We start from the raw sequence: 115,343 nt of genomic DNA on the forward strand, positions 1-115,343 counted from the left end.
CGAACCATCCGCAGCGTCGAATGGCGATCGCCCTCGAACGACAGCACGACGTCGACGAGATGCTCGAGCGATCGCGGTCCGGCCACCGCCCCATCCTTGGTGACGTGCCCGACCAGGATCACTGCGATGCCGCGGTTCTTGGCCATCGACACCAGCGCGGTGGTGACCGCGCGGATCTGGGTGACACCGCCGGTGACGCCGTCGGTGCCGGTGGCCACGACGGTCTGCACCGAATCCACGATCACCAGTGACGGACTCACCGCGTCGACGTGGCCGAGGATTGTCGCCAGGTCGGTTTCCGCTGCGAGATAGACGTTCTCGTGGACCGCGTCGGTGCGCTCGGCGCGCATGCGCACCTGCCCCGCGGATTCCTCACCGGTCAGATAGAGCGCGGTGCGACCGCCTCGCGCCCAGTGTTTGACGCTCTCGAGCAGCAGGGTGGACTTGCCGACCCCGGGCTCACCGGCGAGCAGGATCACCGACCCGGGCACCACACCGCGGCCGAGCACCCGGTCGAGTTCACCGATCCCGGTGGCGATGGCCGCCGACGAGTCGGCATTGATCTCGGTGAGCGGGCGGGCCGGACTCGTCGGCGCGACCCCGCCGACGCCGCTGGATCGTGCCGGCACCGATGCGACCTCGTCGACGGTGCCCCACGCGCCGCAGTCCGGACACCGGCCGACCCATTTGGCGACCGTGTGTCCGCAGGCGCTGCACCGGAACGTCGACCTCGCTTTTGCCACGCGCCCACCCTAGTCGCGATGCCCGACAACACTTCCGCGCGCGCCCGCAGGCGTACAAAAAACCTCACCTGCCGCCCTTTGGCTTCCGCGCAGGAGGGCTGGGCAACAGGTGAGGTTGGTGTTCTGTGTCTGGGACTCCGAGCTCAGTGCTCTTCGCCGGCGTGCTGATCGGCCGGCGGCTCGGCTTGCCGGATCTTGTCCTGGCGAACCATGTAGGTGCCGGCATCGACCGGGGTCTCGACAGTGACCTCACCGGAGTTCTCGAAGCGGAAGGTGAGCGGCGTGGTCAGTCCGGGGGCGACGGAATCGCCGGCACCGGACAGCGTCACGGTGAGCCGTTCCTGTTCGTCGGTCGCCTCGACGTCTTCGGGCACGAGCAACCCCACCGGCTCGCCGGCACGCAGGGCCTGGCCGGCCGGGATGTCGCGATTGTCACCGGTGATGCTGACGGTGCCGCCCGCAGGGGCGTCGATGCCGAGGAGACGATCGTTCTCGATCGGGTCGATGTTGCTGATGACGAAGGAGACCTCGAAGGGTCCGCCGTTGCCGAACACCTCGTCGGACTTCTCCGTCGGGTACATGATCTGCACGTCGCGCAGTTGCAGCGAGCCGAGGGTGGCGAGGTTGCCGTTCACGGCCGGTTCCATGTTGGCGGTCTGCGAGATCTGACCCGCACCGCAGGCGGTGGTGCCGAGGGCGAGCGCGATGCCGAAAGCGGCTACCGCCGTGGCCTTCACGGCGCGCCCACCGAAGGCGCGCCCGGTCGTCGTACGTCGAGCGGTTTTGCGAAGCACTGACACCCGTTCCTCCCAGGTCATCGAAGGCGACACGCCACTCGGCGCGAACCCTGCACTACGCAGCGTAGTGGGCGCCGGGCGCAAAAGTCCGATCGGGTGCCCGATTGGTCGGCCGAGGCCCCGGCGCGTCGGGTTGTGCACAGGCTTCCAGGACGGGTTTGTGGGGCCGATCACGGCGTGGTTTATGCAGGTCCGTACGCTCTCCAGAGGGCTGCGTAGGTGCCGCTTCAGGGCGTTGACCTGCACCGTTGGGTGTGCCCTCTCGGACGCCCGTGCTAGACTGGCTGTACTCGAAAGGGGCATGGAACATTGAACTTCAAAGTTGGCGACACCGTTGTCTACCCCCATCACGGTGCTGCTCGAGTCGAAGACATCGTGACTCGGACCATCAAGGGTGAACAGATCGAATACCTTGTTCTCAAAGTCGCCGATGGTGACATGACCGTCCAGATCCCCTCGACGAAGCTCGAATACGTCGGTGTGCGCGATGTGGTGGGTGAAGAGGGTCTCGACCAGGTCTTCCAGGTGCTTCGCGCCCCGCACACGGAGGAGCCCACCAACTGGGCCCGCCGCTTCAAGGCGAATCAGGAGAAGCTGATCTCCGGCGACATCATCAAGGTCGCCGAGATCGTCCGCGACCTGTGGCGTCGCGAACAGGATCGTGGGCTGTCCGCGGGCGAGAAGCGCATGCTGACCCGCGCTCGTCGGGTGCTGGTCGACGAACTGTCGCTGGCGCAGAACACCGACGACGCCAAGGCCACCAGCATCCTTGACGAGGTCCTGGCCGCGGCGTCCTGAGTCGCGTACGTGGCTGACTTCTCGGCTGCCGCGGTTCGTCCCCCTGACCTTCGTTCCTTCTCCGAATACATTCGGGGGAGGAGCGAAAACGAGGCGGACGAGCCACGGCTGCGCGCTCGGTGTGGCGAGAACTCGTCGTGAGCGTCGGCGTCATCATCCCGGCCGCAGGGTCCGGAACCAGGCTTGGCGAGCCGGTACCCAAGGCCTTTGTTGAACTGGGTGCCCGGACGATCCTCGAGGTCTGCGTGGCCGGCGTGCTCGATGCGGGCGTTGCCGACACCGTCGTCGTGGTGGTCCCGGCAGAGTTGATCGACACTGCGCGGCGACTCGTGCCCGAGGCAGTCGTGGTCGCCGGGGGTGCACACCGATCCGATTCGGTCCGTGCCGGCATTGCTGCTGTGCGTACCGCCGACATCGTGCTCGTCCATGACGCCGCACGTCCTCTCACCCCGCCAGGTGTGTTCGAACGAGTAGTCGCGGCCGTTCGCGCGGGCCATCCGGCAGTGGTGCCCGGTCTGCCGGTTGCCGACACCCTCAAACGCATCGACCCTCATCCGGTGGACGGTGCCGAACGCGTGGTTGCGACTGTGGACCGCGAGGTGCTGCGTGCGGTCCAGACGCCCCAGGGCTTCACCCGCGATGCGCTGCAACGCGCGCATGCAGACGACCTCGGTCTCGCCACCGATGACGCCGGCCTGGCCGAACGCTGCGGCATCCCGGTGCACGTCGTCGCCGGTGACCCGTTGGCCCTCAAGATCACCACCCCGTGGGATCTGCGCATCGCCCGCGACGTCGTCGCGGAGCCGAACTCTTCCGCCGGTGACGTGCGTGACGGCCGCAGCGCGGAGCCGTATCGCTCCGCTGGTGCCGTGGACGGCGGCGGGGACCCGTATCCTTCCGCTGGTGCCGTGGGCGGCGGCGAGGACCCGTATCCTTCCGCTGGTGCCGTGGGCGGCGGCGAGGACCCGTGTCCTTCCGCTGGTCGAGTAGGCGACGAGCGCAGCGAGGAGCCGTATCGAGACCACCCGACCCACGAGCGGAGCTCCACATGAGAGTCGGCATCGGAACCGACGCCCACCAGGTCGATGCCGACTCGCCGTGTTGGATGGTCGGCCTGCATTTCCCCGACGAACCCGGATGCGCCGGCCATTCCGACGGTGACGTCGGCGCGCACGCGTTGTGCGACGCCGTGCTCTCGGCCGCCGGTCTCGGTGACGTGGGCTCAGTGTTCGGTACCGGTCGGCCCGAATGGGCGGGGGTGTCCGGGGTCGCGATGCTCGAACACGTGCGGGCACTCATCGACGCCGAAGGGCTCAGCGTGGTCAACGCCGCCGTCCAGGTGATCGGTAACCGGCCGAAGATCGGACCCCGTCGCGACGAGGCGCAGCGGGTGCTCGGTGCGGCGCTTGGCGCACCGGTATCGGTGTCGGCGACCACCACCGACGGACTGGGGATGACAGGTCGCGGCGAAGGCGTGGCGGCGGTTGCGACCGCCCTGCTCGACTGACGCGATCGCCCGGGCGGCCCGAACGGGGAATCTGACCAGGTAGACTCGCACGTCGTGACCTTGCGCCTGTATGACACCGCAACCCGAGAGGTGCGTGACTTCGTTCCACTGCACCCCGGCCACGCCTCGGTGTACCTGTGTGGCGCCACCGTGCAGGGCATCCCGCACATCGGTCACGTGCGCAGTGGCATCGCTTTCGACGTGCTCCGACGCTGGCTGCAGCACCAGGGCCTCGACGTGCTGTTCGTTCGCAACGTCACCGACATCGACGACAAGATCCTGCGCAAGGCCGACGACGCGGGCCGGCCGTGGTGGGAGTGGGCCGCCACACATGAACGCGCCTTCGACAACGCTTACGACGCTCTCGGCGTGCTGCCGCCGTCCGGTGAGCCTCGCGCCACCGGATTCGTCACCCAGATGGTCGAGTACATGCAGCGTCTGATCGAGCGCGGGCACGCCTACGCCGCCGACGGCAACGTGTACTTCGACGTGCAGAGCCTGCCCGACTACGGTGCGTTGTCGGGTCACCGACTCGACGACGTGCACCAGGGTGAGAGTGCGGGCACCGGCAAACGCGACCCGCGCGACTTCACCCTGTGGAAGGCGGCCAAGCCCGACGAGCCGTCGTGGCCCACCCCCTGGGGACACGGCCGGCCCGGTTGGCATCTGGAATGCTCGGCGATGGCCACGTCGCTTCTCGGCGCAGAATTCGACATCCACTGCGGTGGAATGGATCTCATCTTCCCGCACCACGAGAACGAGATCGCGCAGGCGCATGGCGCCGGCGATCCGTTCGCCCGCTACTGGCTGCACAACGGCTGGGTGACCATGGGTGGCGAGAAGATGAGCAAATCGCTGGGCAACGTGGTGGCGATTCCCGCGATGCTCGAACGGGTGCGCGCGGTGGAACTGCGCTACTACCTGGGCAGCGCACATTACCGGTCGATGCTGGAGTACTCCGAGGGCGCGCTCACCGAGGCGGCCGCGGGTTACCGGCGGGTGGAGTCGTTCATCAACCGGGTGTCCGCTCGCGTCGGTGCCGTCGAGGCCGGCGACGTCCCGGCCGAATTCGGTGCCGCGCTCGACGACGATCTGGGTGTCCCGGCCGCGCTCGCCGTGGTCCACAACGTGGTGCGTCAGGGCAACACCGCGCTCGAATCAGGCGACGGCGCAGGCGCATTGGCGGCCGCATCGTCGGTGCGGGCGATGATGGGCATCCTCGGGGTGGACCCGCTCGACCCCCACTGGCTCGACGAACAGACCGACGAATCGGCCGCGACCACCGCCCTCGACGTGCTGGTTCGGGCCGAACTGCAGCGGCGTGCACAGGCGCGCGCCGACAAGGACTGGGCGACCGCCGACGGCGTCCGTGACAGACTCGCCGAGGCGGGCATCGAGGTCACCGACACCCCCGACGGGGCGCAATGGTCGCTGAAGGGAACCTCCTGACATGGCCGGAAACTCCAAACGTAAAGGTGCCGTACGCAAGTCGGGGACCAAGAAGGGGCAGACCGTCGGTTCCGGCGGTCAGCGCCGACGTGGCCTGGAGGGACGGGGCGCAACGCCGAAGGCCGTCGACCGTCCGTATCACCCGGCGCACAAGCGCGCCAAGGCCGCATCGAAATCCACCACGGGACGTCCGCGAGCCAACCGCAAGGACGATGGGCCCGAGTACGTGTTGGGCCGCAATCCCGTCCTGGAGTGTCTGCGTGCCGGCGTGCCCGCGACCGCGTTGTATCTGGCGACCAATTCCGAACCGGACGATCGGGTGGCCGAGGCTGTCAAGATCGCCGGTGACAATGCGATCACCATCCTCGAGGTCGGCAAGCCCGAACTCGACCGGATGGCATCCAACGGCATGCACCAGGGCGTCGCCCTGCAGGTGCCCGAATACAGCTACGCCCACCCGGACGATCTGATGCGCGAGGCCATCGACAGCGGGACACCGCCGTTGCTGGTGGCGCTGGACAACATCACCGATCCGCGCAACCTCGGCGCGGTGATCCGCTCGGTGGCCGCATTCGGCGGCCACGGCGTGGTGATCCCGCAGCGCCGCAGCGCCAGCGTCACCGCGGTCGCGTGGCGCACCAGTGCCGGTGCCGCGGCTCGGCTGCCGGTCGCGCAGGCGCCCAACCTGACTCGCACACTCAAGGATTGGGCCGCGTCGGGGGCGCAGCTCGTCGGACTCGACACCGAGGGTGATGTCACCCTCGACGAGTACGACGGCACCGGGCCGACGGTCATCGTGGTCGGCTCCGAGGGCAAGGGGCTGTCGCGGCTGGTCCGGGAGAACTGCGACTCGATCCTGTCCATCCCGATGGCCGGTGACGTCGAGAGCCTCAACGCCTCGGTCGCCGCCGGTGTGGTGCTCGCCGAATTCGCCCGTCAGCGTCGGCAGGCCTGACTCCGCCCACAGAACCCCGAATCTCGCCGAGAGAACCGAGAATCTCGCCGATGCATCCCGGTCGCGCGCCGACAGAACCTTGGATGTCGTCGATGGACCCGAGATCTGGTCGACGCCACCGGCTTGCCGTCAGGCTTCGGCGTTGCGCGTCGTCACTAGACTGAGCTCATGACGCGGTCGGAGATCATCATCGACCTGAACGCCGACCTCGGCGAGGGGGTCGGCGACGACGAGGCCATGATCGGCGTGGTGACCAGCGCGAACGTCGCCTGCGGATTTCATGCCGGCGATCCGCACGAACTGCTCGCGACCTGTCGGGCCGCCGCGGCGGCCGGTGTGCGCATCGGCGCGCAGGTCTCCTATCCCGACCGCGAAGGGTTCGGTCGGCGGTTCATGGACATCGAACCGGCCCGACTGACCGCCGACATCATCTATCAGATCGGTGCGCTGCAGGCGATCGCACGATCCGTCGGGGCGGATGTCGAGTACGTGAAACCGCATGGTGCGCTGTATAACTCGATCGTCGCACACGAAAATCAGGCGGATGCGGTGATCGACGCCATCGTCGAACTCGGTGTCGACCTACCGCTGATGGGGCTGCCCGGTTCGCTTTCGTTGCGCCGCGCAGAGTGCAGAGGTGTCCGGGTCATCGCGGAAGCGTTCGCCGATCGCGGCTACCGCCCGGACGGCACGCTTGTGCCCCGATCGGAGCAGGGTGCGGTGCTCACGGACACCGATGAGATCGCGCGTCGGGTGGTGGCGATGGTCGAACATCACGAGATTCGGGCCGTCGATGGAACGGTGATGCGCATCGAGGCCGAGTCGGTATGTCTGCACGGTGATACCCCGGGGGCGGTGGAGCATGCCCGGGCGGTCCGTAACGCTCTGGCCGCCGCAGGGATCGGCTTGGCGGCCCGCTGACGATTCTGTCGGTGCCAGATTAGGTTCTGTCGGCGAGATTCTGGGTTCTGTCGGCGGGCGGCGCGGAACCCGGAGTGACGGGGGTCACTCGACGGTGGACCATGCTGCATTATCTTGGGCTATATGACAGCGATCGATAGAAGGGTTACCACGGCCGATGGCATCGTCGAGGGAGTCCGGGGCAAGCGCACCCGGCGCGGCACCATCAGCTGGAAGGGCATCCCGTTCGCGGCACCGCCGGTGGCCGGGCTGCGGTTCCGCGACCCCCAGCCGGTGCATCCGTGGCCGGGAGTGCGCGATTGCACCCGATTCGGCAAGGCGGCCATCCAGGAGAAGATGTACACCGCGGTCGGACCCGGCCGTTACCAGCCGATGGGCGAGGACTGCCTGACGCTCAACGTGTTCGCCCCGGAGAATCCGTCGTCGCGGCCTCGGCCGGTGATGGTCTTCGTCCACGGCGGCGCCTACATCCTGGGTACTGCGGCCACCCCGCTGTACGAGGGCTCATTGCTCGCGCGTGCCGAGGACGTGATCGTAGTGACGGTGCAATACCGTTTCGGCCCGTTCGGTTACCTCGATTTCAGCGCCTACAGCACCGACGAGCGCCCGTTCGACTCGAATCTGGGCCTCAAAGACCAGGTCGCGGCTCTGCAATGGGTGCAGCGCAACATCGCCGCCTTCGGTGGTGACCCCGACAACGTCACCGTCTTCGGCGAGAGTGCGGGAGCGTCGGCGGTGCTTTCGCTGATGTGCGCACCGGCGGCGAAGGGACTGTTCGCCCGGGCCATCTCACAGAGCCCGGCGCCCGACCTCACCATCGGCGCCGACGCCGCCCGCGCCTACGCCGACGAGTTCGTGCGTATTCTGCGTGACCCGGATCGTCGCGCCACGCAGCTCGATGACGGGGTCGAGCCGATCTCTGCCGACGAGGTGCAGAACGTGCTCGCCCGCGCCTCCGCTCGCGACATCCTGCGCGCAGGCGATCGACTGATGAAGTTCGCGCAGGTGGCCGGCCTCGGAGACCCGATCCCGTTCGGGCCGGTGATCGACGGCGAGTACCTGCCCGCACTGCCGCTGCAGATGGCCGCGGCCGGGAAAACTCATCCGGTGCCGCTGATCATCGGCAGCAACCGCGACGAGGGGCTGTTGTTCAGCAAACTCTGGAACGTCCTGCCCGATGCCGAGAAGGCCTTGGTGCGTGTCGACGACGAGCAGTCGCGCAGAGAGATCAGCGCGCTGTACAACGGTGGCGACAGCGACCTGATCCGGTTGTCGGCGGATTCGGTGTTCTGGGCGCCGATGGTGGCCTTCGCGGAGGGTCACGCCGCGGTGGCCCCGACCTACGTGTACCGCTACGACTTCCGCAGCCGGATGCTGAAGGCCACCGGCATGGGTGCCACCCACGCCACCGAATTGTTCGCGGTGTTCGGGGCCTTTCGGTCGGCGATCGGTGCCGGTCTCGCGGTGGGCGACTGGCGCTCGACGGGCCGGATGATCCGGTCGGTGCAGGCCCGGTGGGGCGCATTCGCAACGGCGGGTGTGCCCGGGCTGGGCTGGCCCACCTACGATCCGGCCACGCGTAAGGTACTGGTCATCGACAACCCGGATCGTGTGGAAACCGATCCGGACGGGGCGCGCCGTGTGGCCTGGCGCAAGGTGCATGTACCGGCCTGATGTGCCCTTCGGTCAGCGGTAGGGCACCCAATGGTGGGGTGGGTCGGCGGCCAAGTAGGACACCACCAGCGGATTGAAGAGTTCCGGTGCCTCGACCGGCAGGATGTGGGTGCCCGGCAGCACGGCCAGCCGGCCCTTGGGCAGTGCCCGGACCATGTCCAGCACGTGGTCGAGGAGGCCGACGCCGTGATCGGGCGCCACCACCAGCGTTGAAGCAGCGACCCCGGCAAGCACTGACAGGTCGAAGTCGGGTTCGTGTTCCAGCATGGCGAACGTCTTGTCGTAAACGACGCCGAAGTGCTCCGGCCCGTCCGGGGTCACCGCGACATAACCGTCGCGCAGGAACTCCACCGTCGCCGGATGGCGGGACCGGATCAGGTCCAGGAACTCGGCCGCATCGTGGCCGGTCTGGTTGATGTAGGTCGATGTCGCCACCACACGGCTCACCAGGTCCGGCCGGCTGCGAGCGACGAGCAGCGCGATCACGGCCCCGTCGCTCCAGCCGACGAGGTGCGCCGGCGCGCCCACCGCCCGCTCGAGGTAGCCGATCGTCTCGGCGACCATGTCGTCGAGTGTGAACGGCCCGTCATGGTCGGGCGAATGCCCGTGCCCGCTGCGCTCCGGAGCGAAGATCGACATCCCGGCGCGGATGAAGTCGCTGAACTGTGCGCCCCAGGTGGACGCCGACCCGAACGCGCCATGCAGCAACACCACCGGCGGCCCGGACCGGTCGCCGCCACAGAAATGCCAGATCCGTCGTCCGCCGACGTCTATGTAGACGCCGCCGTCGACCCGATCACCGATGGTCACGCTCGACACTCCCGCCATCGTTCCAGAATCCGTGGAGCCGTTGGGAAACGGTTGCGACTCGAATGCGCAACGGGGGCCGAAACCGAACCGATCGCCCGGGCGCCGAAAACGCCGACGGCGGGTCCGTGTCGTTGTCCTGCCACCGAGATCGGTTTCGACTAGGTTTCCAGGTGGAGTTCGTAGGTTGTTCCGGGGTGAGGAGTGCGCGGTGGGGGCCGTGCGTCGTGCGCAGGGAAGGGTTCGATGTACGTTCGCCAGGGGTATGGCCGTCGCGTGCAGGCGATGTCGGTTCTCATCGCGGTGCTGGGCATGGTCGCCGCTTCCGTCGGCCTCGCGGGTGCGGCCTCGGCGGCGCCCGGCGATCCGCCACCACCGATGAGTCTGCGTGACCTCGGATCGTCGACGACCCTCGCGTTCGAGGGTCAGCAGGGTGAGATCAGCTTGAGTCTGCCCGTCACACCTGATCTCACACCGTCGGTTCTGCGTGCCGAAACCCAGGTGCCGGCCTTCGTTACCGGCGGCAGTATCGATGTCCTGCAAGGGGAGCGACTGATCTCGCGCACCCCACTCACCGCCGGTGTGGGTGCGCCGATCTCGCTGTCGCTGCGCGGTGTTCGGGTCGATCAGAATGCCGTTGACCTGACGCTGCGCGCCTACCTGCGCGTCGAGGGGTTCTGCCAGTTCGACCCCGAGAACGCGTTGCGACTGACCAACACGGAGGTGGTCTACACCGGGCGTGAGGCCATTCCGCAGACCGTCGCCGGGTTCCTGCCGCCGACCCTGCGCGGGCTCACCATCTATGTTCCCGACGATGTCCGCGAGGCCGAGGGGGCGGCGGCGGTCAATCTGGCGTCGGCCGTGGTGTCGCAGTACGCTCCCGCGCCGGTCCGCATCGAGACGGTGCCGTTGTCGCGCGGTTCGATGGTGCCGCCGACGGCGGCCGGACCGCTCGAGCGGCAGATCGTCATCAACGGCGACGCCGACCCCGGACTTGCGATCGAAACCTCCCGCGGGTCGTCCTACCTGGTCATCGGCGGGTCCGATGAGGATCTGCTCACCCAGACCCAGTTCCTCACCTCCAACCTCGCGCCGATCGCGCTGAGCTCGTCGGCGGTCGCCGGCGCGCTGCACAACGCGCCCCAGCTGCCGGCGTCGGTGCAGACGCTGAGCGACCTCGGCGTGCCCGATCAGTCGATCACGTCCGCGGCTTGGCCGCGGGTCACCTTCGGCATCGACCAGACCCGACTGGGCTGGTCGGCCACCGGGGTACGAGTGCAGTTGATCGGTTCGTACAGCCCCGGACCGTCCAACTCCGGCAACGGGGCCATCGCCGTCCGGGTCGGTGACCGGGTCATCACGACCATCCCGACCGACGGGTCGGGCACCTACAACACCTGGGTCGACATCCCCGACGACGTGTTGCGGCGCTACACCGAGGTGTCGCTGACGCTGGAGCGGGGCAATCTGGGTGAGACATGCGGCAGCGGTTACCGGAACACGCTGAGCATGTCGTCGGCCGGTGAGATCACCTCCGAGCAGGCCGATCCGCCGCAGCCCGCGGGTTTCGGCTCGCTACCGCAAGCGCTGATGCCGCGTACCCAGCTCGCGTGGACCAATGGCGACGCGGCCGACGTGGCCCGCGCCGTCGCGATCGTCGCCGGACTGCAGTCGATGTCGGCGGTGCCGCTGGGCATCGACGTGGTCTCGATGGACACCGCGGCGTCGTCGGGGCAACCCGCCATCGTGATCTCCGCCGACGGCGAGGGACTGCCGGAGATGGCCCTGCCGCTGACCTCGGACGGACGGACGCTGACCGTCACGTCGGCCGGCGATTCCGGGCAGGCGTCGACTGTCACCCTGAATCCCGGTATCGAGTTCGGGGCGCTGGAGGTGACCCGGCAGGAAGGGCGCAGCCTGCTGGTGGCGACCTCGACCGACGATGAGGCCGATCTCGACGCGCTCCTGCAGTGGCTGTCGACCGACGACAGGTGGTCGGCCCTCGACGGTGACGCCGTGCTGCAGGTCAGTGGCCAGGATCCGGTGTCCGTCGCATCCGACGAGGTCAATGCGCCGGAGGCGGATTCGGAACGGATCGGACCGTGGGTCATCGGCGTGGCGCTGCTCGCCGCGGTGGTGCTTGCCGGCGCGGTGATCGTCGGCACCCTGGTCATCCGGAGACGGCGCGGGCGTCCGGAGTCGTCGTGACCACCACGGCGTCGGTCCCGGCACCGGCGGCACCGCAACCAGGTCTGCGTGAGCGGATCTCGCAGGACGTGACGTGGATCCTGGGTCTGCGGTGGGCACTGGTGGTGGCCGCGACGGTGGTCGCGTTCTGGAACACGCTGGGTGCCGTCGTCACCGAGATGGGCTCGCAGACGATCATCACCTACCTGCCGGCGGTGTTCGTGCTGGTGATCATCGCTGCGACCGGTGTGTCCTGGCGCCGCGGCGAGGAAAGGCCGATCCACGACCGGCAGACCGATGTGATCGCCGGCGTGGTCTTGCTGTTCATCTCGATGACCGTCAAGTTCCTCAACTTGCGTTACACCGACGCCTACCTGGTGAGTCATGTCGATCTGTTGGCGTTGTGGATCTTCGTGCTGGGCTGTTGCGCTCTGGTGTTCGGACTGCGGCCGGTGGCCCGCTACCGCTGGGTGTGGTTCCTGCTGTTGATGATCTTCCCGGTGCCGTACCGGATGGAGGTCTTGGTGATGCGCGGCGGGCCGATGGCCGCAGGCGTCGTGATGGTCGCCTTCGCCGCGGCGGCGACCTGGGTGGCCTCAGCGCGCACTTGGCGGCGTGGACTCGTCGGGGCTTCGATTGCCGCGGTGGCCGGCACCGTGGCGCTTGTTGTGGTGCGCTTGGTGTTCCCGGATGTCCGGCTGTGGGTCTATCAAACCGTGCCTGCGGTGGTGGCTGCGCTGGCAGCCTGCGCCGTGTTGTACGTGGACCGGCGTCGAGTGTCGCATCTGGCATGGAGCCCGCTGGGGCGTGACAAGTATCCGCCCGCCGTGAAGAAGGTCGGCCGCCCGGGATTCCTGCTCGCGGCGGTGGCGATCGCAATGGCGTTCATCCCGATCCCCACCTTCGGCGACATCCCCAATCCCCGGATCGACGGCCTCGACACCCGCCCGCCGATGCTCGTGCCGTCCGGATGGGTGGCCGGGCAGGTCCGCCAGTATGAGTGGGTGTCGCGGATGTACGGCCGCACCGCGGTGATGACCGGTCAGGATCTGTACCAGTCGCAGGGCAGCCTCGAATTCGACAAGTTCGCCCGACCACGCAAGGTCGTGGTCAACACCATCGAGAGTGCACGGCCGATCACCTTCGAGGTGTACCCCATCTTCTTCGTCTACGACCTTGTCGGCGATCGGTTCAGTGCATCGCAGGAGATTCCGCTGCCCCACGGCGTGACCGGGTATCTGCAGACCGTCGTCGACGACACCAGCTACCTCACCTTCAACCGACTCACGTGGGAGTGGAACAACGGCACCACCACGCAGCGCGTCACCATCGTCTCGGTCGACAACCACGAACCCGATGCGCAGTTCCCGTCCCCGCAGCCGACGGTGATTCGCAATCTCAACACGTTCATCACTGTCCTGTTCCGCGGCAACTCGGTGGTCACCGACCTCGAACCACAGTTCAAGGACAAAGATCTGCTCATCGACTGCGCCACCGACCTCATCAATGCGCAGGTCGACGCGATCGGGACGACGACATGACGCCGCGCGAGGGCCGTAGTGTGGCCGAACTCCTCGACGACGCCGACTACCGGGAGGCAGCGCTCTACGACGCCGTCGAGCGGCTGCGCGACATCGATCCGCAGATGTCGGCGTCGGTGCCGTTCAGTCGCGGCCAGAAGTTCATCGGCATCGGCGCCGCGGCGTTGGTGGTCGTACTCCTGGTGGCCTTTCCGGTGCCCACAGCCGCCGGGCTCATCTCGATCGCCACCGTCGTCTACATCCTCGCGTTGCTCGACCGGCTGGTCATCTTCCGCCGCGGACTGGTCAACGGCGCCATTCGAATCAGCGACGAGCAGGCTCGAGCCATCCCCGACGACGAGTTGCCCCGCTTCACCGTGTTGGTGCCCGCCTACGGTGAACCCGAGGTGGTCGGCGACCTCATCGCAGCGATGGAATCGCTGGAGTATCCGCACGACAAGCTGCAGGTGCTGCTGCTGCTGGAGGCCGACGACGAGCCGACCATCACCGCGGCACGCGAGGTGGGCGAGAACGATCTGGTGACCGTGGTGCTGGTCCCGCCCGCCGACCCGCGTACGAAACCGAAGGCCTGCAACTACGGACTGCACTTCGCCACCGGCGATATCGTCACCATCTTCGACGCGGAAGACCTGCCCGATCCGCTGCAGCTGCGCCGCGCGGTGGCGGCGTTCCGGCAGGAGGACGATCGCGTCGTGTGCGTACAGTGCGCGCTGAACTTCCACAATCCGCGTGACAACGTCCTCACTGAATGGTTCACCGCCGACTACGGCATCTGGTTCGGCTACCTGCTGCCGGGCCTGATGGTCAGTCGTGCGCCGATCCCGTTGGGCGGCACGTCGAATCACTTCCGCCGCGATGTGCTCGACGAGATCGGCGCCTGGGATCCGTTCAACGTGACCGAAGATGCCGACCTCGGTGTGCGCATCTCCGGTAATGGCTACCGCACCGCGGTTCTCGACTCGATCACGCTGGAGGAGGCCAACGTCGACGCGATCAACTGGGTGCGCCAGCGGTCGCGTTGGTACAAGGGCTACATGCAGACGTGGCTGGTGCATATGCGCCGCCCGGTGGCCTTGTGGCACATCTTGGGGCCGGTGGCGTGGTACCGATTCACACTGCTGATCGCCGGCACGCCGGTCATCGCGTGTATGAACATGATCTTCTGGCTGATCATGGTGGTGTGGATCGCGGGACAGCCGCCGGTGTTCGCCGACCTGTTCCCGGGGCCGATCTACTACCTGTCGCTCATCTCGTTGATCTTCGGTAACGGTGCGGCAATCTACATGAATCTCGTTGCACTGCGGGAGGACGGCCGCAGCGCACTGGTGTGGTCGGGGCTGATGGTGCCCGCCTATTGGGTCCTGATGAGTATTGCCGCCATCAAGGGCATGTGGCAGATGCTGTTCAATCCGTCGTACTGGGAGAAGACCTTCCACGGACTGTCGGCGGGTGGCGACGACAAGAAGGCCGACGAGCCCGCCGCCCCGAGCGCCGAGCAGGCGACGTGACGGCCCGTCGGCAGGCCATCGGCCTTTTCCTGGTGATCTGGCTGCTCTACCTGGTGATCGGGGTGTGGTTGGCCGCCGATGTGCGGTGGTACTTCGGTGACTCGCTGTCCCGAGTGCAGTCGGCGCAGAGTGTGCTGTTCAGCCGCGACCCCCACCTGTCGGCGATCGGCTTCATCTTCACCCCGCTCACCGTGATCGTGCAGTTGCCGTTGACGGCGCTGACCCCGATCTTCCCGGCGATCACCACCTCGGCGCTGTCGGCGGCGGTGATGTCGTCGGTGTTCATGGCCGGCTCGGTGGTGCAGATCGCCGGTATCGCACGCGACCGCGGGGTGGCGCCGTGGATCACGATCGCGGTCACCGCGAGCTACGCACTCAACCCGATGATCGTGCTGTATGCCGCGAACGGGATGAGTGAGGCCCCGTACCTGTTCTTCCTGACGTGGTGCGGCCGACGCCTCATCCGCTGGATCGACACCGACGACGTGCACGATCTGGTCGCCGCGGGCATCGCGCTGGGGTTCGCCTACCTCACCCGCTACGACGGGGCCGCCGCTGCGTTGGGTGCCGGGATAGTGGTTGCGCTGGTGACCTTTCGGCGCAGCGACACGACAGACCGCATGATGCGGGTGATCCTCGATGTCGCGATCGTCGCGTTGCCGGCGTTCGTCGCCTTCATCGGGTGGGCGTTCACGAGCTGGTTGATCACCGGCGATCTGTTCGCGCAGTTGTCCTCGGCCTACGGCAACGCGGCGATCCTCGAACAATCCGGGGGCAGCGGGTCGTCCACCCCGTGGCAGGCGCTGCGGTTCTCGACGACCGAACTGCTGATCCTGGCACCACTGTTCCCGTTGTTGTTGGCGGTGGTCGCGATCGTGCGATATCGGCGTCAGCGGTTCTACCCGTTGCTGGTGCCGTTGGTCATCATCGGACTGGTCCTGGGTTTCCAGGTGTACAGCTACTCGCAAGGCTCGACGTTTGCGTTCCTGCGTTTCTACCTGACGGTCGTCCCGTTGGCGGCGGTGGTGGCGCTGCTCGCAGTTCCCGCCCGCCGCGCGAACCCCACCCGGCGTCCGGGCGCCCACGCCAGCGCGCCACGGATCGTGGTGCGGCGCGGCGCCGGCTACCTGGCGCTGGGGATGTGCGCGGTCATCACCATGGCGATCGCGGTACCGAGCACCGCGGTGGGTATGGGATCGCCGACATATGCGCCGCAGGAGTTCGCGGTCTATTCGCTGGGCGCCCACGAGGATTCGGTGAACCAGGAAGTCCTTGACGGACAGCGGGTGATCCGGTCGTTTCAAACCGAACGGTCCATCGCGCAGTACCTCGATGACTTGGACCTGCCCGACGGCAGCGTGCTGTGCGACACCGTGTACGGCTTCGCGGTCGTCGCCCAGTCGCAGAATCCGAAGCAGTTCGTCATCCCGTCGGATCAGGATTTCACCGAGATGGTCAACGATCCGGCCGCGCACGGGGTGCGATACATGCTGTCGGTACCGCGAAGTGGACGAGGGGAATCCGACGCCCTCAACGTCCGCTTCCCGACGCTCTACGAGAACGGTGCCCAGGTGGGGGTGCTGGTCCTGGAGGCCCGCAACGTCGGCGCGGATCTGCCCGACTGGCGGATCTATCGGGTGACCGGTTCCGGCACGTTGACTAGCAACGGAGTCAGCTGACGGTGTCGGCGATGACCTGCCACGCCGGGTCGCTCGGCCCGATGTCGTAGGTGCACTCGCGCGTTCGGGGATCCGGGACGAACGCCCACAGCAACGCGCCCGCAGTGCCGGCGTCGCGCTGTTGGCCGATCTTGGTGCGCAACCCGCGTGCACGTTCGGCAGGGTCGAGGCAGGACCCGGCGTTCACGCCGATCTCGTTGACCATGATCGGTTTACCGGCCTCGCTGGCCTGTCGGATGCGGGTGGGCAGGTCACTGCCGGACGGCCCGTAGTCGGTGAGATTGCCGCCGTAGTCGTGGAAGTCGAGCACATCGAGCCGCTCGGACCCAGCCACCTGCAGATAGTCCGAGCCCTCGAGCCCGCACTGATCGCCGCCGACGAACCCGGCGAAGATCGGCCGGTTCGGATCGAGTGAGCGCAGCAGTCCGCCCGCGTCGTCGAAGAACGAGCGCAAGATCTCATCGCCGCCGGGCGGACATTCGCGGACCTGCCAGTCGCAGCCCTGGGCGCCGCACACACTTGCTTCGGGTTCGCCCACGAGTTCCCAGCCGGCGATGGTGGGCCGATCCTTCCAGCGAGTCACGGCGGCGCGAACCCAATCGGCAAAGGTCATGCCGCCCAAAGATTTCTGGGTCCGCCAGCCGGCGTCGTACCACGATCGCTGCTTGAACTGGTCGTCCTCGCACTGGCCGGTGCCGCCGGCGAGGACGGGCAACACCATCTGCCGGTGGCGGGTGGCCGCATCGAAGACGGCGTCGAGCGGACCGAAGTCGATCAGCCCACTGTTCTTGTCGACGACGAACATCGAGAACAGATTGAACCGGGTGAGCGCATGTGCGGGCAGCTTCGCGAAATAGGCGTCGAGATCGACCTCGGCGCCACAACCCTCGTTGATAGACCAGTCGGTGCCGAGTTGGTAGGCGTTGAACCCGGTGGGCCACCAGGGCTGGTTGTCGAGCCGCAGTCCGGTGTCGGTGACGGTGACCCGGGTGCTGAAGTCCTCGGTGACGATCGGGCTCGTCAGCGGGCGACGATCACCGATGGAGCAGGCGGTGAGGCCGAGAGCCACCACAACGAGCAGGCACACCAGTGCGGCCGATCGTGGACGTCTCACCTTCGCAGGCTACCCGTCGCCGGGCGCGACAGGTGGCTGCCAGCACCGGCTCGACTAGCCTGCGGGGTATGCAGGCTGACAACATCGTCGGCGCGGGTGCCGCGCTCCTGGCGGCCGTACTACTCGGCGTCACGGTGAGTGGCTGCGCAGGAGCCGACAACGCCACCCCGGCGCCGGTGACCACCACGACCACATCGAGTGTGGCCGCAGCGAGTACACCGACGACCACCAGCACCCCGACCCTGCCGCCGCCTTACGTCGACCGCGTGACGTGGGTCGACACCGCGGTCGGCCCGAGCCTGCAGATCGTGCCGACCCCGGCCGGCCGCCGCACCGAGAACCCGACCGGTGACGACATCGCCTGGGCGGAGGTACTGCGAATGGCGCCCGACGCCGACACCCCGGGTATGCGGGCGCAGTTCGACTGCCACTGGGATTTCGCGCGTCTCGTCGAGCCGGACAAACCGAGTTGGAACATCGAACCGCAGCGACCGGTGGTCACCGACGACGTGATGATCCAGACGCGATGCAATCCGGGCTTCGCCGAGGAGTAGCCCTCGCGGTCGTGATGGTCCCATCCCCGTTGACTGGGTCCCGTCCCCGTTGACTGGGTCCCGTCCCCGTTGACTGGGCGCCGTTTCTCATCGACTGGGCGCCGTTTCCCGTTGACTGGGCGCCGTTTCCCGTTGACTGGGCAGGCGAGTGAGCCCTACCTCGTGACGAACTGCCGCCGGTGGCCGAGCCAGCGGCACACCACGTAGATGACGAACGAGATCGTCGTGACGAACACCGACACCGGTAGCCCGGGGGCCAGCGACAGGATGAGTCCGCCGACCGCGGCCAGTTCGGCGAAGATCACCGACACGATCAGTACGGTCGTCGGATTGGCGGTCAAGCGTGCGGCCGCGGCGGCCGGGGTGATCATCAGCGACATCACCAGCAACGCGCCGATGATCTGCACCCCCTGCGCACATGCCAGACCCATCAATACCGCGAACACCACCGACAACGTGCGGATCGGCACGCCGGAGGCGGCCGCCAGCCTCGGGTCGAGCGAAGCGAACAGCAACGGCCGGTAGATGATCGCCATCCCGACGAGCACCACGACGGTGGTGATGGCGATGGCGGTCAACCCGCCGGTGCCCACGCTGACCACCTGTCCGGTGAGCATGGCGAAACCGGTTCGCGCGCTGCCGTAGAGCGCCAGGAACAGCACGGCGAGCCCGAGACCGAACGCCATCACCACGCCGATCACCGAATCCCGTTCGCGCGCACGGTTGCCGAGGAACCCGAAGACACCGGCCGCGATGACCGCGCCGATCACTCCGCCGATGTTGACGCTGATACCCAACAACAACGCGGCCGCGGCGCCGGTCACCGACAGCTCGCTGACCCCGTGCACGGCAAACGACATCTGTCGGGCCACGATCAGTGGGCCGAGGATGCCGCCGAGCAGGCCCAACAGCGCGATGGCCAGCAGTGACTGTTGGACGAAGTCACGACTGAGTAGGTCGGCGGTGGCGCTGAAATCCCAGAACTTGCTGAAGTCGATCTCCGCGGCCGCCAACGGTTGTGCGACGGTCATGTGCGCGGGTCTCGCTCTCCGTCGACCAAGGCCGACGCGTCGGCGGCTGCGGCGAAGGTGGCCGGATCGGCGGTCTCCTCGCAGTGATGGCCGTCCTCACCACCGATCACCACCAACCGGCCGTTGACCCGCAACACCTCGACGTCGCTGCCGTACAGGTTCGACAGCGTCGCGGTGGTCATCACCTCGTCGGGGGTGCCGATGCGGAACCGGCCGCCCACCAGGTACAGGACCCGGTCGACATAAGGCAGAATCGGGTTGATCTCGTGCGTGACGAACACGATCGCGGTGTTCGCCGAGCGCCGCCGTTCGTCGATGAGCTCCACCACCCGCTGTTGATTGGTGGGGTCCAGGCTCGACAACGGCTCGTCGCACAGCAGCAGCGTCGGGTTCGACGTCAGGCTCTGGGCGACCCGCAGGCGTTGCTGCTCTCCGCCGGAGAGCAGGCCCATCGGGGCGTCGGCGTACGCGGTGGCGCCGACCTCGGCCAGTGCGGCGTCGACGAGTCGACGTCGCCGCGCCCGCCCACGCAGCCCGACACCCCAACGCGCGCCGTCGACCCCGAATCCCACCAGGTCGCGGCCGCGCATCGCCATCGGGTCCGAGTCGTCGGCGTGCTGCTGCGGGATGTAGCCGATCGCATCGGTCACCTCGAGTCGCCCGGCGTCGAGCTGGTACTGGCCCAGCAGACACCGCAGGAACGACGTCTTGCCCGATCCGTTCGGGCCCAGCACCGCGACGAACTCGCCGGGCGAGATCGTCAGGTCCAGGTCGTCCCATAGCACCCGGGAGCCGAACGCCAGCCGCGCCGCGTCGAAGGTGGCGACCGGCGCGTGCGGGTCCGATTCCGCGGTCTGCGCTTGCCGATGATGCGGTGGGGCCATGCGGTCAGTGTGCGTCATGCGATCCGAGCGCGTTGCTCAAGTCCTCGATCTGAGCGGACTGCCACGCGATGTAGTCGGTGGTGCCGTCGGGCAGCGTCTCGGTGAACTCCACGACCGGCACATCGGAACGCTGCGCCACCGCCAGCACGGCCTCGGTCACCGAATCCACCGCCTGTGTGTTGTAGATCAGCGCATGCGCGGAGCCCGAGGTCAGCAGATCTTCCATCGCGGCGCGGTCGGCGGCCGACGGTGACTGGCCCTCCTCGACGGCCTGGGTGAAACCTGCGGGCGCCGAGTCGGTGAGGCCGGCCTCGGCGAGGAGATAGCCGGCCAGCGGTTCGGTCTGGGCGACCTCGGTGCCGTCGTGATCTGCCTTGATGGTCGCGAGTTGATCACGCAAGCCGTCGATCTCGGTGGTGAACTGCTCGGCGTTCGAGCGGAACTCGTCGGCGTTGGCCGGGTCGAGCTCGGCGAGCTGATCGCCCACCTGGGTTGCCACCTCGCCGACGACGGCGAGATCGTAGAAGACGTGCTCGTTGAGCGACGACTCGTCGTGGGAATGGTCCTCGTGGGACTCACCGGATTCTTCGGCCGCGTGTTCCTCGCCGGTGAGCAGTTCGAAGGCGTTCACGGTGGGCACGTCGCCACCGGCGACGGCATCTTCCATGTACTGGTCGTAGTGTCCGCCGTTGAGCACCACGAGGTCGGCGTCGGCGACGGTGGCGGTGTCGGCGGCCGACGGTTCGAACTCGTGCGGGTCACCCTCGTTGTTGGTGTACAGGGTGGTCACCGTCGCCTTGTCGCCGGCGACCGCCGAGGCGACCGACCCCCAGACGTTCGTCGAGGTCACGACGATTGGCCTGCCGTCTGACGATGCGTCGTCGCCGCTCGAGCATCCGGCCAGCACCAGGGTGCCGGCGCCGAGCAATGCGGCCGCAGTGGCCAGGGTTCGCCTCATCGTTCTCCGCCTCACGCAAATGACAATCGTTACCGAAAGAAGTGTAGGCGACGATTCGGCACCGCTGAAATCGGGTGGCGTGCTCGGCGGGAGTGGTCACCCGGGCGTCAACACCACCGGCACCACGAACCTGTGTAGCAGCGCCGCTTCGGCCTCGGCCGATTCGGCGGGACTGGTCAGCAACGAGACGATCACCCGTACCAGCCAGCGGGCACGCTCGTGCAAGTCGGATTCGGCGGTGTGCGGCGCGATCTCGGCGAGGAATTCGGTGGTGATGTGTTCGATCGCGGGGGAGACCAGCGCCAGCGACGTCGACCGGCCTGCGCTGTCGGGGACGAACCACGCCGACAGCGCCGGGTTGTCCCGCACCCCGCGCACCGCCGTCAGCACGGCGTTCACCAGCCGCGTCGCCGGGTCCGGCGCATCGTGGACGGCCTCGGCGACGGCGGTGCCGAGGCCGGTGGCTGCGCGGTCGACATAGGCGGCGAGCACCTCGGATTTACCCGGGTAGTAGCGGTACAGGGTCGCCCGCGAGCAGCCGACCGCGGAAGCCAATCCGCGCATCGTCACCGCCGACACGCCCTGCTCGACGAACAACTGCTCGGCGACGTCGAGGATGCGACCCGCGGCCAGCTCGGCGCGTTCGGGCGCCAACCAGGCCGCCCGCGTAGCCGTGTTCTCGCTCATCGGTCGATCCCGCAGGTGAACGGCACGTAGGTGGGTCGGCGCACGTAGTTGCCCTCGGCCCAGTCGATACCGTCGAGGTCGACGGTGAAGTTCGGGAATCGGGCCAGCAGTTCGGTCAGCGCCACCCGGGCCTGCATGCGAGCGGCTGCGGCGCCGAGGCAGTGATGGTTGCCGTGGCTGAACGTCAGGATCCGCCGAGGTTGGCGCGTGACGTCCAATATGTCGGCGTCGCCGCCGAACGCCAGCCGATCGCGGTTGGCCGACCCGTAACAGAGCAGCACCTTGCGGCCCGCCGGGATGGTGATCGGGCCGTCCGGGGTGTCGGGGTAGGTGACCGCGCGGGTGGTGGTGCGGGCCAGCCCTTGAACCGGCGAGGTGAGGCGCAACAGTTCGTCGACGGCGCCGCCAATCAGGTCCGGGTCGTCGACGAGACGTCGGCGCTGGTCGCGATGGCGTTCGAGTAGGGCGACACTGCCGCCGAGCATGCCGGTCGTCGTGTCGTTGCCGCCGGCGACCATGGTGAAGGTGAACGCCAGGATCGACACCAGCCCGTGTGCGGGATCGTCGGCGAGACCGGCGCGCACCAACTGCGACACCGTGTCGTCGGCCGGGTGCTGCTTGCGGAACTCCACGAGCTCGGTGAAGTACGCCGCCATCTCCATCGTCGCCGCCCCGGCCGACTCCGCCGCCGCGGCCATCCCGCCGACCTCCGAGGTCGCGCCGACGATGGCCTGCGTCCAGCCGTCGAAGCGGTCCCGGTCCTGTTCGGGCACCCCGAGATAATGCGCGACGACCATGCTCGGCAGCGGTTTGAACAGCTCGCCGACGATGTCGGCGGGGCCGTCGTCGGTGCGCAGCGCCTCGAGTCGTTCGACGACGAACTCGCGCACCGCCGGTTCCACCTCGGTCACCTGCCGCGGGGTGAATCCGCGCGCCACCAGTTTGCGGAATGCGGTGTGCGCGGGCGGGTCCTGCATCACCATCGGCGGATGGTCGGCCATCCCGATGGCATCGAGTTCGCCGTAGGTGACGGTCAACCCCTGCGCCGACGAGAAGGTCGTGGTGTCGTCGGCGGCGGCGAGCACGTCGGCGTGGCGGGTCAGCACCCAATAGTCGGCGGCCGGGTCGTCGGGGTGTTCGACGCGATGGACGGGCGCATGCTCGCGCAGCGCGGCATACATCGGATACGGGTCGGCCCATGTCGGTCCAGAACGCAGCGAGAACACGATGCGATCCGACACTTCCTTCTTCATGCGTCGATGGTGAGACACTCCGTCTAAAGTGTCAACCGGCGTGAGCTGGCTCCTCGGGAGGTCGCTGATTCGCCGGTCATTGTCTGATCGCACAACGCGAGGTGGCCGATTCGGCAATTTGCACGGTGATTGTGACCGGCCGCCCAGCCATTCTGACAACTGAGACCACGTACTCAGTCGTAGGAGGTAACACCATGTCATTGGAGGCCGGCGGCACAGTCGCCGCGGGGACGACCGAACAGTGGCGCGACCGCAAGCGCTATCTCTGGCTCTTGGGGCTCGTCGTCCCGTCCTTCACGTTCGTCGCGGTCGGCGGTTACGAACTGACCGGGTGGAGCATCTTCCTGTGGACCGGCCCGATCGTGGTGCTCGGTCTGGTGCCGTTGATCGACCTGCTCGTCGGCTTCGACACCTCCAATCCGCCCGATGAGGTGATCGAGCAACTCGAGAGCGACAAGTATTACCGGTGGGTCACGTACGCCTATCTGCCCATCCAATACCTCGGCTTCATCGTCTCGATGTACCTGATCGCGACACAGGGCTGGTCGGTGATCGACAACATCGGACTCGCGATGACGGTGGGGTTCGTCGGTGGCGTGGGTATCAACACCGCACACGAACTCGGCCACAAGAAGGAGAGCCACGAGCGGTGGTTCTCCAAGATCGCCTTGGCGCAGAGCTGCTACGGGCACTTCTACATCGAGCACAACCGGGGTCATCACGTGAACGTGTCGACACCCGACGATCCGGCGTCGTCCCGGATGGGCGAGAGCTTCTACCGGTTCTGGTTCCGCACGGTCACCGGGTCGGTGCGCAGCGCATGGCGGATCGAGGCGAAGCGCTACCGCCGCAAGAACACCCACCCGTTCCATCTCGGCAACGACGTCCTCAACGCCTGGTTGATGACCGTGGCCCTGTGGGGGCCGCTGGTGATCTGGCTCGGGCCGGGATTGCTGCCCTATCTGATCCTGCAGGCGGTGATCGGCTTCTCGCTGCTCGAGGCGGTGAACTACCTGGAGCACTACGGGATGCTGCGTCGGCAGACCGACAGCGGCCGGTACGAACGCGTGCTGCCGATGCACTCATGGAATTCCAACAACATCGCCACCAATGTCCTGCTCTATCACCTGCAGCGACACAGCGACCACCACGCGCATCCGACCCGTCGCTATCAGGTACTGCGCGATTATCGGGAGTCGCCGGCGCTGCCCACCGGGTATGCCGGGATGATCGTGCTGGCGCTGGTGCCGCCGCTGTGGCGGTGGGTCATGGACCGTCGGGTCGTCGAACACTGCGACGGCGATCTCCGGCGCGCAAACGTCGCACCGGGCCGCTACACCGCACTCGCCGAGCGGTTCCTCCTGCCGCGCAACGAAGCCGATGGCATCGACGCTCTTGCCGACGTCACCCGGCAGTCCGTCGGCGACCGGGTGGCCGCGGCTCGGTGTCCGGGCTGCGGTTACACCTACGACGTCGCCCGAGGCGATGAGGCCGAGGGTTTCACCGCCGGGACACCGTGGTCGGAGGTACCCGATGACTGGTGCTGCCCGGATTGCGGTGTGCGCGAGAAGGTCGACTTCGTCCAGGTGTCGGCCACGGGTTCACCCCCCGTCGGCTGACCCGTCGTCGAGGAAGGCCTCGTAATAGTCCAGCGCGAGGAGCAGATCGCCTGCTCGGGTGGCCAGTGGCCGGCCGAGCAGGCGCTCGGCCTGCTGAATCCGGTAGCGGACGGTGTTCTTGTGGACGCTCAGATTCCTCGCCACCGCATCGGCGTTCGCCGACGAGGTCAGCACCGTGCGCACCGTGTGGCGCAGGTGCGAGTGCCCCGGCTCTCCCAGGCCGCCCAGCATGTCCCGGCAGAACCGTTCTGCGGCAGGGTGATCCAGTGCCAACAAGGTGAGTGCGGTGACGTCGCCGTACCAGGTCACGGCCACGGTACGAGCGGGCGAGAGGGCCACCCGCTGTGCGGTGCGGGCATCCCTATGTGCGGAGATGAACCCCTCGACGCCGGCCGCCGGTCCGCCCACCGTGATCCGAACGGCGGTCGCATCGAGCGGCCCGGCCGGGAGTGTCACCTGGCCGGTACGTGTCGATATCCACGCCCACAGCTCGCGACCGCCGGGGCGGACGAAGGCCAACCGCGCCCCCGGCACGCTGCTCGCCAGGTCGGTGATCGCCGGCTCCAGGGTGTCGAGCGAGTCGGCGTTCATGGCGTGGGCGATCAGCGCGAGGTGGGTGACCCCGGTGATCGGGTGACCGCCCATCTGCGCAGAGAGTTCGGACTGGCCGACGGTGTCGCCCGCCAGCAACGCGGCCACCACCTCGTATCGCTGCGTATCCCCGCGACGCCGGATCCGATCGGTCTCGGCGGTGAACACCGCCACCGAGCGCTCCACCGAGGTGCTGAACCACCGGTTGGCCTTGGTCCAGAACCACACCAGCAGGGCCGCGTGGTCCAGGTCCGCCGAGGCGTCGCCCACCACCCCGACCGCGTAGTCCCAGGAAGCCTCCTGGGCGGCTTGATAGATCTTCAGCAAGACGGGGAGACCGAGGTGATGGCGCGCGATGTCGACGGCCAGATCATGCGCCGCCGGGACCAGGGCGTCGTCGGCCTCCACGTCGCTGGTGACTCCGTCGAGAAATGCGAGCCAATGCTGTTCGACGGCGTCGCGAACGAGAGCGTGTAGGTCTGCCGGGAGGTCGACGGCCGTGTGAACCGCCTGGGCCGTCGACGCCACCCACTCGGCGATCTCCCCCGGACCGCGTTGGGTGGACGCGAATTCCTCAAGCCAGCCGGTCAGGTCTGTCATCAGCCGAGTCTGCACGATCCTTGTGCTATTTCACATCGAACCGGCGAAATATCGGCCAGTTTCCCAATGAATGATGCCGTCGTTCAGGTCAGGATGACAGCAACGGGTTGGTGTCCCGGCCGCGCATGAAACGTCAGACAACCCATGAGACATCAGGAGGTACACGATGAGCGTCATTCACGTAGATCGCCCGGCCTGCGAGGGGATCGGGATGTGCGAGGCACAGGCCGACGACTACTTCCGGGTCGGCGACGACGGGTTCGTCGAGGTCGTGCAGTCCGATGTCGCGCCCACCGATCACGCCCACGTCGCCGCGGCGGTGGACTCGTGTCCCATGTCCGCGCTGCGTCTGGCGAAGTGAATCGTCGCCGATGACCGAGATCGAGTCCCGCGCATCGCGCCGACAGCGGCTGCTCATCGTCGGTGCCTCACTGGCCGGTGTGCGTGCGGCAGAAGGTGCGCGCTCCCACGGCTGGTCGGGGGAGATCACGATGGTGGGTGACGAGCCACACCTGCCCTACGATCGTCCGCCGTTGTCCAAACAGTTCCTCCAGGCGTGCTCCGGCGACGAGCCGCACCGACTCCGCAGCGATGAGGTGTGGGACTCGCTGAACGTCGACCTGCACACGGGCACCACGGCCGTGGGACTCGACGCCGTCAACCAGCGGGTGCACACCAGTGATGGGAGCATCGATTTCGATGCCGTGGTGATCGCGACCGGGGCGACCGCGCGGACGCTCGACCTCTTCGGCGGTGTCGACGGAGTCCATCAGCTCCGCACCCACGACGACGCGCTGCGTATCCGCGCCGCCCTGGGCACCGCCCGCCACCTGGTCGTGGTCGGCGGTGGCTTCATCGGTAGCGAGGTCGCCGCTGCAGCGTCGACGCGCGGCATCGACGTCACGCTGGTCAGTGCGTCCGACCGCCTGCTGGGTCGATCGGTGGGCCCGATGGCGGCTCAGATGCTGCTCGCTCTGCATCACGACGCCGGGGTGCACACCGTGTTGGGAGCCCGGCCGGTCGACATCGACGTCCGGGACGGGCGCCTTCGCGGCGTCACGCTCGATTCGGGGCGGCACCTGGCCGCCGATGCCGTCGTCGTGGGCGTCGGTGCCCGCCCGTCCTCCGACTGGATGGTCGGCAGCGGGATCGACATCGATCCGCACTCGCGGGCCATCCGGTGCGACCGATCGCTGGCCACCAACGTTGCGCAGGTCTGGGCGGCCGGGGACGTCGCGTCGGTGCCCGGGCAACCCGGCGGACACTGGACGGCGGCCATGGAGTCGGGCTTCATCGCCGGTGCCAACGTCGCCGGAGCCGGCAAAGAGTTCACGTCGGTTCCGTTCGCCTGGTCGAACTGGTTCGGGCACCGCATCCAGATCGTCGGTGACACCCGGTCGGCTCAGGAGCGTCGCGACGACGACGGTCTGGTCGTCTACGGTCACCGAGATCGCATCGTGGGTGCGGTGGGCGTCGACAGCCCCGGGGCCGTCGCCCGTGTGCGCCGCGAGATGGGTCGACGAGCCGAGCACGCCGCCCTGGCCACGTTCGAGGGCTGATCCCGCAGCGCCCCGGTCGCCGATGTCGAGCGTCAACCCAGGTGGCTGCGGGTCACACGAAGCCGAAACGATCGCTTCTCTACGATGGGGGGATGAGTAGCCCCCCGATGCCGCGGCGCGTCGCACTCATCTCCGTGCACACCTCCCCGCTGGCGCAGCCGGGAACCGGTGACGCAGGCGGAATGAACGTCTACGTCTGGCAGACGGCGACGCGGATGGCCCAGCGCGGTATCGAGGTGGAGATCTTCACGCGTGCCACCTCTTCGTCTGATGCGCCGCTGGTGTCCGCCGCGCCGGGGATCACCGTGCGCAATGTGGTCGCCGGCCCGTTCGAGGGGCTGGACAAACGCGATCTACCGGCACAGTTGTGTGCGTTCACCGCCGGCGTGCTGCGAGCCGAGGCCATGCACAAACCCGGCTACTACGACCTCATCCACTCCCACTATTGGCTGTCCGGGCAGGTCGGCTGGCTGGCGCGCGACCGATGGGGCGTCCCGCTGGTCCACACCGCGCACACCCTCGCCGCGGTCAAGAACGCGTCATTGGCCAAGGGGGACACCGCCGAACCGATGTTGCGGGTGATCGGCGAGCAGCAGGTCGTCGACGAGGCCGACCGCATGGTGGTCAACACCGACACCGAGGCCGCCGAACTCGTCTCGATGTACAACGCCGACCGCGACCGCATCGACGTGGTCCATCCCGGCGCCGATCTCGGCGTCTACGCGCCGGGGTCACGCGAGCGGGCCCGCGCCGAACTGGGCCTGCGCGACGACGAGACGATTCTGACCTTCGTCGGACGGATTCAGCCGCTCAAGGCGCCGGACGTCCTGCTCGCTGCCGCCGCGCCGATCATCGAGCGCGCGCGTCGGTCGAGTCGTCGGGTGCGGGTCCTCATCGTCGGCGGGCCGTCGGGCAGTGGCCTCGATCGTCCGACGGCACTGATGGATCTCGCCGACGATCTCGGTATCGGCGCCGAGGTGAGCTTCCTTCCGCCGCAACCGTCCCCGCGGCTCGCCCAGATCTATCGCGCCTCGGATCTGGTCGCGGTCCCGAGCTACTCGGAGAGTTTCGGTCTGGTCGCCGTGGAGGCACAGGCCTGTGGGACGCCGGTGGTGGCCGCCGATGTCGGTGGCCTGAACGTGGCCGTGGCCGACGGGCATTCGGGTCTGCTCGTCGACGGCCACGACGTCGAGGAATGGACCGCGGCCATCGAGGGACTGCTGGCCACCCCCGATCGGCTCGCCGCGATGCGTCGCAACGCCCGACCACACGCGGAGCAGTTCTCCTGGGAGCACACCGCCGACGACCTGCTGGCGTCCTACTCGGCCGCGATGGCATCCTTCGCCGCGCGCAATCCGGGGTCCATCGGTGCGGCCTCCGCACGGCGCGCGGCGCGTAGGTGGCGCCGCGTTCGACCGAAAGTTGCCGTAGGGCAATGAGTCTGGCAGCCCAGCAAGTCGGTTGATGAGCATAGGGGAGTGATCGTGTGAACCAGGCCGAGATCGTCGACCTACTCGGATCGACGTTGACCGAGCGAGATATCGAGTTCAGTCGCCGGGATGCCGGCGGCGCGCAGGCCGAGCATTTTGTCGTCGAACTGCCCGGCGAACGCAAGCTGACCACCACTGTTCTGCTCACCGCGGGGCCGCACGGGGTGCGCGTGGAGGCCTTCGTCTGCCGGCGGCCGGATGAGAATCATGAGCAGGTGTACCGCTACCTGCTGCGACGCAACCGGCGGCTCTACGGCGTCGCCTACACCATCGACAACACCGGCGACATCTATCTCGTCGGTCGGATCTCCGGCGATGCGCTGGGCGCCGACGAGATCGACCGCGTGCTGGGCCAGGTCCTCGAGGCCGCCGACGGGGACTTCAACACGTTGCTCGAGATCGGCTTCCTCACCTCCATTCAGCGGGAATGGGCGTGGCGGGTGTCGCGCGGGGAGTCGCTGCGCAACCTGCTCGCCTTCGAGCACCTCATCGACAAGGATTCGTTGCCCGAACCGGGAGAGCCACTGGCCGGCCGCTATGTGCCCGGCGAGACCACCGCGGCCGACGCGGCGGCGCAACGCTCCGGCGACCGGTTCGCCGACGACGAGGACTGAGCCCCCGGGGTGTGATGGTGGTCCGGATCACACCCGCGGATTCGCTCGTCGTAGAGTTGTTCGGTGTCGATCACCCGAACGCGTCGAATCGGGTGAATCGGGCAACGTTTCCACTGATGTGACAATGAATGTTGTTACGATTGCGGTCCGGTGTTCCCCAACGGAGGTGTCATGAGCTTCACGAGTCCTTTCCCCGATGTCGAGATCCCGAACCAGACGGTCTACGACTTCCTGTTCGGATCGATCAGCGACGACGACATGAATCGGGTCGCGCTGGTGGATCCGAAGTCGGGGGACGAGACGACGTATGCCCGGTTGATCGGCCAGATCCACGCGGCGGCCGGTGCGTTGCGGGCGAAGGGCATTGGCGTCGGCGACGTGGTGGGCATCTTGTCGCCCAACATCCCGGCGTTCGCGACGGTCTTCCACGGCATCCTGCGTGCGGGCGGCACGGCGACCACGATCAACGCGTTGTTCACCGCGCCGGAGATCGCCAAGCAGCTCACCGACTCCAAGGCCAAGATGCTCGTCACGATCTCGCCGCTGGCCGACCAGGCCAAGGCCGCGGCGAAGGAGGTGGGCATCTCCGACGAGAACCTGATCATCCTCGACGGTGCGGGGCTCAAGGAGACCGGGCATCCCAACGCCGTCGACCTGCTCGCGCCGAATCTGCCGGCCCCCGAGGTCACCATCGATCCGGCCACCCATGTGGCGGCGCTGCCGTACAGCTCCGGCACCACCGGTAACCCCAAGGGCGTGGCGCTGACGCACCGCAATCTGGTCGCCAATGTCGCGCAGATCAAACCGCTGCAGGGGATGACCGCCGACGACGTGGTGATCGCGGTGCTGCCGTTCTTTCACATCTACGGCATGACGGTGCTGCTCAACGCGGCGCTCTACAACCGTGGTCGGCTGGTCATCATGCCGAGGTTCGACCTCGTGGAGTTCCTGGAGAACATCCAGAACTTCAAGGTCACCACCGCCTACATCGCGCCTCCGGTGGCCGTCGCGTTGGCCAAACACCCGATCGTCGACAGTTACGATCTGTCGTCGCTGACGGTGATGATGTCGGGGGCCGCGCCGCTCGACGACGAACTCGGCAAGGCCGTCGCCAAGCGGCTCGACCTGCACATGCTGCAGGGCTACGGCATGAGCGAGCTCTCCCCGGTGAGTCACCTGATCCCCATCGACACGAAGGCGGCACTCGGCTACGACGAGCCGCCGCTCTCGTCGACCGGATGGGCCATCCCCAACACCGAGAACAAGATCGTCGACCCGGCCACCGGTGACGAGATCGGCCTGCCGACCGAGGGACTCTCGGAGCCAGGCGAGCTGTGGGTCAAGGGGCCCAACGTGATGCTCGGCTACCTGGGCAACGAGCAGGCCACCGCCGACACCATCGACGCCGACGGGTACCTGCACACCGGCGACCTCGCGCAGGTAGACCCGACCGGTTGTGTCTACATCGTCGACCGGCTCAAGGAGCTCATCAAGTACAAGGGCTACCAGGTGCCGCCCGCCGAGCTCGAGGCGCTGCTGCTGACCCATCCCCAGATCGCCGATACCGCGGTCATCGGCGTGGTCGACGACGAGGGCGAGGAGATCCCGAAGGCCTTCGTGGTCGCCCAGGCCGGTGCGGAGCTGAGTGCCGACGACGTGATCGAGTTCGTCGCAGCAAAGGTGGCCCCGCACAAGAAGGTTCGCGCCGTCGAGTTCATCGAGGCGATCCCGAAGTCGGCCTCGGGCAAGATCCTGCGGAAGGACCTACGCAAGTAGGCTTGCGCACCCAGCGTGCCCAGCACGGAGGTTGAGTGGGCGCTGTTTTTCGTTGAGTGGGCGCGGCGATCTGCCTAACGCGCGGTTCGACCCCAACTTCCGCGCCCACTCAACGAAAAACAGCGCCCACTCAACGCGAAAGGCTGTCAAACGCGACCCACTCGTAACTGTCAGCCCACATCCTCCAGGTGCGCCTCACCGACCGGGTGGCGGCGATGCCACCAGTAGGTCAGCGCCCACAGGATCACGCCGAGCAGCAGTAGCCAGCCGGCGATCACGTATTGCTCGTTGTCGGCGCGCGCGAACGGCAGGGTCAGTGCCCCCGACGTCACGGCGCCGAGGACGGCGAACACGACGTTGGTCTGGAAGTGTTTGTGTTCCACCTTGTCTCGCCGCAAGACCAGGACCGCGATGTTGACGACGGTGAACACGGCGAGCAGCAGCAGCGCGGTGGTGCCGCCGAGGAGGCCGACGACGTTGCTGTCGGGGTCGGCGCTGACGTAGACCAGCAGGCACAGCGCGATGACGGTGGTGAAGATGATGGCGGCGAACGGGGTGCGGCGGCCGGGGTGCACGTAGGACAGGAACCGGGGCAGCACGCCCTGTTTGGCCATGCCGTAGAGCAGCCGGCTGGCCATCATCATGTTGATCAGGGCCGTGTTGGCGACGGCGAACATCGAGATCCAGGGCAGCAGCTCGGTCATCGGGAAGTCGGGCGCCGCCGCCTCCACCACCTGAACGAGCGGGGTGTCGCTCTCGGCGAGGTCGCCGACCGGAACGATGGCGACCGCCGCGATCGCGATGAGCACGTAGACCACCGCGGTGATCCCCAACCCGGTCAGCATCACCTTGGGGAAGATGCGGGTCGGTTCCTTGCATTCCTCGGCCATGTTCACCGAGTCCTCGAAACCCACCAGGGCGAAGAACGCCAACGCGGTCGCCGCGGACACGGCGATGAAGGCATTCTTGTCGGCTGCGGTTTCGAACGCGATCACCGCATCCCAGTGTTCGGCATTGCCGCCGATGATGAACCAGTAGCCGATGAAGATCACCAACAGCAGGCCGGACAGTTCCACCAGGGTCAGGACGACATTGGTGCCGACGCCCTCCGCGACACCGCGGAAGTTGATGAACATCACCAGCAGTAGGAAGCCGATCGCGAAGAACAGCAGGGCGGGGTTCGTCGAGTCGGGTTCGTCACCTCCGCTGAATGCGGTCAACATGTTGGCGGCGAAGGCGCGCGAGGCCGTCGTCGCCGAGGTGATTCCTGAACACATCACCGTGAACAGCACGATGAAGGTCAGGAAGTGCACGCCGAAGGCCTTGTGCACATACAGTGCGGCACCGGCCGCCTGCGGATACTTGGTGACCAGCTCGAGATAGGAGAATGCGGTCAGCGTGGCCACGGCGAAGGCGATCAGGAACGGCAGCCACGCGGCGCCACCGACCTCGCCGGCCACCTGCCCGGTGAGGGCATACACACCGGTGCCCAGAATGTCGCCGATGATGAAGAGCAGCAGGAGCTTCCAGCCGAGGACGCGTTTGAGTTGGGGTTCTTGGGGTGTGGCGGCGCCGGTCGCGCCGGAATCCGCGCTGACGGTCATGAGTGTGAAGCTAGACCCGTTTGGTCGGGTTCGCGCGTTTTCGCCCTGTCGGTGACCGGATCGATGCCGGGGCGTGCTCGGGCACACTGGTCCGATGAGAGACGTGCGGACGATGATTCTGCTCGGTGCCCTGTTGGCCACCACCGGACTCACTGTGGTGCTCGGCGTCACCGATCCGGCCGAGCCGCAGTTTTACCCGACGCGATTCCTCGTCTGGAACCTCTTCTTGGCGTGGATTCCGATGGTTTTCGCCGTCGGGTTCGTCACGGTTCGTCGTCGCGGGTGGCTGATCCTCCTCGGTGTCGGCTGGCTGGCGTTCCTGCCGAACGCGCCCTACCTGGTCACCGACCTGGTTCACCTCGGTGATGGCGTCGACTTGTGGCGCCACGTGCTGCAATACGGGTTCGCCGCCTGGACCGGGATCATGCTCGGTGTGGTGTCGATGCTGCTTGTGCATCGGCGCGTGGAGCACGACCACGGCCGGCTCGCGGGTTGGGCGGTTGTCACGGTCTCGGTGGCGTTGTGCGCCGTGGGAATCGTCATCGGCCGCTTTCAGCGATGGAACTCGTGGGATTTGGTGACCAGGCCTGATGCGGTGGTCGCGTCGACCCTGGAGTGGGTGCGGTCGCCCTTCGCGGAGGTGGCGTCTACTGGTGTGGCGGCGGCCGTGGCGGCCTTCTTCGGGCTCGCGTACGCGACCGTCTGGTCGCTGGGCTCGGCCGAGGATTTCGCGCGCCGGCCGAGCAGGTGACCAACGGGCGATTGTGCGAAACTCTTTCCCATGACCAACGGCACCTTGATCCTGATGCGGCACGGCGAGAGCGAATGGAACGCCTCCAACCAGTTCACCGGGTGGGTCGATGTGGCGCTCACCGAGAAGGGTGAGGCCGAAGCCGTTCGTGCCGGGGAGCTCCTCGTCGAGCACGACGTGCTGCCCGACATCCTCTACACCTCGCTGCTGCGTCGTGCGATCCAGACCGCGCAGATCGCTCTCGACAAGGCCGACCGGCACTGGATTCCGGTCACCCGCGACTGGCGGCTCAACGAGCGCCACTACGGCAAGCTACAGGGGCTCAACAAGGCCGAGATCAAGGAAGAGTTCGGCGACGAGCAGTTCATGCTGTGGCGCCGCAGCTACGACACCCCGCCGCCGCCGATCGACCCGGCCGCCGAATACAGCCAGACCGGCGATGCCCGCTACGCCGACCTTGCCGAAGTTCCGCTCACCGAATGCCTCAAGGACGTCGTGGAGCGAATGGTCCCGTACTTCACCGAGACCATCGCCGCCGACATCAAGGCCGGCAAGACGGTGCTGATCGCCGCCCACGGCAACTCGCTGCGCGCTCTGGTCAAATACCTCGACGACATCTCCGACGCCGATATCGCCGGGCTCAACATCCCCACCGGCAACCCGCTGCGCTACGACCTCGACGAGAATCTGAAGCCGCTGAACCCGGGTGGCACCTACCTCGACCCGGAGGCCGCGGCCGCCGGTGCCGCGGCGGTCGCCGCGCAAGGCCAGAAGTAGCGACGTCCGCGCTCGGCACCGCGGCCGCGGGTGGCCGCCCGCCTGGTTCACCGGCGATGTGATCGTCTGCGCGGTCCGGACCGTCCTGGCGGCCAAATCGTCGCTGTAGTCAAATCGTCATGGTGGGAATCGTGTGACTCGCGCTACATTGGATGCCATGGCGAATGTCGGGAGTCTGACGATCAATCATTCCCCTGCTCAGGAGCGTTACGAGGCTGTCTTGAGTGCGGATACCAACGCAGCTGCGGCGGAATCCGGGGATTACGCCTCCGATGTGGACCAGGTGGTCGGCTATCTCGACTACGTCTCAGAGCCCTATCAGGTCGTGTTGACCCACACCGTGATCCACGAGCAGTACAGCGGACACGGCTACGCGGGCGAACTGGTCCGGGTGGTGCTCGACGACATCCGGGACGCGGGTAAGCAGGTGGTCCCCGTCTGTTCCTACGTCCAGCGATTCATCAGTCAACACCCGGAGTACGCCGATATGGCGGTGCCGGTACCGCAGTGACCTGCGGCCCGACGCGAGGTTAGCCATGTCACCGCGACGGCGGGGTAGATAGTTCGAACGCCATATGAACAGCGTCGGAACAATCGCGATGGATGTGCAGTGTGCGTTCGCTGCGCCGTAAGCTGCCATTGTGACCGTTGCATTGCTCGTCGCGGCGATCGCCATCGCGCTTGTCTGTTTTGCCGGCGGAGCTCTTGTCGGACTCCGCACGCCTCGTCATGGTCGGGGGACCGGACCGCTTGCCAGGTGGAGGAAGTCCTCGACCGACGGTGAGCCGTCCGAAGAAACCGCGTCCACGACGACCGGACTCGTGTCGCGTCGGGTGATCACCGCAAACGCCCCACGCGAGGTTTCCGAAACCGCGGAACTGCGCGACTCCGATGTCAGCCTGACCACCGACGACGGGCGGATGACCAAAGCCGGTCTGCTCAGTTTGATCGTGCGGAACAGCGAACACGCGGTCGCCGTGGTGGACCGTTTCCGCGATGTCGTCCTGTTCAACCAGCAGGCCGTCGAACTCGGCGTCGTCCACGACCGTCTGCTCGCCGACGCGGTCTGGGATGCGGCCAAGGAGGTCCTGGACACCGCCGTCGAGGCCCGCTTCGAATTCGCGCCCGTGCAGTCCTCGTACGGATTCGTCTCCACCGGCCGCGCGACGGCCCGCCAGGTCGAATCGGTTCGCTGCCTGGTTCGACTGGTCGCCCACGACGACGAGAAGTACGCCGTGGTCTACGGCACCGACGACACCGAGCATCGTCGGGTGGAGGCGACGCGGCGCGACTTCGTCGCCAACGTGTCGCATGAGCTCAAGACTCCCGTCGGCGCCGTCGGCCTGCTCGCCGAGGCGTTGCTGGAATCCGCCGACGACCCGGAGTCGGTGCAACATTTCGGTCGTCGTGTGCTTACCGAGTCCGACCGGCTCGGCAACATGGTCAGCGAACTGATTGCGCTGTCCCGACTGCAGGGTGGCGAGACCCCGGAATTCACCACCGTCGACGTGGACGAGCTGGTGCGCGAGGCGGTGGACACTGCCGCCACCACCGCGGAGGCGGCCGGTATCACGCTGCGCGCCGACGACGAGACCGGCCTGTGCGTGCGCGGCGATCGGGTGCTGCTGCTGACCGCGATCAGCAATCTGGTGGTCAACGCGATCGCCTACTCACCGGCGAACACCACGGTGTCCATCAGTCGGCGACTCACCCCCATCGACGGCCGCCCGATGGTCGCGATCGCGGTCACCGACCGCGGCATCGGTATCGCCCCCGACGATCAGGAACGGGTCTTCGAACGGTTCTTCCGAGTGGACAAGGCCCGGTCACGACGGACCGGTGGCACCGGACTCGGGTTGGCCATCGTGAAGCATGTCGCCGCCAATCACGACGGTTCCATCGGGCTGTGGAGCAAGCCGGGTACCGGCTCCACGTTCACCTTGTGTATCCCGGAGGACCTGACCGCCAGCATCATCGACGCAGACCAACCGGATATTCAGAGCAACCAACGACAAGAGGACTTACATCGGTGACGCACGTAATGATCGTCGAGGACGAGGAATCGCTGGCTGATCCACTGGCCTTCCTCCTTCGTAAAGAGGGTTTCGAGGCGAGTGTCATCAACGATGGGGCACAAGCGCTCTCGGCGTTTGACCGGGTGAGCCCCGACATCGTCCTGCTGGACCTGATGCTGCCGGGGATGAGTGGCACCGAGATCTGTAAGACGTTGCGGGCGCGGTCGAGCGTCCCGGTGATCATGGTGACCGCCCGCGACAGTGAGATCGACAAGGTCGTGGGACTCGAACTCGGTGCCGACGACTACGTGACCAAGCCGTATTCGGCGCGCGAACTCATCGCGCGTATCCGCGCGGTGTTGCGCCGTGGCGGCGATGCCGGTGAAGAGGAACTCACCATCGGCGTCATCGAAGAGGGGCCGGTACGGATGGATGTGGAACGGCACACCGTCGCGGTCAACGGTGAGGCCGTGACGCTGCCGCTCAAGGAGTTCGATCTGCTCGAGTACCTGCTGCGCAACGCCGGGCGCGTGCTGACCCGCGGGCAGCTGATCGATCGCGTCTGGGGTGCCGACTACGTGGGCGACACCAAGACCCTCGACGTGCACGTCAAACGCCTACGATCCAAGATCGAACCCGACCCCAGCAACCCCAAACACCTCGTCACCGTGCGCGGTCTGGGGTACAAGTACGAGCCGTAAAGCAGCTGGACCTCGCGCTGGCAACGCCACCAGCACGGAGGGCGCCCACTCGACGCGAAAGGCGCGAAACGCAACCGCGTCCGCACCCTCACTCCTCGATGAGGTTGTACTTCTGATCGCTGTCGCGCCGGCTGGTCGCGGCGGCGGTCGCCGGGTGGACGGCGATGAGGCCCAGACCGTTTCGGCGGCGGCAGGCGGCGGCGAGGGCCTCGTACGCGGGCTCTCCGATGAGTTCGGTCAACTCCGGGGCGTAGGACTGCCACACCTGGGTGGCGCCGACATGGGCGTCGGGGGAGCCCGAGCAGTACCACTTGAGATCGTGGCCACCCTCACCCCAGCCGCGGCGGTCGTATTCGGTGATGGTGGTGCGCAGCACCTCGGTGCCGTCGGGACGTTCCACCCAGTCTTGCTCGCGGCGGATCGGCAGCTGCCAGCAGACGTCGGGTTTCACCGTCAACGGCTCCAGCCCTCGCTTCAGGGCCATCGAATGCAGTGCGCATCCCTCGCCGCCGGCGAACCCTGGTCGGTTGAGAAAAATGCAGGCGCCCTTGTGCTTTCGGGTCTTCAAGGCCGGTTCGTCGTCGAGGTCGCTCTCCTCGAGGTAGCCGCGCGGACCAAGCGGATCCTTGCCGCTGCCCTTCTTGTGGAACTGCCAATCGTCTTCGGTCAGCATCGCCATCGCCTTGGCCAGCTTCTTGCGGTCGTCCTTGTCGGAGAGGTACGCGCCATGACTGCAGCACCCGTCGGTCTCACGGCCCTCAATGATCCCCTGGCAGGCCGGCGTCCCGAACACGCATGTCCAGTACGACAACAGCCACGTCAGGTCGGCCTTGATGACGTGTTGAGGGTTGTCCGGATCGGCGAATTCGTACCATTCGCGGGGGAAGTCGAGATCGACCTCGGGCGCGGGGGTGATGCGTGCGGGGGCCGCGGAACGCGAGGCTTCGGTGCGTGTCACAACTCAACGGTAACCGTCCCCGGCCGTCGCGGCCGGAATGGACGCAGCACGCGATTTCGACCCGCGGGTCCCGCGCGCAACCGTCGAGGCAGTAGTCTTGAGGGCCGTGCGTCTAGGAGTGCTCGACGTGGGCAGCAACACCGTTCATCTGCTGGTGGTGGATGCCCATCGCGGTGGCCATCCCACCCCCATGAGTTCGACGAAGTCAGTCCTTCGGCTCGCCGAGCAGATCGACGACCGCGGGCGTCTCACCGACCGTGCGGCCACCAAACTCATCGAGTCGGTCGACGAGTTCACCCACATCGCATCGACGTCGGGCTGCGAGCAGATCATGGCGTTTGCGACGTCGGCGGTGCGCGACGCGAGCAACAGCGACGAGGTGCTGGCGGCGGTCGCCGACAAGACCGGCGTCGAGGTGACTGTGCTGTCGGGCCGCGACGAGGCGCGTCTGACCTCGTTGGCGGTGCGCCGCTGGTACGGCTGGAGCGCCGGCCGCATCCTGGCCCTCGATATCGGCGGCGGGTCGCTGGAGATGTCCAACGGGGTAGACGAGGAGCCCGAATCGGCGTTGTCGCTGCCACTCGGTGCCGGCCGCCTGACCCGGGAATGGCTGCCCGGTGATCCACCCGACCGACGCCGCGTTTCGGTGCTGCGCGACTGGCTCGACGCCGAGCTGCGTCCGGTGGCCAAGGAGCTGACCGGACCCGGTCGCCCCGACTTGGCCGTTGGTACGTCGAAGACTTTCCGCAGCCTGGCCCGGCTGACCGGCGCGGCGCCGTCGAGTGCGGGTCCGCGGGTCCAGCGCCAGCTCACCGCGAACGGGCTGCGCCAGCTGATCTCCTTCATCTCGCGGATGACCCGCGACGACCGCGCCGAACTCGAAGGTGTCAGCGCCGACCGGGCCGGACAGTTGGTGGCCGGAGCGCTCGTCGCGGAGGCGGCCATGCGGGCGATGTCAGTCGATACACTTGAGATCTGTCCGTGGGCTCTGCGTGAGGGGGTCATCCTGCGTCGGCTCGACTCCGAGCCGACTCAGGCGGCGGAGACCGTCGGCGCCGAGGTCGTGGGCGCCGCGAATGGCGGTCGCGGCCTCGGTTGATCGGCGTGCCGAACCACTGCCGGGACGAGCCGACCACATACTCACATGACGTCCCGCGGGCGCGGGCGAGGAACATCTCGAGGACGGAGAGCGCACTGTATGGCTAGCGAATCGGGTTCCGGGGGCAGCACGAGCGGGCCCGATGACACCGACTCCCGGCCGATCTCGGTCTCGGAGTTGTTGGCCCGCAGCCGCGCGGAGGGCGCGCCGTCCGCCGCCCCGAACCGCGAGACCCGCAATCGACGTCGGGTCGGTCGCGAAGGTGCGGTCTCGGTGTCGGAGCTGACCGGCGAGATCCCGCGGGTGGCCTCCGCCGGCGGCGAGACGCCCGCCCAGCCCGACCGCCCGGCGAGCCGTGCGGGCGCGTCCACCTCCAACCCGGGAGCCGCTCAGGCGCCTCGGGATCGCACCACACCGGTGGAGCAACCCTCCGAGCCGCCACCCGCCCGACCGGCCGCGCCGTTCCCGCGGTCCACCACACCGGTCGCTCGACGTCACGCCGACGATCGTGCATTCCCCGAACGCTCGCAGGCCCCGCAGACGCGCGCTCGCCCCCCGATCGCGGGCCCCCCGGCCGGCCGGTCGCCCGGACTGTCCTCGAGCGGGATGCCCGACTACGCCCAGCCGTCCACCCGCGACTTCAGCGCCGCCGATGTCGCCGACCGCAGCGCGCGGCCCAAGGCTCCGACCGGGTCCGAGTCGCCGGACAAGGCGACCCGAGACAGCGAGAACGCGAACGCCGTCACCGGCATCATTCCGGTGGTCGACGACACCCCGGACGGGCTGGTGGTGATCGACTCCGACGACGTCGACGTGGTCGATCTCGCCGCACCCGGGGACACCGAGAACGCCACCGCCGGCCCGAACACCGCGAACAGCGCCGCCCCCGTCGACACACCGCCTGCCGACGACTTCGAGGCGTACCGCGCGTTCGCCGACATCGAGGAGGACGAGCCGGCGCCGCGTAAGGGGCTGTTCGGGCTGTCGAAGGGTCTGCGGAAGAAAAAGGACCGGTCGGCTCGCCCGGCTGCCGCCCGGGAACGGGAACGCCGCGCAGCCGAGGTCGTCGACGCAACCGGCGTCGACCACGCACCGACCGTCGACGAACAGTCGGGCCCGGCACAGGCCACCGCGCAGGTCGCTTCCGCTGACCACGTGGCCGCCGACGATGCGCCTACCGACGCCGGTTCCGACGACACCCGGAGCACGTCGGTGCTCGGCATGATGGCAGCCCCGGTGGTGGCGGACAGCGTTCGCGACGTCGCCGGCCCCACCGCAGTGTCGGACGCCGCAGAGTCCGAGACCGCAGAGTCCGAGGCCGCAGAGTCCGAGACCGCAGAGTCTGACACCCCAGCGTCGGACACGTCTACCCCCGACGACGATGGACCCGCCACTGAGCCGACCGCCGCCGCGTTGTCGGCGCCGACCGGGCCGCTGATCGATCAGCCGGCCGCCGAGCAGTCCGCGGACGCCGCGGCCACCACGGCCGACGACGATGCCGGCGAGCAATCACCGGTGCTCGCCTGGCTATCGATCATCGGCCAGTCGCTGGCCGGCTTGGCCATCGGTGTGGGTCTCTTCTGGGGATTCACCGAGCTGTGGAAGTGGAATGTGTACTTCGCGCTGGTCCTGGCGGTGCTGGTGATCTTCGGCATCGTCACCTTCGCTCACCTGGTTCGCCGAACCAAGGACCTGACCACCACATTGCTCGCGTTGGGGGTGGCGCTGATCGTGACGATCGGTCCACTCGTGCTGCTGGCCACCTGACCGAATGACCCCACCACTCGTTCGCGACGAGATCCCCGTCGGTCTGTCCACGGCCTCGGTGTACCCGCAGAACACCGAGGCGGCATTCGTCTACGCTGCCGAACTCGGCTTCGACGGCGTCGAACTGATGGTGTGGGGTGAACCGGTCAGCCAGGACATCAAGCACGTCGAGTACTTGTCCGAGCGCTATCAGGTGCCGGTTCTGTCGGTGCATGCGCCGTGCCTGTTGATCTCGCAGCGGGTGTGGGGCCGCGATCCGTTGGTGAAGCTCGGGCGGTCGGTACAGGCGGCCGAGGATCTCGGGGCGCAGACTGTCGTGGTGCATCCGCCGTTTCGGTGGCAACGGGCCTACGTCGACGGTTTTGACGACCTGGTCGCCGAACTCGAGGACGACAGCGGGATCGCCATCGCGGTGGAGAACATGTTTCCGATGCGCGCCGATCGGCTGTTCGGTGCCGGGGAACGCTCGGCACGTCGACTCCGGCAACGCGGCGGCGGGCCGGGACCATCGGCATCGGCATTCGGCAAGTCCATCGACCCGACCGACGACGGCTACGCGCACTACACCCTCGACCTGTCCCACACGGCGACGGCGGGTGTGGATGCGCTCGCGATGTTCGATCGAATGGGCACGGGCCTGAACCATCTGCATCTCGCCGACGGGGACGGCGCGGCCACCGACGAACATCTGCTGCCCGGCGACGGTGATCAGCCCTGCGCGCAGGTGTGCCGCCGACTGGCCGACAGCGACTTCAGCGGAGCCGTTGTGCTCGAGGTCACAACGAGTTCGGCCCGCACCAAACCCGAACGCAGTGCGCTACTGGCACGTTCGCTAGATTTTGCGCGGCGGCACCTCGCACGGGGGCTGCCGTCCGACGATGCCGGGCGGGTGCGTTCCGAACGCAACTGAATCCCCGGCACTGCCGAGGAGGCGACGAGCCATGAGTCAGAAGCTTGCCGACGTACTGGACCTCACCGAGGTGTCCCGGACGGGTGCCGATGCCATCACGTATCGCACGACCATCGATCCGGTGTTCACGATCGGACCGAAGGTCCACGGTGGGAGTTTGCAGATGGTGGTGGCGCACGCCGCGGCCCGGGCACTCGGCGAACTCGCCGCCGACGAGGCGGCCGGTGCGGGCGCGGACGCCAAGATGCCGGTCGCCATCACCAGCGACTACCTCACCGCGCCGGACGCCGCGGACGTCGACCTCGAGATCGTGGTCCGCAAGCGCGGTCGCACGGTGACGGTGATGACGGTCGACGCGGTGCAAAACGGCCGCACCATGGTGTCGTCGTCGGTGACCTGCGCGCGCCCCGACACCGGGGCGCCGCATCATTCGGCACCGACCGTCCTCGACGGCACCCCGGCCGAACCTCCCGTCGACGGCATCGGGTTGGACAACTCACCGATCGCGGAGGTCAACCATCTGGGCCCGGCCCTGGACCTGGTGCTCGACCCGGCGACCTTCCCGGTGGTGCGGGGAGAGACCGGCGAACCCGTGGTGCGTGGCTGGGTCCGCCCAAAGGGCAGTGAGCCCGACACCGATTTCGCCGTGCTGGTGTGTGACATCTCGCCGCCGGTGGTGATGAACCTCGCCCTGTTCGGGTGGGCGCCGACCGTGCAGTTGACCACTTACGTGCGACGTCACCCGGCGCCGGGGTGGCTGCGATTCGCCGCGACGAGCACCGAGGTGGGACCCGGAATGTTCGAGGAAGACCACCTCGTGGTGGACTCGACCGGAACGGTCGTCGCGCAGTCGCGGCAGCTGGCCCTCATCCCGCAGCGGTCGTGACCGCGACGTCCGCGAGACCCGGAATCGAAAGACCAGACGTGAATTCAGAAAGGCCCACCTGTGAGTGAACGCATCGCCATCGTCGGCGGCGGCAAGATCGGCGAAGCGCTGCTGGCCGGACTGATCCAGTCCGGCAAGCAGACCAAGGACCTTGTCGTGGCCGAGAAGATGGACAAACGGGCCAAGGAGATCGCCGACGAGTACGGCGTGCTGGTCACCGACGTCACGTCGGCGGCCGAGGGCGCGCAGTACGTGTTCCTGGCCATCAAACCCGACGACGTCGATTCGGTCCTGCGCGAACTGTCCAGCGCCGACGACGACGCCGAGTCCGAGCGGGTGACCGTAACGCTGGTCGCCGGCCTGCCGTTGTCGCGCTACGAGAACGGTCTGCAGGCGGGTTCGCCGGTGGTGCGGGTGATGCCCAATACGCCGATGCTGGTCAACGAGGCCATGTCCGCGGTGTCGGTGGGCCGCTACGTCGGCGACGACCAACTCGCCGCGGTGGTGCGCCTGCTCGAGACGGTCGGCAAGGTGGCGGTGGTGCCCGAAAAGCAGATGGACGCGGTGACCGCGGTGTCCGGGTCGGGGCCGGCATATGTGTTCCTGATGGCCGAAGCGATGATCGACGCCGGTGTCGCTCTCGGGCTGAGCCGGCCGCAGGCCGCCGAACTGACCGTGCAGACGGTCCGCGGCGCCGGGCTGCTGCTCAGCGAGTCCGGGTTGTCGCCGGTGGATCTGCGGGCCGCGGTGACCTCACCCGGTGGAACCACCGCCGCGGCGATCCGACAGTTCGAGGCCAACGGCTTCCGTCACGGTGTCTACGAGGCCACCCGGGCGTGCGCGGCGGTCTCCAAAAAGGCCGGACATCGACCCGACGTTGAGGGTTTGGGAGGCGCCAACTCGGGCCGGAGCGACGTCGACGCCCCATGATTTTGGGGTAGATTCGCGGGAAACCCCAGGATGTGGGGGTGGGTGCCGGTTTCGGGCACATTTTTCACACAACTCACGTCGCTTTTTTCACATCAGCCACGCTAAGCTCCTTTAAGCACGTGCGTGTCTGGTGTCCGCCGGAGGGGAAGCCGGCGGCCGCGACGCGTGCTTCGGAGGTATGAGTTATTCATGGCACCTGCAGACAAGCCTGGTGACAGGACCGGCGCAGTGAGCAACGCGGCCTCGGGTTCGCAGTTCCTCACGGTCGCCGAGGTCGCATCCCTGATGCGCGTATCGAAGATGACGGTCTACCGGCTCGTGCACAGTGGCGAGCTCCCGGCCGTGCGCGTGGGCCGCTCGTTCCGAGTTCACGCCAAGGCCGTGCACGATTACCTGGAGACCTCGTACTTCGACGTCGGTTAGGCCGGCCCCGAATCGACCCGACTCCCTCGGCAGGTCGCACCGACGATGCGACCTGCCGAGGGAGTCGTGGCATATGCGACCCGATTTCTTCTGATCCACCCGATTTCTTCTGATCCACCCGATTTCTTCTGATCCACCCGATTTCTTCTGATCCACACCGACCGGTAATGTGGGAGGTCGCGTGCTGATGCCCCCGCGTCGCGTCATGCACCGGCTGGGCACACCAGAGAAATCAGTAGTAACCGCGTCAACTGTGAGGAAGCACCCAAATGGGTTCAGTGATCAAGAAGCGCCGCAAGCGCATGTCGAAGAAGAAGCACCGCAAGCTGCTGCGACGTACCCGGGTGCAGCGTCGTAAACTCGGCAAATAGTCGTCGAAGAAGGGGCCCGACCGATGACGGTCGGGCCCCTTTTTCGTGTGTGGTGGCCGGGCGCGTCGCGGCCGCCGCAGCTAACCTGTGACCATGTCCGACGAGCAGTCCGCACCGCCCCGGACCGTCCTGGTCACGGGCGCGTCCACGTTCCTCGGCGGCTACCTGGTCGCGCGGCTGGCGGCCAACCCCGCCATCGAGCGGGTGCTCGCCGTCGACTCCCGGGTGCCGCGTAAGGACCTGCTGCGCCGGATGGGGCGCGCGGAGTTCCTGCGCCTGGACATCCGACGACCGGCCATCGCGAAGGCCATCGCCGGCTACGAGGTCGACACGGTGGTGCATGCGGCGACCTCGATCATGGAGACCGCACCGCATTCGGCCGCGATCAAGGAGTTCAACGTCGTCGGCGCGATGCAGGTGTGCGCGGCCGCCCAGCGCAGTCCGTCGGTCAAGCGGCTCATCCTGCGCTCCACCGCGATGGTCTACGGCGCGAGCGGGCGCGACCCGTCGCACTTCTCCGAGGAGACCCCCGCGCGCCGTGAACCCAAACGCGGATATGGGCGCGACCTGCTCGACATCGAAGGCTACGTGCGTGGTCTCGGTCGGCGCCGACAGGACATCGAGGTCACCATCGTGCGCCCGCAGGCGATCCTCGGCCCACGGATCAACACCCGGATGGGGTCGTATCTGTCCCTGCCCATCGTGCCGACGGTGATCGGCTACCAGCCGCGGCTGCAGTTCCTGCACGAGGAGGATGCGCTCGCGGCGATGGAACACGTGACGCTGACCGGCAAGCCGGGGACGTTCAACGTCTCCGGTGAGGGCGTGGTGACTCTGACACAGGCGATCCGTCGGATCGGGCACGTCGAACTGCCGGTGCCCAGCAGTCTGCTCGCGCCGATCACCGGCGTCTTCCAGGACCTGCGTTCGGCGAAGTTGCGCTCGAGTCAGACCGAGTACCTCACACACGGGCGCGTTCTCGATACGACGCGGATGCGGGTGGAGCTCGGCTTCGTGCCCAAGTTCACCACTCTCGAGACGGTCGACGACTTCATTGCGCGCGGTGGCTCGCAACCGGTCGTCGGTCCGGATACGTGGCGTGCGTTCGAGCGGAAAGTCGTTGGCGCGGCGCATCAGCTGCAATGACGACAGTGATGTGAATGGCGACTAGTCCGATTTGTCTGCGACTTGCCGCACAATCAAGCACAACGGTGACGCAGCCTCTACACTTGGACGCCAGACCCACTCAGGGCGCGCGTACCATAGAGGCTGATCGCCGAAGTGGACGTCGGGGCTGATCAGATCAATGGACGCAGAGGTGAGGATCTTGGCAGGTGGCGGCGCGACGGACGCACGTACCGCGAAAGTGATCCAGCTGTATGCGACCCCTGGGGGCGCGGTGGATTCACGAGGCAGTCGCAACTCGGTCCGCGAGCAGGGGCGCCGGCGACATCCCAGTCAGCAAACCGGCGGAAACGTCACGAAATCGACGCCCGCGCATGGAAAGTCTTCCCAACCGTCACAACTCGGACATCCCAACACCGATGGCTTCGGCAGGCCTGCGGCGCAGGTGACGCCGATCAGTGACGAGGTCCGACTGCCCGCCGAGTCGCTTGGTGTGGAGCACCTCGGGCCCACCCGTTCGAGTCCGTTGTTCTCGCTGTCCGGATTGCGCGGTGCGGTGGCCGACTCGCTGACCGCCACAGCGGGCTTCATCCGGGAGCGGATGACCGGTGACTATGAGGTCGACGAGTTCGGCTTCGACCCGCATTTCACCGAGTCGGTGTGGTTCCCCGCGGTGCGACAAGTGTATGACAACTGGTTTCGGGTCGAGGTGTCCGGCGTCGAGAACCTCCCGGTGGAGGGCGGTGCGCTGCTGGTGGCCAACCATGCCGGCACCTTGCCGATCGATGCCGTGATGACCTCGCTGGCCGTCCGTGACAATCACCCCACCGGTCGGCACCTCCGACTTCTGGCCGCCGACATGGCTTTTGAGACTCCGGCGGTCGGTGAGGTGGCTCGCCGCATCGGAGCCACGGTCGCGTGCACCTCGGATGCCGACCGCCTGCTGCGGGCCGGCGAGCTGACCGCGGTGTGGCCCGAGGGATACAAAGGGATCGGCAAGCTCTACAAGGACCGCTACAAGCTGCAACGGTTCGGGCGCGGCGGGTTCGTCACCACGGCCCTGCGCAACGCGTCGCCGATCATCCCGGTCTCCATCGTCGGGTCCGAAGAGATCTACCCGATGCTCGCCGACCTCAAGCCACTCGCCAAAGTTCTTGGGCTGCCGTACTTTCCGATCACACCGACCTTCCCGTGGCTGGGGCCGCTGGGTGTGGTGCCGCTACCGTCCAAGTGGCACATACACTTCGGCCGTCCCATCGAGACCGGCTCTTATGACGAGTCGTCGGCCGACGACCCGATGGTGGTCTTCGACCTCACCGACCACGTCCGCGAGGAAATCCAGCAGACCTTGTTCCGGATGCTCAGTCGCCGCGGTAGCGTCTACTTCGGCTGAGGTGCGGGCCCGATCCCTGAGAAGGGAGGCGCGCCGGCCTAGTGTCGCGAAGGGGACGGGGTAGATGAAGGCGGTTGCGTGTCAGCACGGTGAGCTCTCGGTGGTCGAACTCCCCACCCCGACACCCGGACCTGGCCAGGTGCTGATTCGGGTCATCCGCGCCGGCATCTGCGGGTCCGATCTGCACGCGCGCACCCATGGCGATGCGAGTGCCGACGTCGCCGCCGAGGTCGGCTATCCCGACTTCATGCGCTCGACCGAGTCGGTGGTGATGGGTCACGAGTTCACCGGCGACGTCGTCTCCTACGGCCCGAAGTGCCGCCGACGCTGGGCGCCGGGAACGCCGGTGGTGTCGGTACCGATGATCAAACACGGCGACGACGCCCATCTGACCGGGTTGTCGGCGCAGGCGGCGGGTGCTTACGCCGACCTGATGCTGGTCTCCGAGGATCTCACCATGCCGGTGCCCGACGGGGTGCCCGCGGAGTTGGCCGCCCTCACCGAGCCGCTGGCCGTCGCCCATCACGCCGTGCGTCGCGGAGATGTCGGCAAACGTGATGTGGCGGTGGTGATCGGCTGCGGACCCATCGGCCTGGCCGTGATCTTGATGCTCAAGGCGGCCGGGGTGCGGACCGTGGTGGCCTCCGACCTTTCGGCCGGCCGGCGGGATCTGGCGTGGCGCTGCGGCGCCGACGTCGTGGTGGACCCACGGTCGGAATCACCGTGGCAGGCCGCCGCCCAGAAGCGCCGCTACCTCACCAGTGCGTCCGACCTGTTCGACACCGCGTTCTCCGCCATGCACGATCTGCAGCGCATCCCCGGGCTACCGTGGGCGAAGGTGATGCGGGCCGCCGAACGGGTCGGCGCCACCCCGCAGGGGCCGGTGGTGTTCGAATGCGTCGGAGTGCCCGGCATCATCGAGGACATCTGCTCGCACGCACCGTTCCGTTCGCGGGTGGTGGTGGTCGGGGTGTGTATGCAGCCGGACACCTTCCGGCCGGCCATGCCGATCAACAAGGAGATCGAGCTGCGCTTTGTATTCGCTTACGATCCAGGAGAATTCCACGACACGCTGCAGATGATCGCCGATCAGAAGGTGGACCCGCGTCCGCTGATCACCGCGACCGTCGGTCTCGGCGGTGTCGCGGCCGCCTTCGAGGCGCTCCGATCGGCCGAACACCACGCGAAGGTGCTCATCGATCCGACCTCCGACGAGACCGGTTTGTGAATCAGCCCTCGTCGGCGGGCACCCGCCCGGCCCGGACCGCCTCGACCAGCGTCTCATGGTCCGCCTCGGTGCGGTCGGCGTAGCGCACCGCGTACCGGCCGATCACCTCGTCGAGATCGGAGTCGTCCTCGAAGTAGCCGGCGAGCAGCCGCGGGTCCAGCGACCGCGCGTGCGCGCGGGCCAGCAGGGCTCCGGCCAGGCGGCCGTAATCGTCGAGGTGGTCGCGTTCCAGGTCGGTGGGGTCGATGTCGCCCTTGAGATTTCGGAACTGTCGCACGATGTAGGGCCGGTCGTCGATGGTGGTCCAGCCCAGCAGGATATCGGTTTCGGATTGGACCAGGCGGGCGCCGCGGACGATCCGCTTGCCTTCGTGCTGGGGCGTCGCCGCCGGCAGAAACGGGGCCAACGCCGAGGGCTGGGCCTGCTTGAGTTGCAGCACCAGGACCTCGTCGTGGTTGCCCAGCAGCAGCGCCACATAGTTGCGCAGACCCACGCTTCCGGTGCCGACGATACGGAACGCGACGTCGGCGACGGAATACCGCGCCATGAGCGTGCGACGCGACTCGCGCAGCGTGTCGGCGTACCGTTCGAGGCCGTCGACGACGGCGTCGGACACGGCTGGGTCGACTGCGGTCAGGATCGGCGGGTCGGAGACGAAACGTCTGCTGCGAATGCCGGTTTCGTGGTCGTCGAGATGTTCGGTCCACTTCGCGGCAACCTTCGCGCTGGTGTTGCGTCGCGCCTTCTTCGCCGCCTTCGCGAAGTCGTCGAGCAACTCGTCGGCCTTCACCCGCTCCAGTGCCGATTCGTCGGGCAGCGCGTTCCAGGACCGCAGGAATCCCACCTCCGCCAGCCCGCGCATGGTGCGGCGGTACGACTTCACCGAGTCCTCGGCGGCGTCGACACAGCCGGACTCGGCAACGCCGCCCTCGCGTCCCGCGAGCACCAGGCTGGTCGCCAGACGTTTCAGATCCCATTCCCACGGACCCTCGATGGTCTCGTCGAAATCGTTGATGTCCATCACGATCTGGCCGTCGGGGGTGCCGTAGAGACCGAAGTTCGCGGCATGTGCGTCCCCGCACAGCTGCGCGGTCAGACCGGTGGCCGGTGAACCCGCGAGGTCGGCGGCCATCAAGCCGGCCGAGCCGCGGAAGAAGGTGAACGGCGAGGCGATCATCCGCCCGACGCGCAATCCGATCAGATGCTCGAGACGGTTCGCGTTGGAGTGCGCGATGAAGTCGAGGACGGTAGGTCGGGTGGCCGACACCGCGGCGTGATCGTGGGCGTCGATGGGGACGTCGGCCCGCAGCGCGCGGCCCTCGGCGCGGCGCTCGTCGTGGTCCACCCGGGTACGTAGGTCGATGCGGCTTCGCTTGTCGGTCATGGCGCTCGGCTCAACCGCGATGCTGCCGGATCATCCTGGTCGCCGTCGCCGCGCCGGCGCCGGCGGCACCGAGCACCAACGCCGTGGTGGCGCCGTACTTGGCCGCCTTGCGCGCGGTACGGAAGTCGTAGATCTCCCAGCCGCGAACCTTGGCCACATCGCGCAGGTCGGCGTCGGGGTTTATCGCGACCGCCGTGCCGACCAGCGACAGCATCGGCACATCGTTGTGCGAATCCGAATACGCGGTGCAGCGCTTGAGATTCAGGCCCTCCCGGATGGCCAGGGCGCGCACCGCATGCGCCTTGCCGGGGCCGTGCAGGATGTCGCCGACCAACCGGCCGGTGAACACTCCGTCGACACTCTCGGCCACTGTGCCCAACGCTCCGGTCAGACCGAGTCGTTCGGCGATGGTCTGCGCGAGTTCCACGGGGGTGGCGGTCACCAACCACACTTGCTGACCCGCGTCGAGGTGGCGCTGCGCGAGGGCGCGGGTGCCGGGCCAGATCTTCTCGGCGATGTAATCGTCGTAGATGTCCTCACCGAGTTCGACGAGCTCTGAGGTTCGCCGCCCGGCGATGAACGACAGAGCCTTCTCCCGGCCCTGCGCCACGTCGTCGGCGTTCTCCTTGCCGGTGATCTGGAACTTCGCCTGCGTCCAGGCGAAGTCGAAGATGTCGCCGTAGGTGAAGTACTTGTGGGCGGCCAGACCGCGCGCGAAGTGGATGATCGACGCGCCCTGCACCAGCGTGTTGTCCACGTCGAAGAACGCCGCGGCGGTCAGATCACGCGGGGTGTCGGTCGGCTCGATGTCGTCGGACGGACGTGCGCGCAGCGAGTCGACCGCCGCCTTCGCACTTGCCTCACCGGCCAGCGACTGACGCAGCTCGTGCGCGGTCTGACGGAAGCGGCCGCTGGTGGCGCGGGCACGTTCGGCGATCCAGGTGGCGACCCGCGACTGCTCTTCCTCGTCGGGATCGTCGTCGCCGTCGTCGCCGGAATCGTCGCGGTGCGCCCCATCGGGATCCATCGCGTCGGCGTGGGCTTCCCAGTCCTCCCCGTCGATCACGTCGTCTGGGTCGATCACGTCGTCTGCGTCGACCACGTCCGCACCGTCGATGACGACGTCGTCGGGGGAGTGGTCGGTCGACTCCTCGGCCTCGTCGTGGGCCGGCTCGGTCGGATCATCCGCACCGGAGCCCGGGACCTCGGCCACGGCTCACCTCCACTCCGCTCATGTCGATCGGACAACCCACAGTAGCCACGCACAAGCGTAGTCGGGACCGATTGCGAGGGGTGACACACTGGTGTGCGAGACCGGCCGCCTGCGGAGCGCGGCGATGGTGCAGACGACCCGAGGAGGATGTCGTGGCGTTGACCCTGCTGACCCGGGACGGGTGCTCGTTGTGCCGCACGGCCCACACCGAATTGACGCGTATCTGTACAGATCTCGGACTCGAATTCGACGAGGTGGACGTCGACCGACTGGCCGCCGACGGCGATGCGGCCTTGCGTGCCGAGTTCGGTGACCGGCTGCCGGTGGTGCTGCTCGACGGCGAGGAGCACAGCTACTGGGAGGTGGACGAACCCCGGTTGCGGGCCGACCTCGCGACCCGCCGCGCGGCGGGCAGATGAACGGCAGGGGTGGGGCCGGGTCAGAACACGTTATCGCGCGGTATACCCTGACCTGAGGTATAGGGGGTTCACAGCCAGGCAGGGCGGGCCGGAAGAGGGTGACCACAGCGTGAGCGGCAGTGCGACCGAGATCCCCGAACCGACGGTGACCCGGCTCGCGACCTATCTGCACGTGCTGCACTCGTTCGGTCAACGCGGCGTCCTGGTGGCCTCCAGCGGGCAACTGGCCACCGCCGCCGGCGTGAACCCCGCCATTCTGCGCAAAGACCTGTCCCATGTGGGCGCCAACGGGGTGCGCGGCGTCGGCTACGACGTCGGACGCCTCACCGCGCGGATCTCGATGGTCCTGCACACCGACAGCACCCACACCGTCGCGCTCGCCGGTGCCGGATGGCTGGGCCGCGCCCTGTTGGCCCACGCCGGGTTCGGACGAGGGTTCCGCGTCGCGGCGATGTTCGACGCCGACCCCGACGTGGTGGGCACCGTGGTGACACCGGAGGGCCCGCAGGTCGCCGCGCTGTCCACGATTGCCGAGGTCTGTGCAGGTCACGGTGGGGAGCCGATCGAAATCGCGGTCATCGCGACTACCGACGCCGACGCGCAGACGGCCTGCGACGCGTTCGTCGGAGCGGGTGTGCGGCAACTGTTGAACGTCACGCCGACGACACTGAACACGGACTCCGATGTCGTCGTGAGACAGGTTGATCTAGCCTTGGAGCTACAGGTGTTGGCGTTCAACGCGACGCGTTCGCGTGTCCGCCGACCAGTCATGGGTGAGGAAACGGTGACGGCGTGAGTGTTTTGTTGTTCGGGGTCTCGCACCGCAGCGCACCGGTCGAGGTGCTCGAGCGGCTGACGGTCTCCGACCATGATCGGCCCAAACTCGTCGACGAATTGTTGTCGTCGCGGGCCATATCGGAAGCGATGCTGGTCTCCACCTGCAACCGGGTGGAGATTTACGCGGTCGTCGACGCCTTCCACCCGGCGCTCGAATCGGTGGGCGCGGTCCTCGGTGACCACTCGGGCATGACCGTCAACGAGATGACCCGCCACGCCTACGTGCGGTACTCCGAGGCCGCCGTCGAGCATCTGTTCACCGTCGCCGCGGGCCTCGACTCGCTGGTCGTCGGCGAACAACAGATCCTCGGCCAGATCCGCAACGCCTACCTCGACGCCGACTCGAACAAGTCCGCCGGCCGGGTGCTGCACGAGCTCGCCCAGCAGGCACTGCGAGTCGGCAAACGTGTGCACACCGAGACCGGCATCGACCGCGCCGGTGCATCGGTGGTGTCGGTGGCCCTGCACCGGGCCCAGTCGCTGCTGACCCGCGAAGGCGCTCACATGCGCTCGGCGGTCGTCGTCGGCGCCGGTGCGATGGGTGGCCTGGCCACCGCGCAACTCGCCCGCGAAGGCGTGAACGACCTGGTCGTGGTCAACCGCACCGTGGCCAACGCCGAACATCTCGCCGGCAACGTCGCCGCCAACCACGGCATCTCGGTGCGCGGTGTCGGCCTTGACGATCTACCCGCCGCGATGGCCACCGCCGACGTCGTGGTGACCTGTACCGGCTCGGTCGGCTCGGTCGTGGGGGTCGGTGAGGTGCATTCGGCGCTGGCCGCCCGCAGCGACCACCGGCCGCTGGTCATCTGCGACCTCGGTCTGCCCCGCAACGTCGACCCGGCCGCCGGCCGACTGCCGCGCGTGCACGTGGTGGACATCGAGGGCCTGCGTGGTGACTCCGAGACCCAGGCCGCGGAGAACGACACGTCCGCGGCGCGCTCGATCGTCGCCGCCGAACTCGCCGACTACCTCACCCATCAGCGTCAGGCCGAGGTCACGCCCACCGTGGCCGCGCTGCGGCAGCGTGCCGCCGAGGTCGTGGAAGCCGAGATCCTGCGCCTCGATGCGCGGCTGCCCGAGCTCGACGATCCGCAACGCGACGAGGTCGCCAAGACGGTGCGCCGCGTCGTCGACAAGCTGCTGCACGCGCCGACCGTGCGGGTCAAACAACTCGCCTCCACCCCCAACGGCGACCACTACGCCGAGGCGCTGCGGGAACTGTTCGAACTCGCGCCGGGCGCCACCGAGTCGGTGTCGGCCCCCGAGGTCGGTGGGCTGGTCACACCCGACACCGGACTCGTCGACCGCGACCGCGGAGACAAGTGAGCGCGCCGACCGGCCAGAACGTGATCCGCATCGGCACGCGGGGTTCACTGCTGGCCCGAACCCAGGCTCAGACCGTCGCCGACGCCCTGATCGCGGCCGGCCACCCGGCCGAACTGGTCATCATCAAGACCGCCGGTGACGCATCGCAGGCCCCGGTCGCCGAGATCGGGGTGGGGGTGTTCACCACCGCCATCCGCGTTGCGCTGCAAAACCGCGAGGTCGACGTCGCGATCCACTCCTACAAGGATCTGCCGACCGCCCCCGAACCTGGGCTCGTCATCCCGGCGATCCCGCCCCGCGAAGATCCCCGAGATGCCCTGGTCAGCCGGGGTGGGATGGTGCTCGGCGAGCTGCCGCCGGGGTCCACGGTGGGCACCTCGGCGCCGCGCCGGGCGGCACAGCTTAAAGCATTGGGTCTCGGTTTGGAAATCCGCCCCCTACGAGGCAACCTTGATTCTCGGTTGGGCAAAGTCGCCAGCGGTGAACTCGACGCAGTCGTGGTCGCCCGGGCCGGTCTGGTAAGGATCGGCAGAGCCGACGAGGTCACCGAGTCGCTGGACCCGGTGGTCCTGCTACCGGCACCGGCACAGGGCGCCTTGGCGGTGGAGTGCCGCTCCGACGATGCCGAACTGGTGAGAATACTCGCCGAGTTGGACGACGCGTCCACACGTGCGGCGATCGATGCCGAGCGGGCAGTGCTCGCGGCCCTGGAGGCCGGGTGCACCGCACCGATCGGGGCGATCGCCGAGGTGGTCGAGTCGATCGACGACGACGGGCGGATCTTCGCCGAACTGTCACTGCGTGCCGCAGTGGCGGCGGAGGACGGATCAGATGTGATCCGGGCTTCGGTGGTGGGACCGGTCGGACGCGCGGAACAACTCGGCAAGGATCTCGCCGCCGAACTGCTGGAGTTGGGAGCGGGCGAGCTCGTATCGCATCTCCGGTAGCAGAAGGAACTGCAGCTCCGAACCAGGGGCAGGAGAGTGCGAACTCATGAGCCGTACGAAAAAGGTCAATCCGGGACGGATCCTGTTCGTCGGATCGGGTCCGGGAGATCCCGATCTGCTGACCGTGCGTGCCCGCAACGCCATCGAGAAGGCGACCACCGCTTACATCGACCCTGACGTGCCTTCCGGTGTGGTCGAGATGCTCGGCGCGGCCCATCGTGACGAGGCAGCAGAACAACCGCGGTCGGGTCGGGGCGCCAAGAAGACCGCGCCGACCAAAAACGGGTCGGCCGCCGACGAGAACGCGAAAGCCGACGACACCACGCCTGCCGGTGACGACGCCGAGGCGGCCGAGGATTCGGTGGTGCACCCCGCGCTCGGCGATCCCGCCGAGGTCGCCAAGACGCTCGTCGCCGCCGCCAAGGCCGGCGAGGACGTCGTCCGCGTCGTCTCTGGTGACCCGCTGACCACCGATTCGGTGCTCGCCGAGGTCAACGCCGTCGCACGCACCTCGGTGCAGTTCGAGGTGCTGCCCGGCCTGCCGGCCGCTGCGGTGGTGCCCAGTTACGCAGGCATGCCGCTGGGTTCCACCCACAGCGAGGCCGACGTGCGCGCCGAGGGCGTCGACTGGGCAGCGCTGGCCGCCGCGCCGGGCCCGCTGGTGCTGCACGCCACCGCCGGTCACCTCGCGGAGACCGCCAGCGCGCTCACCGAGCACGGCATGGCCCCGCAGACGCCGGTCGCGATCACCGTCAACGGCACCACCTGCGCGCAGCGCACCATCGAGGCAACGCTGGCCACCCTCAACGAGCAGGGCAATGCGCTGGTGGGTCCGCTGATCCTGACCGTCGGCAAGGTCGTCGGTCAGCGCGGCAAGCTCTCCTGGTGGGAGTCGCGGGCGCTGTACGGCTGGACCGTGCTGGTGCCGCGGACCAAGGACCAGGCCGGTGATATGAGCGAGCGGCTGCGCAGCCACGGCGCCATCCCCAAGGAGGTGCCGACCATCGCCGTCGAACCGCCGCGGAGTCCGGCCCAGATGGAAAGGGCCGTCAAGGGTTTGGTCGACGGACGCTACCAGTGGGTGGTGTTCACCTCCACCAACGCCGTGCGCGCCGTGTGGGAGAAGTTCGCCGAGTTCGGTCTGGACGCTCGCGCGTTCTCCGGTGTGAAGATCGCCTGCGTCGGTGAGGCCACCGCAGAGAAGGTGCGCACCTTCGGTATTCAGCCGGAGCTGGTGCCGTCCGGTGAGCAGAGCTCGCTGGGGCTGCTCGACGACTTCCCGCCGTACGACGACGTGTTTGACCCGGTCAACCGAATCCTGTTGCCGCGCGCCGACATCGCCACCGAAACGCTGTCCGAGGGGCTGCGGGAACGCGGTTGGGAGATCGACGACGTGACCGCGTATCGCACGGTGCGCGCCGCGCCGCCGCCCGCCGAAACCCGCGAGATGATCAAGACCGGTGGTTTCGACGCCGTGTGCTTCACCTCGAGTTCCACGGTTCGCAACCTGGTCGGCATCGCCGGAAAGCCGCACGCACGCACCATCGTTGCGTGCATCGGTCCCAAGACGGCCGAGACGGCGACCGAATTCGGTCTGCGGGTCGACGTGCAGCCGGAGAACGCGTCGGTGCACGAACTGGTCGACACGCTTGCCGAGCACGCCGCCCGGTTGCGCGCCGAGGGTGCCCTGCCGCCGCCGCGCAAGAAGTCGCGCCGGTCGCGGTCCTGAGGTCAGGCCCGGCACGCGAAGGAGTACCACATGGCACCGGTGATCCGTCCCCGTCGGCTGCGATCCACGCCCGCGCTGCGCCGGCTCGTCGCCGAGACCACCCTCGGGCCGCAGGACCTGGTCCTGCCGATGTTCGTCGCCGACGGCATTGAGGCGCCGCGGGAGATCTCGTCGATGCCCGGCGTCGTCCAGCACACGTCCGATTCGCTGCGCAAGGCCGCCGAGGAGGCCGTCCGCGCCGGCGTCGGCGGACTGATGCTGTTCGGCGTGCCCGCACCCGACGACAAGGACGCGGTGGGCACCTGTGCCGACGACGACTACGGCGTGCTCAACCGGGCGCTGCGCACGCTGTCCGACGACCTCGGCGATGCGACGGTGCTCATGGCCGACACCTGCCTCGACGAGTTCACCGACCACGGGCACTGCGGCGTCGTCGACGCCCGTGGCCGCGTCGACAACGACGCCACCCTCGACCGCTATGTGTCGATGTCGCTGGCCCAGGCCCGCGCCGGTGCGCACCTGCTGGGGCCGAGCGGGATGATGGACGGCCAGGTCGCCGCCATCCGCGCCGGCCTCGACGCCGCGGGCTTCACCGACACCGGCATCCTCGCCTACGCAGCGAAATACGCGTCGGCGTTCTACGGGCCGTTCCGCGAGGCGGTCGGCTCGTCGCTGCAGGGAGACCGGCGCACCTATCAGCAGGATGCCGCCAACCGGATCGAATCCATGCGCGAGATCCGCCTCGACATCGACGAGGGCGCCGACCTCGTGATGGTGAAGCCCGCCATGAGTTACCTCGACATCGTCCGCGACGCCGCCGAAATCGCCGACGTCCCGGTGGCGGCCTACCAGATCAGCGGCGAGTACTCGATGATCACCGCCGCCGCCGAACGCGGCTGGATCGACCGCGACGCCGCCGCGATGGAGTCCCTCGTGTCGATCAAGCGGGCCGGGGCGTCGATCATCCTCAGCTACTTCGCCACCGAGGTCGCCGCCCGCCTGCGCTGAGGGCCTGTCGCGCATCAGCGGGTGGATGGCCGATGCGTCCGATTCACTACCCTGGGAACCATGACCGCTCCACATCAACCGGCGCCGACGGACTCGGGTGCCCCACCCGCACGGCCCGATTCCGTCGCCATCGCCGCCGAACTCTGGGTGGTGGTGATCCTCGGTCAGATCATCGCCTTCATCGGCCAGTACCCGACGCTGCGGGATGCCTGGGACCGGCAGGTCAATACTCTTCCGGCCGACACCCCGCGCGAAGAACTCGACGTGCTCAACTCGTCGGCGACCCTCATCGTCGTGCTGGCGTTGTTCGGACTGGCGCTGACGGTGGTGTCGGCGGGGCTGGTGTGGCTGACGCGCAACGGCTACAACTGGGCCCGCATCATCATCGCCGCGGCGGGGGTGTTCCTCGCGGTCAATCTGGTGTTCATGATCTTCGGGGACATCGACCCGGTGTGGGTGATGGTCCCGATGGTGCTCAGCGGTGTCGCAGCGATCGGTGCGTCGGTGTTGCTGCTGCGTCGCGAGAGTGAGCAGTACTGCCGTGACATGTCCGAGCACCGTCGCCGGCCCACACCGCCGCCGATGCCGCCGGGCCCGCCATCCAACGGTGGTCAGGGATATCGGCCGGGACCGTCGTCGTGGACGTATGGTGGCGGACAGCACAACGTCGGCGACTCCCATCCGGACCGCCCACATCCGAACGAAGGAAACAGATCCCGTGGCGAGTCCTGACCCCGCACTGCGACCCAAGCAGGTCTCCTGGGCCTACCGGTGTTGGACCATCAGTGGTGGTCTATTGGTGGCCCTCGGCGTGCTCTACGTGGTCATCGGGGTCGTGATGTCGGGCCCCACGTTGCTGCCCGTCGGAATCGGGGTCATCGTCGCTGCCGTCGGGGTGGCCTTCATCATGCTGGGCAGCAAGGCATTTCTCGGTGACGCGCGGTGGCGGTCGTCGCTGGCCGCACTCACCCTCGTCGTCGTCGTGATGCTGCTCTTCCTGAGCTTCGGCATCCCGATACTCGCGTTCTCCCTGCTGGCCGCGGTCGTCGGCCTGTTCGGATCGCTGTTGGCGTTCCGCCCGGAGTCGGAGACCTGGTACGCGACCGACGACCCGGATACTCCGTCGAACCCGACCCGCTCGTGACCGACGCCGACGACTCGCGCGAGACCCCCGAGCCCGAGACGTCCGAGCCCGAGATCCCCGAGGCCGAGACGTCTTACCGGGACGACGTGGACGCCCCCGACGACACGAGCCCCAGTTCGGGTTCATCCGACGATCCATCCGCCGACGAGCCGGTCGACGAGGGCGAGGTGCTCTTCTACGAACCGGGCGGCAGCTGGTGGGTGACGGCGATCGGCCCGGTGCTGATCGGCGCGGTCCTCGCGATGGAGATCTCCGGTCCCGGGCAGGTGCACTGGTTGGTGTTGGGGATTTTCGCGGTGATCCTGATCGGCTTCTCGGTGGTGCAGGTGCACGCCGCGCGCACGCACGTCAGCGTCCGCCTGACCGAGGCGACGTTGCGGCAGGGCACGCAGGTGGTGCCGCTCACCGACATCGCCACCGTCTTCCCGGCCAACAACGGTCCCGAGCACCAGGACTGGGAGAGCGCCCGCGCGCTCGGCGAACTCCCGGCAGTGCCGCGGCGCCGCAAAGGCGTCGGCGTGCGTCTCGCCGACGGCACCGTCCGGCAAGCCTGGGCCCGTGACGTCGACCGATTCCGTACCGAACTCACCGAAGCCCACCTCGCCGCGCATCTCCGCCGCGACACCTGACCCGCGGGACCCGCGCCGCCCCGGCCGATCGCAACCACATGGGGAACTGACATCCACAAAGGTTGTAACCACCGTGGATGTCAGTTCTCCATGTGGTTGGGAAGTCGATGGAGCCGATCCGGGCCTTCGCGCGTCCAATGGACATGACACAACCAACTCCCGACCACCACGGCATCGTCTACCGTCGAGCCGCCCTCGACGAGGGATACACCGACAAGCAACTGAATCGTCGTGTCGACGACGCGACGATGACCCGCATCTGGTCCGGTGCGTATGTGCTCAACACGGGCGAAACCCGCACACCGGAGGAACTGCACCGCCTCACGGCGATCGCCGCGGTCACCTCGAGTCCGGACAGCGGCTTCGCGTTGAGCCATCAGTCCGCCGGTGTGCTACACGGACTGTCCCTGCTCACCCCGCAACTCGACCGCGTGCATCTCAGTACCGGATATGCCACCGGCGCGCGGCTGGAAAAGCGTCGCCACCTGCACTCGGGCGCTCTCGACGATGCCGAGACCGTCGTCGTCGACGGGATTCGCGTGACGTCGCTGGAGCGCACCGTGGTCGACATAGCCTGCAGTGTCGGCTTCGCCCAGGCACTGGCCGCATTCGACTCGGCGCTACGCAACGGCGCAGACGCGGCCGTCATCGCCGAATATCTCGAGGGACACAAACGTGGTGTCGGACAGGCGCGGCGAGCGCTCGCCCACGCCGATCCGGGTGCGGAGAACGCGGGCGAATCGTGGGGGAGAGCGCAGCTGATCTGCGGCGGGTTGCCGACCCCGCGGCTGCAGCACGAGTTCTACGACGACAAGGGTGTCTTCGTCGCCCGCACCGACTACGACTGGTTGGGCAAGCTGGCGGCCGAGTTCGACGGCATGACCAAATACCAGCGGTACCTCGCCGACGGCGAGACGGCTTTCGACGCCATGCGCCGGGAGAAGGAACGCGAGGACGCGTTGCGCCGCCTCGGCGTCATGGTCATCCGGTGGGTCTGGGAGGATCTGCGCCGCAACCGCGTCGTCCCGATGGTGCGCGAGTGGCTCGACCGCCTCGGCATCGCCGCGTGACGTCGGGGCCCCCGATCGCAACCACATGGGAACTGGCATCCACACAGGTTGTAACCACCGTGGATGTCAGTTCTCCGTGTGGTTGGGCCCGATCGCGAGCCGGCCCCGGGCGTCAGCCGTTGCGCAGCATGGGCGCGGCCAGCAACTCTTCGGGGATGCCGAAGGCGTCGACGAGGGTGCGCGCATGCGGGCGAAGCTCCATGCACAGCTCGTTGACGCCACGTCGGATGGCCTTGGCCCGCTCCACCGACACGTGACGGTGCATCAGGAACCACGAGATGTCGTCCTCGAGAGCGGAGTAGACGAACAGATCGCACACCTTGCCGAGGAGTTCGGCCGCCGACCGTGAGTCACAGTCCTCGATGGCCTGCACGAACGCTTCGAGCACCAACCGCTCGGTGCGCGCCCGGCCCACCTTCAACAGATGATCCTGAGCGTTGTTGAACACCTCGAACGGGTCGTTGTCCTCGTCGGTGGCGCGGCGCAGCCGCTGCGCGCAGGTCCGCACCAGATGGTCCTCGCGGTTGCGGAACAAGCGGAGCTGGGTGCCGCGATTGGTGAGGTTCGACTTCTCGGTGTCCTCGTCGGAACTCTCCAGCAGTGTCTGCACCACCTGCCGCACCGCCGTCTTCTCCACCACCACATCGCGGGCCATGCTGGCGATGAACTTCACCCAGCCGCCGGCCGACAATCCCTGCACATCGTCGGCGTAGGCCGACAGCAGTTCCTTGGCGACGAGTTGGGTGAGCACCGTGTTGTCGCCCTCGAAGGTGGTGAACACGTCGATGTCGCCGCGCATGATCGAGAGCTGGTTCTCGTCCAGATAGCCTGCGCCGCCACATGCCTCACGACTCACGTTGATCGCGTTCGACGCGTGCCAGGTGGCGTAGGCCTTCAATCCTGCTGCGGCGCTCTCCAGTTCACGCTGTCGACCGGCGTCAGAGTCGTCGGGAGCCGACTGCACCTCATGCAACTCCTCGGTGAGCTCGTTCTGCGCAAAGGCCACCGCGTACGACTTCGCGATGAGCGGCAACAACTTCCGCTGATGACCCAGGTAATCCATGACGATGATCTCGTTCTCGGCGTCGGGGGCCTCGAACTGCTTGCGGATCAACCCATATCGAGTGGCCAGCGCAAGCGCCTTGCGGCCCGCGGCACCGGCGGTCGCCGCGACGCTCACCCGACCGCGGATGAGGGTGCCGAGCATCGTGAAGAAGCGTCGGTTCGGGTTGTCGATCGGCGAGGTGTAGGTGCCGTCGGCCTCCACGTCGGCGTACTTGTTGAGCAGGTTGTCGGCGGGCACCCGTACCTGGTCGAACATGATGCGGCCGTTGTCGACGCCGGCGAGCCCGCCCTTGTAGCCGCAGTCGCTGGTGGTGACGCCGGGCAGGTCGTTGCCGTCGGCATCGCGGATCGGCACCACGAAGCAGTGCACGCCGCGGCTCGACGGCTCCTCGCCCGGGCCGGCGGTGATCAGCTGGGCGAAGACCGCCGCGACCGTCGCATGTTGCGCCGCGCCGCCGATGTAATCCTTGCGCGCCGACGGCGTGGGGGAGTCGATGATGAACTCGCGGGTCTCGGGGTCGTAGGTGGCGGTGGTCTCCAGCGCCTGCACGTTGGACCCGTGCCCGGTCTCGGTCATCGCGAAGCAGCCGAGCAGATCGAGGCTGATGATGTCGGCGACGTAGCGGTCGTGGTGGCGCGCGGTGCCCAGGTTCTCCACCGCCCCTCCGAACAGTCCCCACTGCACGCCGGCTTTCACCATCAGCGAGAGGTCGGCGTAACCGAGCATCTCGATCGCGGTGATCGATGCGCCGACGTCGCCGGTCCCGCCGTGGTCCTTGGCGAACCCGGCGGCCGAGAAGCCGCTGCTGCCCAGCTCGCGCATCTCCTCGAGCATGCGGGTGCGGGCCTCGTCGAGCGTGCGGGACGGGTCGGGTAGCAGGTCGGCGCGATCGGAGTTGCTGCGGACCATGTCGCGGGTGGATCGCCACGGGCCGTCGAGGACGAAGCGAAGGTTGTCGACCAGCAGGGCGCGCTCGTCGGCGGAGAGGTCGTCGGTCGGCGGGGCGACGGATTCCGGGTCGTCGCGGACGGTGTCGTCGGCGGATGGGGTGGCTGGGCTCTCGGTGGATGTCGCCATGTCTCCACGTTACGGACTCTTCGACGGGCCGTTGACATGTTTGTGACGCTCACCGCTGCGGCCGGCCCTCGCAACAACCGATTGTCGGCAACTCGTGGGTGACGATGCTATTTTCGACCACGTGCACAGCGTGTGCTGCTCGTCGGCGGGTGGTGGGCAGCCTCGGCGTTCAGGAGGTGGAAGCTGTGTTCGGATCGGATCACTGCAGTGTAGGGGTGCCGCGCGACCACGCCCGGTACCACGCGGGCGTACCTGCCCGCGGCCCGCGCGATGCGGTCACTCGACGATTGACAGCCGGCTCCCGTTGGCATCAGGTCACCCTCCTCGCCACACCTCCTCCCGCCACGCCCGGTAACTGAGACGTCCCGCGTACCCGATCGACGGGAAGCGGCGCCCAGTCGACCATCCGATGATGGTTCGGCATCGAAGTCAGCTGTGGGTAGCAGGTTGCCTCCTGTCCCAAGCCGCCGGCGAGGCGGACGACGGGGGTGCTCAGAAGAGGAACGACGATGAACAACCAAGTTCACCACTCGATCGCAGACCTCGCGCGACGACTGCACGACATGCCCGAGGCATCAGGCCACGACGACGGGCCGCTGCGGTCGGTGACCGCTGCCGCGATCGCGAATGTGCCCGGCGCACGGCACGCGGGCGTGCTGCTGGTCGACAAGAAGCGCAACTTCGAGACCATCGCCCCGACCGGTCCGGTGATGACCGAGGTGGACCGCATCCAACTCGAGACCGGCGAGGGTCCGTGCCTGCAGGCGGCGTGGAGCCACCAGATGGTGCTGATCAACGACATCGCGGGTGACCCGCGCTGGCCTGCGTTCTCCTCTCGGGTCGTCGATCAGACCCCGGTCCGCGCCGGATTGTCGTTCCACTTGTTCACCCACAAGGGGACGATCGGCGCGCTGAACGTGTTCGCCGACGAGGTGGATGCGTTCACCGCAGAGTCCGAGGAGGTGGGGTTGATCTTCGCCACGCATGCCGCCCTCGCGCTCGGGGCCGTGCGCGAGCAGCACGATTTCCGCAGTGCCCTGGCCAGCCGTGACACCATCGGGCAGGCCAAAGGCATGCTGATGGAACGGTTCTCGATCGACGCGGTGGCCGCGTTCGAGTTGTTGCGCAGGCTCTCGCAGGACACCAACACCCCGCTGGTGGAAGTCGCCCGCCAGGTCATCGATGCGGAGAAGCCCGTCCGGTCGTAGGTGAGCGATCGCGACGGCCATCCCCGCGAGTCGCGCATAATCACTCCCATGCCGAGCGCACCACCCGACACCGACGACCCGATCGACTTCCGGGTGCACGTGGTCGCCGAATCGATCCGCCTGTTCGCCGAGCAGGGCTACGAATCGACGACCGTCGAGCAGATCGCCGCTGCCGCAGGCATCTCCCGACGCACCTTTTTCCGCCAGTTCGGCGCCAAGGAAGACGTCATCTTCGCCGACCACGAGTCCCTGCTCGAACTCGTGGCAGCGCACCTGTCCGACGGGCCCGAGGCCGACCCGTACGAGTCGGTATGCACCGCAGCCGAACTGGTGTTCCTACACTTCCGTGACAGCAGGATGATGGCGGTCCGGCGCCTGCGCATCGTCCAAGGGGTTCCGGCGCTGCGCGACCGCGAACTGGTCACCACCTACCGCTATCAGCGACTGTTCGAGGACCACTTGCGTGCCCGGTTGCCCGAGGAGTCGCCCGCACAGCTTATCGGCTACGCCGCCGCCATCACCAGTGCACACAACTACTTGCTGCGAGCGATGATCCGCGGCGACGAGAACGCGACACTCGAGCATCTGCGCGATGAGCTGCGGCAGCTGCGTCGCACGTTCACCCGTCGGGAGGTCGACGCCGGGGCCGACGCGGTGTCGGTGATCACGCATCCTGCCGGGATGTCGCCGGAGGAGATCGGCCACCGGGTCGTCGAACAACTGCGTGCGCAGCGGCGAGATCGCGGACAATGAGGGAGTCCAGGCCGACATCGACCCACGTTCGTTCGACAATCTTTGGCACTTAGTGCCGCGGATAGCTACACTAAACTAAATCCTTGGCACGCGGTGCCACGTCAACGAGCTACAAAGGAGTGATCATGGCGTTCGGTAACCCCGACTTCAACGTCTTCGAACTGCCCGAAGAGCACGTCGCACTGCGTGAGGCGATCCGGGCTCTGTCCGAGAAAGAGATCGAGCCGCATGCGGCCGATGTCGACGAGAACTCGCGGTTCCCGCAGGAGGCACTCGATGCCCTCGTCGCGTCCGGCTTCAACGCCATCCACGTGCCCGAGGCCTACGACGGTCAGGGCGCCGACTCCGTCGCCGCGTGCATCGTCATCGAAGAGGTCGCCCGCGTGTGCGCGTCGTCGTCGCTGATCCCGGCCGTCAACAAGCTCGGCACCATGGGTCTGATCCTCAACGGCTCCGACGAGCTCAAGAAGCAGGTGCTGCCGTCGATCGCTTCGGGTGAGGCGATGGCGTCCTACGCGCTGTCCGAGCGTGAGGCCGGCTCCGACGCCGGGTCGATGAAGACCCGCGCCCGCAAAGACGGCAACAACTGGGTGATCAACGGCTCGAAGTGCTGGATCACCAACGGCGGCAAGTCATCGTGGTACACCGTCATGGCGGTCACCGATCCGGAGAAGGGGGCCAACGGCATCTCGTCGTTCATGGTCCACAAGGACGATCCCGGCTTCACCGTCGGTCCGCTGGAGAAGAAGCTCGGCATCAAGGGCTCGCCCACCGCCGAGCTGTACTTCGAGGACTGCACCATCCCCTCCGACCGCATCGTCGGCGATGAGGGCACCGGCTTCAAGACCGCGCTGCAGACTCTCGACCACACCCGGCCCACCATCGGTGCGCAGGCCGTCGGCATCGCGCAGGGCGCGCTCGACAAGGCCATCGAATACGTCAAGGACCGCAAGCAGTTCGGGCAGTCGATCAGCAAGTTCCAGGGCGTCGAGTTCATGATCGCCGACATGGCGATGAAGGTCGAGGCAGCGCGACTGATGGTCTACACCTCGGCCGCCCGCGCCGAGCGCGGCGAGGGCAACCTCGGGTTCATCTCCGCGGCATCGAAGTGCTTCGCCTCCGACGTCGCGATGGAGGTCACCACCGACGCCGTGCAGCTCTTCGGCGGCGCGGGTTACACCCGTGACTTCCCCGTCGAGCGAATGATGCGCGACGCCAAGATCACCCAGATCTACGAGGGCACCAACCAGATCCAGCGTGTCGTGATGAGCCGCGCCCTGCTGCGCTGACCCGCGCCGTCCTCCTTGCGAGGGCGCCCCGTCGACCCCGTCGACAGGGCGCCCTTTCTCGTTGAGCGGGCGCCGAAGCCTTGAACCCACCCGTTGACTGGGCGCCGTTTTCCGTCGAGTGGGCGCCGTTTCTCGTTGAGTGGGCGCTGGTCCGGGTCGAGTGAGCGTTGGTCCGACATCGGCCACACCTCAAGATTCGGCGATATCGATGGAACCCCCGTGCCGGCTGGTGCGTCGAAGATGCATGACATTTGAGCACCAGGCGACACCCCGCACCATCTCGCGCAAGGATGCGCTCACCGATCTCGGGTTGACCCCCGAGCAGTTCGCGGCGGAGTTCACCGTGCTGCGCGGCAACAACCACCTGCATCGCGGTCAGCTCATGACGGCGCAGCAGCGGATCATCACCGTCGTAGACCAGGCTCATGGCGATCCCGTGATCGCCGGCGAGTCCGCGCTGATCATGTATGGCAGCCGCTGGCACGACGACGATTTCACAATTGAGCTCATCCGCGGGACATCCGCATCGGGTCGCCCCGCGCGGGGGACGGTCACGCGCCGACTCGACCTTCCGCCATCCGAGATCGTCGAGATCCAGGGAAGGAAGGTCACCTCACCGCTTCGTACGGCATTCGACCTCGGACGTCAGCGATCGCGCATGCAGGCGATCGGTGACCTCGACGCGCTGGCCGCGGTCGTTCCCCTTGACCTGGACGAACTGATGGCCTTCGCCGTGAAACACAAGAGATCCCGATACGTCAGGGTGCTGCGGGAGCTGATTCCGCTGATCGATGGGCGTGCGGAGTCGCCTCGGGAAAGTGCGTTGCGACTCTTCATGCATGACGTCGGACTACCCAAACCCGATCTGCAGGTGGAGGTGCGCGACGAATCCGGAAAGGTGATCGCCAGATGTGACCTCGCGTACGAGGCCGCGAAGATCGCCATCGAGTATGACGGCGAGGCCTATCACTCGACGCCGGAGCAGCTCGCGCACGATGGTGTGCGGACCGTGGCACTGGATCGGTTGGAATGGAAGGTCATCCGGGTCACCGCGAAACGACTTCGTTCCGAGCCCTTTGCGGTGGTGGAAGAAGTCTGGGATGCACTCCGTGCGCGGGGCTTCTACTTCTGCTGATACGTCCGGCGAACGTATGGCGGTGCACATTCGATCGAAAACAGCGCCCACTCAACGGGAAACAGCGCCCACTCAACGGGGAACAGCGCCCAGTCAACGGAGAACGGGGGAAGGGGGCGGGGATCAGGCGTAGGCTGGTCGGAACTCCAGGCGTGCATGCTGTTTGCGCGCCGCGGTGCGGAAGTCGTTGAGGGCGCGTCCCATGTGGAAGCCGTTGGTCACGATCAGCGCACCGGTGGCGCCCATGTGTTTGAGCATCGCCACTGTGTTCGTCGCGTTGGCGACGGTGCTGGTGGAGGCCGCCTCGTTGATCATCTGCCATACCGGCACCCCGCGCCGCAGCAGACCGACATTCACGAACTGGGCCTCCGACACCGGCAGCCACCAGGTGTTGCCGCCGGACACGATCATCCGGTTGAACGGATGCGACAACGCCAGGTTCGCTGCCACGTTCATCCGCTGCTCCAGGATGGGCGGCGTCTGGCCGAATGTGCCCATCTTGGCGCCGAGCACCACGATGTAGCGCGTCGGCGGACTCTGCCACAGGAAGATGCTGCTCGGCGAGAACAGGTCGGCACTCCCGGCGCCCAGACTTCCGGTGTCTGCGCGCGCGGGAGCCGCGACGGACACGCTCAGCGTGGTGAGAATTGCGATGATTAGTGCGGCCACCCGAACACGCATGGCACGAGTGTACCCATTTGTCAGGTCAATGCGATGTACTTCACCGACAGGTACTCCTCGATACCCTCGCTGCCGCCCTCACGGCCGATACCCGATTGCTTGACCCCGCCGAACGGTGCCGACGAATCGGAGATGACGCCGCGGTTCACGCCGACCATCCCCGATTCGAGCCCTTCGGCCACCCGCATGCAGCGTTCCAGGTCGCGGCTGTAGAAGTACGACGCCAGTCCGTACTCGGTCGAGTTGGCGGCCTTGATGGCGTCGGCCTCGGACTCGAAGGTGCTGATCACCGCTACCGGACCGAAGATCTCGTCGCGCGTGACCGGTGCGTACGCATCGACCCGGTCGAGCACCGTCGCCGGGTAGAAGTAGCCCTTGCCCTCGGGGACTTTGCCGCCCAACCGGACCCGCGCACCATCGGCGATCGCGCCGTCCACCATCTCGGCGACCTTGTCGCGCTGCTTGGCGCTCACCAACGGTCCCAGGGTGACGCCCTCGTCGTATCCGGCGCCGAGCCGTACGGCCGCCATCTTCTCGGTGAGCTTCGCCGTGAACTCCTCCGCGACACCGGATTGCACCAGGAACCGATTGGCCGCGGTGCACGCCTCCCCGCCGTTGCGCATCTTCGCCAGATACGCGCCCTCGACCGCGGCGTCGATGTCGGCGTCGTCGAACACCAGGAACGGCGCGTTGCCACCGAGTTCCATCGACGTGCGCTGTACCCGTTCGGCGGCCTGTGCCATCAGGTTGCGGCCGACCGGCGTCGAGCCGGTGAAGCTGATCTTGCGGATGCGGTCATCGGTGATGATCGCCGACGACACGTCGCCGGCATTGCTGGTCGGCAACACCGACAGCACCCCGGCGGGCAGGCCGGCCTCGGCGAACACCGCGGCCAGGGCCAGCATGGTCAGCGGGGTTTCGTGCGCGGGCTTGACCAGCATGACGTTCCCGGCGGCCAACGCCGGACCGATCTTGCGGGTGCCCATCGCGAGGGGGAAGTTCCACGGCGTGATCGCCAACGACGGCCCGACCGGCGCATGCGACACCAGGATTCGGCCGTTGCCCGCGGGCGCGGTGGCGAACCGGCCGCCGATGCGGACGGCCTCCTCGGCGAACCAACGCAGGAACTCGGTGCCGTACTTGGTCTCGGCCTGACTGTCGGGTAGTGCGCGCCCGAGTTCCAGCGTCATCAGCATGGCGATGTCGTCGGCCCGGTCGGTGAGCAGTTCGAATGCGCGGCGCAGGATCTCGCCGCGCTCGCGGGCCGGGGTGGCGGCCCAGTCGTCGGCGACTGCCGCAGCCTTGTCGAGGGCGCGGCGCGCATCGTCCACGCCGGCGTCGGCCACTGAGGTCAGCGGTTCTTCGGTGGCCGGGTCGTACACGGTGAATGTCTCGCCCGACGACGCCGGCACCGATTCGCCATCGATCCACAGCCCGGTCGGTACGTTGTCCAGCACGGTGCGCGGGTTGTCAACGATGGTGTCAGTCATCAGATCTCACTTCCTTCGATATGTTCTGTGCAGAATGTGACTCACGCGGGGGTGAGGGCCTCGTCGAGGATCTGCAGGCCCTCGCACAGCAGATCGTCGTCGATGACCATCGGAGGCAGCAGCCTTAGCACGTTGCCATAGGTGCCGCAGGTGAGGACCACCACTCCGCGGGAGAGTGCGTGCGCCGCAGCCGCCTTGGCCAGTTCCGGATTGGGCTCGGTGGTACCGGGTTTCACCAATTCGACGGCGATCATCGCTCCGCGACCGCGGATCTCGCCGATGACATCCTGGCCGGTGGCGGCGAGACGTTCTGTGGTTGCCGACAACGACGCGAATGCGATCTCCCCGATGTGGCGCGCACGTGCGTTCAGATCGAGGGTCGACATCTGTTCGATCGTGGCCAACGCGGCGGCGCACGCGACCGGATTGCCGCTGTAGGTGCCGCCGAGCCCACCGGGGTGCACCGCATCCATCAGGTCGGCGCGGCCGGTGACCGCCGACAACGGCATCCCGCCGGCGATCCCCTTGGCGGTGGTGATCAGATCCGGGACCACGCCTTCGTCTTCGCTGGCGAACCACGCACCGGTGCGGCAGAACCCGCTCTGGACCTCGTCGGCGATGAACACCACGCCGTGCATTCGGCACCAGGCGGCCAGCGTCGGCAGGAAACCCGGTGCGGGCACGATGAAACCGCCCTCACCCTGGATGGGTTCGACGATGACCGCAGCCACACTGTCGGCGGTGAGCTGGGTGTCGATCATGCTGATGGCGCGGTTGGCGGCGGCAACTCCGTCGGTCCCCGCCGGATCCCGTAGTGGGTAGCTCATCGGCATCCGGTACACCTCAGGCGCGAACGGGCCGAAATCATGCTTATAAGGAATGGATTTCGCGGTGAGCGCCATGGTCAGGTTGGTGCGGCCGTGATAGGCGTGGTCGAAGGCGACCACCGCGTTGCGCCCGGTCGCCAAGCGCGCGACCTTGACTGCATTCTCCACCGCCTCGGCGCCGGAGTTGAACAGCACCGTTCGCTTCTCGTGATCGCCGGGGGTCAGTTCGTTGAGCTTTTCGGCGACGGCCACATATCCCTCGTAGGGGGTGACCATGAAGCAGGTGTGGGTGAGCCGGTGCGCCTGTGCGGCGACGGCGTCGGCAACCGCCGGGTTGCTGGCTCCGACTCCGGTGACAGCGATTCCTGATCCCAGGTCGATCAGTGAGTTGCCGTCGGCGTCGACGATGATGCCGCCATCGGCGTCGACCGCGAACACCGGCGTGGCCGACCCGAGTCCGGCCGCGACCGCGCGGCGCCGACGCTCCGTCAGCGCGACCGACCGCGGGCCGGGGAGCTCGGTGACAAGATGCCGCTTCTGCGGTAACCGGTAGGGGATGGCGGTCATCACGTCCTCATTCCGTCGATGGTGTCAGGCGCTGCTTACGGCCCCAGTCTTCGCCGACAACCCGATCGGGGTGACCTGCCAATGTGTACAAGTCGGTGAACATTGCACTCCATGGTGTCCAGGTAGGGTGGTGGGCATGACGACGGTGCGCTGGCTGCTGGCCCAGCGACGTCTCCGTCTCACGCTGCGCGGCGGGGTGGCCGGCCTCGATCGGCACGTCGACTGCGTGATGACCAGCGAACTGACCCAGCCCGGCGAATGGTTGTCCGGCGACGAGGTGCTGTTGACCACGGGGCTGCGGCTCGGTGACCCGACGATCTGGCGCGACTACCTCGAGCGTCTCGATGCCGTCGGCGTGGCGGCGGTCGGAATGGGTGTCGGTTTCGAGTTCGACGCGGTGCCCGCCGGCATGGCGTCGGTCGCCGACGAGCTGGGGCTACCGCTGTTCGAGGTTCCGCTGCCGGTGCCGTTCTCCGCGATCACCCGCGCCGTGCTGGATCAGATTGCCGCCCAGCGATCGTCGCGGCTGTTGGCGGCCACCAAGGCGCAACCGAAGATGACCCGCGCGGCCGCCTCGGGTGGGTCGACGGCGGTGATCCGGGAACTCGCCGACGCGGTGGGGCAGAAGGTGGTGCTGCTCGACACCGGCCTGGCCGTGGTCGCCAACGCACCCGGCTCCGTGTCGTCGGCAGACCTGAACCGGTTGCGTGATTTGGTGATTCGTGACCCGGCGTCGGCGGCGGCGGTCACGGTGACCGATGATGCCACGATCACGGTGTCCCGGGTCGGCTCCGGCGGACGAACCTTTGGACACCTCGGCACGGTGGGACGCACCGCCCTCGACGACGTCGCGCGGATGCTGGTGGGCCACGCCATCTCGCTGCTGGCCATCGAGCACGCGAAACCACGCCAGCTACGCCGCGACCTTGTCGAGTTGCACACCGACACACTGGCATCAGCGCTCGCCGATCCCACCGAGCGAGTTGGCGTACAACGTATTCTGGCGCGGGCTGCCGACCCGTCGGGACGGGTGCGGGCGCTGGCGTTGCGCTTCGGAGACGACGACGCGGCCACCCGCGGGCAGCGCCTGCTGATCGACGAGCTCGACGACCGGTGGCGCGCGGTCTTCGTGCATCGCGACGGACCGGAACTGATGGTGCTGCTTCGCGGCGACGATTCCACCGAGCTCGCGACCACCCTGTTCGCCGTCGTCAACTCTGCCGGTCCGGTCGGCGGCGGGGTGGGCACGGTGACCGATGTGCGCGACGTCGCCGACGCCGTCCGGCAGGCGAGGCTGGCCTGCCGATCCGCGGCCGTCGGTCAGCTCGCCGATCTGCACGGCACCCGGTCGCTGCTGACCGTCGACCCCGTGCGTCGAGCGCTCGCTGACGCACACGCCCAGCGGCTGGCCCCCGTGCTGAACCACGACGCCGAACACGGAACCGAGCTACGAGCGACCCTGTTGGCCTACCTGGAAGCCAACGGCAACTGGGGTGTCGCCGCCGCGACGCAAGGTGTGCACCGGCACACGTTGCGCCACCGGGTCGAACGAATCGAGGATCTGTTGGATGTGGACCTGGCCGACGCGCGTGTCCGTGCCGAACTGTTGTTGATGTTGTTGTTGGGAGCGCACGAATGAGAAAGGCTGTGGCCGCAGGGATCGCGGCGGTGGCGGTGGCCGTCGCCGGCTGCGCCGACGACATCGACGACTCCGCGGCACCGAGTGCAACCCAGACGTCCCCGTCGGTGAGCGCCTCCACCGCAACGGGCACCGACCAACTACACCTGGTGAACCTGGGCGACAGCTTCTCCGCCGCGGCCGGCGTGCAACCCCTGGTCGCCGACTCCCCGGTGATGTGCCTGCGATCCTCGCGCAACTTCGCGCACGTGCTCGCCGCCGACGCGGGCTACCGACTGACCGACGTCAGCTGTAGCGGCGCCGACACGGCGGATTTCGAGTCGGCCCAATACGACGGTGTGCCACCGCAACTGGATGCGCTCACCGACGACGCCGACATCGTTACCGTGATGATCGGCGGCAACGACAGCGACCTCTACAGCACCGCGATCCGCGAGTGCGCCGACCTCGCCGCCCGCGATCTGTCCGGATCACCGTGCGCGGACACCCGAGGCTCCGAGTACGTCGACATCGTCGGGAACCAGACCGCGCCGGCCCTGCGCGAAGCGTTGCAAGCGGTACGCGACAGAGCGCCGAACGCCGAGATCCTGGCGGTCGGGTATCCGTGGATCCTGCCGCCCGTCGACGGCTGCTATCCCGCGATGCCGGTCGCGACCGGCGATCTCACGTATCTGCGTGAGCTGCAATCGGTTCTGAACGCCGCTCTACAGCGTGCAGCCGAGCAGACCGGAGCGCGGTTCGTCGACATGGCGCCGGCGTCGGAAGGCCACGACGCGTGCGCGCCGGTGGGGCAGCGGTGGATCGAACCGCGCAACGGTGCGTCGGGGGCGGCGCCGGTCCACCCGAATGCGGCCGGGCAGCAGGCCATCGCCGACGCAGTGGCTACGGCGCTGGAGTAGTCGTATGCAGCCGCGGTCTCAGGGGGTGGGGCCGACAATAATTGTCGGCGGCCACCCCTGCTGCCGCAGCTGTATTCGGCGTCGGTAGTCCACAGGTCGGGTGCGGGTCCACAGAACCACACACCGCTATGCGCGGAACCCGATTACGGCCGGTTTCGTCGGCATGCTCGACCTCATGATGGAGATCGATGATCACTACGGCGTAGTGTCCTGGTCCGAATTGCATTCGCGTGCTGTGACTCTCGCACACCTGCGGCGTGCGATGAGGGAGGAGAAGCTGCGCAGGCTGCGACGTGGCTGGTATGCGACGCCGACTGCGGATGCGATGGTGGTCGAGGCGGTGGCTGCCGGGGGAGTGTTGAGTTGTCTGTCGGCGCTGAAGCTCCATGGTGTCTGGGTGCCCACGCACACCAAGAAGGTCCACGTCCGGGCTCGGGAGTCAGCGCACCGACAAGGGCGCAGTGGCCGGTTCTGCCTGGGCTACGGGTCGCCCGAACCGGAGGTGTCCGCCGTCGACGACATCCGAACCGCTTTTCGCCACGCACTCAAATGCCTCGACGACGAAGGCATCGTCGTGGTGTGCGACTCCATCCTCAACAAGGCCCTGCTCGAACGCTGCGACCTGGAATCGCTCATGGCGTCGGCCCCGCGGCGGATTCGCCGACTACTTGACCGGTGCGATGGCAAGGCGGAATCCGGCACGGAGACGATGGTGCGGCTGCGGTTGCAGCTCAAAGGCGTGACGGTGCGCTCACAAGTGCAGATCGCGGGGGTCGGTCGTGTCGATCTGCTGATCGGCACCCGACTCATCATCGAGATCGACAGCGAGGAATTCCACGACCGCAGCGCCGAACAGCGCGAGAGGGACCGCCGACGCGACGAGGAGGCGACCCGAAAGGGCTACATCACCGTGCGGTTGAGTTATAAGCGCGTGGTCGAGGAGTGGGCGGAAGCAGAAAAGACCATCCTCGATCTGGTTCGCCGACGCGAGCACCGCAAGAAGCTGCCGACCGGTCGGCGCCGACGTCGTCGGGCGTCTCCGCCTGCAGGCTGAGCAGGTTGCCGCGACAACTATCGTCGCCGACGTCCTATGTCGCCGCAGGCGGATACGGCCGCAGGAACCGTCACCGACATCACACTCTCCCTGAGAACCGGCTGAACGATTTTGGCCCTCACGAGGCCATTTGGAACACTGGTCCCCGTGACCCGATCCGCTGAAGTAGCCGCGAACTCTGCCGCGCTGTTCCGACGCGCCACCCAGGTCATCCCCGGCGGGGTCAACTCCCCGGTCCGGGCGTTCTCCGCCGTCGGTGGCGATCCGCGCTTCATCGCCTCGGCGCAGGGTTGCCGACTCACCGACGTCGACGGCAACGAGTACATCGACCTCGTGTGCTCCTGGGGTCCGATGATCCTCGGCCACGCGCACCCCGCCGTCGTGTCCGCGGTGCAGCAGGCTGCGGCCGGCGGGCTCTCCTTCGGTGCGCCCACCTCGTCGGAGATCGAACTCGCCGAGGAGATCATCGACCGGGTCGACCCCGTCGAGCAGGTCCGGCTCGTCAACTCCGGGACCGAGGCCACCATGTCGGCGATCAGGCTCGCCCGCGGCTACACCGGGCGCAGCAAGGTCATCAAGTTTGCCGGCTGCTACCACGGCCACGTTGACGCCCTGCTCGCCGACGCCGGGTCCGGCGTGGCCACCCTCGGCCTGCCCACCTCGCCGGGCGTGACGGGAGCCTCCGCCCACGACACACTCGTGCTGCCGTACAACGACCTCAAGGCCGTCGCGAAGGCGTTCGAGGAGTTCGGCGACGACATCGCCGCGGTCATCACCGAGGCCGCCGCCGGCAACATGGGCGCGGTCGCCCCGCACGACGGATTCAACGCCGGCCTGCGCGAACTCACCCGACGCCACGGCGCGCTGCTGATCATGGACGAGGTGATGACCGGCTTCCGCGTCAGCCCGTCCGGTTGGTACGGACTCGAAGGGGTAGGCGGCGACCTCTACACCTTCGGCAAGGTGATGAGCGGCGGGCTGCCCGCCGCCGCGTTCGGCGGACGTGCCGACGTGATGGAACGACTCGCACCGACCGGTCCGGTCTATCAGGCGGGCACACTGTCGGGGAATCCGGTGGCCGTCGCCGCCGGTCTGGCCACTCTGCGCACCGCCGACGCCGACACCTACCGCGCACTCGACGACAACGCCGACCGCCTCGCCACGCTGCTGACCGACGCCCTCCACGCCGCCGGTGTGGCCCACCGGGTGCAGCGCGCGGGCAGCATGCTCAGCGTCTTCTTCACCGACTCTGGCGACCCGATCGTCGACTACCCGGGCGTCAAGGCCACTGAGACCTGGCGTTTTGCTCCGTTCTTCCACGCGCTGCTCGAACGTGGTGTCTACCCGCCGCCGAGTGCGTTCGAGGCCTGGTTTGTGTCCGCGGCGTTGGACGACGATGCTTTCTCACGTATCGCCGATGCACTGCCGGCAGCCGCGCAGGCCGCTGCCGCAGCGGTCCAGAGCTGACCCGGGGGAGACACGATGACCAACACGATCGTCCACATGATGCGCCATGGGGAAGTGCACAATCCCGAAGGCATTCTCTACGGCCGGCTGCCCGGCTTCCGACTGTCCGACACCGGACGCGCCCAGGCCAACAAGGTGGCCGGCGCTCTCGCCGACCACGCCGTGACTGCCGTCTTTGCCTCGCCGTTGCAGCGGGCGCAGGAGACGGCCACCCCGATCGCCGGCGCGCACGGACTCGAGATCATCACCAACGACGAACTGATCGAGGCCGACAACGTCTTCGAAGGACTGAAGGTGTCCGTCGGCGACGGCGCGCTGAGCAAACCGCGGCACTGGCCCAAGATGCGTGATCCGTTCACCCCGTCGTGGGGCGAGCCCTACATCCAACTGGCCCATCGCATGCTGGCCGCAGCCAACAAGGCCCGCGACGCCGCTCGTGGCCACGAAGCCGTCTGCGTCAGCCACCAACTGCCCGTCTACACACTGCGCCGCTTTCTGGAAGGGCAGCGGCTGTGGCACGACCCTCGCCGGCGGCAGTGTTCGCTGGCGTCCCTGACCAGCCTGATCTACGAGGGCGATGCGCTCGTCGACATCATCTACTCCGAGCCCGTGGGGGCCTCGGACCCGTTGGCCACCGGGGCGTGACCGGCCCGGTGCGATAGGACGAACGTGCGAAAGTTTTCCCTGCTGCTGGCGGTGCTGGCAGTCGTGATCGGTGTGGTCAGCGGCTGCGGTACCGGCGACGATGCGGTCGCGCAGGGAGACACCTTCGAGTTCATCTCGCCCGGCGGCCAGGTGGTCATCACCTACCCGCCGGAGCAGCGCAAACCGGTCGCGGAGGTATCAGGACCTGACCTGATCACCGATGAACCGCTCGCGCTCGGGGACGAGCGCTTCGCCGACAAGGTCGTCGTGGTCAACGTGTGGGGCTCGTGGTGTGGGCCGTGTCGCGGCGAGGCCGACGACCTCGAGACCGTCTACGAGAACACCAAAGACCTCGGTGTCGAATTCCTCGGCATCGACCTGCGTGACGACCGGCAGAATGCCAAGGATTTCGTCGCCGACCGCAACGTCGGCTTCCCGTCCATCTACGACTTCGACGGCATCACCCTGGCCGCCCTGACCACCCCGACCTCGGTGGTCCCCACCACTGTCGTACTCGACCGGGAGCACCGGCCGGCCGCGGTGTTCCTCAAGGCCATCACCGCCGAAGAACTCGAGGCCACCGTGCGCCGGGTCGCCGCCGAAGCCCCCGCAGCGACCCCACCGGCCGACACGCCCGCGACGTCGTCGGCACCGGGCGCGCCATGATCGCGCTCGCCCCGCAGGCCGCCATCGGCGAGACCTTCGCCACCACCGTCTCGTCGGGCCCGCTGCTGCTGGCCCTGGCCGCCTGCGTCATCGCCGGGCTGGTCTCCTTTGCCTCCCCATGTGTGGTGCCGCTGGTGCCCGGCTACCTGTCGTATCTGGCCGGGCTCGTCGGCGCCGAGGCGCCCGCGGTGACCGTCGGCGAATCCGCCAAAAGCGGCCGGTCGCGGGTGGCGCTCGCCGCGGCGTTGTTCGTCCTCGGCTTCACCGTCATCTTCGTTGCCGCCACCGCCACCGTGCTCGGCATCACCAGTACCTTCATCGTCAATCGTGAACTGCTGCAACGCATCGGCGGGGTGGTGACCATCCTGATGGGCCTGGTGTTCATCGGCCTGGTGCCCGCGATGCAACACGAGTTCCGGTTCGCGCCGCGCCGCATGTCCAACATCGTGGGCGCACCACTGCTCGGCGCCGTCTTCGCGCTCGGCTGGACCCCGTGCCTGGGTCCGACGCTGGCTGCGGTGATCGCCACCGCCAGCGGCACCGAAGGGGCCACCGCCGCCAAAGGTGTGGCGCTGATCGTCGCCTACTGCGCCGGACTCGGCATCCCGTTCGTCATCCTCGCGTTCTCGTCGGCGTGGGCGCTGCGCAGCCTCGGCTGGCTGCGCAACCACGCCCGCGCCATCCAGGTCTTCGGCGGCATCATGCTGATCGCCGTCGGCATCGCCCTGGTGACCGGCGCGTGGGACCAGTTCATCGTCTGGGTGCGCGATGCCTTCATCACCGACACGGAGCTGCCCGTATGACCGAGGTGACCACCGACCGCCGCGACACCGCCGACGTCCCGCCGCCGCGCCGTCCGCACTGGTTCCGCCGCCGTGTGTTGTGGCCGGCACGCAACATGTGGCGCTCGCTGACCTCGATGCGCACTGCGCTGATCCTGTTGTTCCTGCTGGCCTTGGCGGCCATCCCCGGTGCGTTGCTGCCGCAACGGTCGCTCAACGAACAGAAGACGCTCACCTACATCGCCGACCACGGCTGGGTCGGCGAGACGATGGACCGGCTGCAGCTGTTCGACGTATTCTCCAGCGCTTGGTTCACCGCGATCTATGTACTGCTGTTCGTGTCGCTGGTGGGCTGCCTGACGCCGCGGATGATCGAACACTTCCACAATCTGCGGGCCAAGCCGGTGGCCGCGCCACGCAACCTCAAGCGACTGCCGCGGCACGTCACGATCGAGGTCGATGGGGAGCCCGAGGAAATCGCCGAGCGGGTGTCGCGGAATCTGCGCGGGTGGCGACGGGTGATCTCGATACGCCCCTCCGCAAGCTCCGGGGCTACTCGATCAGCGGGGGAGCGCTCGTCGGCAGGTTCCGGGGTCACTCGATCAGCGGGGGAGCGCTCGTCGGCAGGTTCCGGGGTCACTCGATCAGCGGGGGAGCGCTCGTCGGTAGGTTCCGGGGCTACTCGATCGGCGGGGGATACGGGGGGCGGGGCCGCGGGGAAACGCCCGGAGGTCGTCGAGGTCTCCGCCGAGAAGGGCTATCTGCGCGAGTTCGGCAACCTGGTGTTCCATTTCGCGCTGCTCGCGCTGCTGGTGTCCATCGCGCTGGGCAAACTGTACGGCTACGAGGGCACCCGCAGCCTGGTCGCCGACGGTGAGCAGGGCCTGTGCAACACGTCGACCGCCGTGTACGACTCGTTCCGGGCCGGCAACCTGGTCGACGGCACCGACCTGCAGCCGTTCTGTATCCGCGTCGACAGCTTCGATGCGACGTTCCTGCCGAACGGTCAACCCGACATGTACAGCTCCGAGGTCCGCTACACCGAGGGGACACCCAGCACCGACGCCTCGACCTGGCCGACCGCCCGCATCCGCGTCAACGAGCCGCTGCGTGTCGCCGGTGACCGTGTGTACGTACTCGGCAACGGCTTCGCCCCGACGTTCACCGTCACCTTCCCGAACGGCGAACAGCGCACCCAGACGGTGCCGTTCGTTCCCGACGAACTTCAGACGATGATGTCGTCGGGAGCCATCCGCTTCGACACCCCGGCCGGGCTGTACCCGAACCCCGACGAACGACGCAACCATCAGATCGCGGTCGAGGGTCTGTTCGCGCCGACCGCCAACTTCCACGGCACCCTACTGACCTCGGCATCGCCGGAGCCGAACGACCCGTACGTGGCCATCCGCATCTACGAGGGTGACACCGGCCTGGACACCGGCCTGCCGCAGAACGCGTACTCCCTGGACCAGTCGCTCATCGATCAGGGACGCCTGCAGCAGCGCGCCCAGGTCAACCTCGGTCAGGGCGATTCGCACACGCTGGCCGACGGCACCGTGGTGCGCTTCGACGGCTATCAACGATGGGTGTCGATGCAGGTGTCGCACGACCCGGCCCAGATCTGGGTGCTGGCGTCGTCGATCGTGATGCTCGGCGGACTGCTGGTGTCGTTGCTCATCCGGCGGCGCCGCATCTGGGTGCGTCTGGTGCCGGTGACCACGTCGGATTCCGGCGAGGAGACCAAACGACGTACGGTAGTAGAGATCGCCGGCCTGGCACGCACCGATCAGGCGGGCTGGGGCGAGGGATTCGATGAGCAGGCGCGCCGCCTGGTGATCGACCCCGACGACCCGGGAGCCGCACGCGCCGCCCGGCGTTTGTAGCGGTCGGCCACCAGCGCAGTCAGCAACGAAAGGACGGTGCCATGAACACGGGCTCCATTCAGGTCGACGAGACGCTCGCGCGTTACTCCGACCTTCTGTTCGGCACCGCCATCACGGTGTACGTGCTGGCCATGTTCCTGTTCCTGGCCGCGCTCGCCGGGGCGCGGGCACGCAAACTCGCCCCGGCCGCCGAGATGGTGACCGCCGGCGGCGCGACAGTCGCGGTCGACGACCGCGCCCCCGGCCGCATCGACGGTCCCGCACCGCGTCGCAGCAAGGGCTCGCGGCTGGCGGCGATGGCCTACCCGGTCGTCTTCGTGGGGCTGATCGCGCACATCGCCTCGATCGTGCTGCGCGGTGTCGCCACCGACCGGGCGCCGTGGGGCAACATGTACGAGTTCATCTCGCTGACGTGTGCCGCCTGCGTGGTCGCCGGGCTGGTGGTGCTGCGCAAGCCGGAGCATCGTCCCTTGCTGTCGTTCGTGCTGCTGCCGGTGTCGTTGCTGATGTTCATCGGCGGACGTTGGCTCTACACGCAGGCTGCGCCGGTGGTGCCGGCACTCAAGTCGTACTGGCTGGCCGTGCACGTCTCGATCATCTCGATCTCGTCGGGTGTGCTGTTGGTGTCGGGCGTCGCGAGCATCCTCTACCTGGTCAAGATGCGCTGGGGGGCCAACGCGTCCGACGCCGACGACTCCGCGGATCCGCTGACCGGCAAGGGATTCGTGGCCGGCATGCGCCGCATCGTGGCGCACATCCCCAACGCCGATGCGCTCGACCGGCTGGCCTACAAGTGCGTCGTCTTCGGGTTCCCGCTGTTCGGGCTCGGCGTGATCTGCGGCGCCATCTGGGCCGAGGCGGCCTGGGGCCGGTTCTGGGGCTGGGACCCCAAGGAGACGGTGTCGTTCATCGCATGGGTGATCTACGCGGCCTACCTGCACGCCCGGGCCACGGCCGGGTGGCGCAACAACGCGGCGGCCTGGATCAACATCGCCGGTTTCGTCGCGCTGCTGTTCAACCTGTTCATCATCAATCTGGTGGTGTCCGGGCTGCACTCGTATGCCGGACTCTGATCACGCCGGACTCAAACCGCGGCGGACTCTGATCACTGTGGATTCTGTCCGGTCGGACTCGGCGCTTCTCCGGGCGGCGGCAAGGTGTCGCCCTGCGCCTGCGCCTGGGCCTTGACCACCTTGAGCAGATCGATCAGCACGTCGATGGTGTCGGGGCAGATCCGCCCCACATCGATACCCGACAGATGAGTGCCGGTGGTCGCCAGCATCTCGACATAGTCGCGTTGCTGCCGCACCCGCTCGAGGTCTTCGTCGGGATTGGCCAGGAAATAGGTGACGCTGACCTCGAACGCACGGGCGATGGCCTCCACCGTCCGGAACGACGGCGTGCGCGCCTTACCGGTCCGCAACTGCGAGATGTAGGCGTCCGAGAGCGAGTAGCCGAGCTCATTGGCGCGCTCGGCGATCTTCTTCCCGGTGTAGGGCGCGCCGTTCTCGTCGCGCGAATGCTCGAACAGATAGCCCACCTTCTCGGCGAAACTGGCATCGTCCTCATGCGCCGGCGTTCGGCGCGCATCACCGGCAGTCACCCTCGTGTATCCCCCGCGTCAACGTCGATCGTTGTGCCTGCACCACCGGTACGGTCGACCGCTCCCGCTGTCGTCCGAACTACGTAGTGAAACGAGATTACCCTACCTCGGGGTAGGGTACGTGGCCGTAACTTCGGCGCCCGGTCAGGCGTCGTCGCCATCGGACCCGTTGGTGCCACGGGTCCGACGATCGAGGTCACGAAGGAAATCAGGGTCGTCGTCGGGGCCGACGGGACCCGACGGTTTGGCCGGTCGACGAGGTGCGTGTTCGTCGCGCTCGTCCGACTCTCCGAGTTGGGGGCCGAAGGCACGCCACAACAGGAAAGCAATAGCTGCAATGCCGATCAAGGCAAACAGAAACGTCATGGCAACCTCCCGTAAACCAGCGTACGTGAGGTTGCGACGGAGCGGGGCAGAGCCTGCTCAGTGGGTGCGGCGGTTGAGCAGTTCGACGACGTCGGACTCACGGAACCGACGGTGTCCGCCGGGCGTGCGGATGGACCCGAGCAGACCGGAACTGGCCCAGCGGGCGACGGTCTTCGGGTTCACGTTGAACATGGCTGCCACCTGACCGGGCGTCAGGGTGTGCTGACTCGCAAGGCCGGGGGTGATGAGGCCGGGGACTCCGGCTGCGTCGGTGATCGTCACGATGTTCCTCTCTCCGCCTGCAACGATGGCGATCTGGGATCACCTCATGGATACACGCCGGAGTGCCGGGTGTTCGAACAGTCAGGAAACGGTAAAGAGAGTGCAAAACCGGCATTCCCGGCCGCGTCTGTCGTCCGAGGGGGCGCCCGGATGGCCGGATAACCCCAGTACCCTGGTGTGCAGAGATCGGAAAGAAGGCGTATTCGTGACAGATCAGAACGCATCCGGGTCCGCCCCGGCGGCCGACACCCCGGCGGCCGACACCCAGGGGGCTGACACCCACGCATCGGCCGGCAGTGTCGCGCTGGCGGTGGCGATGTACACCGTGGCCCGCCTGGCGCTGGTCGTCGTGGTTGCGGCGCTCATCCTCGGGATCGGTGCCCTCGTCGGGGTCGAGGTGCCGTTGCTGGTGGCTGCCGTGTTCGGCGTGCTCATCGCACTGCCGTTGGGGCTGGTCCTGTTCAAGAAGCTGCGATTGCGGGTCAACAGTCAGATCGCCGCCGTCGACAATGCGCGCCGAGCCCGGCACGACGACCTGCAGTCGCGGCTGCGCGGCACGTCGGACTGACCCTGTGCAGCCGACCAGGATCGTCGACCACCGTCGCAACCGGACATGGTCGGAGAACGCGGTTCGCCTGATCGAGGCCGACGGCCGTCGCAGTGCCGACACCCATCTGCACCGGCTTGCGCTACCCGACTGGTCACGATGGACCGACGACGCCGGCCGTGACACCGGCATCGAGCTCTACTTGAAGGACGAGAGCACCCATCCCACCGGTTCGCTCAAGCACCGGCTGGCGCGATCGTTGTTTCTCTATGCGATCTGCAACGGGTGGGTCACCGAGGGCACCACGGTGATCGAGGCGTCGTCGGGTTCGACGGCGGTCAGTGAGGCCTACTTCGCCAAGCTCATCGGGGTTCCGTTCATCGCGGTGATGGCCTCGAGTACCTCGCCGGCCAAGACCGCGCTGATCGAGCGGGAAGGCGGACGCTGCCACTTCGTCGACCGGCCCGGCGACGTCTACGCCGAGGCGTTGCGGCTCGAGGCGGAACTCGGCGGTCACTTCATCGACCAGTTCACGATGGCCGAGCGCGCCACCGACTGGCGCGGCAACAACAACATCGCCGAGTCGATCTTCGCCCAGATGGCCGAAGAGGATCATCCGATCCCGACCTGGATCGTGGTGGGTGCCGGCACCGGCGGGACGTCGGCGACGCTGGGCCGTTACGTACGGTATCGGCGCCACCCCACCTGGCTGGCGGTGGTGGACCCGCAGAACTCGGTGTTCCTACCGGCCTACGACACCGGCGACGGTGCCCTGCGCTCGGAGCTCGGCTCCCGGATCGAGGGGATCGGGCGGCCGCGGGTGGAGCCGTCGTTCGTCTCCCAGGTGATCGACCGGATGATCGGCGTTCCCGACAACGCATCCATCGCCACCGCCCGACTGTTCAGCGACCGACTCGGCCGTCGCGTCGGCGGCTCCACCGGCACCAACCTGTGGGGTGCGCTGCAGATCGTCGCCGAGATGGCCGCGCAGCGTCAGCCGGGCAGCGTGGTCACCCTGCTGTGTGATTCGGGCGATCGGTACGCCAACACCTACTTCGACGACGACTGGCTGAGCCGGCAGGGATTCGACCTGACCGAGCCGACGGCCGTCCTCGACGAATTCCTGGCCTCCGGCCACTGGACCGGCGCCACCGCCTGACCGGCGGGTGCACACTCAACGGAGAACAGCGCACACTCAACGGAAAACAGCGCCCACTCAACGGCAGCTTCGTCGAGTGGGTGCCGTTTCTCGTCGAGTGGGTGCCGTTTCCTGTTCACTGGGCGCCGTTTTCCGTCGAGCGGGCACTCGATCCGACTAAGGGCACCCTCACCGTCGTCCGATACCATGACCCGCGTGAGCTCTCTCGCGGATGAACCCCTGGTCAAGGCCGTCGATCTGGTGCGCGAGTACCAGATGGGCGATCAGCGGGTACGGGCCCTCGATGGGCTCGACCTGACCCTCGACGGCGGCCAGTTCGCGTCGATCGTCGGCCCGTCGGGTGCCGGGAAGAGCACGCTGTTGCATGTGCTCGGCGCACTCGACACCCCAACCTCGGGCACCATCACGGTCGACGGCACCGACCTCGGCTCGCTCGACGACGACGACGCGTCGGCCTTTCGCCGCCATCGCGTCGGCTTCGTGTTCCAGTTCTTCAACCTGGTGCCGACGATGTCGGCGTGGGAGAACGTTGCGTTGCCGCGCCTGCTCGACAGTCAGTCGCTACGCAAGGCCAAACCGCGTGCCGTCGAGTTGCTCGAACGCGTCGGCTTGGGGGCGCGCGTCAATCACCGTCCGTCGGAACTGTCCGGCGGGCAGATGCAGCGCGTCGCCATCGCCCGATCGTTGATCATGGACCCGACCATCCTGCTGGCCGACGAACCCACCGGCAACCTGGACTCCAAGACCGGTGACTCGGTGCTCGAACTGCTCTCCGAGGTGGCCCACGACACCCCGAACCGGCTGGTGGTGATGGTGACCCACGACGCGCACGCCGCCGACGTCGCCGACACCACCATAACGGTGCGGGACGGGAAGATCGCGTGAGTCGATCGTCGACCCGCACGCTGCGTCTGGTGCGGTCGGTGGCGTCCGGGCTGTCGCGGATCCGGGTGCTCAACCTGCGCGAGATCCGCACCCATCGACTGCGGATGGTGACCTCCCTGCTCGTGGTGGTCGTCGCGTCGGCGCTGCTGATCTCGGTACTCGGGCTGTACGGCTCGCTGACCGAATCGGTGCGCCAGGTCAACGCGGCCATCAGCGGTTCCGCTCAGGTGGAGGTCGCGGCCATCGCCGACTCCGGCATCGACGACGAACTCCCTGCCGAGATCCGCCGCGACGTCCCGGACGCGAAATCGGTGGTACCGCTGATCCGCGACTCGGTGGTGATCGACGACCGCAACATCGCCTTGCTCGGGTCGGATTTCCGCGTCACCGCGCTGTCCGGTGATCTGCAACAAGCCGTCTCTCAACAACAATCGCAGGGCATCGACAAGGGCGATCTCGACAACGGGATCGTCGCCGGGTCGGCCACCGGACTCACCGAAGGCCAGCGCCTGTCCATCAATGGTGTTGATGTACAGGTCATCTCGGTGATCGGCGGCGATCAGGCCGACGTCCTCAACCGCGGCAACTTCATCTTCGCCTACCTCGGGCTCGCGCAGCGGCTGGCGGCCCAGGAGGGCAAGGTCGACTCCATCCTGATCGTGGCGCAACCGGGCGCCGACATCGCCACCGTGAAGTCGTCGGTGGCCGACGTCGTGGACGGTCGGGCCGTGGTGGTGGACCCCGACTTCCGCGCCGCGCAGGCCGAGACGGCGAGTTCGGTGACACGTGATGCGACGCTGCTGGTCTCGCTGATCTCGTTGGTGATCGCCGGCTTCCTGGTGTTCAACACGATGAACATGGCGGTCGCCTCGCGTCGGCAGTCGTTGGCGATGATGCGTGCGCTGGGTGCGCGCCGCGGTCACCTCGTCGGTGACCTGCTGGGTGAGTCGGCGTTGTTCGGTCTGGTCGGTGGTGCGCTGGGCGTGCCGGTTGGCGTTCTCGCCGGACGTTGGGCAATCGGTCGGATCCCGGAGGCCAACACCGATCAGATGGCGACGGCGGTGAGCTATCACCTGCCGTGGTACGCGCCGGTGATCGCCATCCTCGCGTGCATATTCGCCTGTGTCGCAGCGACGACGCTGGCGGCCCGATCGGTGTTCGCGGTGTCCCCGGTGGAAGCGATGGTCGCCGGCGAGGTCGCCGACGGCACCGGCAAGAACGGTCGCGGCGTGTGGATCTCCGGGATCGCCGGTGTGGTGCTGCTGGTGGCGTCGTGGTTCGTGGCCGTCGGCGTTCCCGGTCGCCCGGCCATCCTGGCCGGTGCGGTGTTCGCCGTCGGCGGGCTCTTGCTGTGCTACGCGCTCACCGTGCCGTTGGTGGCGCTGGTGGTGGGACTGTCGCGCCGCTTCGGTGGTCCCGGTCAGCTTGCCGCCGTCAACGCCGAACGTGCGCCGCGTCGGGCCTGGGCGACGCTGATGACGGTGGCGGTCGCCGTGGCGGTCGGGATGGGCACCTCGGGTGCACTCGACAACCTGGTCAGCTCGATCTCCGGCTCGCTCGACGGCTTGGCCGACCCGGACTTCTACGTGTCCTCGGCCGACAGTGGTGGCCTGCCGGTGGGTCCCGCATTGCCGGCCGAGATCGCCCCGGCGGTGGCGCAAGTCCCCGGGGTGACGCAGGTGGTCGGCGCGCAGTGGGCGTCGATCAACGTCGACGAGGCCAAGATCTACGTGCAGGGACTGGAACCGAACTCGTTGGCGCCCTTCGTGAAGAAGGCCGATCCCGAAGCCCTGCAGCAGGTACTCGCCGGGAACGGCATGCTGATGTCCACCGTACTGGCCCGCACCCTCGACGTGGCCGAGGGCGACACGCTGCGGATGGCCACCCCGACCGGCTATCGCGATGTGGTGGTGCGTGATCTGGTCAACTACATCTCCATGGGTTCGGGTACGGCCGCGATGAGCAACGAACAGCTGTCGGAGTGGTTCGACCGTCCGGGCGACACCTACCTCCAGGTGTCCACCGACCCGGCGGTCGACCAGGACCGGATTCGCGCCGACCTCGAGGCGGTCGCCGCCGAGTACCCGTTGCCGGGCACCCGGATCGCCGATGTGCATTCCGGGACCGAGGCGCTCGAATCCGCGCAGGCCGAGGCCGAGCAGGCCGGCGCCTTCACCGTCGCCATCCAATGGATCGTCGCGCTCGCCGCCGCCGTGGCGCTGCTGAACACCCTGCTGCTGTCGGTGATCGAACGTCGCCGTGAACTCGGCGTGCTGCGCGCGATGGGTGCCTCGCGGAAGTTCGTGTCCCGGATGGTGGTTGCCGAGGCCGCCGGGGTCGCGCTCATCGGATCGCTGACCGGCGTCATACTCGGTGGGGCTCTGCACTTCTTGTCCGACAAGATCCTGTCGGCCACCACCTCGATCGACATCGCGTACTCACCGCGCCCGTCGACGTTGATCTTCGTCGCGGTCGCCTGTGGCCTGTGCATCGTGGGCGCACTGGTCCCGGCAATGCGGGCCTCCCGGATGAACATCAGCGAATCCATCCTCGACGAATAGCCCCGCCCACCTCGCGGGTGGCGGCGTTCTGTCGGTGGTCGTCGGACAGGTCCGAGCCGCCCCAGTGTTGGCGCCGTTTTGTCGGTGGTCGGACAGGTCCGAGCCGCCCCGGTGTTGGTGCCGTTTTGTCGGTGGTCGAGTAGGTCCGAGCCGCTAGGCGAGGGCCGTATCGAGACCACTCCCGCCCAACCACTCAGCCCCGCACCACATCCAGTCCGGCATGCGCCAGGAAACGCTCGAACAGCACGTCGCAATCGTCGGCAGCGGCGTCGGTTCGCGCCGCGATCGACGCGGCCAGCGCCTCGAGATCCACCCCGTCCTCCGACATATCCGATCGCGTCCCGGAGAAGCCGTCGCGCCAAGCGACAAAGCACTCCGGGTCGATCTCGGGGTGGAACTGCACGCCCAGATGCGGTCCGCTCACGAACGCCTGCACGCCCGCCTCGTTGCGGGCGATGACCTCCACGTCGTCGGGCACGGTGATCGTGTCGTAGTGGTATTGCATCCACGGCCCTTCGGCCACCAACTCGGGCCGCGTCGAGGTCACGGGAACGAAACCGTGTTCGGGTCGGCTGCTCACGGCGACCGTGCCACCCAACGCGCTGGCCAGGATCTGCCCGCCGAAACAGATGCCGTAGATCGGTACGCCAGCGCCGATGGCCGTACGCAGGTACTCGCGCTCTCGGCCGATCCACGACAGCGATTCGTCGTGCACCGAATCGGTGGAGCCCGTCACCACCACCAGATCCACCTCGCCCGGCGCGGGCAACGGCTCGTCCTCGTCGGCGGCCACGATGTCCACGGCGATGCCGCGACGCTCCATCGCCGGCAACAGCGACCCGACGATGGCCCGCCGGTACTCCGGCAGCACATTGTGTACCAGCGTCAATGCTCGCAATCCCATCTCGCGGAGCCTACCGGCCCACGGTCGCCGCGGCCCGACAACCATGCCGGCGCCGAAACCGGAGGAACCGTTGCCCCCGCTGGTGCGTCCAAATGACCGACGACACGTTTCGTCGCTCATGTTCTCGCCGGCTTGGTAAGGAGCCCCCGATGCCACTTCCGTCCCCCGATGTACTCCGCGTGATGCCCGCCGAGATCGCCGCGGGCGTCGGCACCTGGCGGGCCGAGGCGAGGCGTATCTCGACGCTCGAACTGATTGCCCGACAGGATGATGCGGTGCCACCCGTTGCGCAGGGGCGGACCATGCGGGCGCTGCTCGACGCCGACGATGCCCTCCGGAGCACGGCCGAGTCGCTTTGCGGGCGACTCCAGGAGATGAGCGTCGTGCTCGCCGGGTTGGCGGCCGCGGTGACCGACACTGACGATACGTCGGCCAGCCGTCTGCGGATCGAGCGTTGATGCGGCCGACGATCCCAGAGCTCCGTCAGTGGCGACCCGCGGCGATTTCCGCAGCCGGCGCCGCAGCCCAGGCTGCGTCCGACCTCGTCGACGCCGCGACGCGCAGGATCGTTCGAGCAGTCGATGCAACCACCTGGTCGGGTGTGACCGCCGTCGCCGCAGAGCGATTCGTCGACGACACCGACGTGCGGGCCCGACAGATACGTCGCATGTTGGTCGAGATCGCCGAGGAGGCCGCCCGAGCCGGCGCCGATCTCGCCCGGGCGCGTGCGGTGGTGCTCGGTGAGGTCGACGGCGTGATCGCCGACGGCTATGCCGTGACCGATGACGGCCACGTCACCGGTCGGGACGGACCCGACGAACGCTCGAGAACGGCCGAAGTGCGAATCCGCAATGGAATGAACGTCATTGATGCCGTCGACGAGCACTGTGGCGCGCGGATCGACGAACTGGTGGCGGCCATTCCGGGCGCGGCGATCCCGGCGGGCGGTGCCGCCGAGGTCACGCTGCCCGACGGCAGCACTGCCGACGCCGACCGCGTGGTGACCGCGCTGACTCGGATGACGCCGTCGACGCGCCGCGAGTTCCTGTCCCGGCTGGCCGAGGAGGATCGGCTCCGGATCGCCGCAGCCGATCCGGGTGTGGTCGGCAACCTCGATGGCATCGATTTCGAGTTGCGCTCTGCTGCAAACGATCTCGCTATCCGTGCCGCGCTGGAGACCGAACGGCTCGCGGGTCGGGCCGACGGCGTGCGGGCACGCCGACTCGAGGATCTGCTCCGACCGCTCGCCGACGGCCGTCGACGCCGGTTCATCGCCTTCGACAACGCCCGGGGCCACGTCATCGAGATGGTCGGGGAGGTGTGTGCGGACACCCGCAATGCGGCGGTGCTGGTGCCCGGCACCGGCTCGGGTCTCGATACCATCGATCAGAGCGTCGTCGCGGCAACAGAACTCGCGCACGCCACCGGTGGTCCCGTATTCGTCTATCTCGACGGTGATCTGCCGCAGACGATGGGCTACGAGGGTCTCGACGATGCGCTCGGTGCGGGCGCGCTGGCGGGATCGCTGGCCGGTCCGCTGGGGCACGCGCTGGGTGCCGCCGCCGCGGTGGCGGAATCCCTCGACGGCTCGGCGGCCGATCCGCGGTTCGCGCGTGAGATGGCGCCCGGCCTCGTCGGGTTCGCCGCGGAGCTCGACGCCGAGATCGCCGAACGCGCGCCCGGGGCGGCGGTGACCGTGATCGGGCATTCCTACGGCGGATCGGTGGTCGGTTCGGCCGAGCAGCTCGGGCTGCGCGCCGACCGGGTGATGTATGCGTCGTCGGCGGGCACCGGCGTGTTCGACGGCCCGTGGCGCAACGCGAACCCCGCCGTCGAGCGCTACTCGCTGACCGCGCCGGGCGATCCGATCCAATGGGTGCAGGCGTTGCCGGGAAATCCGCACGGCGAAGACCCGGACTCCGCGCCCGGGGTGTTCCGGATGGACACCGGCTTTCACGCACCCGGCGCCGACGGCTCGTGCTCACCGGTCGCGGGTGTCGACGGACACGGCGACTACTGGCGTGACCCGGACTCCGACGCCTTCCGCAACATCGTGCGGGTCGTCGTCGGGGAGCGTCCGACCGGCTACATCGAGCGACAACCCGATATCGGGCTGCGCCTGCCCTGGTGAAGCGGCGGCCGCCACCCGTATCCGTCGTCGTTCGACAGGTCTCACGCGGGTCGGGTCGGCGACCGCGGGCCGACCGGGAGGACGCGGCCCGTCGACGAGTTGCGCGAGCCGAACCGATTTGCGCGAGCCGATCGGACCCGCGCGAGCAGCCCGTGTCAATAATTCTTGACAACCGGGGCTTGTCAACTTAACCTGACACCATGCACGACGAGCAGAACCCGGCCAATACGGCCGATCGCGACACCTCCGGACTCGCCGGTGCTGCCGCGAGCGACGACCCGGCACGGGGGCTGGCCGCCGTCCGCGCGTTGCGCACACTGGCCGACCGACTCGAGGACGTACAGGTGGCCAACGCCCGCGCCCACGGCTGGAGCTGGCAGTCGATCGCAGAGGTTCTGCAGATCAGCCGCCAGGCCGTGCATCAGAAACATGCACACCGCGAGGTCCGCGACAGCGGGCCGAAAGGAGACACGAACAATGTTTGAGCGATTCACACGCGACGACAGAATGCTCATGGCCTTCGCCATGCAAGAAGCCGGCGACCTCGGTCATCGGCACCTCGGTAACGACCACCTCATCCTGGGCATGCTCTGCAATGCCCGCAGCCCGCTGTTCACGCTGCTCGCCGAGCGGGGGCTAACCCTGCCGACGGCACGTGACGCGGCGCGGAGGTATCACGCCGAGCACGACGACGAGTCCGAGGCGACAGCGTTGGACTCCGAGGAGGAATCGACGCAGCAGCGCTACGACGAAGATCGAGAGGCCCTGCGCAGCATCGGCATCGACCTCGACAAGGTTCGCGAGGCGGTCCGAGGCCGGTTCGGCGAGGACCTGTCCGACGGCTGGGCTCGACGCCCCGATCGTGGCCCCGGCGGTCGGCGCGGTCGCGGGCGTGGACGTGGGCCCGGTCACCGGCATGGCCACGGACCTCACCGCGGGTGCGGCCCCGACGGCGGACGTCCCGACGACTGGGGTCCCGAGATGCGCGGACCCGAGGGCTGGGGCCCGGGCGGCTTCGGCCCCGGTGGCCCCCGCGGCCCATTCGGCCCCGGCGGACCCTTCGCCGACGACGGACCGTGGGAGCCCGGTCGTGGACGGCGCGGGCCCCGGGGCCGGGGCAGCCGCCCACGCTTTGCCGGTCCCACGCGCTCGGCGCTGGCGCGCGCGCTGGAGATCGCCCGCGAGCGTAGCGATCGTCGGCTGCGCCCGGAGTACCTGCTGCTGGCGATCATCGACACCGCCGACGACGCGTCGCGCGCGGTGATCGAGTCGGCCACCACACCCGAAGGCCTGAAGGCGGCCGTCTGGGCGAGTCTGCCTGACGTCGAGGTGGAGATCTGACCGGAGCGCCACCGCGCCCTGCGAGTGAGGCCAACGTGTCGCCCAACGGCACGTTGGCCTCACTACGCTGCGCGGTTGAGCCCATACCCACACTCGAACTAATGTTCGAGTGTGGGTATGCAGTGGATCGGCGGCGACAGCGGCCAGCCACGACGGCCGGTGTTCTTCCCCGTCGGTCACAAGGCGGTGCTCATCGACCTCAACGCGCTGTATCCACAGACGCCACACCACACCGGTGAGTACTTCCCCGACGGTCTGCAGATCCGGTCGGTCCACCTCGGCGTGCTCACCGCCTGGGCACGCTCGGAGTGGGGTGAGTGGTACGGCAAGGTCACCTACACCATCACCGCACGCGATCGTCAGGAGAAGGTGACGCACTGGGTACCGGGCTGGGCGCTGCGGCCGGCCGACCCCGGACGCCGGCCCGCGTCGTGAGTGGTCACGATTTTGTTTTCGAATGCAAACAAATCGCATTCCCCGTAATTTGTGAAAACGGTCGTCGAATGCGCATGTCGTGCGAAGGAATGAAACAAAACGGGGACTTCTCTGCGCTTGTGTCGGAGCCATAAGCGATGATGGTGGACATGACCGAACCGCCGCCCAGGGTATGGCGAATCGGCGTCGTGGACGACCATGAGCAGATTGTCCGCGGTTTGCGGGCCACCCTCGACGAACAGTCGGATATGGAGCTCGTTGCCGGCGCGGGAACCGTGAATACGTTGCTCGCCATGGCCACCGAGCTCGACCTGGTGCTGCTGGACCTTCGTCTCGGCGACGGGACGTCGCCGATCGCCAACATCGAGGCGTTGCGTGCGGCGGGTATCCCCGTCCTCGTCTACACCTCGGGTGACGAGATGTTCATGGTGCGCCAGGCCGCGAGCGCCGGAGTGATGGGCGTGGTCCGCAAGAATGCCCGCGAAGCGGAATTGCTCGATGCCATGCGGCGCGCGTTGTCCGGTGACACCGTCCCCAGTATCGATTGGGCGGCGGCCATCGATTCCGATCCCGGATTCGTGGATCTGTCGCCGCAATTGCGTCGAGTTCTCGAGTTGTACGCGGCCGGGGAATCGTCGGCGCGGGTGGCCAGAGAATTGAACATCTCCACCGAGACCGTCACCGACTACGTCAACCGCATCCGCGGGCGCTACAACGCCGCCGGCCGGCCCGCGCCCACCAAGACAGATCTCTACAAGCGCGCGATCGAGGACGGATGGCTGCCGATACCCCGGCGCTTCCGTCGGTGACCGACGCGCGCGACGAACGCGACGAGCAGGCCGGCCGCCGCATCCTGCGGCTGATGTCGGGCTTCGTCGCCGTCGGCTACCTCGCCTACGCGTTGATGACCTCGTCGTTGGTGATCGACTCGACCGCGGTGATGCAACCCTGGTGGACCGTGCTCGCGGTGATCCTCACCTTCGGCACGGGGTTGGCATTGGGGCCGGCGGGCCGCTGGGCCGATGTCCGTGGCATCCGACTCGTCGCCGCGGTGGCGGCGTGCGGGTACGCGCTGTCGCTGGCCCTGTGGTGGTTCGCGTGGTCGGGAGCCGAACTCAACGTGGTCGGTGGGATCTGGATGTCGCAGTTCCCGGGGCTCGCGGCGATCGCCGCCGCCCTCGCGTTCCGACCGATGATCGCCTTCGGCTACCTGGTCGTCGTCAACGCGGCGGTCATCGTCGTCAGTCACGTCCTGCGGCCGGCCGATCTGAACGGACCGTTGTTCGTCGACATCGCCTGGGGATGTTCCTATTCACTGATCTTCGTGTCCGCTGCGGTGATGGCCATCCGCACAGCGGGCATTCTCGACCGCACGCGGTCGGAGGCATACCGCGCCACCGCGGCCGCAGCTGCCGCGGATGCGCGGTCGACCGAGCGCAGCCGGTTCGATGCGCTGACCCACGACAATGTGATGTCAACGCTGCTGACGGCGTCGCGTCGCGGCGGATCGCCCGAACTCGCCCAGGACGCGCGGGCGGCACTGGCCGCCGTGGAGCGTGCCGCGGTCGGCGACAGCGCAGACGCTGTGGGCGGAAATGACGCGATCAGCCAGGTGCGGGCGGCGGTGGGGCTGGTGGATCCCACGCTGACCGTGGCCGTAGACGCCGACGATGCGCTGCCAAGCTACCCCGGCGAGGCGGTGTCGGCGATCGCGTCGGCCACCGCCGAGGCCGTGCGCAACAGTCGTCGGCATGCCGGTGCGGGCGCGACCACGACGGTGACAGTGACGGCATCAGCGTCGTCGCTGCGCGCAGAGATCCGCGACGACGGGCGGGGCTTCGACCCGACACACATCTCGGCCTCCCGGCTCGGGATCGCGGTCAGCATCCGCGGCCGGATCCGGCGGATCGAGGGTGGTGACGCCGCCGTCATGTCACGCCCCGGCGGCGGCACCCGGGTCGTCGTGGAGTGGTCGGCATGATCACCCACGACGTGCGCGACCTCATCGGCATGCGACAACCCGGCGCGTGGCTGGTGGCCGGCGCGTTCCTGTTGTCCACCTGGTCCACCATCGGCTACATCGTCGTCCGGCAGCCGGGGGAGTGGTCGCCGGTCCTGGCAGGTGTCATCCTGACCGCGGCGGTCATTGCGATCCTGCAGGTCCCCGGCGATCCGCTGCCGCTGCCGACGACCATCGCGCTGGCCGCGGCCGGGCCCACCGCCTGTGCGCTCGCGCTGTGGGGTTCTTCGGGCCTCGACGCCGGGTGGACGTCCTCGCTGATGGTGATGTGGGCGCACAGCGGGATCACCGCGGTCTACTGCTTCATGTGTGTCCGGGGGCGGTTGCTCGCGCCGTGGATCGGTCTCATCGCGGCCTCTGCCGTCTACGCGGTCTGGGCCGAGAGTCTCGGACGGTCGCCGGTGGGTGCGTTGACGATGGTCGCGGTCAATTTCGCGCCGCTCGTCATGGGCACGCTGTTCTCCCGCACCCTGCGGCCGACCGCGCGTGCGGTGTTCGCCCTGCGCGCCCAGACCATCACGCAGGTGGCACGGCTGTCGGCCGACGCTGCCGCCGACGAGGAACGGTCCGCTCAGGTCGCCGTGCTCGACAATCTGGCGCGGCCGATGCTCGAACGCATCGCTTCCGGTGCGGTACTGACCGCCGACGAGCGCATCGAGTGCGCGTTGCTCGAGGCGCACCTGCGGGACCGGCTGCGGGCTCCGCTGATGTCGGCGCTCGACCTCGACGAGCCGGCCTACGAGGCCCGCGCGAAAGGGGTGGAAGTGGTGTTCATCGACGATTCGGACGCACGCGTCGACGGCCAGGATTCCGATCCGATCGACTCGCGGGTCGCCTCAGCGGTCAGCGATCTGGCCGGCACGGTGCTCGCCGAGGCGCGAGAAGGGCAGGTGTTCGTGCGGGTGGCGCCCCCGCACGGTTCCATCGCGGCTTCGGTGCTGCATCGTCGACGCGACGGCAGCAGTGTGCGCTCCGAGATCGACAAGACCGGCGGCATTCGTTCGTTCAGCTGACCCCTGGCCTGGGGGCACGAAAACATGTGTCTGTTCCTGTATGTGACGGGCGCCTAGTTTGATCTGCAGGAGCTCTGCGCGTGTGAGGAATGTGATGATGACGAACGCAATTGTCCGGGAACACCGTTCATCCCCGGTGCTGAGCGACCGTGAGGTCGATGTGCTGGTCCGGTGGGTCGCCGACCGGCCCATGCGTGAGATCGCCCGGGAACTGTTCATCACCGACGCCACTGTGCGTACCCATCTGGTCCGTATCCGCGGCAAGTACCGCGCCGCCGGGCGTCCGGCCACCACCAAGATCGCATTGCTCGTGCGCGCGATCGAGGACGGCTACACCTCGATCAACGAGATCGCGGCAAGCGTCGGTCGGGCCAACGCGCCGACGGTCACACGCTGTGACGCCGCCGTGCGGCCAGGTCGCCTCGCCGGCTGATCCGGGGCCGGTGTCATCCGGCCGAACGAATCGCGGTGTCACGGTTCGCACATTTCGATAACAGAACCGCGCCGAGATCCGGGCGGTGGGCGATTGCGGGCGTCGTTCTTGTCACCATGAGACACCGATCCCGAACCCCCGAACGAGGGCCCGATGACGATGTCTCGTGCCGACACCGACGCGCTCGCCGACGGTGACCCCGCGCGGCGCCCGACGCTGCGCATCGCACTCGCCATGCGCGGCGGGGTGAGCATGGCGGTGTGGATCGGGGGTGCGGTCGCTGAACTCGATGTGCTGCGGCGCGCCCTGCTCGAACCCGACACCGATCCGGTGTGTCCAGACGACGCCTGCCCGGCCGACGCCCGAGCCGCCTGCCCACGCCGGATCGCTCGCGCTCACCGCGCCCAGATCTACCGGCAGATGGTCCGTGCGGCCGGCCACGACCATGTCGAGTTCGACATCCTCGCCGGCGCGAGCGCAGGCGGCCTGAATGCGATCCTGTTCGCGCTGGCCCAGTCCTACGGCGTGGCCACTGACGACATCGTGCTGCGCATGTGGAAGGACCGCGGCGGACTGTGGGATCTGTTGCGACGTCCGGGAGTGGGTCGGGTGCCGTCGATCCTGCGTGGCGACGATCAGTTCCTCACCATCGCTGCCGACACCCTTGCCGAGATCGCCACCGCCGGCGGCGCTGATGGCACGGCGCAGACCGCGGTGGACCGACTGACCGTGGAGCTCGCGGCCACCGTGTTGCCTGATCCGCAGGAACCGAACCTCAGCAACCAGGCCGGGTTCACCTTCATGCGGCGACCTGGGGGCCTGACGACCCGCTTCTCCACCATCCCGGGCCTATCCGACGGCCTACTGTCGGACGAGCGGCGTGCATCCGTTCTAGGCCGGATGGCGTTGGCCGCGCGCGCCACGTCGTCGTTCCCCGGCGCGTTCGAACCGGCGTCGGTGCATTCGATCACCGAGGACCCCCACAACGACGACGGCATGCCCGGCGATCACGTGTGGAACATGGCGCCGGTCTTCCCGTACGCGCGGTCGGCCACGCTCGCCGACGATGTGCGCCGACGACTCGGGCGCGACCGCGACCGCTTCGACGTCGTCGACGGCGGGGTGTTCGACAACATCCCGATCGACCGGGCGTTGCGAGCCATTCAGCGCGCCACCGCCACCGAGGAATCACGTCGGCACCTGATCTATCTGGACCCGCAGCCCCCGGCGGCGACATATCCGACCATGTTGCCCGACGACGTCCGCTTCGATCCGGTCGGCGTCGACTGGGTACAGGTCATCCGGGCATCGATGGCGTTGCGCACCCGCACCGAGACCGCCGACGACGAGATCATGGCGGTACAGCAGTACAACGAGCGCTGCGCGTCGGTGGCGCATCGGCTGACGTCGCTGGCCGAGGTGCTCGATCCGGCGGTCCCGACCGACCCCGACTCCTGGCTCCCCGCCTACCTCGACGCTCGGATCGGCCGGGACATCCCGGCCATCGCCGAACTGCTGCGCAATCCTCGAGAACACTTCTGCGTGCCGCCGTTCGGCGGCGCCGACCTCCCCGACGAGCTGCCGGATCCGGACGCGGTACCGGCGGCGGTCACCGAGGTCTACGACGGATTCCGCGGCGACACCGGCAGCGTCGCCCGCGACACCTTCATCTCCGGTGACGTCGACGGCCTTGCCGACACCGCGGTCCTGCTGATCGCCTGGATTCAGGCTCTCGGTCAGCAAGCATCGGCAGACCTGGTGCGCAGCAAGAACATTCTCTATCGGTGCCTGGCCATGCTGCTGTATGTGCGGCACGAGACCACCTACCGCAGCATACTGCTGCGCGACGACGCCACGGTGCTCTTGGCATGTCGGCTCGAGGCTGCCCTGGAAAGTCAGGGTGGTTGGCGGATCGACGACGAGCTCGCGGCGGCGATTACCACGGCCCCGTCCGGCGAAACGGCAAGTGACGGCGAGTTCTACGGACTGCTGGCGCAGATGGGTGCGCGCCGAACCGACGGCGGGACAACACTGTTGCCGACGATCCGCACGGTCCTCGACTCAGAACTGCGATGTATCCGCGCCGCGACGAGTAGCTTGCCTGACCGAGCCGGGCTCGGTATCTACGGGGTACTCGCCGACGTCGCCGATCCCAGCGCGTTTCACCTCGTGCGCCTGTGCCTGCCCGCCGGGATTCCAACGACGACGGCGTCGGGGGTGACGTTCTCCACGATCACTGGTGACACAGCGGGAACCGAGGTGCACGGGATCGACCTCACGCCGCTGCGGAAGGCCGCCGCGCGCAAGCAGGTTCAGCAGTGGGTGCGCAAGAAGGTCGATCCGGCAGAGATCAATGTGACGATCATTGACGACCTGGTGACGCAGACCAGGACACTGTCGCGCGCCGACATGAAACTCGCCGGAACCGAGCTGAACCGCTTCGGTGGTTTCCTGTCGAAACGGTGGCGCGAGAACGATTGGTACTGGGGTCGGTTGGATGCCGCCACCGGCATCGTGAAGCTGCTCGGCGACCTGGGCGTGCCCGCGCCACAGCCGAAAGACGATCCGCGGCGGCTCATCCTGGCCGAAGTCGACGAAACATGCCGCACCGGAACCGATCCTGGGGCCGAGTCGTTAAAGCGTCGACTGGCCACGGTGGGCGGGGAGACGTTGTCGGATCTACCCGCGCTGTACCGGTTCGCGCTGGTGTCGCGGATCCTGCCGCTGGTGGTCCGCGGCCTGCAGCCGTCGTCGCGGTCGGGTGGATTGGTGAGTCGGGCGCTGCGCCTGGTGGCGTTGATCCTGGTGCGCCCGTTGGTGGTGATCGCTTGTCTGTTCGCCGACCCGCTGCGCCTCATCGGTGCCCTGGCCGTCACCTGCGCCGCGGCGGCACTGTTGGGTGCGGCGGTGACCGGCATGGCGGGGCAGCGGGTTTTTCTGGCGGTGATCATCGTGATCGGTGGGTTGTCGATGGTGCTCGGGCGTGGTGTGCGGCGCCGATGGCGGGTCGTCGCACAGCATTTCGACGCCGCTCGGCCCCAGCGCCTCGACTCGGCAATCCGCGAGAAGCGTTTCGGTGTGTGGCCGCAGGTGATCGCCGACTCCCGACGACGCGCGGCCCGACGCTACTGGGCGAACATGGTGGTGGGTCTGGTGTTCGTGGTCGGCGGGGCCTGGATGTTCCTGCGGCCGCCGTGGTGGCTGGCTGTCGGCTCGGAACTGATGGTGCTGGTGGTGGCTGCGTGTGGTCTGTTGGCCTGGTGGTTGTATCGCCGGTCGGTGACTGCCGGGGCGTCGGCCCGCCCGTCCGCGGGACGGATCGCGGCGATCGTGGCCACCGGCGTCCTGTACGTGATCGCCGCGATGGCGGCGACGCTGCTCGCCTGGTATCCGTGCACGAGCACCCGCGCACTCGAACGCTGTGCCCAACCCCTCGAGGTCGTCGACGCACTCCCGCAGGGAGGATGGGTCCAGTCGTTCCTGGAGTGGGGTGGGGCGCAAAACGGTCACGCCGACCGGCTGGTGCTGGCGACGATCGTGACGGTGGTGGTGTCGGCGACGGTCCTCGCGCTGATCAGCGTGTGGGGCTGGACGCCCTGGTACTGGATGACCGGTGAGGCCATAATCGTCGCCACGTTCGCGCTGTTCGGACTGGTGATCGTCGCAGCTATTGATGGGCTGGCCAACCCGCTGACGGACTTGGCGCCGGTCGCGGTCTGGCTGATCGGCATGGGGGTGCTGCATCAGCTGACCAAACCCATCCACGCCCGGCTGCTGTCGGCGTCGGGACTCGACCTCGTCCGCGAACGGCGACGGCTGTTGGCGGAGATGATCGAGGACTGGCGCACATGACGGCAGCCAACGAGATGAGCACCGCGTGCGGCAGGGAGTTCAAGCCGGCGCACGCGGTGCTCGGTGTTCTCATCATCCGGCTCACCCGGTTGTGAAAGGGGGGGAATCCACACCCGAGTGAATTGCGGATAAAGCCCCGACAAGAACGTTCACTATGCTAACAAACCCCCGAGTATGGGGCCACTCGGCGCGGCTGGAAACGAGCTATGTCTTGCAGCCCAGCAGCGTGGCCTTCATCAACCCGCCATATTGATACGCGTACGTGTACGCCCAGCTCTCCGGTGACCGCGCGTAGCTGCGCGGTACACCGCGCATGATGACCTGGCGGTCGGAGCACTGGCCGAAGATGTAGCGCGCCCGTACCAGGTGATAGCGCCAGCTCACCACGATCACCGATCGCCACCCGCGGGCGGTGGCCATCTGCTGGGTGAACATCGCCTCGCCGCGCGTGGTGGACGGTTGCGGCGCAAAGCAGATCACCTCGATCGTGTCGGTGCTCGCATCGCAGACCCGGTCCATCAGTTCGCGTTCGGACGGTTTGTACGGCCGGTACGGATCGGAGATCAGCACGGTGTCGGCGTAGCCCTGCGCCGCCAACTCGAGCCCATAGTCCTCGCGACCGTCGTGCTCGCCGCCGAGCACCACGATGGCATCGGCCGGACGCAGCGGGTCGGAATGGTCGCGGGTGAACAGCTGATACCCCAGCACCCCGACGACCAGCGTGGCGACGAGCACCATGCACACGGCCGCGGCCAACAACGCCTGCCGGCGCCGTCTGCGCCGATTCGGTCCGCGCACCAGGACAGTGGTAGCGCGCATGGGCCAAGGATATTGGCGCCTCGGTCGACACGCCGAACTGAGATGACTAACCGATGACCAATCCCACAGCCGTCAGCACTGCCCACGCCAGCATCGCCTGCCCGGTGATACCCAGCGACGGGATGAGCCGCGGACCGGTGGCGCCGCGACGCACCGGCAGATACGCCGCCCAGATCAGGGGCGCGGCGAGCAAGCCGAGCAGCGCCCACGGGGTGGCCCCGATCAACGCCACGCTCACCACCGGCGGTACCGCCAGCAAGACCGCGAACAGCACGCGAGTCCGCTTGTCGCCGAGCCGAACCGCGAGAGTGACCTTGCCCGACTCGGTGTCGCTGGGGATGTCACGCAGATTGTTGACCACCAGCACCGCCGACGAGATCGAACCCACCGCGATCGCACACAGCAGGCCGACCCAGTCGATCGAGCCGCTCACCACGAACTGGGTACCAAGGACGGCGACGAGCCCGAAGAACACGAACACGGCGACCTCACCGAGGCCGATATAGCCGTAAGGTTTGCGGCCGCCGGTGTAGAACCAGGCGCCGGCGATGCAGATCGCGCCGATCACCACGAGCCACCACGCCGTGGTGACCGCCAGCACGAGCCCGCACAGTGCGCCGACGGCGAAGCAGGCGAATGCGGCTCGTTTGACCGCGCCGGCCGAGGCCGCCCGCGAGCCGACCAGGCGCATCGGGCCGACCCGGTCATCGTCGGTGCCACGTACCCCGTCTGAGTAGTCGTTGGCGAAGTTCACGCCGACGATGAACGCCACCGCGACGATCAGCGCGAGCGCCGCCTTCCACCACGCCACCTCGCCGAGGTCGCCGACCGCTCCGACGCCCACGATCACCGGTGCGATCGCGTTGGGCAGGGTGCGGGGTCGAGCGCCCTGGATCCACTCCTTTGGGGTAGCCATTCTGTGGATCTTTCCATGACAATGACGGCACACTGCATCGGCGTCGGTCCGCGAGGGTCAGGTGTCGCGGCTGGGGCGCGCGGGTAAGCGACACAGAGCCGTCTTCGGTCCCCGGGGGTCGAAAACGGTCAGACCTCTGGAGTCCAGACCTGCGTGCTCCGGAGGTCGTCCGACGCGGAAAGGAGTGAGTCGTGAGTGGCGCCCGGCAGGAAGAGCGCGGAGTACACGGACAGATCGCGAGGCTGGCCCGTCGTCTCCATGGCGCCGCCGGCGGATCCGGTGTGAAGGAACCCTCCACCGTCCTCGCCGAGATCACCCGCGCGGCCGTGGACGTTCTTCCCGACGTCGATCACGCCGGCGTGACGCTCGTGCGCAGGGCCGGAAGCGGAACCCGGCCCGCCGAACTGCAGTCCACTGCGGCGACCGGAGCAATTCCCGAGCTCGTCGATCGGCTACAGCACGAGACCGGGCGAAGGGCCGTGTCTGGACGCCGTGTGGCAACAGGACACGATGAGCATCTCCGACATGGGCACAGAGACGAGGTGGCCACGGTTCGTCGCCGCGGTGCTCGATAGGACTCCGGTACGGGCCAGCCTGTCAATCCAGCTGTTCGTGACCGACGTCGAGCTCGGAGCGCTCAACCTCTATTCGGAAAACGCAGATCCGTTCGATCCCGCTGAGGTCGATCTCGGCATCAACCTCGCCACACACGCCGCGATCGCCCTGTCCGGCGCCCGGCGTGGCACCCAGTTCCGCAGCGCGCTGGCCTCCCGCGACATCATCGGTCAGGCCAAGGGGATCATCATGGAGCGCTTCGATGTGGACGCCTTGCAGGCCTTCGACCTGTTGCGGCGGTTGTCGCAGGACAGCAATACCCCGGTGGCCGAGGTGGCCGCACAACTCGTCCAGAAGGACCACCCCGACCCACGGTGACGTCGCGGTTCAGGCCCGGACAGACTCGGCCGGACCGGTGGTTCGCGAGGACAGCTTCTCACCGAAGCTCGGCGGCACGATGATGTCGTCGCGCGTCAGATCGCGCACCGAGGCTCGGCGCAGTCCGAGCAGATTGGAGTCGATGTCGTTGCGCAGGATGTCGAGAACGTTCTCGACGCCGGCCTGTCCTTCCGCGGCCAGTCCCCACAGGTAGGCACGGCCGATCATCACTGCGCGCGCACCCAGACACAGCGCCTTGACCACGTCACTGCCGCGTCGGACGCCACCATCGAGCACCACCTCCACGTCGTCCCCAACCGCCTCGGCGATGCCGGGTAGGGCGCGCAGGGTGGCCGGGGTGCCGTCCATGTTGTTGCCACCGTGGTTGGACACAGAGATGGTGGTGGCGCCGGCGTCGACGGCCCGCTTGGCGTCATCGATACGCATCACACCTTTCACCATGAACGGCCCGTCCCACTGTTCGCGCATCCAGGCGATGTCCGCCCAGCGAGGCTGCTTGGTCTGCATCCATTCGCCGTAGGCGCCGAAGAAGGTCGGCGCAGCGGCCGGGTCGGGATCGGCGTCGACGTTGGGCGTCTTCAGATTTGGCAGATGTCCCGCTCGCAGATAGCGCAGCAGCCACCGCGGGTGAGTGATACCTTGCGGCGCGAACTGGGCCATCGTCTTGAGATCCAGTCTTTCCGGGATCGTTGGGCTGCCCCAGTCCCGGCCCTCGGAGAAGGTCCAGTCGAGAGTCACGATCATGCCTTTGGCGCCGGCCTGTTTCGCACGTGCCATGCGTCCGGCGATGGCGTCGCGGTCGCCCACCCAATACGTCTGGAAGAAGGTCTGCGGGTTCGCCGCCACCACGTCCTCGATCGGGCGACTCCCAAACGAGCTCAGCCCCATGGCGACACCCCGCGCCGCCGAGGCGCGCGCGACCGCCAGTTCGCCGTCCGGATGCACCGCCTGAACCCCTGTTGGCGAGATCAGTACCGGCATCGAGACGTCTTGCCCCATCACTGTGGTCGCGAGATCTCGCTCGTCGGGCAGATCGCCGATGTGCGGGGCGAAGCCGATCTCGTTGTAGGCGTCGATGTTGTCGCGCAACGTCATGCCCTGCTCGGAGCCGGCGACGAGAGCGCCGTACACGGACTTGGGGAGGCGTCGTTTCGCGCGACGGTGGGCCTCGGCGACCGATTCGAACCACGTGTTGGCCATTTGTTGCTCCTCTGTCAGTCGATGGTGCGGTACGCGGAGATGGTCAGCTGAAGCCCGGCTGAACCAGATGCCCCGAGTCCACCGGAATTGCTTGCCCGGTCACCGCATATGCCTGGTCGGAGACCAACCACAGCACCGCATCGCTGATCACCTGGGCAGGCAGCGCGCCCTGGCCATCGAGGATCCCGTAGCCTGTGGCGCCTTCCTCGAGGCTCGACCTATCGCCGCCGGGACCGCCGTTCATCATGTCGTAGACGTCCTGGTAGTTCGTCATCGGAGTGTCGATGACGCCCGGGCACACCGCGTTGACCCGAATGCGGTGTGGCCCGAGTTCGAGTGCTGCCGAACGCATCACGCCGAGCACGCCGTGCTTGGCGGCGCAGTAATGGATGTAGTTGGCGCCGCCTTCGAGGCCGTTGATCGACGAGGTCAGCACCACCGCGCCCGATTTCTGTTCGATCATCGTCGGCGCCACCGCGCGCAGTGTCTTGAATACGCCCGTGAGGTTGGTGTCGATCACGTCGTTCCATTGATCGTCGCCCATCTCGTGCAGTGGCGCCATGCTGTGAATGCCTGCGTTGGCCACCAGGATGTCGATGCGACCGAACTCGTCGAGCGCCTGGCGAACTGCGGCGCCGATGGCGTCGGTGTCGCGTACGTCTGCGGTGATGGCGAGGCACCGCCGGCCCGTCGACTCGACCTCCTTGACGGTGCCCTCGAGGTCTTCGCTGGTGGCGAGGTCGTAGTTCATGCTGTCGCGCGAACCCGTGGTGTCCACGGCGACGATGTCGGCACCGTGCCCCGCGAGGGTTGCGGCGTGTGCTCGTCCCTGGCCGCGTGCGGCGCCGGTGATGAAGGCGACTTTGCCGTCGAGCTGTCCCACTGTTCTCTCCTTAAAGCATCGGGTGAGAGATCGTTCACGAGTCGGGTACCCGTGTGTGGTGAGGTGAAACTCCGCGAAGCGGCTATGCCGGACATTGCTGACGCGGCGGCGGCATGGCTTGTGAGTCCCACCACCCGAACGGCATAGGCGTTCGGTAGCTGATAGGTTTCGATGCGGATAGCAAAGGCTTTCCAGCGCAACAGCGTTCACGCAATCTTCGGGGAGATTGAATGAGAAAGACAGTTGTCTCAGGTATCGCCGTACTCACGCTGGTGGGAACAGCGGGTGCGGCCGGGCTGGCTACGGCGCCCGCGTACGCGGCACCGGCCGCGTCGGTGACGGCCGGCTCCACACCGACGTTCATCGGACTGGCACCGACCGCCGCCGACAAGCAGGCCATCAAGGATGCGGTGCTCGCGGCGCTGCAGTCGTCGCCGGTCGCCGAGGAGACCGAGACCGAGAGCGACAGCGCCGTAGACAACAGTGCTACGACGGATGAGTCCGCCGACACCGGGACCGGTTCGGCGGGATCGTCGAGCGGCTCCTCGTCGGGTTCCGCCGACCTCGCTCCGCTGCTTGACGACTTCCTCGACAACTTCAACTGGGCGATCGTCACCGTGCCGTTGATCTCGGCGTTCCTGCAGGCGCAGGGCCTGCCGGCGGTGGTGGCCACACCGCTGGCCCAGCTCATCTGGGGAGCCATCGAGTCCATTCTCCCGGCGCGGGCCGCGTAGAAGGCGACTCTCACCGTCCGGATCGGCTCCGACGCATCGCACCGACCGCGATCGTCGGAGCCGATCTGTGTGTTGGTTGCAGTGTGCTCAACGTCGGCGGTGTCGTCCCCCGGAACGCGCCCGCCAGAGCGTGATCGCCGCGATGATCACGCCGATCACCGACAGCAGGTCCGATTCGGTGACGCCATGGGCGCGGCTGTAGCTCCACAGCACGCGCCCTTCGATGGGGCCGTTGCCCACCACCCACATGCCCGACACCACGACCAGGGCGATCGCCGCCCGCACCGATGGCCGCGCCAGACACCACGCGCCGGTCACGAACAGCAGGTTCAGGATGACCAGCGCGTGGAACGACGCGGACGCGCTCATCGGCCCGAGACCCCGGAGCGGGCTACTGCGCTTCGGGCAGCCCGTACGCCGCCAGCACCGTCTTGGTCCACAACTGCTGGCCGTCGGCGTTCGGGTTCACACCGTCGCGCAGCAGCGCCGACAACTGAGTGTTGTCGGTGGGGAACGCTGAGTTCACGTCGATCACCTGGATGCCCTCGGCGTCCATCGCGGCGGCGAAACCCTCGAGTTGCGCGTCGGCGTTCGCGCCCTGGGCGGGACTCTGTTTGATGGCCACCAGGTCGGCGTCGGGGTATTGCGTGCGCAGTTCGTCGATCAGCGGCTGCAGCTGGGGCGCCAGCGGCTGCGTGGTGTCTTGAGTGTGTCCGAAGTTGAGCATGATCAGGTCCGGCGTCACGTCCGGGGCGATCATGGTGTCCAGATTCTCGAGCGTGTAGTCGGCGTCCTTGCCGGATGCGCTGGCATTCCAGTAACCGACCGGGCCGTTCGGGCCGTCGCCGAGACCCACCATCTCGCCGTAGCTGTTGGTGGCGGTGTTCCAGTACTTGGTGGCCACCGGGCGTTCGAGTGTCTGGCTGATGGACTCGCCGAGCGCCGGAGCCCAACCGTTCTTGTCGGCGCCCGTCGAGTCACCCAGCAGCACGAGCGTTCTCGGGGTTTCCGGGTTGGCTCGCGCATCGTCGACGAACGCCACGGTGGCCGGGGTCTGCATGGCGGTGCTCGTGGTGGGCAGCGACTGCGCGGCCGGCGACGACGTCGGCGCGGTGCGATTCGACGACACGATCAGTCCGACGACCAGGATGATGACGCACACGCCCATGACGATCCACGCCCACAGGGGCGCCGAATCCCAGATCCGCTTCACAACTTTCGGCATCCCCGCACACTCCAGACTCCGGAATCGACCACAAACCCACAATTCGCCGGTCTGCAGCGCCGGTTTGCTTCAGCGCCGCCCCCGACCGTGTCACTGTAGCGGGCAATCGGCCCGATGTTCTCGGTGAGTCGGCGCCGGTGAGCTCAGCAGTCGCTCGGCACGACCTGCCCGGCGAGGCGGTCGCTCATCCATTTCGCCATCATCGAGCCTGGATCGAGCGAATGTCCCTGTCCTTCACGGCGTACGCGCAGCACCCGGTCGTCGACGTCGCAGGCACGCGCAAGTGTGAGTTGCATTACATCGGGCGGGATGATGTCGTCGCGGCTGCCGTAGAACGCGACGATCGGCACCTCGGTGTGCTCGCGTGGCAGCGCGTAGGACTGCACCGCATCCATCAACTCGTCGGCGGCCGCCGACGTGACGGCGGTGAAGGCCTCGGCATCCGGTGGGGCGGGTTGGGTGGCCAGGGCGGTGCCCGTCGACGAGCACGACAGTGCCGGTGTGACACCCGCTCCGAGATGGTCTGCCGGCGTCACCTGCTCGGCCCCCTGCGCCACTCCCTGAACCAGCACGGGATAGAGGTAGCGTTGCGCCACCGTCAGCGTCTCGTCCTGAGCGTTGCGCACCAGGTAGGTCGCATCCAGCAGCGGTGCCACCGCGACCACCCCGAGCAGTTCGCCGGTGTCGTCGCCGTAGTCCGCGTACTGTTCGGCCGTCGCCCACGCCGCCGAGCCGCCCTGGGATCGTCCCACCGCGAACCACTGCGACCCGATCGACGGCTCCACGGAACGCGCCGCGCGGACCGCGTCGATCACGTTGTAGGCGGCCGTGTGCGGTTCCAGATACGGGTGTGCGGCGCTCTCACCGGTGCGGATACCGAGCCCCTGATAGTCGGTGGTCACCACGGCATAGCCGCGACGCAGGAAGTCGTCGACGGCACCGAGGTCGCCGAACATGTCCGGGCGATCCGACGGCGCGCAGTCGCGGCTGATACCGGTGGTGCCGTGCGCGTAGGCGATCAGCGGCCACCCGTCGTCCGGGCGCCGTTCATCCGAAGGTATGAAAACGGCGCCGCTGACCGCGGTGGCCGCGCCGTCCACACCCGAAGTCGAGCGGTAGACGATCCGGGTGATGTCGGTACCGTCGGGCAGGGTGGCGGCCCACGTGTCCAGGCCGGGGTCGGTGCGCATCACCTCACCGCGTCCGGTGCGGGCATCGGCGCTGATCGCGACCCCCGACGACGTGCTCGCCGGTACCTCGGTGGTGTCGGTGGACGCGCAGGCAGCGGTCATCGGCAATGCGGCCACCATGCAGGCCATCACCGCTGACTTCCACCGCTTTTGCACACGAGAAAGGTAGCCGCTCCGCCGCGATGGGCAACCTCGACCACCGGCAATGCACGCCCGAAGGTATTTCCGCGGTTTGCGTAGACGGGCGGGGTCACCGATTCTGATCGGGTGGAGTTGACGATCGGGGGGCGCGACTCGGCGATCGACGCAATCGCCGACGCCGATACCGAGCCGATCTCCGTCCTTCAACGGCCGTTGAGTCGCCGCAAGTCCGAAGCGCCTGCGCCGGAATATGATCCGCAGGCGGTGGCGCCGCCTGACGACGACGAGGTCTACGACTATCTGGGCCCGCAGATGCGCTGGATCCAGTTGTTCCTGATCGCGGCTTTCGTGCTGGTCGGGTGGTCGATGATTCTTTTCGCCACCGGTCGCCCCTATTTGTGGCCGGTATTGATTGTTCTGGCCGCAAATGTGATCGGAACCACATTGTCGACATTGACCGGTACATACCGGCGCCGGGTGACGTGGCAATCGCATCAGCGCACGATCACCGACTGGCAGACCCACGACGGCTGGCATCCGTCGGTCGACGTCTTCCTGCCGACGTGCGGTGAGAGCCTCGACATCCTGCGCACCACCTACCGGCACGTCCGGTCGTTGCAATGGGCGAGCCCGTTGACCGTCTACGTGCTCGACGACGCCGACCGCGACGAGGTGCGTGCGCTCGCCGCCGACCACGGCTTCCGCTACATCGTCCGATCCGACCGTGGGCATTTACGCAAGGCCGGCAACCTGCGGCACGCGTACTCGGTCAGCGCCGGCGAGCTGATCGTCATCTTCGACGCCGACTTCTGCCCGCGGCCCGACTTTCTGCAGCACCTGGTGCCCTACCTCGACGACCCGCAGGTGGCCATCGCGCAGAGTCCGCAGGCCTTCGCCACCACCGAGGCGATGAATTGGATTCAACGCACCGCCGGGGCGACCCAGGAGTTCTTCTACCGCTGGGTGTTGCCGTCGCGCGATCGGATCGACGCGGCCAACTGCGTCGGGACGTCGGCGGTCTACCGCCGCAGCGCGCTCGACGAGGTCGGCGGGTTCGCCGCCATCGAACACTCCGAGGATCTGCACACCGGGCGGCATCTGCAGCAGGCGGGTTACCAGATCCGATACGTGCCGGTGGTGCTGTCGCGCGGGCTGTGTCCGTCGGATCTGGCCGGCTTCCTCAACCAGCAGTACCGCTGGTGTCAGGGGTCGCTGTCGCGGCTGCGCAACGACCACATCGAGGCGCCGCGACGGATGCGGATACGGCAGTGGTTCGCCCACTGGGCGGGCATCTTCTACTACCTCACCACCGCGATGAACGTCTTTTTGCTGTTCCTGCCCGGCATCGTCATGGCCGCGGTGTATCCCGACGATGTGCGACCCGAACAGCTCGTCCCGTTCCTGCTGGGTCTGTGGGTGTACGTGGTGCTGTTCCCGCTGGTGTCGCGCTCGCGGTGGCGGCTGGAGGTGCTGCGCGTGCAGATCGCCTACAGCTTTGCCCACACCATCGCCATCTGGCACAAACTGATCGGCCGCGAGATCGACTGGGTGCCGACCGGGGCGATCGGCAAGAGCAACGCGCTGGCGCGGTCGATCTCCTGGCTGGGAACTGTCTCACTCGGCGGTTCGCTGCTCGCGTTCTGGGGGTTCATCCTGCGCGACATCGTGGTCTATGGGCTCGTCGACTTCTGGATGATGTTCGGCTTCGTTCTCGCCTACACCTACCTGACCGGCCCCCTGTTCCTCGAGTTCCTCCGAGTTCTCTTTCCCCGCCTGTCCCCGGCCTCCGAGCAACGGGGTGCCCCGTTGGCGGAGGCGCCTGTTTCGGAGCCTGCCGACGGCTCACGAACAGCGGTCCAACCGCACCCCACCCGCACCGACCACCGCCCCCGCTCCACCAACTGGAACCGCATCACCGCGTGGGAGGTGATCGGCTACACCAGCGCGATCGTGTTCATCGGTGCGCTGGCGTTGGGCTGGTTCGACATCATGCTGCCGTGGGCGGGCGCGTGACGACAGTCGACGACGAGGCGCCCACTCAACCGATCCGCTCGGTGAGCGACACCCGGACCCCGGCCGCGAAGACATTCTTCGACGACATCGCCGGCCTGCGTGGCATCGCCGTACTGCTGGTGGTGCTGTTCCACGCGCATGTCCCGTTCGTGACCGGCGGATTCGTCGGCGTCGACATCTTCTTCGTCATCTCCGGGTTCCTCATCACGCGGCTGCTGATCCGCGAATACGAACGCACCGGGTCGTTGTCGTTCAAGGGTTTCTACGCGCGGCGGGCGCGGCGGATCATTCCGGCGGCGGCGTTGGTGATCGTGGTGTCGATCATCGGTGCCGCGCTGACCATGCCGCTGCTGAAGGTCTTCAAACAGGCCATCGATCTGCTCGCTGCCGCAGCGCAAGTTGCCAATTGGCATTTCCTCTCGCAGAACGCCGACTACCTGGCCGGCGCCATCGACGGCAGTCTGGCAACCCATTTCTGGTCGTTGTCGATCGAGGAGCAGCTGTACTTCGTGTGGCCACTGGCGGTGTTCGGCGCCGCCGTCATCGCCTCACGTACCGCCCTGCGCCGCCACGTGTCGATGCGGGTCGCCGTGGGAGTGGTGGTGGGCGCGGTGACGCTCGCCTCGCTGATCGCCGCCATCCGGATCACCCCGACCGATCCAGCCACCGCCTACATGGCCACCTACACCCGCGCGTGGCAGTTCGGTGTGGGCGGGCTGATCGCGGTGGTGGCACCGTTGTTCGCGTTGCGGTGGAAGTCGCCCCGGATCACTGCGGCCGTCGCGATCCTGGTGGGATGGCTCGGCTTCGCCGGCATCATCGTGGCCGCGACGATGATCGACGCCCACACCCCCTACCCCGGCACGGCCGCCCTGTTGCCCACCATGGGTGCTGCCCTGGTCATCGTCTCCGGCCAGCTGTTCCCAGCCTTCGGCCGAGCACCTTCCGCGCCGCTGCGCCCTTCCTCTGGTCGAGTAGCTGCCGAGCCGCTGCGCCCTTCCGCTGGTCGAGTAGCTTCCGAGCCGCTAGGCGAGGAGGCGTATCGAGACCAGTCCCACCGCCCAACCCTCACCGTCGCCCGCCTCCTCGCCACCCCACCCCTGACATTCCTCGGCCGCGTCTCCTACGCCTGGTACCTCTGGCACTGGCCGGCGATCGTCCTCTTCGAAACCGTCACCGGCGCATCGTCGTGGCCAGTTCTGCTGCTGGTCTCGCTGGTCGCGCTGGGTATCGCGACCCTGTCGACGCTGTTCTTCGAAGAACCGATCATCAACAACCGCGAACTGCGACGCAACGCCTCGGCATCGATCTCGGTCGGCGTCACCGGGGTTGTCGTCGGGCTCACCGTCACGATGATCGCCGGCATCCTCACCGTGCAGATCGCCAGCCGCGACACCGTCGCCAATGCCGCGCTCAGCTACCAGTCGGTGTTCGGGAACGAGCGTGGTGAGATGGCGGGGCCAGTGGTGCCCAACCCATTCCAGGCCTACGACGACCGACCCGAGCCGCACGGCTGTCTGATCCCGGTCGGCGAGAGCGCCGCCGGCCACGACTGCACTTTCGGTCCCGACCATGGCACCCCGGTCGTGGTGTTCGGCGACAGTCACGCCGACCAGTGGTCCGAAGCGATCCGCAGCATCGGCGCCAGCCATGGCTGGCGGATTCATCAGTTCACCAAAGCGGCCTGTCCTGCACAGAATCTGGCGCCGCGTCGCGGAGTCGGCGACCCCTACACCCAGCCGGAGTGCCTCCGATGGCGCGACGGAGCGCTCGCCGACATCCAGGCGGTGGCGCCCCGCATCATCTTTGTGTCATCGTTGTCGACCTACGTGCCCGACCGCGACGACGTGGAGCAGGCCTGGGACGACACGCTGACGGCCCTGCGCGCGACCGGCGCGAAGATCGTCTACATCGCCGACACCCCGTACCCGGGTTTCCAGATCGCCGACTGCATGTCCGGGGCGATGGACAACTGGCACAAGTGCGATTTCGAGCTCGACGGCTTCACTCGCATCGAACCGATCCTCGACGAGCAGGCGCGCGGGCAGAGCACCGATATCCTCACCATCGGCGTCAATGACCTGTTGTGCGACGGCAACCTGTGCTTCCCGGCACGCAACAAGATCCTCTTCTACCGTGACGACTCGCACCTGACCGCGACCGCCGCCGAGGTGCTCGAGCCGGCGCTGGTACGCCAGCTCGACGCCGCGAGGTTCGACTACGGCGGGCGCTGAACAGCCGGTGGAGTTTCACGCGCGCCCAGCGATCAACCGCGCGCACAGTTTCAAGCGCGAGTGATCAACGCACGCTCGAGGACTCTGGTGTCGGCCGACGATCCGCCCGTGCGTCAATCGGCGATGAATTGCACCTGACCGAACAGACCACCGGTGCCGCGTTCGCGTTGGCGACGAATCACATAGCGGCCCGGTGCGATTCCGGTGGCGCCATGTTCGGGGTGGATGAGGTAGGCGACGACGTCGTTCTCCAAGATGCCCAGGGCGAGTAGGGCCTCGTCGCGGACCGGCGACGACCACCTGCACCTGCCCCCGTCGGCCACCAACGTGTGTGGATTGCCGCCCGCGGCGCTGCGCAGGAGTTCCACCCCGGACAGTGGTACGTCCACCCGCTGGGTGTGGTTCACCGATCGCACGTCGCCGGCGACGAAGTGATAGGGGATCACCAGCAGGTCGCCTTGCGCCTGCATGCCGTCGATCACCGGGATCGAGATCGATTGGTCGAGATAGTCGAAGACGCTCAGGCCGCTGCGGTGGGTGAGGTCGGACAGGGTCATGTTCATGTGATCACCGTGGAGGTTGTTGTGGGTGGGGGAATCGGGGGACTCGGATCAGGTACGTCGGAGGAGGCCCGCGTAGTGTGCCCCGCGGAGGCCGTAAGTCCATCCGGCCGCGTCGACCGCAGAGGATATCCAGCCGGGTATCTGCAGACCGTAGCGGCGACGGTGACCGTCTCGTTCGCTAGAACCGTTGACGGCGAGCAGGATCTTCTCGTTCGTGCGCCATTCCGGCGGTGTCGAGTAGAGCTGCAGAGCGCCTCCAGGGTTGCCGGGATCGGGGGACTGATCCACCAATCTCAGGCCGGCAGCATCAATGTAGTTGTCCCAACCGATCCGCTCGATCGCCGTTCGACGGACCTCGACATTGCGTTCCCGCGCAATCTTTTCCGGTGAAGGATCGTCGATGACCCAGTCCGGAACCACGGTCCCGTGCACGACGTGTACCCCCGTACCGTCGACGAATTCCACTGCGCGGCGGTCCGGGTGATGCAGGCGCCGCTCGCCGTGTAGACCGGCCGGCGTCGGTTCGGTGTGGATCGCGATCGGTCGTTCGGCGAGAACGCACACGTCGTCGAACGGCCACCACCAGCCGGTGGATGTGGCGAGAGTCGCCTGTATGTCAACTGTCGCGTGGTCGGACGCGGACGCTCGGGCAACGCCGCAGCGCCACAGTGCGTCGCAGATCGCGACCCGGTGTGCCTCGTGTTGCCCATACCAGGCGACCACACCGTTCAGTGGCCTCATCTTGGTCCGGATCGTCGCCGCGATACCGTCGAACAGGCTGGTGCGCAACGAGTTCTGCACGGCGGTGCGAATCATCGCGCGTGGACCGATCCCGGCGTCGAGCGATTCTTGGATGGTCATCTCGGCAGCCGCGTACGGCGCCACCCGAAGCTCCCGTGCGGCGCGCAGGCCAAGGAACGGGAACCGCTGCCCAGGTCGCTCTCCGGTCACACGCTCACGAGCTCGACTGATTCGGTCGGCGATACGGCGCGAGGCGCTATCGCGTGACAGCGACACGGAGGCTGCCAGGCCCTCGGACGCGATAAAGTCGGTCGCTGCGGGCGGTGAAGTGGTCCAGACGAATTCGGGTTCCGGGTAGCCGCACCATCGATACAGTTGTGCGACAGCGGATTCGGCGGTATCTCGGTCGGCCGGCAGGGTGCACAGACCGTGTTCGAGCCATGTCGCACGTGCCTCGGTGATCTCTGCTGCCAGATCTGTGGATGAATGACGCTGAATGACTCGGTGACGAGTCGGCGGGGTGATCACGGCGCTCACGCGATGGTGGCGGTGTCCGCCTTTCCGGTAGTCATAGCAATCAAGAGTGGCACGGGATCGGCTCTCGCGCAACACCCGGTTGCCCAACCTGACGACCGGCCAAGGTTTTCGCGCGCGCGCAGCGATCACCCGCGCGTGCAGTTTCACGCGCGGGTGATCGACGGGCGCGCGAGGACCACGCGACCTACCGCACCCGGGCCAGCAATCGTCGTCGGGCCTGGTGACTTGTTCGACGCAGCTTGCGCTTTCGTCGTCGAGTACGTGCGGCGAGTCGTGCCGGCGAGATCGGCTTGCGCCGAACCGCCGCGTCCGCAGCCGGTGGTTTGGTTTCGGCGGGTTGTGGGTCCTCGCTGATCGTGCCGCCGCGGAGGTAGTGTTCGAAGAGTTCGCCGACCTCGTGTATCCGGTTGACCTGGGGTGGTCCTGGTGGGCTGCCGTCGAGCGGGTTCAGTGACCATCCGGCTCGCCCGGCGTCACGGCCGTGGCGGATGATGCGGGTGGTCCATTGTCCGGGTTTGGGGCCGACCATCCGATTGTGCGGTGGGCAGGCCGGTGCGTTCGTGTCGATGTCGGTGGTTCCGCCGTCGGCCCAATCCTTGTCTGCGTGATGGATTTCGACGATCGCACTCGGATGTGAGCAGCCTGGTTTGGAACATCCGCCGCCGCCGTCCTGGGCGAAGTGCATCAACCGTTGCGCCCGGCTGGCCAACCGTTTGGCGGTGCCCAGATACAGCGGCTGTGCTGTGTGGTCTTTGAATACGGCGAGGTGGAACTGGGCCTCGGCGGCCATTTCGATGATGTCGGCGATGGGTAGTTGGGTGCCGGTCGCGGTGTGCCCGAACCCGGCACGATCCCGCAGATCGGTTTCGTTGACCTTGACGATGATGTGTGGCGGCAGACCGCGGTGGCTCTTGCCGAGTACCCCACCGTCGAGGACCAGCTTGAACAGGGCTTGCAGTGCGTCGTGGTTGCGTTGGCCGGTGGATCGATTGTCGCGCCCGGCTGCCTCTTTCAGTTTCTCGATGTCGACGTCGAGAGTCGCGCCGCGTGGGGAGTCCTTGTTGTCGGGATTGTTCATCCCGGGGGCGGCCATTTTCGCCAGGATCACGTCGAGCATGGCGCGGGTGGTGGGTGTGAGGGCACCGTCGATCTCGCTCATCGATTGGTCGTCTTGATCACCGATGAGTACCGAACGACGCCGGGCGCGGTCGCGTTCATCGGCCAGGGTGCCGTCGGGGTCGATGCGGCTCAACAGTTCGGCGCCGGCCTTCAGGATCTGTTTCGGTGTGAGGGTGCGGGCGAACTCGGCCAACATCGCCTCGGCCTTCTCGGCGACGTCGAGTGGCACCGAGCGGGGAATCTTCTTGAGGACTTTCAGGACGGCATCGACATGGGCGGGTGTGGCTGCCCCGTCGGCGACTGCTGCTGCCAGGCCCGCATAGCGTGGTGGGGTGAGTTCGCCCTGCAGGGACCGGAATTGCGCCAGGGCCCGCATGTGTCGCATGCGGCGGCGGTGATCGGGGATGCGTAGATGGTGGGCCATCATTTCGCCGATGTGGCGGTAGCCGAGTTGGCCGGGCACGCCGCGGTCGTTGCAGTCCATCATGCGGCGATGCCCGATCAGACTCATCCGACGATGGGCACGCTCGTGTTGTTCGGCCACATCCAACACCGCGTCATCCATGGCGGAGGTGGTATCGACGGCATCGATACGGTCCAACAGGTCATGCAACTGCGCATACAGCTGCTGCACCTCACTGACTTGATCTGTGCCCGACACTGTGAATCCCCGACCGACGTTTCGAACGTACATTCGAGAGTAACCCCGATCTTCGATGTTCGCAACCTCTTGATCAGAATCACACAAGACCGGGGACGAAATGCCCTGACCTGGAACGTCGCAGCGGTGTGAACTAGAAGTGCTAGAACGAAACGGACACCCCGGGAGAAGGAGATGACTGATGACTGTGGGCGACGGCTCGATGGTCGTGGCGGTTGACGGCTCGGACAATGGCCTGGTCGCCACGCGGTGGGCGGCAGCCGCGGCCGAACGCGAGAAGCTCCCTTTGGACGTGGTCACTGCCTTCGAGATCCCGCCGATCGTGCCGACGCAGGCGTTTCTCGACGGGCTGCGCGCCGAGGCTCACCAGGGTGTCGACGAGGCGGCCGCGCTCGCCGGGAAGGTGGCGCCTGGGCTGCAGGTGACGGCATCTGTCGTCGAAGGGCGCCCGGCTCTGTTGTTGCAGGAGTTGTCGTCGCGGGCGAAGTGCCTGGTGGTGGGTAGTCGCGGACGCGGGGGAGTCGCGGGATTGTTGCTCGGATCGGTGAGCACCTATGTGGTGGCACACGGCGATTGCCCGGTCGTGGTGGTGCCGTCCGTAGAGGCGTCGAGGCCGTCGACGGGACCTGTCGTTGTTGGCCTGGACGGTTCGCAGGTCGCGCATGAGGCGGCGGTGGAGGCGTTTCGGCAGGCGCAGGCCCTGAACACCTCGGTGGTTGCCGTGCACACCTACAGCGCGTTGTCGGGTGAGGTCATCGGCGGTCGGCACCTGCCGCCGCGGGAACAACTCCACGACGAGGCGGTGGAACT

General features: G+C 67.5%; 106 protein-coding genes and 1 pseudogene (2 of these 107 cut by a window edge). 75 read left to right on the forward strand and 32 right to left on the reverse strand.

The window, feature by feature from the left end:
* Both radA and VX037_RS13385 read right to left on the reverse strand, forming a co-directional pair.
* Positions 1 to 743, reverse strand: the 5' portion of a protein-coding gene (gene radA, locus VX037_RS13380; protein WP_328714636.1) for a DNA repair protein RadA. 637 nt of this gene lie to the left of the window's left edge; 743 of the gene's 1,380 nt are visible here — the first part of the coding sequence; the start codon lies at positions 741 to 743; the stop codon falls past the left edge of the window.
* A gap of 143 nt (positions 744 to 886) precedes the next feature.
* Positions 887 to 1,480 carry a hypothetical protein gene (locus VX037_RS13385; RefSeq protein ID WP_328714638.1) on the reverse strand — a complete coding sequence of 198 codons (594 nt, stop codon included), beginning with the start codon at positions 1,478 to 1,480 and terminating at the stop codon, positions 887 to 889.
* Between the two features lie 369 nt (positions 1,481 to 1,849).
* Between VX037_RS13385 and VX037_RS13390 the strand changes: the two genes are divergently transcribed.
* The 7 genes and pseudogenes from VX037_RS13390 to VX037_RS13420 all read left to right on the forward strand — a co-directional run bounded on the left by VX037_RS13390 (position 1,850) and on the right by VX037_RS13420 (position 8,844).
* On the forward strand, positions 1,850 to 2,338 hold the full coding sequence (locus VX037_RS13390; RefSeq protein ID WP_160900148.1) for a CarD family transcriptional regulator: 489 nt from the start codon (positions 1,850 to 1,852) through the stop codon (positions 2,336 to 2,338).
* A gap of 119 nt (positions 2,339 to 2,457) precedes the next feature.
* Positions 2,458 to 3,141 (forward strand): annotated as a pseudogene (gene ispD / locus VX037_RS13395) (2-C-methyl-D-erythritol 4-phosphate cytidylyltransferase); the annotation flags it as partial.
* A gap of 245 nt (positions 3,142 to 3,386) precedes the next feature.
* A complete protein-coding gene (gene ispF / locus VX037_RS13400) occupies positions 3,387 to 3,845 on the forward strand; it encodes a 2-C-methyl-D-erythritol 2,4-cyclodiphosphate synthase (RefSeq protein ID WP_328714639.1) in 459 nt (152 codons plus the stop codon).
* 54 nt (positions 3,846 to 3,899) lie between these two features.
* Entirely contained in the window at positions 3,900 to 5,294 is a 1,395-nt protein-coding gene (cysS, locus tag VX037_RS13405; RefSeq protein ID WP_328714640.1) for a cysteine--tRNA ligase, read from the forward strand.
* 1 nt (position 5,295) lies between these two features.
* Positions 5,296 to 6,249, forward strand: a complete 954-nt coding sequence (rlmB, locus tag VX037_RS13410; protein WP_235724145.1) for a 23S rRNA (guanosine(2251)-2'-O)-methyltransferase RlmB — start codon at positions 5,296 to 5,298, stop codon at positions 6,247 to 6,249.
* Between the two features lie 168 nt (positions 6,250 to 6,417).
* On the forward strand, positions 6,418 to 7,170 hold the full coding sequence (locus tag VX037_RS13415; protein WP_328714642.1) for a 5-oxoprolinase subunit PxpA: 753 nt from the start codon (positions 6,418 to 6,420) through the stop codon (positions 7,168 to 7,170).
* 123 nt (positions 7,171 to 7,293) lie between these two features.
* Positions 7,294 to 8,844, forward strand: a complete 1,551-nt coding sequence (locus VX037_RS13420) for a carboxylesterase/lipase family protein (RefSeq protein WP_328714643.1) — start codon at positions 7,294 to 7,296, stop codon at positions 8,842 to 8,844.
* Between the two features lie 12 nt (positions 8,845 to 8,856).
* On the opposite strand, the gene VX037_RS13425 is transcribed toward VX037_RS13420, so the two are convergent.
* Positions 8,857 to 9,663: an alpha/beta fold hydrolase gene (locus VX037_RS13425; RefSeq protein WP_442903676.1), complete on the reverse strand. Its 807-nt coding sequence runs from the start codon at positions 9,661 to 9,663 to the stop codon at positions 8,857 to 8,859.
* 234 nt (positions 9,664 to 9,897) lie between these two features.
* On the opposite strand from VX037_RS13425, the gene VX037_RS13430 reads away from it, so the two are divergent.
* From VX037_RS13430 to VX037_RS13445, 4 genes are read left to right on the forward strand one after another with little or no spacing between them, the layout of a single operon-like run.
* Positions 9,898 to 11,859: a hypothetical protein gene (locus VX037_RS13430; RefSeq protein WP_328714645.1), complete on the forward strand. Its 1,962-nt coding sequence runs from the start codon at positions 9,898 to 9,900 to the stop codon at positions 11,857 to 11,859.
* Positions 11,856 to 13,379 (forward strand): hypothetical protein, encoded by a 1,524-nt coding sequence (locus VX037_RS13435; RefSeq protein ID WP_328714647.1) that lies wholly within the window; start codon positions 11,856 to 11,858, stop codon positions 13,377 to 13,379. Before VX037_RS13430 ends, VX037_RS13435 begins: the two co-directional genes overlap by 4 nt.
* Positions 13,376 to 14,887: a glycosyltransferase gene (locus VX037_RS13440; RefSeq protein WP_328714648.1), complete on the forward strand. Its 1,512-nt coding sequence runs from the start codon at positions 13,376 to 13,378 to the stop codon at positions 14,885 to 14,887. The genes VX037_RS13435 and VX037_RS13440 overlap by 4 nt, the downstream gene beginning before the upstream one ends.
* Positions 14,884 to 16,566, forward strand: a complete 1,683-nt coding sequence (locus VX037_RS13445; RefSeq protein WP_266060053.1) for an ArnT family glycosyltransferase — start codon at positions 14,884 to 14,886, stop codon at positions 16,564 to 16,566. Before VX037_RS13440 ends, VX037_RS13445 begins: the two co-directional genes overlap by 4 nt.
* Here the strand turns inward: VX037_RS13445 and VX037_RS13450 are convergent.
* Entirely contained in the window at positions 16,559 to 17,680 is a 1,122-nt protein-coding gene (locus VX037_RS13450; RefSeq protein ID WP_235724137.1) for a beta-mannosidase, read from the reverse strand. The two genes, VX037_RS13445 and VX037_RS13450, sit on opposite strands and share 8 nt — an antisense overlap.
* A gap of 68 nt (positions 17,681 to 17,748) precedes the next feature.
* Here VX037_RS13450 and VX037_RS13455 point away from each other — a divergent pair, with 68 nt between their 5' ends.
* Positions 17,749 to 18,234, forward strand: a complete 486-nt coding sequence (locus VX037_RS13455; protein ID WP_235724136.1) for a DUF2599 domain-containing protein — start codon at positions 17,749 to 17,751, stop codon at positions 18,232 to 18,234.
* A gap of 155 nt (positions 18,235 to 18,389) precedes the next feature.
* Here VX037_RS13455 and VX037_RS13460 read toward each other — a convergent pair whose 3' ends face one another.
* From VX037_RS13460 to VX037_RS13480, 5 genes are all read right to left on the reverse strand, one after another.
* Entirely contained in the window at positions 18,390 to 19,265 is an 876-nt protein-coding gene (locus VX037_RS13460; protein ID WP_235724135.1) for a metal ABC transporter permease, read from the reverse strand.
* On the reverse strand, positions 19,262 to 20,149 hold the full coding sequence (locus tag VX037_RS13465) for a metal ABC transporter ATP-binding protein (RefSeq protein ID WP_235724134.1): 888 nt from the start codon (positions 20,147 to 20,149) through the stop codon (positions 19,262 to 19,264). Before VX037_RS13465 ends, VX037_RS13460 begins: the two co-directional genes overlap by 4 nt.
* Before the next feature lie 4 nt (positions 20,150 to 20,153).
* The gene (locus tag VX037_RS13470) at positions 20,154 to 21,107 is read right to left on the reverse strand and encodes a metal ABC transporter solute-binding protein, Zn/Mn family (RefSeq protein ID WP_235724133.1); all 954 of its coding nucleotides are present in this window, start codon (positions 21,105 to 21,107) and stop codon (positions 20,154 to 20,156) included.
* Between the two features lie 96 nt (positions 21,108 to 21,203).
* Positions 21,204 to 21,794 (reverse strand): TetR/AcrR family transcriptional regulator, encoded by a 591-nt coding sequence (locus VX037_RS13475; protein ID WP_235724132.1) that lies wholly within the window; start codon positions 21,792 to 21,794, stop codon positions 21,204 to 21,206.
* Positions 21,791 to 23,047 (reverse strand): cytochrome P450, encoded by a 1,257-nt coding sequence (locus VX037_RS13480; protein ID WP_235724131.1) that lies wholly within the window; start codon positions 23,045 to 23,047, stop codon positions 21,791 to 21,793. Before VX037_RS13480 ends, VX037_RS13475 begins: the two co-directional genes overlap by 4 nt.
* Positions 23,048 to 23,241: 194 nt before the next feature.
* Here VX037_RS13480 and VX037_RS13485 point away from each other — a divergent pair, with 194 nt between their 5' ends.
* A complete protein-coding gene (locus tag VX037_RS13485; protein WP_235724130.1) occupies positions 23,242 to 24,666 on the forward strand; it encodes a fatty acid desaturase in 1,425 nt (474 codons plus the stop codon).
* Here the strand turns inward: VX037_RS13485 and VX037_RS13490 are convergent.
* Positions 24,649 to 25,857 carry a PucR family transcriptional regulator gene (locus VX037_RS13490; protein ID WP_235724129.1) on the reverse strand — a complete coding sequence of 403 codons (1,209 nt, stop codon included), beginning with the start codon at positions 25,855 to 25,857 and terminating at the stop codon, positions 24,649 to 24,651. The two genes, VX037_RS13485 and VX037_RS13490, sit on opposite strands and share 18 nt — an antisense overlap.
* 166 nt (positions 25,858 to 26,023) lie before the next feature.
* On the opposite strand from VX037_RS13490, the gene VX037_RS13495 reads away from it, so the two are divergent.
* From VX037_RS13495 to VX037_RS13515, 5 genes are all read left to right on the forward strand, one after another.
* Positions 26,024 to 26,218, forward strand: a complete 195-nt coding sequence (locus VX037_RS13495) for a ferredoxin (protein WP_235724128.1) — start codon at positions 26,024 to 26,026, stop codon at positions 26,216 to 26,218.
* A gap of 10 nt (positions 26,219 to 26,228) precedes the next feature.
* Positions 26,229 to 27,416 carry an NAD(P)/FAD-dependent oxidoreductase gene (locus VX037_RS13500; protein WP_235724127.1) on the forward strand — a complete coding sequence of 396 codons (1,188 nt, stop codon included), beginning with the start codon at positions 26,229 to 26,231 and terminating at the stop codon, positions 27,414 to 27,416.
* 92 nt (positions 27,417 to 27,508) lie between these two features.
* Positions 27,509 to 28,855 carry a D-inositol-3-phosphate glycosyltransferase gene (gene mshA, locus VX037_RS13505; protein ID WP_235724126.1) on the forward strand — a complete coding sequence of 449 codons (1,347 nt, stop codon included), beginning with the start codon at positions 27,509 to 27,511 and terminating at the stop codon, positions 28,853 to 28,855.
* 47 nt (positions 28,856 to 28,902) lie between these two features.
* Positions 28,903 to 29,520 (forward strand): YbjN domain-containing protein, encoded by a 618-nt coding sequence (locus tag VX037_RS13510; RefSeq protein ID WP_266060060.1) that lies wholly within the window; start codon positions 28,903 to 28,905, stop codon positions 29,518 to 29,520.
* Positions 29,521 to 29,691: 171 nt separating this feature from the next.
* The gene (locus VX037_RS13515) at positions 29,692 to 31,296 is read left to right on the forward strand and encodes a 4-coumarate--CoA ligase family protein (RefSeq protein WP_328714650.1); all 1,605 of its coding nucleotides are present in this window, start codon (positions 29,692 to 29,694) and stop codon (positions 31,294 to 31,296) included.
* 170 nt (positions 31,297 to 31,466) lie between these two features.
* On the opposite strand, the gene VX037_RS13520 is transcribed toward VX037_RS13515, so the two are convergent.
* Positions 31,467 to 32,900, reverse strand: coding sequence for an APC family permease (locus VX037_RS13520; protein WP_235724123.1), 1,434 nt, complete (start codon positions 32,898 to 32,900; stop codon positions 31,467 to 31,469).
* A 94-nt stretch (positions 32,901 to 32,994) separates the two neighbouring features.
* On the opposite strand from VX037_RS13520, the gene VX037_RS13525 reads away from it, so the two are divergent.
* From VX037_RS13525 to VX037_RS13545, 5 genes are all read left to right on the forward strand, one after another.
* Positions 32,995 to 33,651 carry a DUF1361 domain-containing protein gene (locus VX037_RS13525; protein ID WP_235724122.1) on the forward strand — a complete coding sequence of 219 codons (657 nt, stop codon included), beginning with the start codon at positions 32,995 to 32,997 and terminating at the stop codon, positions 33,649 to 33,651.
* A 30-nt stretch (positions 33,652 to 33,681) separates the two neighbouring features.
* Positions 33,682 to 34,428, forward strand: a complete 747-nt coding sequence (locus VX037_RS13530; RefSeq protein ID WP_235724121.1) for a phosphoglyceromutase — start codon at positions 33,682 to 33,684, stop codon at positions 34,426 to 34,428.
* Between the two features lie 157 nt (positions 34,429 to 34,585).
* Positions 34,586 to 34,939 (forward strand): GNAT family N-acetyltransferase, encoded by a 354-nt coding sequence (locus VX037_RS13535; RefSeq protein ID WP_235724120.1) that lies wholly within the window; start codon positions 34,586 to 34,588, stop codon positions 34,937 to 34,939.
* 130 nt (positions 34,940 to 35,069) lie between these two features.
* Entirely contained in the window at positions 35,070 to 36,461 is a 1,392-nt protein-coding gene (locus VX037_RS13540) for a sensor histidine kinase (protein WP_235724119.1), read from the forward strand.
* Complete coding sequence (locus VX037_RS13545) at positions 36,458 to 37,144, forward strand: response regulator transcription factor (RefSeq protein ID WP_235724118.1); 687 nt, start codon at positions 36,458 to 36,460, stop codon at positions 37,142 to 37,144. Before VX037_RS13540 ends, VX037_RS13545 begins: the two co-directional genes overlap by 4 nt.
* 88 nt (positions 37,145 to 37,232) lie before the next feature.
* On the opposite strand, the gene VX037_RS13550 is transcribed toward VX037_RS13545, so the two are convergent.
* Positions 37,233 to 38,060, reverse strand: a complete 828-nt coding sequence (locus tag VX037_RS13550) for a hypothetical protein (RefSeq protein WP_287016913.1) — start codon at positions 38,058 to 38,060, stop codon at positions 37,233 to 37,235.
* Between the two features lie 148 nt (positions 38,061 to 38,208).
* Between VX037_RS13550 and VX037_RS13555 the strand changes: the two genes are divergently transcribed.
* The 10 genes from VX037_RS13555 to VX037_RS13600 all read left to right on the forward strand — a co-directional run bounded on the left by VX037_RS13555 (position 38,209) and on the right by VX037_RS13600 (position 48,234).
* Positions 38,209 to 39,201: a Ppx/GppA phosphatase family protein gene (locus tag VX037_RS13555; protein ID WP_235724117.1), complete on the forward strand. Its 993-nt coding sequence runs from the start codon at positions 38,209 to 38,211 to the stop codon at positions 39,199 to 39,201.
* Positions 39,202 to 39,300: 99 nt separating this feature from the next.
* On the forward strand, positions 39,301 to 40,968 hold the full coding sequence (locus tag VX037_RS13560) for a hypothetical protein (RefSeq protein ID WP_287016872.1): 1,668 nt from the start codon (positions 39,301 to 39,303) through the stop codon (positions 40,966 to 40,968).
* Positions 40,969 to 40,972: 4 nt separating this feature from the next.
* Positions 40,973 to 41,878 carry a sugar phosphate isomerase/epimerase family protein gene (locus VX037_RS13565; RefSeq protein WP_235724115.1) on the forward strand — a complete coding sequence of 302 codons (906 nt, stop codon included), beginning with the start codon at positions 40,973 to 40,975 and terminating at the stop codon, positions 41,876 to 41,878.
* Positions 41,879 to 41,909: 31 nt separating this feature from the next.
* Positions 41,910 to 42,764: a thioesterase family protein gene (locus tag VX037_RS13570; RefSeq protein ID WP_266060067.1), complete on the forward strand. Its 855-nt coding sequence runs from the start codon at positions 41,910 to 41,912 to the stop codon at positions 42,762 to 42,764.
* A 60-nt stretch (positions 42,765 to 42,824) separates the two neighbouring features.
* On the forward strand, positions 42,825 to 43,694 hold the full coding sequence (gene proC, locus VX037_RS13575; protein WP_235724113.1) for a pyrroline-5-carboxylate reductase: 870 nt from the start codon (positions 42,825 to 42,827) through the stop codon (positions 43,692 to 43,694).
* Between the two features lie 189 nt (positions 43,695 to 43,883).
* Positions 43,884 to 44,117 carry a helix-turn-helix domain-containing protein gene (locus VX037_RS13580; protein WP_160900212.1) on the forward strand — a complete coding sequence of 78 codons (234 nt, stop codon included), beginning with the start codon at positions 43,884 to 43,886 and terminating at the stop codon, positions 44,115 to 44,117.
* Between the two features lie 269 nt (positions 44,118 to 44,386).
* The gene (locus VX037_RS13585; RefSeq protein WP_003402602.1) at positions 44,387 to 44,488 is read left to right on the forward strand and encodes a 30S ribosomal protein bS22; all 102 of its coding nucleotides are present in this window, start codon (positions 44,387 to 44,389) and stop codon (positions 44,486 to 44,488) included.
* Positions 44,489 to 44,581: 93 nt separating this feature from the next.
* Positions 44,582 to 45,634, forward strand: a complete 1,053-nt coding sequence (locus tag VX037_RS13590) for an NAD-dependent epimerase/dehydratase family protein (RefSeq protein ID WP_287016871.1) — start codon at positions 44,582 to 44,584, stop codon at positions 45,632 to 45,634.
* 160 nt (positions 45,635 to 45,794) lie between these two features.
* Positions 45,795 to 47,006, forward strand: coding sequence for a lysophospholipid acyltransferase family protein (locus VX037_RS13595; protein ID WP_328714652.1), 1,212 nt, complete (start codon positions 45,795 to 45,797; stop codon positions 47,004 to 47,006).
* 64 nt (positions 47,007 to 47,070) lie between these two features.
* Entirely contained in the window at positions 47,071 to 48,234 is a 1,164-nt protein-coding gene (locus VX037_RS13600; RefSeq protein ID WP_235724110.1) for a zinc-binding dehydrogenase, read from the forward strand.
* Between the two features lies 1 nt (position 48,235).
* Here the strand turns inward: VX037_RS13600 and VX037_RS13605 are convergent, their stop codons facing one another.
* Both VX037_RS13605 and VX037_RS13610 read right to left on the reverse strand, forming a co-directional pair.
* A complete protein-coding gene (locus tag VX037_RS13605; protein ID WP_287016869.1) occupies positions 48,236 to 49,618 on the reverse strand; it encodes a DUF2252 domain-containing protein in 1,383 nt (460 codons plus the stop codon).
* Between the two features lie 10 nt (positions 49,619 to 49,628).
* Positions 49,629 to 50,831, reverse strand: a complete 1,203-nt coding sequence (locus VX037_RS13610) for an HAD family hydrolase (RefSeq protein WP_442903671.1) — start codon at positions 50,829 to 50,831, stop codon at positions 49,629 to 49,631.
* A gap of 152 nt (positions 50,832 to 50,983) precedes the next feature.
* Between VX037_RS13610 and VX037_RS13615 the strand changes: the two genes are divergently transcribed.
* From VX037_RS13615 to VX037_RS13660, 10 genes are all read left to right on the forward strand, one after another.
* Positions 50,984 to 51,250: a glutaredoxin family protein gene (locus VX037_RS13615; RefSeq protein ID WP_266060074.1), complete on the forward strand. Its 267-nt coding sequence runs from the start codon at positions 50,984 to 50,986 to the stop codon at positions 51,248 to 51,250.
* A gap of 109 nt (positions 51,251 to 51,359) precedes the next feature.
* Positions 51,360 to 52,046: a redox-sensing transcriptional repressor Rex gene (locus VX037_RS13620; RefSeq protein ID WP_266060075.1), complete on the forward strand. Its 687-nt coding sequence runs from the start codon at positions 51,360 to 51,362 to the stop codon at positions 52,044 to 52,046.
* Complete coding sequence (locus tag VX037_RS13625) at positions 52,043 to 53,416, forward strand: glutamyl-tRNA reductase (RefSeq protein ID WP_235724106.1); 1,374 nt, start codon at positions 52,043 to 52,045, stop codon at positions 53,414 to 53,416. Before VX037_RS13620 ends, VX037_RS13625 begins: the two co-directional genes overlap by 4 nt.
* The gene (gene hemC / locus VX037_RS13630; RefSeq protein WP_287016868.1) at positions 53,413 to 54,363 is read left to right on the forward strand and encodes a hydroxymethylbilane synthase; all 951 of its coding nucleotides are present in this window, start codon (positions 53,413 to 53,415) and stop codon (positions 54,361 to 54,363) included. Before VX037_RS13625 ends, hemC begins: the two co-directional genes overlap by 4 nt.
* 46 nt (positions 54,364 to 54,409) lie before the next feature.
* Positions 54,410 to 56,092, forward strand: coding sequence for a uroporphyrinogen-III synthase (locus VX037_RS13635; RefSeq protein WP_235724104.1), 1,683 nt, complete (start codon positions 54,410 to 54,412; stop codon positions 56,090 to 56,092).
* Between the two features lie 30 nt (positions 56,093 to 56,122).
* Positions 56,123 to 57,100, forward strand: a complete 978-nt coding sequence (gene hemB, locus VX037_RS13640) for a porphobilinogen synthase (protein ID WP_266060076.1) — start codon at positions 56,123 to 56,125, stop codon at positions 57,098 to 57,100.
* Positions 57,101 to 57,160: 60 nt separating this feature from the next.
* Positions 57,161 to 57,832, forward strand: coding sequence for a hypothetical protein (locus VX037_RS13645; protein ID WP_266060078.1), 672 nt, complete (start codon positions 57,161 to 57,163; stop codon positions 57,830 to 57,832).
* A complete protein-coding gene (locus tag VX037_RS13650; protein WP_235724101.1) occupies positions 57,819 to 58,244 on the forward strand; it encodes a hypothetical protein in 426 nt (141 codons plus the stop codon). The genes VX037_RS13645 and VX037_RS13650 overlap by 14 nt, the downstream gene beginning before the upstream one ends.
* Positions 58,241 to 58,873 carry a DUF3093 domain-containing protein gene (locus VX037_RS13655; RefSeq protein WP_372475054.1) on the forward strand — a complete coding sequence of 211 codons (633 nt, stop codon included), beginning with the start codon at positions 58,241 to 58,243 and terminating at the stop codon, positions 58,871 to 58,873. The genes VX037_RS13650 and VX037_RS13655 overlap by 4 nt, the downstream gene beginning before the upstream one ends.
* Before the next feature lie 143 nt (positions 58,874 to 59,016).
* Positions 59,017 to 59,943: a type IV toxin-antitoxin system AbiEi family antitoxin domain-containing protein gene (locus VX037_RS13660; RefSeq protein ID WP_328714653.1), complete on the forward strand. Its 927-nt coding sequence runs from the start codon at positions 59,017 to 59,019 to the stop codon at positions 59,941 to 59,943.
* 112 nt (positions 59,944 to 60,055) lie between these two features.
* Here the strand turns inward: VX037_RS13660 and VX037_RS13665 are convergent, their stop codons facing one another.
* The gene (locus VX037_RS13665) at positions 60,056 to 62,086 is read right to left on the reverse strand and encodes an acyl-CoA dehydrogenase family protein (RefSeq protein WP_328714654.1); all 2,031 of its coding nucleotides are present in this window, start codon (positions 62,084 to 62,086) and stop codon (positions 60,056 to 60,058) included.
* A gap of 509 nt (positions 62,087 to 62,595) precedes the next feature.
* On the opposite strand from VX037_RS13665, the gene VX037_RS13670 reads away from it, so the two are divergent.
* The 4 genes from VX037_RS13670 (at position 62,596) to VX037_RS13685 (ending at position 66,471) form a co-directional block, all read left to right on the forward strand.
* On the forward strand, positions 62,596 to 63,294 hold the full coding sequence (locus VX037_RS13670) for a GAF and ANTAR domain-containing protein (protein ID WP_235724098.1): 699 nt from the start codon (positions 62,596 to 62,598) through the stop codon (positions 63,292 to 63,294).
* Between the two features lie 48 nt (positions 63,295 to 63,342).
* Positions 63,343 to 64,047: a TetR family transcriptional regulator gene (locus tag VX037_RS13675; RefSeq protein WP_235724097.1), complete on the forward strand. Its 705-nt coding sequence runs from the start codon at positions 63,343 to 63,345 to the stop codon at positions 64,045 to 64,047.
* A 125-nt stretch (positions 64,048 to 64,172) separates the two neighbouring features.
* Entirely contained in the window at positions 64,173 to 65,336 is a 1,164-nt protein-coding gene (locus tag VX037_RS13680) for an acyl-CoA dehydrogenase (RefSeq protein WP_235724096.1), read from the forward strand.
* Positions 65,337 to 65,580: 244 nt separating this feature from the next.
* Positions 65,581 to 66,471 (forward strand): endonuclease domain-containing protein, encoded by an 891-nt coding sequence (locus tag VX037_RS13685; protein ID WP_287016864.1) that lies wholly within the window; start codon positions 65,581 to 65,583, stop codon positions 66,469 to 66,471.
* Positions 66,472 to 66,594: 123 nt separating this feature from the next.
* Here VX037_RS13685 and VX037_RS13690 read toward each other — a convergent pair whose 3' ends face one another.
* From VX037_RS13690 to gabT, 3 genes are read right to left on the reverse strand one after another with little or no spacing between them, the layout of a single operon-like run.
* Entirely contained in the window at positions 66,595 to 67,152 is a 558-nt protein-coding gene (locus VX037_RS13690) for a YdcF family protein (RefSeq protein WP_328714656.1), read from the reverse strand.
* 20 nt (positions 67,153 to 67,172) lie between these two features.
* Positions 67,173 to 68,642, reverse strand: coding sequence for an NAD-dependent succinate-semialdehyde dehydrogenase (locus VX037_RS13695; protein ID WP_287016862.1), 1,470 nt, complete (start codon positions 68,640 to 68,642; stop codon positions 67,173 to 67,175).
* A gap of 41 nt (positions 68,643 to 68,683) precedes the next feature.
* Positions 68,684 to 70,036 carry a 4-aminobutyrate--2-oxoglutarate transaminase gene (gene gabT / locus VX037_RS13700; protein ID WP_235724092.1) on the reverse strand — a complete coding sequence of 451 codons (1,353 nt, stop codon included), beginning with the start codon at positions 70,034 to 70,036 and terminating at the stop codon, positions 68,684 to 68,686.
* Between the two features lie 136 nt (positions 70,037 to 70,172).
* On the opposite strand from gabT, the gene VX037_RS13705 reads away from it, so the two are divergent.
* The 9 genes from VX037_RS13705 (at position 70,173) to ccsB (ending at position 80,144) form a co-directional block, all read left to right on the forward strand.
* The gene (locus VX037_RS13705) at positions 70,173 to 71,675 is read left to right on the forward strand and encodes a PucR family transcriptional regulator (protein WP_287016861.1); all 1,503 of its coding nucleotides are present in this window, start codon (positions 70,173 to 70,175) and stop codon (positions 71,673 to 71,675) included.
* Entirely contained in the window at positions 71,672 to 72,574 is a 903-nt protein-coding gene (locus tag VX037_RS13710; protein WP_287016860.1) for an SGNH/GDSL hydrolase family protein, read from the forward strand. The genes VX037_RS13705 and VX037_RS13710 overlap by 4 nt, the downstream gene beginning before the upstream one ends.
* Positions 72,575 to 72,749: 175 nt before the next feature.
* Positions 72,750 to 73,628, forward strand: a complete 879-nt coding sequence (locus VX037_RS13715) for a DUF559 domain-containing protein (RefSeq protein WP_328714657.1) — start codon at positions 72,750 to 72,752, stop codon at positions 73,626 to 73,628.
* Positions 73,629 to 73,775: 147 nt separating this feature from the next.
* Positions 73,776 to 75,095, forward strand: coding sequence for a glutamate-1-semialdehyde 2,1-aminomutase (gene hemL, locus VX037_RS13720; RefSeq protein ID WP_287016858.1), 1,320 nt, complete (start codon positions 73,776 to 73,778; stop codon positions 75,093 to 75,095).
* A gap of 15 nt (positions 75,096 to 75,110) precedes the next feature.
* Positions 75,111 to 75,740 (forward strand): histidine phosphatase family protein, encoded by a 630-nt coding sequence (locus VX037_RS13725; RefSeq protein WP_328714658.1) that lies wholly within the window; start codon positions 75,111 to 75,113, stop codon positions 75,738 to 75,740.
* Positions 75,741 to 75,764: 24 nt separating this feature from the next.
* Positions 75,765 to 76,406, forward strand: a complete 642-nt coding sequence (locus VX037_RS13730) for a TlpA family protein disulfide reductase (RefSeq protein ID WP_328714659.1) — start codon at positions 75,765 to 75,767, stop codon at positions 76,404 to 76,406.
* On the forward strand, positions 76,403 to 77,209 hold the full coding sequence (locus VX037_RS13735) for a cytochrome c biogenesis CcdA family protein (protein WP_287016856.1): 807 nt from the start codon (positions 76,403 to 76,405) through the stop codon (positions 77,207 to 77,209). The genes VX037_RS13730 and VX037_RS13735 overlap by 4 nt, the downstream gene beginning before the upstream one ends.
* Positions 77,206 to 79,071: a cytochrome c biogenesis protein ResB gene (gene resB / locus VX037_RS13740; protein ID WP_328714660.1), complete on the forward strand. Its 1,866-nt coding sequence runs from the start codon at positions 77,206 to 77,208 to the stop codon at positions 79,069 to 79,071. The genes VX037_RS13735 and resB overlap by 4 nt, the downstream gene beginning before the upstream one ends.
* Positions 79,072 to 79,112: 41 nt before the next feature.
* Positions 79,113 to 80,144, forward strand: a complete 1,032-nt coding sequence (gene ccsB / locus VX037_RS13745) for a c-type cytochrome biogenesis protein CcsB (protein ID WP_266060095.1) — start codon at positions 79,113 to 79,115, stop codon at positions 80,142 to 80,144.
* Positions 80,145 to 80,176: 32 nt separating this feature from the next.
* On the opposite strand, the gene VX037_RS13750 is transcribed toward ccsB, so the two are convergent.
* From VX037_RS13750 to VX037_RS13760, 3 genes are all read right to left on the reverse strand, one after another.
* The gene (locus tag VX037_RS13750) at positions 80,177 to 80,674 is read right to left on the reverse strand and encodes a helix-turn-helix domain-containing protein (RefSeq protein WP_287016854.1); all 498 of its coding nucleotides are present in this window, start codon (positions 80,672 to 80,674) and stop codon (positions 80,177 to 80,179) included.
* Between the two features lie 144 nt (positions 80,675 to 80,818).
* Positions 80,819 to 81,040 (reverse strand): hypothetical protein, encoded by a 222-nt coding sequence (locus VX037_RS13755; protein WP_235724081.1) that lies wholly within the window; start codon positions 81,038 to 81,040, stop codon positions 80,819 to 80,821.
* Between the two features lie 57 nt (positions 81,041 to 81,097).
* On the reverse strand, positions 81,098 to 81,322 hold the full coding sequence (locus VX037_RS13760) for a BldC family transcriptional regulator (RefSeq protein WP_235724080.1): 225 nt from the start codon (positions 81,320 to 81,322) through the stop codon (positions 81,098 to 81,100).
* A 205-nt stretch (positions 81,323 to 81,527) separates the two neighbouring features.
* Between VX037_RS13760 and VX037_RS13765 the strand changes: the two genes are divergently transcribed.
* From VX037_RS13765 to VX037_RS13780, 4 genes are all read left to right on the forward strand, one after another.
* Positions 81,528 to 81,890: a DUF4229 domain-containing protein gene (locus VX037_RS13765; RefSeq protein ID WP_328714662.1), complete on the forward strand. Its 363-nt coding sequence runs from the start codon at positions 81,528 to 81,530 to the stop codon at positions 81,888 to 81,890.
* Between the two features lie 4 nt (positions 81,891 to 81,894).
* Positions 81,895 to 83,028: a PLP-dependent cysteine synthase family protein gene (locus VX037_RS13770; protein ID WP_235724078.1), complete on the forward strand. Its 1,134-nt coding sequence runs from the start codon at positions 81,895 to 81,897 to the stop codon at positions 83,026 to 83,028.
* Between the two features lie 255 nt (positions 83,029 to 83,283).
* On the forward strand, positions 83,284 to 83,913 hold the full coding sequence (locus VX037_RS13775) for an ABC transporter ATP-binding protein (RefSeq protein ID WP_372475067.1): 630 nt from the start codon (positions 83,284 to 83,286) through the stop codon (positions 83,911 to 83,913).
* On the forward strand, positions 83,910 to 86,474 hold the full coding sequence (locus tag VX037_RS13780) for an FtsX-like permease family protein (RefSeq protein ID WP_328714663.1): 2,565 nt from the start codon (positions 83,910 to 83,912) through the stop codon (positions 86,472 to 86,474). The genes VX037_RS13775 and VX037_RS13780 overlap by 4 nt, the downstream gene beginning before the upstream one ends.
* A gap of 193 nt (positions 86,475 to 86,667) precedes the next feature.
* On the opposite strand, the gene VX037_RS13785 is transcribed toward VX037_RS13780, so the two are convergent.
* Positions 86,668 to 87,378 (reverse strand): type 1 glutamine amidotransferase, encoded by a 711-nt coding sequence (locus tag VX037_RS13785; protein WP_235724075.1) that lies wholly within the window; start codon positions 87,376 to 87,378, stop codon positions 86,668 to 86,670.
* A gap of 149 nt (positions 87,379 to 87,527) precedes the next feature.
* Between VX037_RS13785 and VX037_RS13790 the strand changes: the two genes are divergently transcribed.
* From VX037_RS13790 to VX037_RS13835, 10 genes are all read left to right on the forward strand, one after another.
* Positions 87,528 to 87,836, forward strand: a complete 309-nt coding sequence (locus VX037_RS13790; protein WP_235724074.1) for a hypothetical protein — start codon at positions 87,528 to 87,530, stop codon at positions 87,834 to 87,836.
* Complete coding sequence (locus VX037_RS13795; protein ID WP_328714664.1) at positions 87,836 to 89,509, forward strand: alpha/beta hydrolase; 1,674 nt, start codon at positions 87,836 to 87,838, stop codon at positions 89,507 to 89,509. Before VX037_RS13790 ends, VX037_RS13795 begins: the two co-directional genes overlap by 1 nt.
* Positions 89,510 to 89,709: 200 nt before the next feature.
* Complete coding sequence (locus VX037_RS13800; protein ID WP_328714666.1) at positions 89,710 to 89,994, forward strand: helix-turn-helix domain-containing protein; 285 nt, start codon at positions 89,710 to 89,712, stop codon at positions 89,992 to 89,994.
* Positions 89,987 to 90,850, forward strand: coding sequence for a Clp protease N-terminal domain-containing protein (locus VX037_RS13805; protein ID WP_328714668.1), 864 nt, complete (start codon positions 89,987 to 89,989; stop codon positions 90,848 to 90,850). The genes VX037_RS13800 and VX037_RS13805 overlap by 8 nt, the downstream gene beginning before the upstream one ends.
* Positions 90,851 to 90,967: 117 nt before the next feature.
* The gene (locus VX037_RS13810) at positions 90,968 to 91,285 is read left to right on the forward strand and encodes a hypothetical protein (RefSeq protein WP_235724161.1); all 318 of its coding nucleotides are present in this window, start codon (positions 90,968 to 90,970) and stop codon (positions 91,283 to 91,285) included.
* 149 nt (positions 91,286 to 91,434) lie between these two features.
* On the forward strand, positions 91,435 to 92,094 hold the full coding sequence (locus VX037_RS13815; RefSeq protein ID WP_328714669.1) for a response regulator transcription factor: 660 nt from the start codon (positions 91,435 to 91,437) through the stop codon (positions 92,092 to 92,094).
* Positions 92,061 to 93,266: an ATP-binding protein gene (locus VX037_RS13820; protein WP_266060110.1), complete on the forward strand. Its 1,206-nt coding sequence runs from the start codon at positions 92,061 to 92,063 to the stop codon at positions 93,264 to 93,266. The genes VX037_RS13815 and VX037_RS13820 overlap by 34 nt, the downstream gene beginning before the upstream one ends.
* Positions 93,263 to 94,318 (forward strand): hypothetical protein, encoded by a 1,056-nt coding sequence (locus VX037_RS13825; RefSeq protein WP_266060111.1) that lies wholly within the window; start codon positions 93,263 to 93,265, stop codon positions 94,316 to 94,318. Before VX037_RS13820 ends, VX037_RS13825 begins: the two co-directional genes overlap by 4 nt.
* 97 nt (positions 94,319 to 94,415) lie before the next feature.
* On the forward strand, positions 94,416 to 94,751 hold the full coding sequence (locus VX037_RS13830) for a response regulator transcription factor (RefSeq protein WP_266060112.1): 336 nt from the start codon (positions 94,416 to 94,418) through the stop codon (positions 94,749 to 94,751).
* A gap of 153 nt (positions 94,752 to 94,904) precedes the next feature.
* A complete protein-coding gene (locus VX037_RS13835) occupies positions 94,905 to 98,603 on the forward strand; it encodes a DUF3376 domain-containing protein (protein WP_328714670.1) in 3,699 nt (1,232 codons plus the stop codon).
* Between the two features lie 204 nt (positions 98,604 to 98,807).
* Here the strand turns inward: VX037_RS13835 and VX037_RS13840 are convergent, their stop codons facing one another.
* Both VX037_RS13840 and VX037_RS13845 read right to left on the reverse strand, forming a co-directional pair.
* Positions 98,808 to 99,422 (reverse strand): YdcF family protein, encoded by a 615-nt coding sequence (locus VX037_RS13840; protein ID WP_328714671.1) that lies wholly within the window; start codon positions 99,420 to 99,422, stop codon positions 98,808 to 98,810.
* Positions 99,423 to 99,468: 46 nt separating this feature from the next.
* Positions 99,469 to 100,338 (reverse strand): 1,4-dihydroxy-2-naphthoate polyprenyltransferase, encoded by an 870-nt coding sequence (locus VX037_RS13845; RefSeq protein WP_328714673.1) that lies wholly within the window; start codon positions 100,336 to 100,338, stop codon positions 99,469 to 99,471.
* A gap of 510 nt (positions 100,339 to 100,848) precedes the next feature.
* On the opposite strand from VX037_RS13845, the gene VX037_RS13850 reads away from it, so the two are divergent.
* Positions 100,849 to 101,271, forward strand: a complete 423-nt coding sequence (locus VX037_RS13850) for a GAF and ANTAR domain-containing protein (protein ID WP_328714675.1) — start codon at positions 100,849 to 100,851, stop codon at positions 101,269 to 101,271.
* A 9-nt stretch (positions 101,272 to 101,280) separates the two neighbouring features.
* Here VX037_RS13850 and mftD read toward each other — a convergent pair whose 3' ends face one another.
* Complete coding sequence (gene mftD / locus VX037_RS13855) at positions 101,281 to 102,492, reverse strand: pre-mycofactocin synthase MftD (protein ID WP_266060119.1); 1,212 nt, start codon at positions 102,490 to 102,492, stop codon at positions 101,281 to 101,283.
* 43 nt (positions 102,493 to 102,535) lie between these two features.
* Complete coding sequence (locus tag VX037_RS13860; protein ID WP_328714677.1) at positions 102,536 to 103,375, reverse strand: mycofactocin-coupled SDR family oxidoreductase; 840 nt, start codon at positions 103,373 to 103,375, stop codon at positions 102,536 to 102,538.
* Between the two features lie 230 nt (positions 103,376 to 103,605).
* Between VX037_RS13860 and VX037_RS13865 the strand changes: the two genes are divergently transcribed.
* Positions 103,606 to 104,109, forward strand: a complete 504-nt coding sequence (locus VX037_RS13865; RefSeq protein ID WP_328714678.1) for a hypothetical protein — start codon at positions 103,606 to 103,608, stop codon at positions 104,107 to 104,109.
* 87 nt (positions 104,110 to 104,196) lie between these two features.
* Here VX037_RS13865 and VX037_RS13870 read toward each other — a convergent pair whose 3' ends face one another.
* The 3 genes from VX037_RS13870 to VX037_RS13880 all read right to left on the reverse strand — a co-directional run bounded on the left by VX037_RS13870 (position 104,197) and on the right by VX037_RS13880 (position 106,680).
* Positions 104,197 to 104,478: a hypothetical protein gene (locus tag VX037_RS13870; protein WP_328714679.1), complete on the reverse strand. Its 282-nt coding sequence runs from the start codon at positions 104,476 to 104,478 to the stop codon at positions 104,197 to 104,199.
* A 22-nt stretch (positions 104,479 to 104,500) separates the two neighbouring features.
* Positions 104,501 to 105,334: an SGNH/GDSL hydrolase family protein gene (locus VX037_RS13875; protein ID WP_328714681.1), complete on the reverse strand. Its 834-nt coding sequence runs from the start codon at positions 105,332 to 105,334 to the stop codon at positions 104,501 to 104,503.
* Positions 105,335 to 105,477: 143 nt separating this feature from the next.
* The gene (locus tag VX037_RS13880) at positions 105,478 to 106,680 is read right to left on the reverse strand and encodes an alpha/beta hydrolase (protein WP_328714683.1); all 1,203 of its coding nucleotides are present in this window, start codon (positions 106,678 to 106,680) and stop codon (positions 105,478 to 105,480) included.
* A 111-nt stretch (positions 106,681 to 106,791) separates the two neighbouring features.
* On the opposite strand from VX037_RS13880, the gene VX037_RS13885 reads away from it, so the two are divergent.
* Positions 106,792 to 108,678: a glycosyltransferase family 2 protein gene (locus VX037_RS13885; protein WP_442903672.1), complete on the forward strand. Its 1,887-nt coding sequence runs from the start codon at positions 106,792 to 106,794 to the stop codon at positions 108,676 to 108,678.
* On the forward strand, positions 108,663 to 110,912 hold the full coding sequence (locus tag VX037_RS13890; protein WP_442903673.1) for an acyltransferase family protein: 2,250 nt from the start codon (positions 108,663 to 108,665) through the stop codon (positions 110,910 to 110,912). The genes VX037_RS13885 and VX037_RS13890 overlap by 16 nt, the downstream gene beginning before the upstream one ends.
* Positions 110,913 to 111,025: 113 nt before the next feature.
* Here the strand turns inward: VX037_RS13890 and VX037_RS13895 are convergent, their stop codons facing one another.
* The 3 genes from VX037_RS13895 to VX037_RS13905 form a co-directional block, all read right to left on the reverse strand.
* Positions 111,026 to 111,475, reverse strand: a complete 450-nt coding sequence (locus VX037_RS13895) for a hypothetical protein (RefSeq protein WP_328714685.1) — start codon at positions 111,473 to 111,475, stop codon at positions 111,026 to 111,028.
* A gap of 48 nt (positions 111,476 to 111,523) precedes the next feature.
* Positions 111,524 to 112,426 carry a DUF6745 domain-containing protein gene (locus VX037_RS13900; RefSeq protein WP_328714686.1) on the reverse strand — a complete coding sequence of 301 codons (903 nt, stop codon included), beginning with the start codon at positions 112,424 to 112,426 and terminating at the stop codon, positions 111,524 to 111,526.
* 511 nt (positions 112,427 to 112,937) lie between these two features.
* Positions 112,938 to 114,533: an HNH endonuclease signature motif containing protein gene (locus tag VX037_RS13905; protein WP_328714688.1), complete on the reverse strand. Its 1,596-nt coding sequence runs from the start codon at positions 114,531 to 114,533 to the stop codon at positions 112,938 to 112,940.
* Positions 114,534 to 114,714: 181 nt separating this feature from the next.
* Between VX037_RS13905 and VX037_RS13910 the strand changes: the two genes are divergently transcribed.
* Positions 114,715 to 115,343 carry the 5' portion of a universal stress protein gene (locus VX037_RS13910; protein WP_235724056.1) on the forward strand. It continues 232 nt past the right edge of the window, so the window shows 629 of its 861 coding nt (coding positions 1-629); its start codon is at positions 114,715 to 114,717; its stop codon lies off the right edge, out of view.

This window comes from Gordonia sp. Z-3 (genome assembly GCF_036233855.1).
In the GTDB taxonomy this organism is placed as follows: Bacteria; Actinomycetota; Actinomycetes; order Mycobacteriales; family Mycobacteriaceae; genus Gordonia; species Gordonia tangerina.

What these genes read in the sequence shown, in the direction of transcription:
- VX037_RS13420 (WP_328714643.1), top strand. Translation starts at nt 7,294, where the DNA reads ATGACAGCGATCGATAGAAGGGTTACCACGGCCGATGGCATCGTCGAG.
- VX037_RS13470 (WP_235724133.1), bottom strand. Translation starts at nt 21,107, where the DNA reads ATGAGGCGAACCCTGGCCACTGCGGCCGCATTGCTCGGCGCCGGCACC.
- VX037_RS13665 (WP_328714654.1), bottom strand. Translation starts at nt 62,086, where the DNA reads ATGGCGACATCCACCGAGAGCCCAGCCACCCCATCCGCCGACGACACC.
- VX037_RS13680 (WP_235724096.1), top strand. Translation starts at nt 64,173, where the DNA reads ATGGCGTTCGGTAACCCCGACTTCAACGTCTTCGAACTGCCCGAAGAG.
- VX037_RS13605 (WP_287016869.1), bottom strand. Translation starts at nt 49,618, where the DNA reads ATGACCGACAAGCGAAGCCGCATCGACCTACGTACCCGGGTGGACCAC.
- VX037_RS13480 (WP_235724131.1), bottom strand. Translation starts at nt 23,047, where the DNA reads ATGAAGAAGGAAGTGTCGGATCGCATCGTGTTCTCGCTGCGTTCTGGA.
- VX037_RS13705 (WP_287016861.1), top strand. Translation starts at nt 70,173, where the DNA reads ATGACGACGGTGCGCTGGCTGCTGGCCCAGCGACGTCTCCGTCTCACG.
- VX037_RS13600 (WP_235724110.1), top strand. Translation starts at nt 47,071, where the DNA reads ATGAAGGCGGTTGCGTGTCAGCACGGTGAGCTCTCGGTGGTCGAACTC.
- VX037_RS13755 (WP_235724081.1), bottom strand. Translation starts at nt 81,040, where the DNA reads ATGACGTTTCTGTTTGCCTTGATCGGCATTGCAGCTATTGCTTTCCTG.
- VX037_RS13525 (WP_235724122.1), top strand. Translation starts at nt 32,995, where the DNA reads ATGAGAGACGTGCGGACGATGATTCTGCTCGGTGCCCTGTTGGCCACC.
- VX037_RS13850 (WP_328714675.1), top strand. Translation starts at nt 100,849, where the DNA reads ATGAGCATCTCCGACATGGGCACAGAGACGAGGTGGCCACGGTTCGTC.
- VX037_RS13815 (WP_328714669.1), top strand. Translation starts at nt 91,435, where the DNA reads ATGACCGAACCGCCGCCCAGGGTATGGCGAATCGGCGTCGTGGACGAC.
- VX037_RS13500 (WP_235724127.1), top strand. Translation starts at nt 26,229, where the DNA reads ATGACCGAGATCGAGTCCCGCGCATCGCGCCGACAGCGGCTGCTCATC.
- VX037_RS13725 (WP_328714658.1), top strand. Translation starts at nt 75,111, where the DNA reads ATGACCAACACGATCGTCCACATGATGCGCCATGGGGAAGTGCACAAT.
- VX037_RS13695 (WP_287016862.1), bottom strand. Translation starts at nt 68,642, where the DNA reads ATGACTGACACCATCGTTGACAACCCGCGCACCGTGCTGGACAACGTA.
- VX037_RS13495 (WP_235724128.1), top strand. Translation starts at nt 26,024, where the DNA reads ATGAGCGTCATTCACGTAGATCGCCCGGCCTGCGAGGGGATCGGGATG.
- VX037_RS13840 (WP_328714671.1), bottom strand. Translation starts at nt 99,422, where the DNA reads ATGCGCGCTACCACTGTCCTGGTGCGCGGACCGAATCGGCGCAGACGG.
- VX037_RS13430 (WP_328714645.1), top strand. Translation starts at nt 9,898, where the DNA reads ATGTACGTTCGCCAGGGGTATGGCCGTCGCGTGCAGGCGATGTCGGTT.
- VX037_RS13415 (WP_328714642.1), top strand. Translation starts at nt 6,418, where the DNA reads ATGACGCGGTCGGAGATCATCATCGACCTGAACGCCGACCTCGGCGAG.
- hemB (WP_266060076.1), top strand. Translation starts at nt 56,123, where the DNA reads ATGGCACCGGTGATCCGTCCCCGTCGGCTGCGATCCACGCCCGCGCTG.
- VX037_RS13865 (WP_328714678.1), top strand. Translation starts at nt 103,606, where the DNA reads ATGAGAAAGACAGTTGTCTCAGGTATCGCCGTACTCACGCTGGTGGGA.
- VX037_RS13455 (WP_235724136.1), top strand. Translation starts at nt 17,749, where the DNA reads ATGCAGGCTGACAACATCGTCGGCGCGGGTGCCGCGCTCCTGGCGGCC.
- VX037_RS13580 (WP_160900212.1), top strand. Translation starts at nt 43,884, where the DNA reads ATGGCACCTGCAGACAAGCCTGGTGACAGGACCGGCGCAGTGAGCAAC.
- VX037_RS13675 (WP_235724097.1), top strand. Translation starts at nt 63,343, where the DNA reads ATGCCGAGCGCACCACCCGACACCGACGACCCGATCGACTTCCGGGTG.
- rlmB (WP_235724145.1), top strand. Translation starts at nt 5,296, where the DNA reads ATGGCCGGAAACTCCAAACGTAAAGGTGCCGTACGCAAGTCGGGGACC.
- VX037_RS13475 (WP_235724132.1), bottom strand. Translation starts at nt 21,794, where the DNA reads ATGAGCGAGAACACGGCTACGCGGGCGGCCTGGTTGGCGCCCGAACGC.
- VX037_RS13515 (WP_328714650.1), top strand. Translation starts at nt 29,692, where the DNA reads ATGAGCTTCACGAGTCCTTTCCCCGATGTCGAGATCCCGAACCAGACG.
- VX037_RS13795 (WP_328714664.1), top strand. Translation starts at nt 87,836, where the DNA reads ATGCGGCCGACGATCCCAGAGCTCCGTCAGTGGCGACCCGCGGCGATT.
- VX037_RS13670 (WP_235724098.1), top strand. Translation starts at nt 62,596, where the DNA reads ATGAACAACCAAGTTCACCACTCGATCGCAGACCTCGCGCGACGACTG.
- VX037_RS13785 (WP_235724075.1), bottom strand. Translation starts at nt 87,378, where the DNA reads ATGGGATTGCGAGCATTGACGCTGGTACACAATGTGCTGCCGGAGTAC.
- VX037_RS13710 (WP_287016860.1), top strand. Translation starts at nt 71,672, where the DNA reads ATGAGAAAGGCTGTGGCCGCAGGGATCGCGGCGGTGGCGGTGGCCGTC.
- VX037_RS13460 (WP_235724135.1), bottom strand. Translation starts at nt 19,265, where the DNA reads ATGACCGTCGCACAACCGTTGGCGGCCGCGGAGATCGACTTCAGCAAG.
- VX037_RS13820 (WP_266060110.1), top strand. Translation starts at nt 92,061, where the DNA reads ATGGCTGCCGATACCCCGGCGCTTCCGTCGGTGACCGACGCGCGCGAC.
- VX037_RS13830 (WP_266060112.1), top strand. Translation starts at nt 94,416, where the DNA reads ATGACGAACGCAATTGTCCGGGAACACCGTTCATCCCCGGTGCTGAGC.
- VX037_RS13535 (WP_235724120.1), top strand. Translation starts at nt 34,586, where the DNA reads ATGGCGAATGTCGGGAGTCTGACGATCAATCATTCCCCTGCTCAGGAG.
- VX037_RS13490 (WP_235724129.1), bottom strand. Translation starts at nt 25,857, where the DNA reads ATGACAGACCTGACCGGCTGGCTTGAGGAATTCGCGTCCACCCAACGC.
- VX037_RS13660 (WP_328714653.1), top strand. Translation starts at nt 59,017, where the DNA reads ATGACACAACCAACTCCCGACCACCACGGCATCGTCTACCGTCGAGCC.
- VX037_RS13645 (WP_266060078.1), top strand. Translation starts at nt 57,161, where the DNA reads ATGACCGCTCCACATCAACCGGCGCCGACGGACTCGGGTGCCCCACCC.
- VX037_RS13715 (WP_328714657.1), top strand. Translation starts at nt 72,750, where the DNA reads ATGATGGAGATCGATGATCACTACGGCGTAGTGTCCTGGTCCGAATTG.
- VX037_RS13565 (WP_235724115.1), top strand. Translation starts at nt 40,973, where the DNA reads ATGACCCCACCACTCGTTCGCGACGAGATCCCCGTCGGTCTGTCCACG.
- VX037_RS13560 (WP_287016872.1), top strand. Translation starts at nt 39,301, where the DNA reads ATGGCTAGCGAATCGGGTTCCGGGGGCAGCACGAGCGGGCCCGATGAC.
- VX037_RS13845 (WP_328714673.1), bottom strand. Translation starts at nt 100,338, where the DNA reads ATGGCTACCCCAAAGGAGTGGATCCAGGGCGCTCGACCCCGCACCCTG.
- VX037_RS13835 (WP_328714670.1), top strand. Translation starts at nt 94,905, where the DNA reads ATGACGATGTCTCGTGCCGACACCGACGCGCTCGCCGACGGTGACCCC.
- VX037_RS13530 (WP_235724121.1), top strand. Translation starts at nt 33,682, where the DNA reads ATGACCAACGGCACCTTGATCCTGATGCGGCACGGCGAGAGCGAATGG.
- gabT (WP_235724092.1), bottom strand. Translation starts at nt 70,036, where the DNA reads ATGACCGCCATCCCCTACCGGTTACCGCAGAAGCGGCATCTTGTCACC.
- VX037_RS13570 (WP_266060067.1), top strand. Translation starts at nt 41,910, where the DNA reads ATGAGTCAGAAGCTTGCCGACGTACTGGACCTCACCGAGGTGTCCCGG.
- VX037_RS13790 (WP_235724074.1), top strand. Translation starts at nt 87,528, where the DNA reads ATGCCACTTCCGTCCCCCGATGTACTCCGCGTGATGCCCGCCGAGATC.
- VX037_RS13485 (WP_235724130.1), top strand. Translation starts at nt 23,242, where the DNA reads ATGTCATTGGAGGCCGGCGGCACAGTCGCCGCGGGGACGACCGAACAG.
- VX037_RS13520 (WP_235724123.1), bottom strand. Translation starts at nt 32,900, where the DNA reads ATGACCGTCAGCGCGGATTCCGGCGCGACCGGCGCCGCCACACCCCAA.
- VX037_RS13875 (WP_328714681.1), bottom strand. Translation starts at nt 105,334, where the DNA reads ATGCCGAAAGTTGTGAAGCGGATCTGGGATTCGGCGCCCCTGTGGGCG.
- VX037_RS13800 (WP_328714666.1), top strand. Translation starts at nt 89,710, where the DNA reads ATGCACGACGAGCAGAACCCGGCCAATACGGCCGATCGCGACACCTCC.
- VX037_RS13825 (WP_266060111.1), top strand. Translation starts at nt 93,263, where the DNA reads ATGATCACCCACGACGTGCGCGACCTCATCGGCATGCGACAACCCGGC.
- VX037_RS13775 (WP_372475067.1), top strand. Translation starts at nt 83,284, where the DNA reads ATGGGCGATCAGCGGGTACGGGCCCTCGATGGGCTCGACCTGACCCTC.
- ccsB (WP_266060095.1), top strand. Translation starts at nt 79,113, where the DNA reads ATGAACACGGGCTCCATTCAGGTCGACGAGACGCTCGCGCGTTACTCC.
- VX037_RS13810 (WP_235724161.1), top strand. Translation starts at nt 90,968, where the DNA reads ATGCAGTGGATCGGCGGCGACAGCGGCCAGCCACGACGGCCGGTGTTC.
- VX037_RS13690 (WP_328714656.1), bottom strand. Translation starts at nt 67,152, where the DNA reads ATGCGTGTTCGGGTGGCCGCACTAATCATCGCAATTCTCACCACGCTG.
- mshA (WP_235724126.1), top strand. Translation starts at nt 27,509, where the DNA reads ATGAGTAGCCCCCCGATGCCGCGGCGCGTCGCACTCATCTCCGTGCAC.
- VX037_RS13870 (WP_328714679.1), bottom strand. Translation starts at nt 104,478, where the DNA reads ATGAGCGCGTCCGCGTCGTTCCACGCGCTGGTCATCCTGAACCTGCTG.
- VX037_RS13440 (WP_328714648.1), top strand. Translation starts at nt 13,376, where the DNA reads ATGACGCCGCGCGAGGGCCGTAGTGTGGCCGAACTCCTCGACGACGCC.
- VX037_RS13895 (WP_328714685.1), bottom strand. Translation starts at nt 111,475, where the DNA reads ATGAACATGACCCTGTCCGACCTCACCCACCGCAGCGGCCTGAGCGTC.
- VX037_RS13735 (WP_287016856.1), top strand. Translation starts at nt 76,403, where the DNA reads ATGATCGCGCTCGCCCCGCAGGCCGCCATCGGCGAGACCTTCGCCACC.
- VX037_RS13685 (WP_287016864.1), top strand. Translation starts at nt 65,581, where the DNA reads ATGACATTTGAGCACCAGGCGACACCCCGCACCATCTCGCGCAAGGAT.
- VX037_RS13595 (WP_328714652.1), top strand. Translation starts at nt 45,795, where the DNA reads ATGGACGCAGAGGTGAGGATCTTGGCAGGTGGCGGCGCGACGGACGCA.
- VX037_RS13635 (WP_235724104.1), top strand. Translation starts at nt 54,410, where the DNA reads ATGAGCCGTACGAAAAAGGTCAATCCGGGACGGATCCTGTTCGTCGGA.
- resB (WP_328714660.1), top strand. Translation starts at nt 77,206, where the DNA reads ATGACCGAGGTGACCACCGACCGCCGCGACACCGCCGACGTCCCGCCG.
- VX037_RS13465 (WP_235724134.1), bottom strand. Translation starts at nt 20,149, where the DNA reads ATGGCCCCACCGCATCATCGGCAAGCGCAGACCGCGGAATCGGACCCG.
- VX037_RS13590 (WP_287016871.1), top strand. Translation starts at nt 44,582, where the DNA reads ATGTCCGACGAGCAGTCCGCACCGCCCCGGACCGTCCTGGTCACGGGC.
- VX037_RS13805 (WP_328714668.1), top strand. Translation starts at nt 89,987, where the DNA reads ATGTTTGAGCGATTCACACGCGACGACAGAATGCTCATGGCCTTCGCC.
- mftD (WP_266060119.1), bottom strand. Translation starts at nt 102,492, where the DNA reads ATGGCCAACACGTGGTTCGAATCGGTCGCCGAGGCCCACCGTCGCGCG.
- ispF (WP_328714639.1), top strand. Translation starts at nt 3,387, where the DNA reads ATGAGAGTCGGCATCGGAACCGACGCCCACCAGGTCGATGCCGACTCG.
- VX037_RS13585 (WP_003402602.1), top strand. Translation starts at nt 44,387, where the DNA reads ATGGGTTCAGTGATCAAGAAGCGCCGCAAGCGCATGTCGAAGAAGAAG.